General features: G+C 73.6%; 89 protein-coding genes, 3 tRNA genes and 4 pseudogenes (1 of these 96 only partly in view). 42 read left to right on the forward strand and 54 right to left on the reverse strand.

The genetic code is table 11. The features are described from left to right. The 17 genes and pseudogenes from ACH4OA_RS04145 to ACH4OA_RS04225 all read right to left on the reverse strand — a co-directional run. Positions 1–804: pseudogene (locus tag ACH4OA_RS04145) on the reverse strand (ribonuclease E/G); the annotation flags it as partial. Between the two features lie 261 nt (positions 805–1,065). Next, positions 1,066–1,839: a TIGR03936 family radical SAM-associated protein gene (locus tag ACH4OA_RS04150; RefSeq protein WP_397967535.1), complete on the reverse strand. Its 774-nt coding sequence runs from the start codon at positions 1,837–1,839 to the stop codon at positions 1,066–1,068. Positions 1,840–1,885: 46 nt separating this feature from the next. Then, positions 1,886–2,998: a hypothetical protein gene (locus ACH4OA_RS04155; protein WP_397967537.1), complete on the reverse strand. Its 1,113-nt coding sequence runs from the start codon at positions 2,996–2,998 to the stop codon at positions 1,886–1,888. A gap of 91 nt (positions 2,999–3,089) precedes the next feature. Further along, entirely contained in the window at positions 3,090–3,650 is a 561-nt protein-coding gene (locus ACH4OA_RS04160) for a hypothetical protein (protein WP_397947682.1), read from the reverse strand. A 165-nt stretch (positions 3,651–3,815) separates the two neighbouring features. Beyond that, a complete protein-coding gene (locus ACH4OA_RS04165) occupies positions 3,816–4,529 on the reverse strand; it encodes a GIY-YIG nuclease family protein (RefSeq protein ID WP_397942814.1) in 714 nt (237 codons plus the stop codon). A 180-nt stretch (positions 4,530–4,709) separates the two neighbouring features. Then, positions 4,710–6,767 carry a restriction endonuclease gene (locus tag ACH4OA_RS04170; RefSeq protein WP_397947686.1) on the reverse strand — a complete coding sequence of 686 codons (2,058 nt, stop codon included), beginning with the start codon at positions 6,765–6,767 and terminating at the stop codon, positions 4,710–4,712. 261 nt (positions 6,768–7,028) lie between these two features. Then, positions 7,029–8,990, reverse strand: a complete 1,962-nt coding sequence (locus ACH4OA_RS04175) for a TIGR03960 family B12-binding radical SAM protein (protein ID WP_397942810.1) — start codon at positions 8,988–8,990, stop codon at positions 7,029–7,031. Between the two features lie 70 nt (positions 8,991–9,060). Next, complete coding sequence (locus ACH4OA_RS04180; RefSeq protein WP_397967539.1) at positions 9,061–10,548, reverse strand: CHAD domain-containing protein; 1,488 nt, start codon at positions 10,546–10,548, stop codon at positions 9,061–9,063. A 118-nt stretch (positions 10,549–10,666) separates the two neighbouring features. Further along, complete coding sequence (gene rodA, locus ACH4OA_RS04185; protein WP_365876012.1) at positions 10,667–11,863, reverse strand: rod shape-determining protein RodA; 1,197 nt, start codon at positions 11,861–11,863, stop codon at positions 10,667–10,669. Beyond that, complete coding sequence (mrdA, locus tag ACH4OA_RS04190; protein ID WP_397967540.1) at positions 11,860–14,118, reverse strand: penicillin-binding protein 2; 2,259 nt, start codon at positions 14,116–14,118, stop codon at positions 11,860–11,862. Before mrdA ends, rodA begins: the two co-directional genes overlap by 4 nt. A gap of 176 nt (positions 14,119–14,294) precedes the next feature. Next, positions 14,295–14,972: a rod shape-determining protein MreD gene (gene mreD, locus ACH4OA_RS04195; protein ID WP_365876008.1), complete on the reverse strand. Its 678-nt coding sequence runs from the start codon at positions 14,970–14,972 to the stop codon at positions 14,295–14,297. 12 nt (positions 14,973–14,984) lie between these two features. After that, entirely contained in the window at positions 14,985–15,941 is a 957-nt protein-coding gene (mreC, locus tag ACH4OA_RS04200; protein WP_397967542.1) for a rod shape-determining protein MreC, read from the reverse strand. Between the two features lie 167 nt (positions 15,942–16,108). After that, a complete protein-coding gene (locus tag ACH4OA_RS04205; protein WP_208036593.1) occupies positions 16,109–17,128 on the reverse strand; it encodes a rod shape-determining protein in 1,020 nt (339 codons plus the stop codon). A 263-nt stretch (positions 17,129–17,391) separates the two neighbouring features. Then, positions 17,392–17,805: a nucleoside-diphosphate kinase gene (ndk, locus tag ACH4OA_RS04210; protein ID WP_365876004.1), complete on the reverse strand. Its 414-nt coding sequence runs from the start codon at positions 17,803–17,805 to the stop codon at positions 17,392–17,394. 65 nt (positions 17,806–17,870) lie between these two features. After that, positions 17,871–18,233, reverse strand: coding sequence for a DUF4233 domain-containing protein (locus ACH4OA_RS04215; protein WP_365876002.1), 363 nt, complete (start codon positions 18,231–18,233; stop codon positions 17,871–17,873). Between the two features lie 9 nt (positions 18,234–18,242). Next, positions 18,243–19,757 carry a bifunctional folylpolyglutamate synthase/dihydrofolate synthase gene (locus ACH4OA_RS04220; protein WP_397942803.1) on the reverse strand — a complete coding sequence of 505 codons (1,515 nt, stop codon included), beginning with the start codon at positions 19,755–19,757 and terminating at the stop codon, positions 18,243–18,245. 851 nt (positions 19,758–20,608) lie between these two features. Continuing rightward, the gene (locus tag ACH4OA_RS04225; RefSeq protein WP_397967544.1) at positions 20,609–23,233 is read right to left on the reverse strand and encodes a valine--tRNA ligase; all 2,625 of its coding nucleotides are present in this window, start codon (positions 23,231–23,233) and stop codon (positions 20,609–20,611) included. A gap of 137 nt (positions 23,234–23,370) precedes the next feature. On the opposite strand from ACH4OA_RS04225, the gene ACH4OA_RS04230 reads away from it, so the two are divergent. Next, positions 23,371–24,369 carry a hypothetical protein gene (locus tag ACH4OA_RS04230; protein WP_397967546.1) on the forward strand — a complete coding sequence of 333 codons (999 nt, stop codon included), beginning with the start codon at positions 23,371–23,373 and terminating at the stop codon, positions 24,367–24,369. A 65-nt stretch (positions 24,370–24,434) separates the two neighbouring features. Here ACH4OA_RS04230 and clpX read toward each other — a convergent pair whose 3' ends face one another. From clpX to ACH4OA_RS04255, 5 genes are all read right to left on the reverse strand, one after another. Beyond that, positions 24,435–25,721, reverse strand: a complete 1,287-nt coding sequence (gene clpX / locus ACH4OA_RS04235) for an ATP-dependent Clp protease ATP-binding subunit ClpX (RefSeq protein WP_365941920.1) — start codon at positions 25,719–25,721, stop codon at positions 24,435–24,437. 169 nt (positions 25,722–25,890) lie between these two features. Continuing rightward, positions 25,891–26,556 carry an ATP-dependent Clp protease proteolytic subunit gene (locus ACH4OA_RS04240; protein WP_397939894.1) on the reverse strand — a complete coding sequence of 222 codons (666 nt, stop codon included), beginning with the start codon at positions 26,554–26,556 and terminating at the stop codon, positions 25,891–25,893. 69 nt (positions 26,557–26,625) lie between these two features. Next, positions 26,626–27,231, reverse strand: coding sequence for an ATP-dependent Clp protease proteolytic subunit (locus ACH4OA_RS04245; RefSeq protein WP_365884148.1), 606 nt, complete (start codon positions 27,229–27,231; stop codon positions 26,626–26,628). Positions 27,232–29,432: 2,201 nt separating this feature from the next. Beyond that, the gene (gene tig, locus ACH4OA_RS04250; protein ID WP_365873154.1) at positions 29,433–30,803 is read right to left on the reverse strand and encodes a trigger factor; all 1,371 of its coding nucleotides are present in this window, start codon (positions 30,801–30,803) and stop codon (positions 29,433–29,435) included. A 178-nt stretch (positions 30,804–30,981) separates the two neighbouring features. Next, a tRNA-Pro gene (locus tag ACH4OA_RS04255) sits at positions 30,982–31,058 on the reverse strand. 362 nt (positions 31,059–31,420) lie between these two features. On the opposite strand from ACH4OA_RS04255, the gene ACH4OA_RS04260 reads away from it, so the two are divergent. Then, positions 31,421–31,491: transfer RNA gene (locus ACH4OA_RS04260), tRNA-Gly, on the forward strand. Positions 31,492–31,611: 120 nt separating this feature from the next. Here the strand turns inward: ACH4OA_RS04260 and ACH4OA_RS04265 are convergent. Then, positions 31,612–31,806: a hypothetical protein gene (locus ACH4OA_RS04265; protein WP_365873156.1), complete on the reverse strand. Its 195-nt coding sequence runs from the start codon at positions 31,804–31,806 to the stop codon at positions 31,612–31,614. A 448-nt stretch (positions 31,807–32,254) separates the two neighbouring features. Here ACH4OA_RS04265 and ACH4OA_RS04270 point away from each other — a divergent pair, with 448 nt between their 5' ends. Next, complete coding sequence (locus ACH4OA_RS04270) at positions 32,255–33,430, forward strand: acyltransferase family protein (RefSeq protein ID WP_397967547.1); 1,176 nt, start codon at positions 32,255–32,257, stop codon at positions 33,428–33,430. A gap of 39 nt (positions 33,431–33,469) precedes the next feature. Here the strand turns inward: ACH4OA_RS04270 and ACH4OA_RS04275 are convergent, their stop codons facing one another. After that, positions 33,470–33,916, reverse strand: coding sequence for an HD domain-containing protein (locus ACH4OA_RS04275; RefSeq protein WP_397939888.1), 447 nt, complete (start codon positions 33,914–33,916; stop codon positions 33,470–33,472). Positions 33,917–33,945: 29 nt separating this feature from the next. Continuing rightward, positions 33,946–35,115, reverse strand: a complete 1,170-nt coding sequence (locus ACH4OA_RS04280; protein ID WP_365873162.1) for a PP2C family protein-serine/threonine phosphatase — start codon at positions 35,113–35,115, stop codon at positions 33,946–33,948. 159 nt (positions 35,116–35,274) lie between these two features. On the opposite strand from ACH4OA_RS04280, the gene ACH4OA_RS04285 reads away from it, so the two are divergent. Continuing rightward, positions 35,275–36,516: a GNAT family N-acetyltransferase gene (locus ACH4OA_RS04285; protein ID WP_397939884.1), complete on the forward strand. Its 1,242-nt coding sequence runs from the start codon at positions 35,275–35,277 to the stop codon at positions 36,514–36,516. Between the two features lie 145 nt (positions 36,517–36,661). On the opposite strand, the gene ACH4OA_RS04290 is transcribed toward ACH4OA_RS04285, so the two are convergent. Next, a complete protein-coding gene (locus tag ACH4OA_RS04290) occupies positions 36,662–37,471 on the reverse strand; it encodes an Fpg/Nei family DNA glycosylase (protein ID WP_397967548.1) in 810 nt (269 codons plus the stop codon). 262 nt (positions 37,472–37,733) lie between these two features. Continuing rightward, entirely contained in the window at positions 37,734–38,219 is a 486-nt protein-coding gene (locus tag ACH4OA_RS04295) for a ribose-5-phosphate isomerase (RefSeq protein WP_397939882.1), read from the reverse strand. Between the two features lie 215 nt (positions 38,220–38,434). Here ACH4OA_RS04295 and ACH4OA_RS04300 point away from each other — a divergent pair, with 215 nt between their 5' ends. After that, positions 38,435–39,853 (forward strand): amino acid permease, encoded by a 1,419-nt coding sequence (locus ACH4OA_RS04300; RefSeq protein ID WP_365873170.1) that lies wholly within the window; start codon positions 38,435–38,437, stop codon positions 39,851–39,853. 85 nt (positions 39,854–39,938) lie between these two features. Here ACH4OA_RS04300 and ACH4OA_RS04305 read toward each other — a convergent pair whose 3' ends face one another. Continuing rightward, positions 39,939–40,520 carry a biotin transporter BioY gene (locus tag ACH4OA_RS04305; protein WP_397939881.1) on the reverse strand — a complete coding sequence of 194 codons (582 nt, stop codon included), beginning with the start codon at positions 40,518–40,520 and terminating at the stop codon, positions 39,939–39,941. Between the two features lie 400 nt (positions 40,521–40,920). Here ACH4OA_RS04305 and ACH4OA_RS04310 point away from each other — a divergent pair, with 400 nt between their 5' ends. Together ACH4OA_RS04310 and ACH4OA_RS04315 are read left to right on the forward strand one after the other, a co-directional pair. Continuing rightward, positions 40,921–42,306 carry an amino acid permease gene (locus ACH4OA_RS04310; protein ID WP_397947702.1) on the forward strand — a complete coding sequence of 462 codons (1,386 nt, stop codon included), beginning with the start codon at positions 40,921–40,923 and terminating at the stop codon, positions 42,304–42,306. A 146-nt stretch (positions 42,307–42,452) separates the two neighbouring features. Continuing rightward, complete coding sequence (locus ACH4OA_RS04315; RefSeq protein WP_365873176.1) at positions 42,453–43,100, forward strand: superoxide dismutase; 648 nt, start codon at positions 42,453–42,455, stop codon at positions 43,098–43,100. 122 nt (positions 43,101–43,222) lie between these two features. Here the strand turns inward: ACH4OA_RS04315 and ACH4OA_RS04320 are convergent, their stop codons facing one another. Then, the gene (locus tag ACH4OA_RS04320; protein WP_397947704.1) at positions 43,223–43,885 is read right to left on the reverse strand and encodes a DsbA family protein; all 663 of its coding nucleotides are present in this window, start codon (positions 43,883–43,885) and stop codon (positions 43,223–43,225) included. Positions 43,886–44,024: 139 nt separating this feature from the next. Between ACH4OA_RS04320 and pepN (ACH4OA_RS04325) the strand changes: the two genes are divergently transcribed. The 3 genes from pepN (ACH4OA_RS04325) to ACH4OA_RS04335 all read left to right on the forward strand — a co-directional run bounded on the left by pepN (ACH4OA_RS04325) (position 44,025) and on the right by ACH4OA_RS04335 (position 48,771). After that, positions 44,025–46,607 (forward strand): aminopeptidase N, encoded by a 2,583-nt coding sequence (gene pepN / locus ACH4OA_RS04325; RefSeq protein WP_397939876.1) that lies wholly within the window; start codon positions 44,025–44,027, stop codon positions 46,605–46,607. Positions 46,608–46,812: 205 nt separating this feature from the next. Beyond that, the gene (locus ACH4OA_RS04330; protein WP_397967549.1) at positions 46,813–47,853 is read left to right on the forward strand and encodes a hypothetical protein; all 1,041 of its coding nucleotides are present in this window, start codon (positions 46,813–46,815) and stop codon (positions 47,851–47,853) included. 99 nt (positions 47,854–47,952) lie between these two features. Continuing rightward, a complete protein-coding gene (locus ACH4OA_RS04335; protein WP_397967550.1) occupies positions 47,953–48,771 on the forward strand; it encodes an SGNH/GDSL hydrolase family protein in 819 nt (272 codons plus the stop codon). A 21-nt stretch (positions 48,772–48,792) separates the two neighbouring features. Here the strand turns inward: ACH4OA_RS04335 and ACH4OA_RS04340 are convergent, their stop codons facing one another. After that, the gene (locus ACH4OA_RS04340; RefSeq protein WP_397967552.1) at positions 48,793–49,920 is read right to left on the reverse strand and encodes a serine hydrolase domain-containing protein; all 1,128 of its coding nucleotides are present in this window, start codon (positions 49,918–49,920) and stop codon (positions 48,793–48,795) included. A gap of 95 nt (positions 49,921–50,015) precedes the next feature. Further along, on the reverse strand, positions 50,016–51,791 hold the full coding sequence (locus ACH4OA_RS04345) for a TIGR03767 family metallophosphoesterase (protein ID WP_397967554.1): 1,776 nt from the start codon (positions 51,789–51,791) through the stop codon (positions 50,016–50,018). A 572-nt stretch (positions 51,792–52,363) separates the two neighbouring features. Between ACH4OA_RS04345 and ACH4OA_RS04350 the strand changes: the two genes are divergently transcribed. After that, positions 52,364–55,693 carry a S8 family serine peptidase gene (locus ACH4OA_RS04350; RefSeq protein WP_397939867.1) on the forward strand — a complete coding sequence of 1,110 codons (3,330 nt, stop codon included), beginning with the start codon at positions 52,364–52,366 and terminating at the stop codon, positions 55,691–55,693. A 102-nt stretch (positions 55,694–55,795) separates the two neighbouring features. On the opposite strand, the gene ACH4OA_RS04355 is transcribed toward ACH4OA_RS04350, so the two are convergent. Beyond that, positions 55,796–56,557, reverse strand: coding sequence for a hypothetical protein (locus ACH4OA_RS04355; RefSeq protein ID WP_397967555.1), 762 nt, complete (start codon positions 56,555–56,557; stop codon positions 55,796–55,798). 772 nt (positions 56,558–57,329) lie between these two features. Beyond that, positions 57,330–57,878 (reverse strand): RNA polymerase sigma factor, encoded by a 549-nt coding sequence (locus tag ACH4OA_RS04360; RefSeq protein WP_397967557.1) that lies wholly within the window; start codon positions 57,876–57,878, stop codon positions 57,330–57,332. Positions 57,879–58,211: 333 nt separating this feature from the next. On the opposite strand from ACH4OA_RS04360, the gene ACH4OA_RS04365 reads away from it, so the two are divergent. Both ACH4OA_RS04365 and ACH4OA_RS04370 read left to right on the forward strand, forming a co-directional pair. Further along, positions 58,212–59,231: an aspartate-semialdehyde dehydrogenase gene (locus tag ACH4OA_RS04365; protein ID WP_365873194.1), complete on the forward strand. Its 1,020-nt coding sequence runs from the start codon at positions 58,212–58,214 to the stop codon at positions 59,229–59,231. Between the two features lie 306 nt (positions 59,232–59,537). After that, positions 59,538–59,780, forward strand: a complete 243-nt coding sequence (locus ACH4OA_RS04370) for a hypothetical protein (RefSeq protein WP_397967559.1) — start codon at positions 59,538–59,540, stop codon at positions 59,778–59,780. A 107-nt stretch (positions 59,781–59,887) separates the two neighbouring features. Here the strand turns inward: ACH4OA_RS04370 and ACH4OA_RS04375 are convergent, their stop codons facing one another. Beyond that, on the reverse strand, positions 59,888–60,406 hold the full coding sequence (locus ACH4OA_RS04375; RefSeq protein ID WP_397967561.1) for a DUF1203 domain-containing protein: 519 nt from the start codon (positions 60,404–60,406) through the stop codon (positions 59,888–59,890). Between the two features lie 113 nt (positions 60,407–60,519). Here ACH4OA_RS04375 and pepN (ACH4OA_RS04380) point away from each other — a divergent pair, with 113 nt between their 5' ends. After that, on the forward strand, positions 60,520–63,093 hold the full coding sequence (gene pepN, locus ACH4OA_RS04380) for an aminopeptidase N (RefSeq protein WP_365873200.1): 2,574 nt from the start codon (positions 60,520–60,522) through the stop codon (positions 63,091–63,093). Between the two features lie 59 nt (positions 63,094–63,152). On the opposite strand, the gene ACH4OA_RS04385 is transcribed toward pepN (ACH4OA_RS04380), so the two are convergent. Beyond that, a complete protein-coding gene (locus tag ACH4OA_RS04385; RefSeq protein WP_397967563.1) occupies positions 63,153–63,698 on the reverse strand; it encodes an NUDIX hydrolase in 546 nt (181 codons plus the stop codon). A 9-nt stretch (positions 63,699–63,707) separates the two neighbouring features. Then, on the reverse strand, positions 63,708–64,154 hold the full coding sequence (locus ACH4OA_RS04390) for an NAD(P)-dependent oxidoreductase (protein ID WP_397939912.1): 447 nt from the start codon (positions 64,152–64,154) through the stop codon (positions 63,708–63,710). On the opposite strand from ACH4OA_RS04390, the pseudogene ACH4OA_RS04395 reads away from it, so the two are divergent. Further along, positions 64,093–64,239: pseudogene (locus ACH4OA_RS04395) on the forward strand (GntR family transcriptional regulator); the annotation flags it as partial. The gene ACH4OA_RS04390 and the pseudogene ACH4OA_RS04395 overlap by 62 nt on opposite strands. An 81-nt stretch (positions 64,240–64,320) precedes the next feature. Here the strand turns inward: ACH4OA_RS04395 and ACH4OA_RS04400 are convergent. The 3 genes from ACH4OA_RS04400 to ACH4OA_RS04410 are packed head-to-tail and all read right to left on the reverse strand — an operon-like array spanning position 64,321 to position 67,155. Next, positions 64,321–65,238: a LysR family transcriptional regulator gene (locus ACH4OA_RS04400; protein ID WP_397939857.1), complete on the reverse strand. Its 918-nt coding sequence runs from the start codon at positions 65,236–65,238 to the stop codon at positions 64,321–64,323. Between the two features lie 22 nt (positions 65,239–65,260). Next, positions 65,261–66,181, reverse strand: coding sequence for a DMT family transporter (locus tag ACH4OA_RS04405; RefSeq protein WP_397939855.1), 921 nt, complete (start codon positions 66,179–66,181; stop codon positions 65,261–65,263). Positions 66,182–66,210: 29 nt separating this feature from the next. Beyond that, entirely contained in the window at positions 66,211–67,155 is a 945-nt protein-coding gene (locus ACH4OA_RS04410) for an EamA family transporter (RefSeq protein WP_397939854.1), read from the reverse strand. A 107-nt stretch (positions 67,156–67,262) separates the two neighbouring features. Here ACH4OA_RS04410 and ACH4OA_RS04415 point away from each other — a divergent pair, with 107 nt between their 5' ends. Continuing rightward, complete coding sequence (locus ACH4OA_RS04415; RefSeq protein WP_365873210.1) at positions 67,263–67,760, forward strand: MarR family transcriptional regulator; 498 nt, start codon at positions 67,263–67,265, stop codon at positions 67,758–67,760. A 118-nt stretch (positions 67,761–67,878) separates the two neighbouring features. Here the strand turns inward: ACH4OA_RS04415 and ACH4OA_RS04420 are convergent, their stop codons facing one another. The 3 genes from ACH4OA_RS04420 to ACH4OA_RS04430 all read right to left on the reverse strand — a co-directional run bounded on the left by ACH4OA_RS04420 (position 67,879) and on the right by ACH4OA_RS04430 (position 70,629). Further along, positions 67,879–68,160 carry a hypothetical protein gene (locus ACH4OA_RS04420; protein WP_365883785.1) on the reverse strand — a complete coding sequence of 94 codons (282 nt, stop codon included), beginning with the start codon at positions 68,158–68,160 and terminating at the stop codon, positions 67,879–67,881. Between the two features lie 114 nt (positions 68,161–68,274). After that, positions 68,275–70,383, reverse strand: coding sequence for a 4-alpha-glucanotransferase (gene malQ / locus ACH4OA_RS04425; RefSeq protein ID WP_397967566.1), 2,109 nt, complete (start codon positions 70,381–70,383; stop codon positions 68,275–68,277). Beyond that, complete coding sequence (locus ACH4OA_RS04430; RefSeq protein WP_365883787.1) at positions 70,384–70,629, reverse strand: hypothetical protein; 246 nt, start codon at positions 70,627–70,629, stop codon at positions 70,384–70,386. 137 nt (positions 70,630–70,766) lie between these two features. Here ACH4OA_RS04430 and ACH4OA_RS04435 point away from each other — a divergent pair, with 137 nt between their 5' ends. From ACH4OA_RS04435 to ACH4OA_RS04460, 6 genes and pseudogenes are all read left to right on the forward strand, one after another. Next, positions 70,767–71,393, forward strand: coding sequence for an RNA polymerase sigma factor (locus ACH4OA_RS04435; RefSeq protein ID WP_397967568.1), 627 nt, complete (start codon positions 70,767–70,769; stop codon positions 71,391–71,393). Next, a pseudogene (locus ACH4OA_RS04440) lies at positions 71,390–71,506 on the forward strand (zf-HC2 domain-containing protein); the annotation flags it as partial. The gene ACH4OA_RS04435 and the pseudogene ACH4OA_RS04440, both read left to right, overlap by 4 nt. A 729-nt stretch (positions 71,507–72,235) precedes the next feature. Next, positions 72,236–72,934 (forward strand): zf-HC2 domain-containing protein, encoded by a 699-nt coding sequence (locus ACH4OA_RS04445; protein ID WP_397967862.1) that lies wholly within the window; start codon positions 72,236–72,238, stop codon positions 72,932–72,934. A gap of 354 nt (positions 72,935–73,288) precedes the next feature. Then, positions 73,289–74,059 (forward strand): ABC transporter ATP-binding protein, encoded by a 771-nt coding sequence (locus ACH4OA_RS04450; protein ID WP_397939848.1) that lies wholly within the window; start codon positions 73,289–73,291, stop codon positions 74,057–74,059. Next, positions 74,056–75,384, forward strand: coding sequence for a hypothetical protein (locus ACH4OA_RS04455; protein WP_397967569.1), 1,329 nt, complete (start codon positions 74,056–74,058; stop codon positions 75,382–75,384). Before ACH4OA_RS04450 ends, ACH4OA_RS04455 begins: the two co-directional genes overlap by 4 nt. Then, complete coding sequence (locus ACH4OA_RS04460) at positions 75,381–75,992, forward strand: hypothetical protein (protein ID WP_365878589.1); 612 nt, start codon at positions 75,381–75,383, stop codon at positions 75,990–75,992. Before ACH4OA_RS04455 ends, ACH4OA_RS04460 begins: the two co-directional genes overlap by 4 nt. A 66-nt stretch (positions 75,993–76,058) precedes the next feature. Here the strand turns inward: ACH4OA_RS04460 and ACH4OA_RS04465 are convergent, their stop codons facing one another. Further along, positions 76,059–76,595, reverse strand: a complete 537-nt coding sequence (locus tag ACH4OA_RS04465) for an HNH endonuclease (protein ID WP_171156258.1) — start codon at positions 76,593–76,595, stop codon at positions 76,059–76,061. 302 nt (positions 76,596–76,897) lie between these two features. Here ACH4OA_RS04465 and ACH4OA_RS04470 point away from each other — a divergent pair, with 302 nt between their 5' ends. From ACH4OA_RS04470 to ACH4OA_RS04540, 15 genes are all read left to right on the forward strand, one after another. After that, entirely contained in the window at positions 76,898–78,019 is a 1,122-nt protein-coding gene (locus ACH4OA_RS04470; RefSeq protein WP_397939842.1) for a mechanosensitive ion channel family protein, read from the forward strand. Positions 78,020–78,257: 238 nt separating this feature from the next. Continuing rightward, complete coding sequence (locus ACH4OA_RS04475) at positions 78,258–79,469, forward strand: ROK family transcriptional regulator (protein ID WP_365878580.1); 1,212 nt, start codon at positions 78,258–78,260, stop codon at positions 79,467–79,469. A gap of 52 nt (positions 79,470–79,521) precedes the next feature. Continuing rightward, complete coding sequence (locus tag ACH4OA_RS04480; protein WP_397939840.1) at positions 79,522–80,868, forward strand: ABC transporter substrate-binding protein; 1,347 nt, start codon at positions 79,522–79,524, stop codon at positions 80,866–80,868. Further along, positions 80,865–81,806 (forward strand): sugar ABC transporter permease, encoded by a 942-nt coding sequence (locus ACH4OA_RS04485; protein WP_365878576.1) that lies wholly within the window; start codon positions 80,865–80,867, stop codon positions 81,804–81,806. Before ACH4OA_RS04480 ends, ACH4OA_RS04485 begins: the two co-directional genes overlap by 4 nt. A gap of 1 nt (position 81,807) precedes the next feature. Further along, positions 81,808–82,701, forward strand: a complete 894-nt coding sequence (locus ACH4OA_RS04490) for a carbohydrate ABC transporter permease (protein ID WP_397939838.1) — start codon at positions 81,808–81,810, stop codon at positions 82,699–82,701. A 7-nt stretch (positions 82,702–82,708) separates the two neighbouring features. Beyond that, on the forward strand, positions 82,709–83,974 hold the full coding sequence (locus tag ACH4OA_RS04495) for a 6-phospho-beta-glucosidase (protein ID WP_397939836.1): 1,266 nt from the start codon (positions 82,709–82,711) through the stop codon (positions 83,972–83,974). Further along, positions 83,965–84,942 carry an N-acetylglucosamine kinase gene (locus ACH4OA_RS04500; RefSeq protein WP_397967572.1) on the forward strand — a complete coding sequence of 326 codons (978 nt, stop codon included), beginning with the start codon at positions 83,965–83,967 and terminating at the stop codon, positions 84,940–84,942. The genes ACH4OA_RS04495 and ACH4OA_RS04500 overlap by 10 nt, the downstream gene beginning before the upstream one ends. A gap of 107 nt (positions 84,943–85,049) precedes the next feature. Then, the gene (locus ACH4OA_RS04505; protein ID WP_397967575.1) at positions 85,050–85,655 is read left to right on the forward strand and encodes a DUF6185 family protein; all 606 of its coding nucleotides are present in this window, start codon (positions 85,050–85,052) and stop codon (positions 85,653–85,655) included. A gap of 194 nt (positions 85,656–85,849) precedes the next feature. Continuing rightward, positions 85,850–87,334, forward strand: a complete 1,485-nt coding sequence (locus tag ACH4OA_RS04510) for a hypothetical protein (RefSeq protein WP_397947733.1) — start codon at positions 85,850–85,852, stop codon at positions 87,332–87,334. Between the two features lie 14 nt (positions 87,335–87,348). Beyond that, positions 87,349–88,365 (forward strand): glutamate ABC transporter substrate-binding protein, encoded by a 1,017-nt coding sequence (locus ACH4OA_RS04515; RefSeq protein ID WP_365876796.1) that lies wholly within the window; start codon positions 87,349–87,351, stop codon positions 88,363–88,365. Between the two features lie 54 nt (positions 88,366–88,419). Further along, complete coding sequence (locus tag ACH4OA_RS04520) at positions 88,420–89,703, forward strand: hypothetical protein (protein WP_365876798.1); 1,284 nt, start codon at positions 88,420–88,422, stop codon at positions 89,701–89,703. Then, complete coding sequence (locus ACH4OA_RS04525) at positions 89,700–92,192, forward strand: tetratricopeptide repeat protein (protein WP_397967577.1); 2,493 nt, start codon at positions 89,700–89,702, stop codon at positions 92,190–92,192. Before ACH4OA_RS04520 ends, ACH4OA_RS04525 begins: the two co-directional genes overlap by 4 nt. 4 nt (positions 92,193–92,196) lie before the next feature. Further along, the gene (locus ACH4OA_RS04530; RefSeq protein WP_397967578.1) at positions 92,197–93,444 is read left to right on the forward strand and encodes a PP2C family serine/threonine-protein phosphatase; all 1,248 of its coding nucleotides are present in this window, start codon (positions 92,197–92,199) and stop codon (positions 93,442–93,444) included. Positions 93,445–93,559: 115 nt separating this feature from the next. Continuing rightward, the gene (locus ACH4OA_RS04535; RefSeq protein WP_397947774.1) at positions 93,560–94,885 is read left to right on the forward strand and encodes a VWA domain-containing protein; all 1,326 of its coding nucleotides are present in this window, start codon (positions 93,560–93,562) and stop codon (positions 94,883–94,885) included. Positions 94,886–94,941: 56 nt separating this feature from the next. Beyond that, positions 94,942–96,690, forward strand: a complete 1,749-nt coding sequence (locus tag ACH4OA_RS04540) for an FHA domain-containing protein (protein WP_397967580.1) — start codon at positions 94,942–94,944, stop codon at positions 96,688–96,690. A gap of 6 nt (positions 96,691–96,696) precedes the next feature. Here ACH4OA_RS04540 and ACH4OA_RS04545 read toward each other — a convergent pair whose 3' ends face one another. Continuing rightward, positions 96,697–97,674, reverse strand: a complete 978-nt coding sequence (locus tag ACH4OA_RS04545; RefSeq protein ID WP_397947743.1) for a methyltransferase domain-containing protein — start codon at positions 97,672–97,674, stop codon at positions 96,697–96,699. Positions 97,675–97,769: 95 nt separating this feature from the next. On the opposite strand from ACH4OA_RS04545, the gene ACH4OA_RS04550 reads away from it, so the two are divergent. Together ACH4OA_RS04550 and ACH4OA_RS04555 are read left to right on the forward strand one after the other, a co-directional pair. Then, positions 97,770–98,174, forward strand: a complete 405-nt coding sequence (locus ACH4OA_RS04550) for a globin (protein WP_365881773.1) — start codon at positions 97,770–97,772, stop codon at positions 98,172–98,174. Between the two features lie 194 nt (positions 98,175–98,368). Then, a pseudogene (locus tag ACH4OA_RS04555) lies at positions 98,369–98,637 on the forward strand (ABC transporter ATP-binding protein); the annotation flags it as partial. 28 nt (positions 98,638–98,665) lie between these two features. On the opposite strand, the gene ACH4OA_RS04560 reads toward ACH4OA_RS04555, so the two are convergent. The 5 genes from ACH4OA_RS04560 to ACH4OA_RS04580 all read right to left on the reverse strand — a co-directional run bounded on the left by ACH4OA_RS04560 (position 98,666) and on the right by ACH4OA_RS04580 (position 104,835). Further along, on the reverse strand, positions 98,666–99,343 hold the full coding sequence (locus ACH4OA_RS04560) for a hypothetical protein (protein WP_397939821.1): 678 nt from the start codon (positions 99,341–99,343) through the stop codon (positions 98,666–98,668). Then, positions 99,340–99,753, reverse strand: coding sequence for a thioesterase family protein (locus ACH4OA_RS04565; RefSeq protein ID WP_365881777.1), 414 nt, complete (start codon positions 99,751–99,753; stop codon positions 99,340–99,342). Before ACH4OA_RS04565 ends, ACH4OA_RS04560 begins: the two co-directional genes overlap by 4 nt. Before the next feature lie 6 nt (positions 99,754–99,759). Continuing rightward, positions 99,760–101,424, reverse strand: coding sequence for an energy-dependent translational throttle protein EttA (gene ettA, locus ACH4OA_RS04570; RefSeq protein ID WP_365881779.1), 1,665 nt, complete (start codon positions 101,422–101,424; stop codon positions 99,760–99,762). A gap of 446 nt (positions 101,425–101,870) precedes the next feature. Beyond that, on the reverse strand, positions 101,871–103,565 hold the full coding sequence (locus ACH4OA_RS04575; RefSeq protein ID WP_397967581.1) for a DUF4157 domain-containing protein: 1,695 nt from the start codon (positions 103,563–103,565) through the stop codon (positions 101,871–101,873). A 187-nt stretch (positions 103,566–103,752) separates the two neighbouring features. Continuing rightward, entirely contained in the window at positions 103,753–104,835 is a 1,083-nt protein-coding gene (locus tag ACH4OA_RS04580; protein WP_397967583.1) for a DUF1152 domain-containing protein, read from the reverse strand. Between the two features lie 229 nt (positions 104,836–105,064). Here ACH4OA_RS04580 and ACH4OA_RS04585 point away from each other — a divergent pair, with 229 nt between their 5' ends. Together ACH4OA_RS04585 and ACH4OA_RS04590 are read left to right on the forward strand one after the other, a co-directional pair. Next, on the forward strand, positions 105,065–105,736 hold the full coding sequence (locus tag ACH4OA_RS04585) for a lytic polysaccharide monooxygenase (RefSeq protein ID WP_397939816.1): 672 nt from the start codon (positions 105,065–105,067) through the stop codon (positions 105,734–105,736). A gap of 306 nt (positions 105,737–106,042) precedes the next feature. Further along, positions 106,043–107,230 carry a cellulose-binding domain-containing protein gene (locus ACH4OA_RS04590; RefSeq protein WP_397939815.1) on the forward strand — a complete coding sequence of 396 codons (1,188 nt, stop codon included), beginning with the start codon at positions 106,043–106,045 and terminating at the stop codon, positions 107,228–107,230. A 118-nt stretch (positions 107,231–107,348) separates the two neighbouring features. On the opposite strand, the gene ACH4OA_RS04595 is transcribed toward ACH4OA_RS04590, so the two are convergent. From ACH4OA_RS04595 to ACH4OA_RS04610, 4 genes are all read right to left on the reverse strand, one after another. Then, positions 107,349–108,683, reverse strand: coding sequence for a Cys-Gln thioester bond-forming surface protein (locus ACH4OA_RS04595; RefSeq protein ID WP_365883360.1), 1,335 nt, complete (start codon positions 108,681–108,683; stop codon positions 107,349–107,351). A gap of 497 nt (positions 108,684–109,180) precedes the next feature. Continuing rightward, a complete protein-coding gene (locus tag ACH4OA_RS04600) occupies positions 109,181–109,666 on the reverse strand; it encodes a single-stranded DNA-binding protein (protein ID WP_397939813.1) in 486 nt (161 codons plus the stop codon). A gap of 515 nt (positions 109,667–110,181) precedes the next feature. Next, positions 110,182–112,824: a GTPase gene (locus tag ACH4OA_RS04605; RefSeq protein ID WP_397967586.1), complete on the reverse strand. Its 2,643-nt coding sequence runs from the start codon at positions 112,822–112,824 to the stop codon at positions 110,182–110,184. Between the two features lie 4 nt (positions 112,825–112,828). Next, a complete protein-coding gene (locus ACH4OA_RS04610) occupies positions 112,829–114,436 on the reverse strand; it encodes a dynamin family protein (protein WP_397967588.1) in 1,608 nt (535 codons plus the stop codon). A 321-nt stretch (positions 114,437–114,757) separates the two neighbouring features. Here ACH4OA_RS04610 and ACH4OA_RS04615 point away from each other — a divergent pair. Beyond that, positions 114,758–114,833: transfer RNA gene (locus ACH4OA_RS04615), tRNA-Arg, on the forward strand. Between the two features lie 178 nt (positions 114,834–115,011). Here the strand turns inward: ACH4OA_RS04615 and ACH4OA_RS04620 are convergent. Then, positions 115,012–115,043: the final stretch of a tyrosine-type recombinase/integrase gene (locus ACH4OA_RS04620; RefSeq protein ID WP_397967591.1), read on the reverse strand. Its footprint extends 1,369 nt past the window's final position; the window shows 32 of its 1,401 coding nt (coding positions 1,370–1,401); the start codon falls outside the window, past its right edge; it ends in the stop codon at positions 115,012–115,014.

Below are 115,043 nucleotides of genomic sequence, written 5' to 3' on the forward strand. Positions count from 1 at the left end.
CGGCGCACCGGTCGGCGCGGACACCCGACGCGTGGCACGCCGACGCGGACGCACGGGCGCGGCCTCGGCAGCAGTCTCTTCGGCCGGCTCGGCCACAGCGGCGGGCGCGGCCACCTCGGCGGCAGCCGGCGTACCAGACGTGGCGGCGGGCTGGGTCTCGGTCCCGGTGTCCTCGGCGGACGCGGGCGTGCCGGTGGGCGCCGTCGCGCGGCGGGTGGTCCGGCGGCGCGGGCGCGCGGCGGGCGCGGCTTCCTCGGCCGGTTCGGTCGCGGGTGCCTCGGCGGCGGTGTCCTCGGCGGTACCGGCGGCGGGCGCGGCCGGCGTGGCCATGCTGCGCGTGGCCCGGCGCCGGGCGCGGCGCGGCGCGGCCTCCTCGCCGACGACGACCTCGCCGGCCTCGGGCACGGCGGCGGGCGCGGGCGCGGCGGGTACGACGGTCTCGGCGGCCTCCGCTGCCTCGGGCGCCGGCGAACCGGCGGGCGCGGAGGCGCGGCGCGTGGCCCGGCGGCGCGGACGCGCGGCGGGGGCCTCGTCGGTGGGCGCCTGCGCGGCAGCGGTGTCTTCTCCGGTCACAGCCGCCTCTTCGGTCGCAAGGGCCTCGTCGGCCTCGGTGTCCGCCACCACCTGGGTGACCTCGTCGGCCTCCGCGACCGGTATGGCCGGCACGGTGACCTCGGCGGGCGTCTGCACCGCGGCGGGCGGTCCCGCCGGGCGGGACGCGGCTCGGCGACGCCTGCGCGGCGGCAGGGTGTCGCTCGGAGTGTTCGGTTCGGAACCCTCGATGGGTTCGGTCGGTTCGAGCATGCGGGCGTTTCTCCCGTCAGGCTCCCGGGCGCCGCACCTGGTCCGGCGCCGGTCTCAGGGACCGTCCGCCGTTGACGTCCGCGGCCCGCGCGATACGCGGTGGCCGCCGTCCGGGGCGCGGGCGCCGCACGGGAGCACTCTGTGTCCTGTCTCGCCGGTTCCGTACGCCTTGTCGGTACGGCCTGGCGAAAGTCTTCTGGTCGGTGCGCTGCCCGACCCAGGTGGCTCCCGAGTACGAGGGCGGCGCTACGGCGTCCGTCCCTACGCGGGACCGTCCGCCATGGGCGCCGTCGCGGCGGCCGGCCGGGCCGTCAGGGCCCCGGCGGCCTCGCGGTCGAGCGCGAGCGGGTCGGTCACCGTGCCGGTCTCTTCATCGAACAGCCCCTGCGCCAGCCTGGTCACCGCTGCGGGGACCGGCGGCGCCAGGTCGGCCACGGCGCGGAGACCGGACAGGACGTCGTCGGGTCGTACGGCAGGCGTCACGTGCCGAACAACCAGCCGCAGTATCGCACAGGGCCGGTCGGTCGGCCTATCAGCCGGTGCACCGTGCGTTTCCAGACTCACCACGGCCGGGCGGGCGTCGAAGGTGCGGACGCCGTTCTTGGTCAGGCGCTGGACCTCGACGGCACCGGCCTCGTTGAAGGCCCGCACCGCGCGTTCGGCCTCGGCCGGCTCGACGCCGTCCAGCCGCAGCTCCCAGACGGAGGCCGTCAGCCGGTCGGCGAGGCCCGCGGTGCGCGCCTCCACCGCGTCGGTGATGTCGAGCCCGGCGGGCAGCGACTCGTCGAGGAGGGCGCGCAGGGTCTCCGGGTCGCGCGCCTGGGTGAGCGCGATCTCCAGGTACTCCGCCTCACTGCCCGTGCCGGTGGGTGCGGCATTGGCGTACGACACCTTCGGGTGCGGCGTGAACCCGGCCGAGTACGCCATCGGCACCTCGGCGCGGCGCAGCGCCCGCTCGAAGGCGCGCTGGAAGTCTCGGTGGCTGGTGAACCTCAGGCGGCCGCGCTTGGTGTAACGCAGTCGGATGCGCTGCACCGCGGGTGCGGGCGGCGGGCCTTCGGGCTGTCGCTTGCCCAGTGTCCTAATCCTTCGTGAGTGCGGTCGTACTCCTACCAAGAGTACGTGTGTCGTGGGCCGTGGGTTCCCGCCGGTCCACCGCCTCGGGCCGGCGGGGCTCACCGAACAGCATCCGGCGGAACTCGGCGCGGGTCTGCCGTACCGTGTCGCGGGCCGTGGCCAGCGCCTCGCGCGTGACCCGGCCCACCGCGCGCAGGCCCGCGGCGACGGGCCGCAGGACGGCGTCCCGTACGACGTGCCCGACGGGCGTGAGCACGGTCCGGTACACCCAGCGCACCGGCTCCACGAGGATCCACCGGAAGAGGGTCCCGAGGGCGCGGCCGACGGCCCGGGAGATCCGCCCGGCGACCCGCCAGGCGTGCCCGAGGGCGTCCGCCAACTCCCGCCCGAGGAAGCCGAGGAACCGGCCGGCCGGCGCGAGGACCCAGCGCCACAGGGCGAGCGCGGGCAGCACGAGCAGGACGCGGGCGGTCCAGTACAGGGCCAGGCCGGCGCCGGTGACGAGCAGTCCCAGTACCCGGCCGAGGCCCCGCGCACACCAGGCGACGGCCCGGCCGGCCGGGGCGAGGACCCAGGTGTACAGCCACCGCGCGGGTACGGCGATCAGGTACCGCGCCAGCCAGGCGACGGCCGTGTACGCACCGAACCCGAGGGCGGCCAGCACCGCGCCGGCGCCCGTCAGCAGCCAGGCGACCGCCCGGCCGACGGGGCACAGCAGGCGCGCGTACATCCAGGCGAGCCCGGCACCGGCACCGCGCGCCAGCCAGAGCAGGGCGTGCCCCAGAGGCGTGAGGACGCCCCGGTACAGCCAGCCGGCCGGCACGACGACGAGGACGTGACCGAGCCAGCCGAGCGCCCGGCCGGCGGGCACCACGGCATACCGCCACAGAGCGACGAACGGCCATACGAACACGGCCCTGCCGAGCCACAGCAGCGCCCGCCCGAACGGCCGCAGCACGGTGTCCCGCAGCAGCCGTCCGCCGGCGACGAGCGCGTCCCACACCATCCGCACCGGCACGACCAGCACCAGGACGACGATCCGCACGGGAAGGCGGACAGCGACGACGAGGCACCCCTCGGGCTGGCGGGACGGGGCGGCCGGCTTCTCAAGGTCCATACCCGATGAGACGCGCGAACCACCCGTTCGGATGCGGTCCCCTCCCGCGCGTCGCCTCTCGGCCGGGTGCGCGGACCCTGGTCCGTCTCCGTCACCGCGCGGCCGCCTCGGACTCCCACACGCCCGCCTTGCGGACCTCCGGGCCCGCCACCCGTGCCGCGCCGGCCGTGCACAGCAGCCACAGCAGGTCGAGGGAGCCGAAGAACGATTCCCCCCAACTGTCCACCCAGACGCGGACCTGCGCCGGGCCCACCGGCACGGCGTCCCAGAATGCCCAGCCGCGGGACTCCTCGTCCGGATCGAAGCGGTAGATCCAGTCCTGCAGCGGCCAAGGGCTGCCGCCGCCGCGCTCGGTGTACGCGGTGCGGCCGAGCCGGGCGAATCGCCCGGGCACCTCACCGCCCCGGGCGCAGACCGTCGTGAACCACTCCGGGAACTCGTCCGCCGGCAGGTCCTCGTCGTCGAACCGGGCCGTGCGGGCCAGTTGGAGCGCCGCCGCGAGGACCTGCCGTACCCGCTGCGCGTACTCCGCGGCGGAACCCTCGGCGACCTCGACGGTGAAGACCGCCAGAACGGGCGGAGCCGCATCGGCTGCCGGGCGCCGCCGGACGCGGTCCAGTTCCGCCGCGACGCTCTCCTCGCTGTGGATCACCGTTCGGTCCTGTCCTTCCCCCACGACGCGCCCGCAGTGGCCGGCGACCGCCTGCCGCAGGCCCACGCCCTGCCGGCGGAGACGTTCCGCACGGAGTCGTCGGCGGGAGCACGCGGATCGGTCCGCCTGCCGCCGGGAGGGCTCGGGTCCGCTGCGCTGCTGCCGTCAGCGGGCCGCAGTCGCGTATCCGTCGATGATGCGAGCCGCCTCCGCGAAGGGCATGTGGAAGAACTCGCGGTCCCTGCGGACGCGGTAGTCGGCGAGAAGGGCGTGGACCTCCGCTTCGACGCGCTGGGCGTGGGCGACCGTCCACGCGCCGCGGACGCCCCAGGGGATGATCACACCGGTGGCCGAGTTGATCTCTTTGGCCCGGGTCAGGGGGTCCCGGTCGGTGTAGCCGATCTTGAGCATCTCGGGGGCCTCGCGGGTGGAGAGCACGTAGACGAAGCCACGGCCGTCGAGGGGAGCCGGCGTGCCGGTGATGAAGTCGCCCAGCCGCCGCGGGAGTCCGGCCGCCGTCAGCGTCGCCGCCGCCTCGGCCGCTCCCTGCCAGTTCGCGTCCCTGATGCACAGGCGCAGGTGCTGGAGCGTGCCGGACGCCTGGCGCGCCTCCTTGAGGGGCGGGTAGCCCAGCTGCGCGGAGACCGTGAACCAGTCCCACTGGTCCTTCTTGTACGTCCGGGTGAACAAGCCCTTGACCGTGGACAAGTCGTCGAGCCGGCCCAGGGCCGCGACATGGCCCTGGGCGAGGGTGGCGAGCACCGTCCGCGCGGCCTCGACACGCGCACGCTGCACATCAGGCTTGACGGGGGCCAGCCCGAAGCCCCACTTCTGCTCTATTCGTGTGACCTGCCGGCCCGCCCTCCCACGCGACTCCATACGGCAATCCTAGGCAGCCCCGGGTGCCTCCAGGACTCCCCGGGGCGCCCGTGACCTCTCCGGAGGCCCGTGACCTCTCCAGGAACCGGCAGCGGCGGGCGGGAGGACGCCGCCGGCACCGACGGGCGGAGGGCGCCCCGGCTGGGGAGAGGCCGGCACCGTGCAGCCGGCCCGGTGTCCTCACTCCACTTCGATGCCGTACTCCTGGACGAGCTGCTCCAGCCCTCCGGTGAACCCCTTCCCGCCGAGCACGAAGTCCCAGTCGCCGTTGGGCCTGCGCCGGAAGGAGCCGAGCACCAATGCGGTCTCGCCGGAGCGGCCGTCGGAGACCCCGAGCCGGCCGAGTTCGGTCATCGCCGGGTCCAGCAGCCGGATGCACGCATCGGTGAATCCGGACAGGTCGGCTTCCGGGTTCACCTCCGGGTCGACGGCCGCCGCGAGAACCAAGCGGTCGGCCGCTTCCGGCAGCGCGGCGAAGGAGACACGGAGCGCCGCCTTGTCCGGCGCCGCAGCCGGCACCGCGCGTACCGAACCGTCCGGAGTCTGCGGATTGTTGAAGAAGACGAAGTGGTCTTCGCCCAGGACGCGATCGCCACGGCAGACGAGGGCGCATACGTCCAGTGCGACGCTGCCGGACCACATCATGCCCAGCACGTTGTGGTCGTCGGGCGCTGCCGCAGGACGGGAGGGCGCCGGCTGCGCCGGAGCCGGTCGTCCACCCTCGCCCAGGCGCCCACGAAGCCCGTGCCGGTGCAGCAGGTCGACGAGTTCACCGCCGGAGATGAGTTCCAGGGGCTTGCCCCGAGCGAAGGTGTGCGAGCCGGGGCCGAAGCCCGCCGTGGTCACCAGCACGCCCTTGTTGGCGCCGACGTCCTGGACCGTTCCGTACAGGTCACGCACCGCAGTGGGCGGCACGGTGCTGCGGTAGCGCTTCACCTGTACGACGATCTTGCCGCCTCGGATGGGCGTCGGGTCCAGCGCGTCGACGTCCACGCCGCCGTCATGGGAGCGCTGGGTCGTCACGGCCTGCATCCCCATGGCGCGGAACAGGTCGGCAACGAGTGACTCGAAGGCGATCGGATCCATGTCGTACAGATCCGGTTCCTCGTCACCGCCGTGGGTGACGACATGATGGCCGACGTCCTGCGGCTTCCGGCCCGGGCGTACGGCGGTGAGCTGGTCGGGGCGGGACGCGAGCTGGCCCCTCAACGCGTCGGTCAGACAGCTGACCGCGTCCACCTGTTCCAGGTGCAGGCCGGCCAACGCCGCCCGCTGCGCCATGACGGTCGCAAGGACGATGTGCGTTCGCCTGCCCGTCGCCGGATCGTGGGCGTCCACGAAGCCGTTCAGGGCCACCGAGTCGAGGATGCCGTACTCGTCCGCCGCGAAGAGCTGGCGCAGGACCAGCAGCAGGCTCTGCGCCAGCACCTCTCGGTACAGCCCACGGCGCTGGGTCACAGGACGCGCGGACTCCTTGTCCTCGTCCTGCGCGGGCACGTACCTCACGGATTTCGCCTCGGGGACCACGTCGTACCCGGGCAGCTCCCAGTCCAGGACCAACTGTCGCGCCGCCGGGTCGAAGGCTGCCGCGACCTGCCGGGGGAACCCTTCGGGCCAGGCGGTCGACGAGTAGAGAGCGGCGGAGAAGTACTCCACCGCGGAGTCGGGGTCTCCCCGCCTGACGCCCTCGGTCACCTCGACGACGCCGGCGTTGTGCCGGTGCACTTCCGCCCGCAGGGCCCCGGTCCTCTGCTCGTGGTCCCGGCGGAGGGCCGCCAGCCGCTGCTGCCGCTGTGCTTCGGCGGCTTGCGCGGCGTGCCAGTCCCGTTCGAAACGAGCCTGCGCCTCCGCCTGGACTTGGGCGCGCCGGTTCGCGGTCCAGCCTCCCTGCACCTGGTACCGGCTCGCATCCGGCATGCGCACGGGCCAGGCGAGCTGTCCAGGGTCGAACGGCGGAATCTCTTCCGTGCGCATCAGGGACGATGCCCTGAAGGCCGGCGCCCGGCACCCCGCGACCAGCAGCCCCTGCAAGGCGGCGACCTGCGCGTCCAGCTCCTCCGTGCGCCGTCGCGCCTCCGCCTGCCGGTACTGCCGGTACTCCTGCGCGGCACGTCGTTGACGGGCCCGCGCCTGCCGTTCCTCTTCCCGGCGCCGTCTGGCCTCGGCTTCCACTTGACGCTGGTGCTGACGCTGCGCATCCGCCCAGACACCGACAAAACCAGCAGAGCGACGACTCATGCGCTACAGGCCCTCCCCAGGACGTCGGCACAGCCGACCACGCTCTGGTTGTCCCCACAACCAGTAGTAACCAAAGGACTCTATCCAGCGATCGCGGGCAGGGAAATCGACGTGTCAAAAGCAACGCGCACCGGCGGTTCCGGCGGGTCATGACACGCTCCGCAGCGCACACCGCCCCCTGCACCTCGAACGTGGTGTTCATGGTGCAGGGGGCGGTGGGCGCTGCGCGGTACGGCAGCGGACCGTCAGGGAAGGCGCACGTCAGTGTGTGTGGCCGCTTGTCGCCGGGGCCGGGGTCGCGTTCTTGACCGTCAGGGGCAGGAGCTTCTTGCCGGTGGGGCCGATCTGGATGTGGGTGTCCATCTGCGGGCAGACGCCGCAGTCGAAGCACGGGGTCCAGCGGCAGTCCTCGACCTCCGTCTCGTCGAGGGCGTCCTGCCAGTCCTCCCAGAGCCAGTCCTTGTCCAGGCCGGAGTCGAGGTGGTCCCAGGGCAGGACCTCCTCGTAGGTGCGCTCCCGGGTGGTGTACCAGTCGACGTCCACGCCGAAGGGGGCGAGGGCCTTGTCCGCGCACGCCATCCAGCGGTCGTAGGAGAAGTGTTCGCGCCAGCCGTCGAAGCGGCCGCCGTCGTCGTACACCGCGCGGATGACCGCGCCGATACGGCGGTCGCCGCGGGAGAGCAGGCCCTCCACGATGCCGGGCTTGCCGTCGTGGTAGCGGAAGCCGATCGAGCGGCCGTACTTCTTGTCGCCGCGGATCTTGTCGCGCAGCTTGGCCAGCCGGGCGTCCGTCTCCTCCGCCGAGAGCTGCGGGGCCCACTGGAAGGGCGTGTGGGGCTTGGGCACGAAGCCGCCGATGGAGACCGTGCAGCGGATGTCCTGGGAGCCGGAGACCTCGCGGCCCTTCTGGATCACGCGGGTCGCCATGTCGGCGATCTGCAGGACGTCCTCGTCGGTCTCCGTGGGCAGGCCGCACATGAAGTACAGCTTCACCTGGCGCCAGCCGTTGCCGTACGCCGTGGCGACCGTGCGGATCAGGTCGTCCTCCGAGACCATCTTGTTGATGACCTTGCGGATGCGTTCGGAGCCGCCCTCGGGGGCGAAGGTCAGACCGGAGCGGCGGCCGTTGCGGGTCAGCTCGTTGGCCAGGTCGATGTTGAAGGCGTCCACGCGGGTGGAGGGCAGGGAGAGGCCGATCTTGTCGTCCTCGTACCGGTCCGCGAGGCCCTTGGCGACCTCGCCGATCTCGCTGTGGTCCGCGGAGGAGAGGGACAGCAGGCCCACCTCCTCGAAGCCGGTCGCCTTCAGGCCCTTGTCGACCATCTCGCCGATGCCCGTGATGGACCGCTCCCGGACGGGCCGGGTGATCATGCCGGCCTGGCAGAAACGGCAGCCGCGCGTGCAGCCGCGGAAGATCTCCACCGACATCCGCTCGTGGACGGTCTCGGCCAGCGGCACCAGGGGCTGCTTGGGGTACGGCCACTCGTCCAGGTCCATGACCGTGTGCTTGGACACCCGCCACGGCACGCCGGAGCGGTTGGGGACGACCCGGGCGATGCGGCCGTCCGGCAGGTATTCGACGTCGTAGAACGCCGGGATGTACACCCCGCCCGTCTTCGCCAGCCGGAAGAGGACTTCCTGCCGGCCGCCGGGGCGGCCCTCGGCCTTCCACTCGCGGATGATCCGGGTCATGTCGAGGACGGCCTGCTCGCCGTCGCCGATCACGGCCGCGTCGATGAAGTCGGCGATCGGCTCCGGGTTGAAGGCGGCGTGGCCGCCGGCCAGGACGATCGGGTCGTCGTCGGTGCGGTCCCGGGACTCCAGCGGGATGCCGGCCAGGTCCAGCGCGGTGAGCATGTTCGTGTAGCCCAGCTCCGTGGAGAAGCTGAGACCGAACACGTCGAACGCCTTCACCGGGCGGTGGCTGTCCACCGTGAACTGCGGGACGCCGTGCTCGCGCATCAGCGCCTCCAGGTCCGGCCAGACGCTGTAGGTGCGCTCGGCGAGGACGCCCTGCTGCTCGTTCAGGACCTCGTAGAGGATCATGACGCCCTGGTTGGGCAGGCCGACCTCGTACGCGTCCGGGTACATGAGCGCCCAGCGGACATCGCACTCGTCCCACGGCTTCACCGTGGAGTTGAGCTCGCCGCCGACGTACTGGATCGGCTTCTGCACGTGCGGGAGCAGAGCTTCGAGCTGCGGGAAAACCGACTCGACAGGCATCTCGCGAACCTTCGTGAGCTGACGGGGGTGACCATCAAGCGTAACCCGGACGGCGGTCCGGTCCGAACGGTCAGCCGGCTGCGGACGTCCCGCCGCCGGTCTCCTGCCACCGTACGGCCAGTTCGGCCTCCAGCCGGGCCGCGCGGGCCTCCTCCCTGCCGTACAGCAGCCCGTACGCGAACGTGTCCTCCCCCGCCGCGTGCGCCACCGCCGCCAGTTCCCGCAGGGTGCGGCGGGCCATGACGCCGTCGTGGTGGTCGCCGAGGAGGGTGGTGAGGGATTTCATGGCCTTGGTGCGGCCGCGGGCGCCGGTGGCCTCGGCCGCGTACCGGACGCGCTTGGCCTTCTTGCGGGCCTCGTGCAGGGCGCGGTCGCGGTCGTCGCCCGGCGGCAGCGCGAGCGCGTGCTCCATGCGGGCCGTCAGCTTTTTCGCGCCCTTGCGCACGGCCTTGCCGAGCGTCTTCCGCGGTTTCCCGCCGGCCGCCGCGCGCAGGGGCGGGTCGGTGAGCAGGGCGTCCAGGGTGTCGAGCAGGGCCAGGTGGCGGCGGGAGTCCAGGACGCCGGTCAGATGGGCGTGGGCGCCGCCGTGCCGGGCCCCGGCCCAGGCGGTGAGACGGGCCCGGGCGGGGCCGGTGGCCAGGGCGGGCGGCAGCGCGTCGAGGGCGGTGGTCAGCCGGTCGGCCAGCACCTCCTGGTCGCGGTCGACGCCCAGCTCGCCCGCGAGCCACTTCAGCTCACCGCCGACGGGGCCGGTGACGGAGCCGTCCAGGACGCCGGTGAAGGTGCGCAGGGTGGCGTGGGCGCGGCGGGCCGCGACCCGCATCCGGTGCACCGCGTCGGGGACGCCGCGGCGGACGGCGGGGTCGAGGGCGACCAGCGCGTCCCGCTGGGCGCGCAGGTAGGCGAGGACGTGGTCGCCGGCGGTCACCGGGCGCCCGGGTCCGCCGCTCCCCCGGCGGTGCCCGGCCGTCAGTTCCAGGGCGCGGACCAGTTTGGAGGGGGCGGCGGCGGGGCGTGCGCCCGCCTTGCGCAGCCGTTTGTCCACCTGGTCGAGGAGGGCCGGGTCGCCGCCGTCGGCCAGTTCGACCTCGATCTCGGTCCAGCGCACGGTCCGGCCCGCGCCGGTGAGCCGTTCGGCGGTCACGGTGTCCAGGCTCGCCTCGGCCAGCAGGGTGCCGTCCGCGTCGACCAGGTGCCGGACGTCACGGGCGGAGCGCAGCCGGACCAGCGGGAGCAGCGGGCGGTCCCGGACCCGGGAACGGACCAGGGCGGCGATCTCCTCGGGGACGGTGTCGTGCAGCGGGGCCTGGATCTCGTCGCGGACTCCGGGGGCGACCGGGAACTTCAGGTGCCAGCCGGCGTCGGAGCCGCCGGTGCGGCGGCGCAGGGTGAGCGAGGCGGCAGTCAGGCGTTCGTCGGCGGTGTCGTAGTACGTCGCGTCCAGCTCGACCACGCCCTTGTCGAGAACCGCGGCCACCGCGCCGGCACCGGTCAGGTCGGGCAGCCCGCCCTCGATGGATTCGTACTTGCGCTCGATCTCACGCCTTGCCTCCGCCATACACCGAATCTAGTGTCCGCGACGCCGATACGGCAGAGGACGGCCCGTGGTCCGCCCGCCACGCACCCGTGCCGGGCCGCCACGCCACTGCCACGCCACCGGCACCCCACCCGGAGGTCTACGCCGACATCGGTCGTTGCACCTTGATGGACTGGAGCAGTCCCACGGCCACCCAGACCGCGAACATCGACGAGCCTCCGTACGACACGAACGGCAGGGGCAGGCCGGTGACCGGCATGATGCCGAGGGTCATGCCGATGTTCTCGAAGGACTGGAAGGCGAACCAGGCGACGATCCCGGCGGCCACGATCGTCCCGTACAGCTCGGTCGAGTCGCGTGCTATCCGGCAGGCGCGCCACAGCAGGACGCCGAGCAGGAAGATGATCAGGCCCGCGCCGACGAAGCCCAGTTCCTCGCCCGCGACCGTGAACACGAAGTCCGTCTGCTGCTCGGGCACGAACTGGCCGGTGGTCTGCGAGCCGTGGAAGAGCCCGGCGCCGGTCAGCCCGCCGGAACCGATGGCGATCCGGGCCTGGTTGGTGTTGTAGCCGACGCCCGCCGGGTCCAGGTCGGGGTTGGCGAAGGCCGCGAACCGGTTGATCTGGTACTCGTCCAGGATGTGCAGCTGCCAGATCGCCACACAGCCGATCACTCCGGCGGTGAGCAGGCCGAAGACCCAGCGGTTGGAGGAGCCGGAGGCGAGCAGCACACCCAGGATGATCGCCACCATCGCCAGCACCGAGCCGAGGTCGGGCATGAGCAGCAGGATCATGATCGGCACGGCGGCCAGGCACAGCGCCTGGAAGACGGTCCGGTGGTCGGGGAACGGCTTGTCGCCCGCGTCCACCCGCGCGGCCAGCAGCATGGCCATGCCCAGGATGATCGAGATCTTGAGGAACTCGGCGGGCTGGAGGGAGAAACCGCCGATGACGAGCCAGTTGCGCTGGCCGTTGATCGTCGCGCCGAGCGGGGTCAGGACGATCAGGGCGAGGAGCACCGACAGGCCGTAGAGGACCGGCACGGCGTTGCGCAGGGCGCGGTGGCCGAGCCAGAGCGTGGCGATCATCAGGGCGATCCCGATGCCGAGGTTCATCAGGTGCCGCAGCAGGAAGAAGTACGGGTCGCCCTGGTTCAGTTCGGTGCGGTTGCGGGTCGCCGAGTACACCAGCAGCGAGCCCAGCAGGGACAGGGCGGTGGCCGCGAGCAGTATCGGCCAGTCCAGCCTGCGGGTGAGCGAGTCGCGGGCGAAGAGCCTGGTCCAGCCGGCCCGCTCGGGGCCGTACCCGGAGACGGAGAAGCTGTTCGTGCCGGTCATGAGGGCATCCTCCGGCTTCCCCGCGGGCGGTGACCGCGGCGCCTGCGGGTGGCGCGGTTGCCCGTGGTGGGCGAGGGCGTGGTGCCCGCGGGCGGCTGGCCGGCGCCGTTGGTGGGGTTGTTCTTCTGGGCGGTCTCGGCGTCCTTCGCCGGGTCGCCGGTGACCTTGGGGGCGGCGATGGTGCCGTCCGTGCGGACCTTGGGCAGGCCCTTCTGCGGCTCGGGCAGCAGTGCCTGCTTCGGGTCGATGGAGCCGTCACCCCGGACGCCGTACAGCGCGCTGTAGATGTTGCGCACGGCTTCACCGGAGGCGCCGGAACCCGTGCCGGCCTGGGCGATCGTCATGATCACCGTGTAGTCCTTGGAGTAGGTGGCCAGCCAGGACGTGGTCTGCTTGCCGTAGACCTCCGCCGTGCCGGTCTTGGCGTGCAGCGGGATCTTGTCCTGCGGCCAGCCGCCGAACTTCCAGGCCGCCGTGCCGCGGGTGATGACGCCCGCGAAGGCGTCGTCCATGCCCTTGAGGGTGGCCTGGCTGACCGGCAGCTTCCCGCGCTTCTTCGGCTTGATCTCCCGTGCGGTCTTGCCGTCGGGGCTGATGATCGCCTTGCCGATGGTCGGCTGGTACATCGTGCCGCCGTTGGCGACGGCGCCGTAGATCACGGCCTCCTGGATCGGGGTGACGAGGGTGTCGCCCTGGCCGATGGAGTAGTTGATCGAGTCGCCTTCGCGCATCTTGTTGCCTTCGAGGCAGTTCTCGTAGGCGATCTTCTCGACGTAGGTGCCGTCCTTCTTGCCGGTCCTGCACCAGGCGTCCTTGTTGGCCTTCCAGTACGCCTCTTTCCACTGGCGGTCGGGGACGCGGCCGGTGACCTCGTTGGGCAGGTCGACGCCGGTCTCCTTGCCGAGGCCGAACTGGTGGGCGGCGCGGTAGAAGTAGTCCTTGGGCCGGTTCGCGCCGGGGTGGATGCCGCCGTCCTTCTTCCACTCCTTGTCGGACAGGTAGTAGAAGACGGTGTCGCAGGAGACCTCCAGGGCGCGGCCGAGGGAGATGGGACCGAAGTTCTCGCCCTCGAAGTTCTTGAAGACCTGGTTGCCCACCGAGTAGGAACTCGTGCAGGGGTAGCGGCCGTCGAAGGCGTAGCCGGCCTCTACGGCGGCGGCCGTGGAGACCACCTTGAACGTCGAACCGGGCGCGGCCTGACCCTGTATGGCCCGGTTGAGCAGCGGGTAGTCCGAGTCCTTGCCGGTGAGGGCGGTGTAGTCCTTCGCGGAGATGCCGCCGACCCAGACGTTCGGGTCGTAGGTCGGCGCGGAGGCCATCGCCACGATCCGGCCGGTCTTGGCCTCCATCACCACGACGGCACCGGAGTCGGCTTTGTAATTGGTGCCGGTGATCTTGTCGTACTGCTGGCGGGCCGCCTTCATCGCCTTGTCCAGCTCGTACTCCGCGACCCGCTGGACGCGGGAGTCGATGCTGGTGACCAGGTTCGAGCCGGGCTGGGCGGCGTCCGACTCGGCCTTGCCGATGACCCGGCCGAGGTTGTCGACCTCGTAGCGGGTGACGCCGGCCTTGCCGCGCAGCACCTTGTCGTACGTCCGCTCCAGGCCGGACCGGCCGACCATGTCGGAGCGCAGATAGGGCGAGTCGGTGTCCTTGGCCTGCTGGATCTCCTCGTCGGTGACGGGCGAGAGATAGCCGAGCACCTGGGCGGTGTTGGACTTGCCGGGGCCCGGGTAGCGGCGGACGGCCTCGGGCTCGGCGGTGATGCCGGGGAAGTCCTCGGAGCGCTCGCGGATCTGCAGGGCCTGCTTGGCGGTGGCCTCGTCGGTGATCGGGATCGGCTGGTACGGCGAGCCGTTCCAGCAGGGCTGGGGCGTCTTGGCGTCGCACAGCCGGACCTTGCGCAGGACCTCCTGCGGGTCCATGCCGAGGACGCCGGCCAGCTTGGTCAGGACGGCCTTGCCGTCGTCCGGCTGCTTCAGCAGGTCGGTGCGGGAGGCGGAGACCACCAGGCGGGTCTCGTTGTCCGCGAGGGGCACGCCGCGGGCGTCGAGGATGTCCCCGCGCACGGCGGCGTCGACCACCTGCTGGACGTGGTTGCCGGACGCCTCCTTCTGGTACTCCGCGCCCTGGCGGATCTGCAGGTACCACAGCCGGCCGCCGAGCGTGCCGAGCAGGGAGAGGACGAGGATCTGGATGACGACGAGCCGGATCTGGACCCGTGGGGTCCGACCGGTCTCGGGAATGTTGGTCACTGCGGCTGTCTCCCCCTCTCAGTGCGCGGACGTGTATGCGTGCGGCGTGGGTACGCGGTGCGGGTGGGCGCGCGCCGGCCGGGCGTGCACGCAGGATGAACGACCGGCCGGTGCGCCCGCGTTCCAGGAAAGCTGACCCGAACGAGTGAACCCGCCGGGGTCGAACTCGTCGCCGTTCACAGCCGCTTGACTCCCTTGATCCGGCCGACCCGGGCGGAGCGGGTGCGGGCCTTGGCCTTCAGCGCGCCGAGACCGCCGCGCTGGCCGCCGACGCGCAGCCCGGTGCCGGAGGAGAGCCAGCCGGCGGAGATGTCGCCGGCCTTGGCCGCGGGGCCGGTCTCGGCGAGCGGGTCGTTGTCGGAGCGGCGGGCCAGCCACATCACCGCGGGCACCACGAACGGGGCGAGCAGCAGGTCGTACAGGGCGGCGGAGAACAGCAGCCCCGGCAGGCCGACATGGCGGGCGGCGGTGTCGCCGACCAGGGCGCCCACACCGGCGTAGAGCAGGGTAGAGCCGACGGCGGCGGCGACCACGACGGCCATGGGGCCGGCCGCCGACTTCAGCCGGCCGTTCTCCGGCCGGACCAGGCCGGCGAAGTACCCGGTGACGCACAGGACCAGGGCGTAGCGGCCGGCCGCGTGGTCGGCGGGCGGGGCGAGGTCGGCGAGCAGGCCGGCGCCGAAGCCGACGAGGGCGCCGCCGACATGGCCGTAGACCATCGCCAGGCCCAGGACGGTGAGCAGCAGCAGGTCGGGGACCGCGCCCGGCAGGTGCAGCCGGGCGAGGACGCTCACCTGGATCACCAGGGCCACGACGACGAGCGCGGTGGCGAGCAGGATCCGGTTGGCACGCATGGGATTCGGCTCCTACTGCTGCTCGTTGGTGGCGGTGGCGTTGTCGCTCTGGGGCGTGCCGGCCCCCGGGGAGACCGTGACGGTCACCGTCGGGGTCGGGATCGGCTTCGGCTTGGCCGGGAGCACGGTGTCCCGCGGGTCCTTCTTCGGGCCCTGGACGACCACGCCGACGACGTCCAGCTTGGTGAAGCCGACGTAGGGGGTGACGTACAGGGTGCGGGTCAGGCCGCCGCCGGACGGGTCCACGCGGGAGACCACGCCGACCGGGACACCGGGCACGAACGGCTTGTCGGCCTGCGAGCCGAAGGTGACGAGCCGGTCGCCCTTCTTCACCTCCGCCTTGCCGTTGAGCAGTTCCACGCGCAGCGGACGGTCGCCCTGGCCGGAGGCGAAGCCGAGTTCGTCGCTGCCCTCCATGCGGGTGCCGACGGTGAAGTCGGGGTCGTTGGCCAGCAGCACGGTGGAGGTGCCGGGGCCGACCGTGGTGACCCGGCCGACCAGTCCGTCGGCGTTGAGGACGGTCATGTCCCGCCGGATGCCGTCGTCGGCGCCGGCGTCGATGGTGATGGTCCAGGAGAAGCCCTGCGCCGACCCGATGGCGATGACCTGGGCGCCCTTGATGCCGTACTGCCCCTCGCCGGCCAGCTTCAGCATCCTGTCGAGCTGCTTGAGGCGGCTGCGGGTGCGGTCGTCGCTGCCCAGCTTGGCCTTCAGGGCGGCGTTCTCCTTCTCCAGCGCGGCGAGCCGGTCGTGCCGGGTGCCCGAGTCGCGGACGGCGGAGACGGCGTCGCCGACCGGGTCGACCGCGGAGGACAGTCCGTCCTCCACCGGTCCGAACGCCGCCGCGGCGGCGTGCCGGGCCCCGTCGACCGGCGAGTTGCGCCCTCCGCGGATGTCCACCGTGATCAGCGCGAACGCGATGGCGACCAGCAGGACCAGGAGCAGCCGGCTCTCTTTCGTGTCCCTCACGTGCGGCGGCCGTGCCCTTCCTCAAGTAGGAATTCGGCGGACCCTTGGAAAACGCGAACGGTGCGGCGCGAACCGAAGGGGCCCATGGGGGGGGAGCGTATGTCTCTATATCGACGATCCGCCGCACGAGAGGAGAACATCTCGTACGGCGGAATCGGAGAGTGCCGTCATCTGCGCGGCTGGGCGTCCAGGACCTGCTGGAGCGCCTCGAACTCCTCGACGCACTTCCCGGAGCCGAGCGCGACGCTGTCCAGCGGGTCCTCGGCGATGTGGATCGGCATGCCGGTCTCCCGCCGCAGCCGCTCGTCGAGGCCGCGCAGCAGCGCGCCGCCGCCGGTCAGGACGATGCCCCGGTCCATGATGTCGCCGGACAGCTCCGGCGGGCACTTGTCGAGGGTGGTCTTGACCGCGTCCACGATCGCGTTGACCGGCTCCTCGATGGCCTTGCGGACCTCCGCCGCCGAGATGACGACGGTCTTCGGCAGTCCGGACACCAGGTCCCGGCCGCGCACCTCGGTGTGCTCGTCGGTGTCGAGCTCGTACGCCGAACCGATCGTGATCTTGATCTGTTCGGCGGTGCGCTCGCCCAGCAGGAGGCTGTACTCCTTCTTGATGTACTGGATGATCGCGTTGTCCAGTTCGTCGCCGGCGACGCGGATCGACTGGGCGGTGACGATGCCGCCGAGCGAGATGACCGCGACCTCCGTGGTGCCGCCGCCGATGTCCACCACCATGTTGCCCGTGGCCTCGTGGACGGGCAGCCCGGAGCCGATGGCGGCGGCCATGGGCTCCTCGATGATGTGCACCTGACGGGCGCCGGCCTGGGAGGACGCCTCGATGACCGCGCGGCGCTCGACGCCGGTGATGCCCGAGGGCACGCAGACCACGACCCGGGGACGGGCCAGGTAGCGCCGCTTGTGGATCTTCAGGATGAAGTAGCGGAGCATCCGCTCGGTGATCTCGAAGTCGGCGATGACGCCGTCCTTCAGCGGCCGGACGGCCACGATGTTGCCCGGCGTCCGGCCGATCATCTTCTTCGCTTCGGCACCGACGGCCAGAATGCCACCCGTGTTGGTGTTGATCGCCACGACGGACGGTTCGTTCAGTACGATCCCGCGACCCCTGACGTACACCAGCGTGTTGGCGGTCCCGAGGTCGACAGCCATGTCACGGCCGATGAACGACATTGAGTTCCCCATCCGGATTCATCTGGCTTTCCTGAGCTTTTGAACGCATGTCAGGTCGGCGAGGCGGGTGCTGTGACGTGAAGGCTTCCATCGTAAACGCGCCTGCACGAACACTGCGCGAGGGTCTCCGCCATTGTCACCAGATGGCGTGGCGCCCCGCTTGTGGAGACGGGCGTTCGGGGGCGCGCGTTCCCTCAAATGCCCCGGACCATGCCAGAAGGGTCCGGTACGGGCCCGGACCTCGTCCGCGACGGCTTCCGGCCTCAGGCACGGCCCGGGAAGAAGAGCTTCACCTCGCGCTCGGCGGACTCCTCGGAGTCCGAGGCGTGGATCAGGTTCTCGCGCACGATCACGCCGTAGTCCCCGCGGATCGAGCCGGGCGCGGCGGCGACCGGGTCGGTGGGGCCGGCGAGCGCGCGCACGCCCTCGATCACCCGCTCGCCCTCCACGATCAGCGCGACGACCGGCCCGGAGGACATGAACTCCACCAGCGGCTCGTAGAACGGCTTGCCCTTGTGCTCGCCGTAGTGCTGCTCCAGCGTGTCCTGGTCCAGGGTGCGCAGCTCCAGCGCGGTGATCCGCCAGCCGGCCTTGCGCTCGATCCGGCTGATGATCTCGCCGGTCAGGCCGCGCCGGACGGCGTCGGGCTTGAGCAGGACGAGGGTGCGCTGGGACACGAGGGGCTCCTTACACGACGTACGGGTGCGGTGGGACGAGGTTACAGGGCGTGTCGGGGCGCCTGTTACGCAGCGTCAGCCGGGGAGGAGGAGGACCGGGCCTGCGCCGCGAAGCGGGCCTTCGCCTCGTCCACCTTTCTCCCGAAGTGCACCGAAGCCCACCACAGCGCCGCGAAGACCGCGCCCATGAAGTACATCGTCGGGACGAAGACACCGGAGGCGATCAGGGCGATCTGCAGGGCCCAGCCGAGGGCCACCCCGCCGGGCCGGGTCACCATGCCGCACAGCAGCAGGCACAGCAGCATGGCGATCCCGCTGACCAGCCACACCGTCGATACGGCCAGGTCCGGGTCCTTCATGGCGACCAGCCCGGCGAAGCCGATGACGAAGAACTCGCCGAGCAGGGTCGACGCGCAGAGCGTACGCATGGCCGGTCCTCAGCCCTTTCCCAGCAGCAGCCGGGCCTCGCCGACCGTGATGACGGAACCGGTGACGAGCACACCGCCGCCGGCGAACTCGCCCTCCTCCTCGGCCAGCGTGATCGCGGCCTCCAGGGCGTCCGGCAGCCGCGGCTCGACCTGCACCCGCTCGTCGCCGAAGACCTCGACGGCGATCGCGGCCAGCTCGTCCGCGTCCATGGCGCGGTGACTGGAGTTCCGGGTGACGACGATCTCGGCGAAGATCGGCTCGAACGCCTCCAGCAGCCCGCGCACGTCCTTGTCCCCGCTCGCGCCGACGACGCCGATCAGCCGGCTGAAGTCGAACGCCTCCCGCACGGCCTCGGCGGCGGCCGCGGCGCCCGCCGGGTTGTGCGCGGCGTCCAGCACGACCGTCGGGGAGCGCCGGACGACCTCCAGGCGGCCCGGCGAGGAGACGGCCGCGAACGCCTTGCGCACGGTGTCGACGTCCAGCGGCTCGGCGCGCTGCGCGCCGACGCCGAAGAACGCCTCCACGGCGGCGAGCGCGACGGCCGCGTTGTGCGCCTGGTGGGCGCCGTGCAGCGGGAGGTACACCTCGGGGTACTCGCCGCCGAGGCCGCGCAGGGTGACCAGCTGTCCGCCGACGGCGACCTGCCGGGCGACCACGCCGAACTCCAGTCCCTCGCGGGCGACCGTGGCGTTCACCTCGACGGCCTTCTTCAGCAGCACCTGCGCCGCGTCCACCGGCTGCTGGGCCAGGATCACGGTCGCGTCCTGCTTGATGATGCCGCTCTTCTCGCCGGCGATCGCCGCGGGCGTCGTGCCGAGCCGGTCGGTGTGGTCGAGGTCGATGGGGGTCACCACGGCCACGTCCGCGTCGATCACGTTCGTGGCGTCCCAGGAGCCGCCCATGCCGACCTCGACGACGGCGACGTCCACGGGCGCGTCCGCGAAGGCCGCGTACGCCATGCCGGTGAGCACCTCGAAGAAGGAGAGCCGGTACTCCTGCTGTCCGTCCACCATCTCGACGTACGGCTTGACGTCCTGGTACGTCTCGATGAACCGCTCGGCGGAGACCGGGGCGCCGTCCAGGCTGATCCGCTCGGTGATCGACTGCACGTGCGGGCTGGTGTAACGGCCGGTGCGCAGCTCGAAGGCGCCGAGCAGGGCCTCGATCATGCGGGCGGTGGAGGTCTTGCCGTTCGTGCCGGTGATGTGGATCGACGGGTACGACCGCTGGGGCTCGCCCAGGACGTCCATCAGCGCGGAGATCCTGCTGACCGAGGGCTCCAGCTTGGTCTCGCCCCAGCGGGTGGCCAGCTCCGCCTCGACCTCGCGCAGCGCCTTGTCGACCTCCGGGTCCTCCGGGCGGGCCGGTACGTCGGCCTCCGGCGGGCCGCCCTGGGTGCGCAGGGTGCGGCTGCCGGCCTCGATGACCGCGAGGTCGGGGTCGCGGGTCGTCTCGGCCTCGATGATCTCGTCGAAGCTGTCGAGGGGGTCGGGGGTGTCGCTGGTGCCGGGGTGGTCGCTCACGGGGCCAGTCTACGGAGACCGACCGGGAAAGGGGCGGTTCGGGGTGGGCTGCCCGTCGTCTCGGGGGCGACTGCCCGTGGTCTCGGGGGCGGCTACCCGTCGTCTCGGAGGCGACTGCCCGTCGTCGCCGGGTGCGGGTCCGGCGCGGGGCATGGCGGCCGGGTGGCGGGAGCGCCTGTCGGATACGACCCCGCGCGGATGCGGGCCCGACGCGAGACACGGCGCCCCGGCGGCGGAAGCACCTGCCGGACACGACCCCGCGCGGGCGCGAGTCCGACGCGGGAACCGGCGGCCAGGCGGCAGGAGCGCCTGCCGGACACCACCCCACACGGGCGCGGGCCCGACGCGAGACACGGCGCCCCGGCGGCGGAAGCACCTGCCGGACACGACCCCGCGCGGGCGCGAGTCCGACGCGGGAACCGGCGGCCAGGCGGCAGGAGCGCCTGCCGGACACCACCCCACACGGGCGCGGGCCCGACGCGAGACACGGCGCCCCGGCGGCGGAAGCACCTGCCGGACACCACCCCACACGGATGCGGGTCCCGGCGACCGGGCGGCGCGACCGCCTGCCGGACACGACCCCACACGGATGCGGGACCCGGCGACCGGGCGGCGCGACCGCCTGCCGGACACGACCCCACACGGATGCGGGTCCAGCGCGGGCCCCGCGCCCAGGCGACGGGACCGCCTGCCGGTTACGGCTCCGCGCGGATGCGGCCCCGGCGGCCGGGCGGCGGAAGCACCTGCCGGATACGACCCCGGGCCGCCGTGGGGCATGGGAAGGCCCCGGTGCCTTGGCGGCGCCGGGGCCTTCGGGCGGCGTCAGGTGCGCGCCGCGGTGCGCGGGGGACTCACGCCGCCGGCAGCTTGTCCAGCTGGGCGGTGATGCGGGCGATGTCCTCCTCCGCCTTGGCGAGGCGGGTGCGGATCTTGCCGACCACCTGGTCCGGGGCCTTCGCGAGGAACGCCTCGTTGCCCAGCTTGGCCGTGGCCTGGGCCTTCTCCTTCTCCGCGGCGGCCAGGTCCTTCGCCAGGCGCTTGCGCTCCGCGGCGACGTCGATCGTGCCGGACAGGTCCAGGGCGACCTCGGCGCCCGCCACCGGCAGGGTCGCCGTGGCCGTGAAGGCGTCGCCCTCGGGCTGGAGGCGCAGGAGCTGGCGGATGGCCGCCTCGTGCGGGGCGAGCTGGGTGCCGTCGAGCGTGAGGCGGGCCGGGACCCGCTGGCCGGGCTGGAGGCCCTGGTCGGCGCGGAAGCGGCGGACCTCGGTGATGACCGACTGGAGGGTGGAGATCTCCTGCTCGGCGGCCGTGTCGCGGAAGCCGCTGTCCTTCGGCCACTCGGCGATCACCACGGACTCGCCGCCCGTCAGCGTCGTCCACAGGGTCTCCGTGACGAACGGGACGACCGGGTGGAGCAGCCGGAGGGTGACGTCGAGGACCTCGCCGAGGACCCGCCGGGAGACCTTGGCCGGCTCGCCGCCCGCCTGGAAGACGGTCTTGGACAGCTCCACGTACCAGTCGAAGACCTCGTCCCACGCGAAGTGGAACAGGGCGTCGGAGAGCTTCGCGAACTGGAAGTCGTCGTAGTAGGCGTCGACTTCGGCGACGACCGAGTTGAGGCGGGACAGGATCCAGCGGTCCGTCGCCGACAGGGCGGACGGGTCCGGCAGCGGGCCCTCCACCGTCGCGCCGTTCATCAGCGCGAAGCGGGTCGCGTTCCAGAGCTTGTTGGCGAAGTTGCGCGAGCCCTGGACCCAGTCCTCGCCGATCGGCACGTCCACGCCCGGGTTGGCGCCGCGGGCCAGGGTGAAGCGCAGGGCGTCGGAGCCGTACTTGTCCATCCAGTCCAGCGGGTTGACCGCGTTGCCGAAGGACTTCGACATCTTCTTGCCGAACTGGTCGCGGACCATGCCGTGCAGGGCGATGGTGTGGAAGGGCGGGGTGCCGTCCATCGCGTACAGGCCGAACATCATCATCCGGGCGACCCAGAAGAAGAGGATGTCGTAGCCGGTGACCAGGACGGAGTTCGGGTAGAACTTCGCGAGCGACTCGGTCCGCTCGGGCCAGCCGAGGGTGGAGAACGGCCACAGGCCGGAAGAGAACCAGGTGTCGAGGACGTCGGTGTCCTGGTGCCAGCCCTCGCCGGCCGGCGGCTCCTCGCCGGGGCCCACGCAGACGACCTCGCCGTCCGGGCCGTACCAGACGGGGATGCGGTGGCCCCACCACAACTGCCGCGAGATGCACCAGTCGTGCAGGTTGTCGACCCAGTCGAAGTACCGCTTCTCCATCTCCTGCGGATGGATCGTGACCTTGCCCTCGCGGACCGCGTCGCCGGCCGCCTTGGCGAGCGGGCCGACCTTGACCCACCACTGCATGGACAGGCGCGGCTCGATGGTGGTCTTGCAGCGCGAGCAGTGGCCGACGGAGTGGGCGTAGGGCCGCTTCTCGGCGACGATCCGGCCCTCGGCGCGCAGCGCGGCGACGATCGCCGAGCGGGCCTCCAGGCGGTCCATGCCCTGGAAGGGGCCGTGGACGGTGATGACGGCGTGCTCGTCCATCACGGTGAGGGACGGCAGGTCGTGGCGCTGGCCGATCTCGAAGTCGTTCGGGTCGTGGGCCGGGGTGACCTTGACGGCGCCGGTGCCGAACTCCGGGTCGACGTGGGTGTCCGCGACGACCGGGATGGAGCGGTCGGTCAGCGGCAGCCGGATCAGCTTGCCGACAAGGTGCCGGTAGCGCTCGTCGTCGGGGTGGACGGCGACGGCCGTGTCGCCGAGCATCGTCTCGGCGCGGGTGGTGGCGACGACGATGGTGTCGTCCCCCTCGCCGTACGTCATCGAGACCAGTTCGCCGTCGTCGTCCTGGTACTCGACCTCGATGTCCGAGATCGCCGTCAGACAGCGCGGGCACCAGTTGATGATGCGCTCGGCGCGGTAGATCAGCTCGTCGTCGTAGAGCTTCTTGAAGATGGTCTGGACGGCCTGGGACAGGCCCTCGTCCATCGTGAAGCGCTCCCGGGACCAGGCGACGCCGTCGCCGAGGCGGCGCATCTGGCCGCTGATCTGGCCGCCGGACTCGCCCTTCCAGCGCCAGACGCGCTCGACGAACGCCTCGCGGCCCAGGTCGTGCCGGGACTTGCCCTCCTTGCCCAGCTCGCGCTCGACCACGTTCTGGGTGGCGATGCCGGCGTGGTCCATGCCGGGCTGCCACAGCGTCTCGTAGCCCTGCATGCGCTTGCGGCGGGTGAGCGCGTCGATCAGGGTGTGCTCGAAGGCGTGCCCGAGGTGCAGGCTGCCCGTGACGTTCGGCGGCGGGATGACCACGGTGAACGGCGGCTTGTCGCTCTTCGCGTCCGCCTCGAAGTAACCCCGCTCCACCCAGCGCTCGTACAGCGGCCCCTCTACATCGGCCGGCGCGTACTGGGTCGGCAGTTCGGTGTCGGGCGCGGGTGGCTGCTGCTGAGCGTTCTCGGTCACGGCGCCAGTTTAGAGGTGTCACGGGGTGGTCCCGAAACGCGTTTGTTCTGTAACGGTGCGGCCCCCCGGTGCGGTGCGGTCCCCGGGCCTGGGCCAGGATGTCAGGAACACATAAGCTTCTGGAGGGGAACCCAGGAATGAGCAACAACCAGCCGGGCCCGTACGGCCAGCCGCCCCAGCAGCCGGGCCCGTACGGCCAGCCGGGGCAGCCTGGGCCGTACGGCCAGCCGGGCCCCTACGGCCAGCCGCCGCAGGCTCCCCCGCCCGGCTACGGCCAGCAGCCGCAGGCCCCGCAGCCCGGCTACGGCTACCCCCAGCAGGCCCCTCCGGCGCCGCAGCCGGGATACGGCTACCCGCAGCAGGGTGCCCCGCAGCAGCCGGGTCCGTACGGCCAGCCGCCGCAGCAGCCGAGCCCCTACGGCCAGCAGCCCTACGGTGTGCCGCAGCCGCCGCAGGCGTCCGGCGGGAAGAAGAAGACCGGGCTGATCATCGGTGCGGTGGCCGTGGTGGCGGCGGTCGCGGTGGGCGCGTACTTCGTGCTGGGCGGCGGTGGCGGCAGCAGCCTCGCGGACGACGGCCCGCACAAGCTGACGACGCCGGCGACGGTGCTGTCGGAGTACAAGAAGTCCAAGAGCGACAGCGGCTCGATGACGGACAGCGACACCAAGGACGCCGAGAAGTGGGGCGTGAAGGATCCGCACGACGTCAGCGCCTCCTACCAGGCCGGTGACGCGGACAACCCGCTGAGCAAGAAGATGATCAACTTCGGTGGCGTCTACGGCACGATCGACGACCCCGAGAAGACCGTGGACGCGGTGTTCGCCTACTTCAAGTCCGAGTCGCAGAAGAAGGACAACAGCGACGACGTCGCGCTGAAGGGCGAGCCGACCGCGTACGAGCCGGCCTCGCTCGACGGCGCGGTCCTCAAGTGCCAGCAGGCCACCGCTCCCACCGGTTCCAGCAGCGGCGGCCCGAAGGACGTGACGCTGTCGATCTGCGTCTGGGGCGACCACAGCACCATCGGGTTCGTCATGCCGATGGACTTCGCCAACCTCGCGGCGGGCCGGAGCAGCGACCCGGCCGCCGACGCGGAACTGGCCGCCAAGCTGCGCAACGAGGTCCGCGTCAAGGGCTGACGCGGCGGGAGACATGCGAGGGGGCCCCGGCCGGTCGGCCGGGGCCCCCTCGCATGTCCGGGCGGCTACGCCGTCTTCTGCTCGCCCGAGCCCCGGCCGCGCGTGTCGCGCGGGATCAGGGTCGGGTTGACGTTCGACAGGACGACGTCGGCGGTGATGACGACGCGGGCGACGTCCTTGCGGGACGGCACCTCGTACATCACGCCCTGGAGGACTTCCTCCATGATGGCGCGCAGGCCGCGCGCGCCGGTCTGGCGCAGGATGGCCTGGTCGGCGATGGCCTCCAGTGCCTCGCGCTCGAAGTCCAGCTCGACGCCGTCGAGTTCGAACAGGCGCTGGTACTGCTTGACGAGCGCGTTGCGCGGCTCGACGAGGATCTGCAGAAGTGCCTCGCGGTCCAGGTTGTGCACGCTGGTGATCACCGGCAGACGGCCGATGAACTCCGGGATCATGCCGAACTTGACCAGGTCCTCCGGCATGACGTCCTCGAAGACGTCCTTGGCGTCCAGCTCGCGCTTGGACAGGATCGTCGCGCCGAAGCCGATGCCCTTGGCGCCGGCCCGGGCCTCGATGATCTTCTCCAGGCCGGAGAAGGCGCCGCCCACGATGAACAGGACGTTCGTCGTGTCGATCTGGATGAACTCCTGGTGCGGGTGCTTGCGTCCGCCCTGCGGCGGGACGGAGGCGGTGGTGCCCTCCAGGATCTTCAGCAGGGCCTGCTGGACGCCCTCGCCGGAGACGTCCCGGGTGATCGACGGGTTCTCGCTCTTGCGGGCGACCTTGTCGATCTCGTCGATGTAGATGATCCCGGTCTCGGCCTTCTTGACGTCGTAGTCCGCCGCCTGGATCAGCTTCAGCAGGATGTTCTCGACGTCCTCGCCGACGTAGCCCGCCTCGGTGAGCGCGGTGGCGTCGGCGATGGCGAACGGCACGTTCAGCATGCGCGCCAGGGTCTGGGCGAGCAGCGTCTTGCCCGAGCCCGTGGGGCCGAGCAGCAGGATGTTGGACTTCGCCAGCTCGATCGCGTCGTCCCGGCCGCTGCCGCCGCCGTTCTCGCCCGCCTGGACCCGCTTGTAGTGGTTGTACACCGCGACGGAGAGGGCCTTCTTGGCGGCCTCCTGGCCGACCACGTAGCCCTCGAGGAACTCGTAGATCTCCCGGGGCTTGGGCAGTTCCTCCCAGCGCACCTCGCTGGTTTCCGCGAGTTCTTCCTCGATGATCTCGTTACAGAGATCGATGCACTCGTCGCAGATGTACACACCGGGCCCTGCGATGAGCTTCTTGACCTGCTTCTGGCTCTTGCCGCAGAACGAGCACTTGAGCAGATCGCCGCCGTCACCGATGCGTGCCACGGTGTGCTTCCCCTTCGCCTGGGAGTCGACTGGACGTTACGCGTCCAGCGGCTCCTGGTGCTGCCTTATGTCCGACGGTACCTTGCCGGGCCCGGTGTTCGGGCCCCCCTTGGCAGGGTTCACTTGGAGTGCACCGTGCCAAGGGGGGCCTGACGTGGGTGGGTCCGCGTCAGCGGACCGCGCTGTTGTTCAGCTTGCGGGTGGAGACGATCTGGTCGACGAGGCCGTACGCCAGCGCGTCCTCGGCCGTGAGGATCTTGTCGCGCTCGATGTCCTCGCGGATCTTCTCGATCGGCTGGTTCGAGTGCTTGGCCAGCATGTCCTCCAGCTGCTCGCGCATGCGGGTGAACTCGTTGGCGATGATCTCCAGGTCGGAGAGCTGGCCGCGGCCGGTGGAGCCGGCCGGCTGGTGGATCAGCACGCGGGAGTTCGGCAGCGCCATGCGCTTGCCCGGCGTACCGGCGGCGAGCAGGATGGCCGCGGCGGAGGCCGCCTGGCCCATGCAGACCGTCTGGATGTCGGGCTTCACGAACTGCATGGTGTCGTAGATCGCCGTCAGGGCGGTCATGTCGCCACCGGGGCTGTTGATGTAGATCGAGATGTCCCGGTCCGGGTCCATCGACTCCAGGCACAGCAGCTGGGCCATGACGTCGTTGGCGGAGGCGTCGTCGATCTGGACGCCCAGGAAGATCACGCGCTCTTCGAAGAGCTTCGCGTACGGGTCGTACTCGCGGATGCCCTGCGAGGTGCGCTCGATGAAGCGCGGGACGACGTAGCGGCTCTCGGGGCGGGGCCCTTCGTACAGGCCGCTGGCGGCGCCGGGGAAGTTGCTCATGGGGTGTTCACCGTCCTGGTGGCGTTCTGGGGGCTGGGGTCTCGGCGGTGCGCGGTGTGGCCGGGCCGGTCAGGCACCGGTGCCGCCGCCTCCCGGAACACCCGAGGCGTGCGCGATGATCTCGTCGATGAGACCGTACTCCTTGGCCTCTTCCGGGGTGAACCAGCGGTCGCGGTCGCCGTCGCGGATGATCGCCTCGACCGTCTGGCCGGAGTGGAGCGCGGTCAGCTCGGCCATGCGCTTCTTGGTACGCAGCAGGTACTCGGCCTGGATCTTGATGTCCGACACCGTACCGCCGAGGCCCGCGGAGCCCTGGTGCATCATGATGTCCGCGTGCGGCAGGGCGAAACGCTTGCCGGCGGCACCGCCGGTGAGCAGGAACTGGCCCATGGAGGCCGCCATGCCCATGGCGATGGTGACCACGTCGTTCGGGATGTACTGCATGGTGTCGTAGATCGCCATGCCGGCCGTCACCGAGCCGCCGGGGCTGTTGATGTAGAGGTAGACGTCCTTGTCCGGGTCCGCGGCCAGGAGCAGCAGCTGTGCGGTGATCTTGTTGGCGATGTCGTCGTCCACCTGCTGGCCGAGGAAGATGATTCGCTCGTTGAGCAGCCGGTTGTAGACCTGGTCGCCGAGGCCACCACCGATGGAAGGCTCGCCGGCGGCGGAGGGCATCAGATTCGTCACGTATCCACCTGCTCGTCTTGCGACGGCGCCGGGCCGTCTCGTCGTTCTGCCGGAGGCTTGGCGGGAGGGTTTCAGGAGACTCCCCTGCCCCCGTACTCATGGACCCTAACGCTCGGCTGCCTCCGGGGAATCCCGGAGATGGGAGTGTTCGCCTCGGGCGTAGCGCCTCCGACGGGCACCGGTGGGGGCGGGGGCGGTGCGCGTCGGGGGCGGGAAGGCGGCTGGCGGGGCGGGACGCGGTGGACGGGGCGCTGCGCGCCCGGGCGGGACGCGGGCGTGTTGCGGCGCCGGGGGCCCGGGAGGGGCGCCGGGCTCGGTGGGGGCGGGGCGGGCTGTTGCGGCTCCGGAGGGGGCGGGACGCGCTGGGGGTCAGGTGCGCGTCGGGCGCGGGGCGGGCGTTTTGCGGCTCCGCCGGGGGCGCGGGGCGCCGGGCTCGGTGGGGGCGGGACGCGCTGGGGGGCTGGTGCGCGTCGGGGACGGGGGCGGGCTGGAGTGGTGCGCGTCGGGGACGCGGGGCGTTGGGCTGGGGCTCGCGGCGGTGGCTGCCTGCGCCTGGGGGCGTCCCGGAGGGACAGGCGGGCCTGGAGGCCGGGACGCGCAGGCGTTGCCGGGGAAACGTGCGGGCGCGGTTGCCGGGGCTGCGGAGGCACAGCCCCCGGGACACCCGGGTGCGGCGGGCCTGGGCCGGAGGGGCTCGCCGAGAGACGCGCGGCGTGATCGCCGGGGACCCGGCGCGTCGGCAGGTGCGCGGGCGTCGCCAGGACCCGGAGACGCGGCCACCGGGGCACGTAGGCGCGCGGCCGGGACCCGGGGGGTACGGCGCGGGATACGACGCCTCAGAGGGACGTGGCGCCTGGCAGCCCGGATGTACGGACGCTGGACGCGGGGGCGCGGGGCGCGGGAGCGTGGCCCGCGGGGTCCTGGGCGCGTGGTGGGCGGGCTGCCGGTGTGGCGGCGTACGCGGGCGTAGCTGTCGGGACCGGCGTGGCGGCCGGACGCGCCACCTCGGCCGATCACACGGGGACGCGTGACCAGGCTGCGGGTGCGGCGCCGCAGGGGACGTAGGCGCCGGGGCGCACGGGCGTTGTCGGCGAGACGCCGGCCGCCGGCATTGGAACGCGTGGGCGTGACGGCTGGGGCCTGGGGCGCCGCTCCAACAGGGCGGGGGCCCGGTGGCCGAGACGCGCGGGCACTGCCGGGGGCACGGGGCGCAGGTGCCGGAAGGCGCGAGCGTGGCCCGAGGGGCCCTGGGTGCCCGTGGTGGGCGGGCTGCTGGTGTGGCGGCGTACGGGGGCGTGGCTGTCGTGGCCGGCGGGGCGGCCGGACGCGCCGGCCGCGGCCGATGACGCGGGGACCTGTGACCAGCCTGCAGGTGGGGCGCCGTAGGGGACGTAGGCGCCAGGGCGCGGGCACGTTGCCGGCAAGGCGCCGAACGTTCGGCACCAGAGCGCGTGGGCGTGGTGGCCTGGGTCTGGGGCGCCGCTCCAGCAGGGCGTGGGCACTGGCGGCCGGGACGCGGGGGCGCTGTGGCCTGAGGGCCCGGGGGCGTGGCGGGCGGGCCGCGAGTGCGGCGGCGTACGCGGGCGTGGCTGTCGGGACCGGCGGGACGGCCGGACGCGCCAGCGTCGAGCGATGACGCGGGGACGCGTCACCAGGCCACGGGTGGGGCGCCGGGGCGCGCGGGCGTGGCGGCCTGGGCCTTGGACGTCGCTCCAGCACGGTATGGGAGCCGCGGGTCGGGACGCAGGAGCGCTCTGGCCCGAGGGCCCGGGGCGCGTGGTGGGCGGGCTGCCGGTGTGGCGGCGTACGGGGGCGTGGCTGTCGTGGCCGGCGGGGCGGCCGGACGCGCCGGCCGCGGCCGATGACGCGGGGACGTGTGACCAGGCCACGGGTGGGGCGCCGGGGCGCGCGGGCGTTGTCGGCACGACGCGGAACGCAGGCGTCGGGCGGACTGGGGCGTCGTTCCGGCAGGGCGTGGGGCCTGGCGGCCGGGACGCGGGGGCGCTGTGGCCCGAGGGGCCCGGGGCGCGACGGGCGCCGGCGTGGCGTCGGGGCCGGCGGCGCGACCGGGCCGGGTCGGCGACGCGGGGTGGGGCGCCGTAGGGGTGTGGGTGTTGCCGGGGTATGGCGACGGGCCCCGGGGTAGCCCGGGGCCCGTCGTGTGCGCTGGGGTGGCGCTGGGGGGCCGATCAGCCCTCGGCGTTCTCCTCGGAGGTCTCCGACGCCTCGGCGGCCTCGGTCTCCTCCTCCTCGTCGTCCAGGTCGACGATCTCGCCGTTGGTGTCCTTCACCGTGGCGGCCTCGACCACGACGGCCAGGGCCTTGCCGCGGGCGACCTCGCCGACGAGGAGAGGCACCTGGCCGCCCTCGACGACGGCCTGGGCGAACTGGTCGGGGGACATGCCGGAGGAGGCCGCACGCCGCATGAGGTGCTCGGTGAGCTCCTCCTGGTTGACGTTCAGCTGCTCCTTCTTGACCAGCTCGTCCAGGACGAACTGGGTCTTGATGCCCTTGACCGCGGCCTCGCGGGTCTCGGTCTCGAACTCCTCGGCGGTCTTGCCCTGGATCTCCAGGTACTTGTCGAGGGTGAGGCCCATCTGGCCGAGCTGGTGGTGCTCCAGGTTGTGCTTGCGGGTGTTGATCTCGTCCTCGAGGAGCTTCTCCGGGACGGGGACCTCCACCAGCTCCAGCAGCTTCTCCAGGACGCGCTCCTGGGCCTGCGTGGCCTGGTCGAACTGCTTCATGTTGGCCAGGCGCTTGCGGCTGTCGGCCTTCAGGTCCTCGAGCGTGTCGAACTCGGAGGCGAGCTGCGCGAACTCGTCGTCCAGCTCGGGCAGCTCCCGCTTGGCGACCTGGGTGACCTTGACGGTGACCTCGGCCTCCTTGCCCGCGGCGGAGCCGCCCTTCAGCTCGGAGGTGAAGGTGGCCTCGCCACCGGCCTCCAGGCCCTTCACGGCGTCGTCGATGCCGTCCAGCAGCTCACCGGAGCCGATGGTGTAGGAGACGCCGCTGGCGATGCCGTCCTCCAGGACCTCGCCGTCGACCTTGGCCTCCAGGTCGATGGTGACGACGTCGCCGTCCTCGGCGGCCCGCTCGACCGGGGAGGTGGTGGCGAAGCGCTCGCGGAGCTGCTCGACCGACTTCTCGACGTCCTCGTCGGTGACCTCGACGGCGTCGACCTCGACCTCGATACCGGAGTAGTCCGGGATCTCGACGGCCGGGCGGACGTCGACCTCGGCGGTGAAGTTCAGCGTCTCGCCGTCCTTCAGCTCGGTGATGTCGACGTCGGGCTGGCCCAGCGGGCTCAGCTCGGCCTCGTTGACCGCCTCGGTGTAGAACTTGGGCAGCGCGTCGTTGACGGCCTCCTCCAGCACCGCACCGCGGCCGAACCGCTGGTCGATCACGCGGGCCGGGATCTTGCCCTTACGGAAGCCCTTCACCGTGACCTGCTGGTTGATCTTCTTGTACGCCGCGTCGAGGCTGTCCTTGAGCTCCTCGAAGGGCACCTCGACAGTGAGCCGAACCCGGGTCGGGTTCAGGGTCTCCACGGCGCTCTTCACGGTTCGGTCTCCTTGTGGCTGACTTCTTGGGTTCTGCCGGAGCCAGACAGGTCCGGCGGATCGCCGCCCGGACGAGTTCGTAGGCCGTGGGGGCCGAGGACACACGGGCGCGCAGCTTGCATAGTAACCGCAGCGGGTCAGCGCCCCAAAAGGCGATCTTCACGGCGTCGTGTGCTGGTGGTCGGGGTGGCGGGATTTGAACCCACGGCCTTCCGCTCCCAAAGCGGACGCGCTACCAAGCTGCGCCACACCCCGTCTGGTGTGCGACACGTAGGGTACATGCCGCGACCGGCGACGGCGGCCGGATCGTCCGCACCGACACGCGGAGCCCCTCCGCGGCGACACCCGGGGTCCTTCCCCGCCGGCACGCGGGACACCTCTCCTACGCGGCGGCAGGCGGCCCCGACCGCACCGGCGCACGGTCCCCGTCTGCGGGCGGCGCACAGTCCCCGGCTGCGGGTGGCGCTCGGATCGCTGGCGCGGCGACACGCGCGGTGCCGCCCCGGGGACGGCGCCGACCCTCCCGGGGGCGGTCCGTCGGAAGGCGTTGGCCTCGTCGGCGGGCGACCCGCTACGATGCCTCCAGTGCCGCGGTCACGGACCTGTGGCGCAGCGTTGCGGGCGTAGCTCAATGGTAGAGCCCTAGTCTTCCAAACTAGCTACGCGGGTTCGATTCCCGTCGCCCGCTCTGGATGCCGAAGGCCCAGGTGAGAGGTGGATTCCTCTCCCTGGGCCTTCGGTCGTCCCGGGGGCTGCCCCGCCCCGGGTCCGCGCTGCTCCGGACGGGTGAGCGGCCTCCCCCGCCGGTTCAGAACTTGATCGCGTCGATGGAGTCCGCTATCGAGTTCAGGAAACGGGTGAGCGGCGGTGCCATGCCGGTGGAGGCCAGGAAGAAACCGAAGAGGATCGCCACGACGGCCGGGCCGGCCTTGAGGTTCCCTCCCCGCATCAGCACCACCAGGATGATCGCCAACAGCAGCACCACAGACAGTGAAATGGCCACAACTGATCCCGCCCTCGGTCGGTCCGCTCTCCCGGCCCGGAGGTGCCGTCCGCACCTCCGCCAGAGACATCGTGCCACCAACAGGGCCCTTGCATGCGGCCTATGACACATCGTCGGGCAGCGGCCCGCGGCGGGCGATCTCCCGCACAGTAATTCGACCGGAGATCCGCACCCGGCCCGTCCGGACTCACCGTGGAATTACCCGGATTCGTTTCCGTGTCCACACATCCCGCGCACAGGTATTGGAAATTGATGACACAGAGGCGATGTATGCCCCAATTAGTCGGGAAGAATCGGGACATCAAGGGTCAACCGGTGACCCGTCTGTGCGCATCGTCACCTCAACGGGAGTGACTCGCCCGGCAAATGAACGGGTATCCGAGCGCGATAACCAGGAATGACTGCGGAGGTTTTACGGAATCCCGCAGACGACGCTAGGGTGCCTGAGATGTTTGACGCCGCCCCGTCCCCCGGCCCGAACCGCAGCCCGCTCCCCCCGGCACAGCCGCCGGCGGACGCGGTGCCCGCCCCGCGCGACCCGTCGGGCGCGCCCGAGCGGCCGGGCCCGGACAGACCCGCCCGGCAGCGCGACGCGTTCTTCGACAACGCCAAGTACCTGGCCATCGTGCTCGTCGCGATGGGCCATTCGTGGGAGCCGCTGAAGGGGGACAGCCGGATCCTGGAAGCCGCGTACACCGTCGTGTACAGCTTCCACATGCCGGCGTTCATCATCATCTCCGGCTTTTTCTCGCGCGGTTTCGATATGCGCCCGGACCGGCTGAAGCGGCTGGTCACCGGAGTGCTCGTACCGTATGTGGTGTTCGAGACGGCGTACCCGCTGTTCAAGAACCTCGTCACCGGCTCGCACGAGGACATCAGCCTCCTCGACCCCTGGTACCTGACCTGGTTCCTGGTCGCGCTGTTCGTCTGGCGGCTGACCACGCCCCTGTGGAAGCTGGTGCGCCGGCCGCTGCCGCTGGCCCTCGCCGTCGCCATGCTGGCGACCGTCAGCCCGAACATCGGCGACGACCTCGACCTCCAGCGCGTCCTGCAGTTCCTGCCGTACTTCGTGCTCGGCCTGTGCATGAAGCCCGAGCACTTCCGGCTGGTGCGCCGCCGCTGGGTGCGGATCGCCTCGGCCCCGGTGTTCGCGGCGGCGCTGGCGGTCGGCTGGTGGGCGGTGCCGCGCATGAACACCGCGTGGTTCTACCACCGCGACTCGGCGCAGGAACTGGGCGCGCCCTGGTGGTGCGGCCCGGTGATGACGCTCGCGCTGATGGCCTGCTCGCTGCTGCTGACGGCCTGCTTCTTCGCGTGGGTGCCGGGCCGCACGACGTGGTTCACGGCGCTCGGCGCGGGCACGCTCTACGGCTATCTGCTGCACGGCTTCCTGGTGAAGCTGGGCGACTACCGCGGCTGGTTCGAGCAGCCCTGGCTGCACCGGCCGCTCGGCGAGATCCTGGTGACCGTGCTCGCCGCGGCGGCCGTCACGGTGCTGTGCACCGCGCCGGTGCGGCGCGTCTTCCGGTTCGCGATGGAGCCGCGGATGGACTGGGCGTTCCGGCGGGACCCGGCCGAACAGGCCCGCGAGCGGCACCGCCGACGGGAGACGGCCGACGCGTAGGGCCTCTCGTGCGGACCCGGCCGCCGGCCCCCCGGCCGGTCACGGTCGCAGGCCGAGCAGGGCGCGCATCCGGGTGTACTTGCCGGTCAGCCGTTCCCTGACCGGTCCGGGAAGGAGCGCGAGCCGTCGCGGGTCGGCGTTGTGCGCGAGGTCGGCCTCCTTCACCAGCAGCGCGCCCGGGGTGGCGAGGATCCGGCCGGCGTACGCCTCCGGCGTTTCCCCGGGCTGCTTGGTGAGGGCGCGCACGATGGCCTTGGTCCGTCCGGTCAGAGGGGCCGTGGCGAGCCACCGCGCGCTGAGCGCGGCGTCCTCCACGGAGTCGTGCAGCCAGGCCGCCGCGATCTGTTCCGGGTCGCCGCCGCGGGCGCGGACGCCTGCGGCGACGGCCGCGAGGTGCTCGGCGTAGGGCCGGCCGGCCTTGTCGGTCTGGCCGTCGTGGGCGGCGCGTGCGAGGGCCTCGACCTCGGCGAGGGTGAGCGGGGTCATGCCGCCAGTGTCCCCCGGCGGTCGCACGCTCAGCGGGCGGCCGCTTGCTCGCGGCAGATCAGCAGCAGCGCCCGGTCGTCGTTGACGTCCTTGGCGACCGCCTCGATGAGGTGCCAGGCGGCGCCGTGGAAACCGCCGGCCACATAGCGGTCGGCCTCGCCGGTGAGCCGGTCGATGCCCTCCACGATGTCCCGCTCGGAGGTCTCCACCAGACCGTCCGTGAACAGCATCAACACGTCACCGGGGCGCAGCGAGCCCTTCACCGGGTCGAACTGGGCGCCGTCGTACACACCCAGCAGCGGGCCCTCGGCCGCCTTCTCCTCCCAGCGTCCGCTGCCCGCGCTCAGCTGGAGCCCCGGCGGATGGCCCGCGGAGTACAGCTCGTAGTCCCCGGAGTCCAGGTCGAGGACCAGGTGGATGGAGGTGGCGAAGCCCTCCTCCCAGTCCTGGCGGAGCAGATAGCCGTTGGCGGCCGGGAGGAAGGCGTGCGGGGGCAGCGAGCCGAGGAGGCCGCCGAAGGCGCCGGACAGCAGCAGGGCGCGCGAGCCCGCGTCCATGCCCTTGCCGGACACGTCCGTGAGCACGACCTCCAGCGTCCGGCCTCCGTTGGTCCGGGCGGCGACGACGAAGTCACCGGAGAAGGACTGGCCGCCCGCCGGCCGCAGCGCCATCTCGTGGTGCCAGCCCCTGGGCAGCTTCGGCAGCTTGCTCTGCACCCGGATGCGCTCGCGCAGGTCGAACAGCATGGTGCCGCCGCGCCGCCAGGGCACGCCGACCCGGCTGCGGAACTGCGCGGTCAGCAGCCCGAAGAAGCCGCACGCGGCGACCACCAGGACCACGCCGGGAGTGACCCGGGACGGGCCCTCGGTGTACGGGCCGAGCCGTACCGACTCCACGATCAGCGCGGTGGCCGCCGCCGCGTACAGACCGAGCAGGCTCGCCGGGCGCAGCAGCAGTCCGCCGGCGACGATCGGCAGCACCAGGGTGGCCGGTGAGCACCACACCGGTTCCAGGAGGGTCATGGCCGCGAGGACCGGAATGGTCAGCAGCAGTCCGGCGAAGGCGATCCAGTCGGAGCCGTCGCCGCGGAAGTAGTCCACGGCGCTTTTGCGCAGCCCGACGCGGGCCCGGTGCCATCGCATCTTCCACCGGGCCGTGAACGTCTCGGCCTTCGCGCGCCGCTGTCGTCCTGCTGCCATCAGTTCGGGACCCTATCCAGCGGACCGGCCGCTTGGCACGGGAGGTCCCACTTGTCCCCCGTGCGGGATTCCGCTTCGCCCCGCGCACGCCCGGTTCCGGGCGGCCCGGCGCGCAGGAAATCACTGGCTCGTCCCGCAGGGCCCTGATAGGCATGGCGTATGGGGACTGTGCACGGAACCGAGTTGAAGGTACTGCGCGAGGACGAGTGGGACCGGTGGTACGACACCCTGTACCGCGGGTTCGGCGCGCGGCGGGCCTGCGCCGAGGAGCGCGAACGGGACCGGGCGGTCACCGAGTTCGACCGCTCGCTCGCCGCCTGGGACGCGGCGGAGATCGTCGGCACGGCGGGCGCCTTCAGCTTCCGGATGACCGTGCCGGGCGGGAGCGCGGTCCCGGCGGCCGGGGTGACGATGGTGAGCGTGGCGGCCACCCACCGGCGGCGCGGGGTGCTGACCTCGATGATGCGCCGGCAACTGGACGACGTCCGCGCGCTGGGCGAGCCGCTGGCGGTGCTGACCGCGTCCGAGCCCGCCATCTACGGCCGGTTCGGGTACGGCGCCGCGGCCTTCCGGCTCCGCGTCGAGGTCGACACCAGCCGGGTGACGCTGGCGCTGCCGGCCGGCACCGAGGAGGTCCGGCTGCGGTACGCCGAGCCGGCCGACGTCCTGGACGCCTGCGAGGCGGTGTACGCGGCCCTGGTCCCGCGCCGGCCCGGCATGCTGGCCCGGCAGCCGGGCTGGGAGCGGGTCCCTCTGACCGACCCGGAGCGCGACCGGGACGGGGCGACGCCGTTGCAGTGCGTGGTCGCCGAACGGGACGGCGAGATCACCGGCTACGCCCGCTTCCGCACCAGGACCGGCTGGAGCGAGCGGGGCGCCGACGGCACGGTGCGGCTCGCGGACCTGGCCGGTCTCGACCCGGTGACCGAGGCCGCGCTGTGGCGCTTCCTGTGCGGCATCGACCTGATGACGACCCTGTCGGTGCCGTCGCTGCCGGTGGACGCCGCGCTGCCGCACCTCGTCTCCGACATCCGCCGCTGCGGACCGCGGCTGGGCGACGACGCCTACGTCCGGCTCGTGGACGTCGGCGCGGCGCTCGCGGCCCGCACCTACCAGGCGCCGGTGGACGTGGTGTTCGAGGTCGAGGACGCCTTCTGCCCCTGGAACGCGGGGCGCTGGCGGCTGACCGGCGACGCGAAGGGCGCGTCCTGCGAGCGTACGGCCGACGCGGCGGAACTCGCCCTGTCCGTACGGGAGCTGGGCTCGGCCTATCTGGGCGGGGTGTCGCTGCTGTCGCTGGCGTCGGCGGGGCGGGTGCGGGAACTGCGGCCGGGCGCGCTGACGGAGGCGTCGGTGGCGTTCGGCTCACCGCTGGCCCCGTGGCTGCCGCACGGCTTCTAGGCGCTCTTCCCGCAACCGCGTTAGGGCGCCCAAGGGTTGCTGTGACCCTGACAGCCGCGCAGGTCCTGGCCGCTCTTCCCGTAACCGCCGCACGGCTTCCAGGGGTTGCCGCTCCGCTGGCTGCCGCGCGGCTTGCGGGGGGTGTTCAGGTGCGCTGGCAGGTCGGGCACCAGAAGAGGTTGCGGGCGGCGAGGCCGGCGGTGCGGATGCCGTCGCCGCAGATGTGGCAGGGCAGGTTCGCGCGGCGGTAGACGTACACCTCGCCGCCGTGGTCGTCCACGCGGGGCGGGCGGCCCATGGCCTGGGGGGTGTGCTCGGGGCGGACGGTGTCGATCCGGTTGTTCCGCACGCCTTCGCGCATCAGGGCGACGAGGTCGCTCCAGAGGGCGTCCCACTCGGCCGGGGTGAGGTCACGGCCCGCGCGGTACGGGTCGATGCCGTGCCGGAAGAGGACTTCGGCGCGGTAGACGTTGCCGACGCCGGCGACGATCTTCTGGTCCATGAGCAGCGCGGCGATCGTCGTACGGCTGCGGGAGATCCTGCGGTACGCCGCGGCCGGGTCGGCGTCCGCGCGCAGCGGGTCGGGGCCGAGGCGGTCGTGGATCGCCTGTTTCTCGGCGTCCGTGAGCAGCGCGCAGGTGGTGGGGCCGCGCAGGTCGGCGTAGGCGGTGTCGCCGGCGAGCCGGAGCCGGACGGTGTCGGCGGGCGGGGGCGGCGGTGCGGGGCCGAAGCCCACCTTGCCGAAGAGGCCGAGGTGGATGTGGACCCAGTCGGCGTCGCGGAAGCCCAGGAAGAGGTGCTTGCCGTGGGCGTCGGTCGCGGTCGGCGCGGTGCGGTCCAGGAGGGCGGCGGCGTCGGAGAACTTGCCCTGGGGACTGGTGACGCGTACGGGTCTGCCGAGGAAGCGCTCGGCGTAGTCCCGGGCGAGCCGGTGGATGGTGTGCCCTTCCGGCACGGCTGAGGTGTCCTTTCCCTGCCTGGCGCGCGCCCGCGCACCCGTCCGGCGGACGCGACGGAGGCCGGGGGCGCGGACCCTCGGCCTCCGGGGGTCGCGGTTAGGGTCTTTCGTTTGGATCAAGCCGGATCAGGGAGCGGGGCCTGGTGCCGTGCATCGCAAGGCGGAGGAGGGCGCCATGGCGGAGCCATGGCAACCGACGACAACGCCGCGAGGTGCGGTGCCAGGGCCCGCGAGCCCGGCCTGATCCAAACGAGAGGCCCTAGTCCTGCGGGTGGTGGGCCGGGATGGGCGGGAGGTCGCCGGTCGTCTCGTACACCGACAGCATGTCGATGCGGCGGACGTGCCGCTCCTCACCGGAGAACGGGGTGTTCAGGAAGATCTCGACGAACTTGGTCGCCTCCTGCGTGCTGTGCATCCGCGCGCCCACGGCGATCACGTTGGCGTCGTTGTGCTGCCGCCCGAGCGCCGCCGTCTCCTCGCTCCAGGCCAGTGCCGCGCGCACGCCCTTGACCTTGTTCGCGGCGATCTGCTCGCCGTTGCCGGAGCCGCCGATCACGATGCCGAGGGAGTCCGGGTCGGCGGCCGTCCGCTCCGCGGCGCGCAGGCAGAACGGCGGGTAGTCGTCCTGGGCGTCGTAGAGGTGCGGCCCGCAGTCGACGGGCTCGTGGCCGGCGGCCTTCAGCCACTCGGCGAGGTGGTTCTTCAGTTCGTAGCCCGCATGGTCCGAGCCGAGATACACGCGCATGCCACGAGTGTGACACGCCCGTTCCGGGGCAGCAGCCTCAGGGTCTCGGCGGTCGGCCGGGTTCGGAAACTGTGAGTGACGCCATAGATCCCCAAGGGAACCGCAAGTAACGATCCGGAATCAGAGGTTTCCCAAACTCTTCGCCTCGGATTCACTGGACCGACTCGTACACCGCTCGTACGGGCAGCTCCACCTGGCGCAAAGGAAATCCGTCCATGACCCCTGGTTCGGGCCTCCAAGCAGGACTCAAAAACCGCCACCTGACGATGATCGCGATCGGTGGTGTCATCGGGGCCGGCCTCTTCGTCGGTTCCAGTTCCGGTATCGCCACCGCGGGACCCGGCATCCTCTTGTCCTATGCCCTCGTCGGCACGCTCGTCGTCCTCGTGATGCGCATGCTCGGCGAGATGTCCGCCGCCAATCCGACCTCCGGCTCCTTCTCCGCGCACGCCGACCGCGCGCTCGGCCGCTGGGCCGGTTTCTCCATCGGATGGCTCTACTGGTTCTTCTGGGTCGTCGTGCTCGCCGTCGAGGCGACCGCCGGCGCGAAGATCCTCGAAGGCTGGGTCCCGGCCGTCCCGCAATGGGGCTGGGCACTGATCGTGATGACCGTGCTCACCGCGACCAACCTGGTCTCCGTCGGCTCCTACGGCGAATTCGAATTCTGGTTCGCCGGCATCAAGGTCGTGGCGATCGGCGCGTTCGTCGTGATCGGTCTGCTGGCCGTGTTCGGCGTGCTGCCGGGCGTGCACGCCGACAAGGCGTCCTTCGGGAACCTCACCTCGCACGGCGGTTTCCTGCCGCACGGTCCGGGCGCGATCCTCACCGGCGTACTGCTGGTCGTCTTCTCCTTCATGGGCAGCGAGATCGCCACCCTGGCGGCCGGCGAGTCCGAGGACCCGCAGCGCGCGGTCACCAAGTCCACCAACAGCATCATCTGGCGGATCGGCGTCTTCTACCTCGGTTCGATCCTGGTCGTGGTCTCGCTGCTGCCCTGGGATGACGCGGCCATCGCCAAGGACGGCTCCTACGTCGCGGCGCTGAACTCGCTCGGCATCGCCCACGCCGGCCAGATCATGAACGTGATCGTGCTGACCTCGGTGCTGTCCTGTCTGAACTCCGGCCTCTACACGGCCTCCCGGATGGCCTTCTCGCTCGGCGAGCGCGGTGACGCGCCGAAGGCGTTCGCGCGGGTCAACAGCCGGGGCGTGCCGCTGGCCGCGATCCTCGCCTCGGTCGTGTTCGGCTTCGTCGCGGTCTTCTTCAACTACCTGTCCCCGGACAAGATCTTCCTGTTCCTCGTGAACTCGTCCGGCGCGGTGGCCCTGTTCGTGTGGCTGGTCATCTGCTTCTCGCAGCTGCGGATGCGGAAGATCATCCAGCGCGAGGCGCCGGAGAAGCTGGTCGTGAAGATGTGGCTGTACCCGTACCTGACCTGGGCGACGGCCGCGCTGATCGTGGCCGTGCTGGTCTACATGCTCTTCGACACCGAGCACGACGGCCGCCAGACGGTGCTGCTGTCGCTGCTGGTGGCGGCGATCGTGCTGGTGATCGCCGTGGTCAGGCAGCGGATCGCGGCGGGCCGCCCGGCCCCGGCGGCCGAGACGCCGGCCGACAAGGTGTCCGTCGGCTGATCCGGCACCCCTGATACGGCGACGGCCGCATGAACCGACGGAGTACGTCGGCTCATGCGGCCGTGCCGCGTTCGGGACCGGAGCCTCAGCGCTTGTCCGCGATCTTCCAGGCCGTCGGCAGCAGACCCATCGCCAGGGCGGCCTTGAGGGCGTCGCCGATCAGGAACGGGGTGAGGCCCGCCGCGATCGCCTGGGACGCGGACAGGTGGGCCGCCAGGGCCAGGTAGGGCACGCCGACGGCGTAGATGACGGCCTCGCCCAGGAGCATGGTGCCGGCCATGCGCAGCGCGGAGCGGTCCGCGCCGCGGCGGGCCAGGGTGCCGACGAGGGCGGAGGCCAGGAGCATGCCGAGGACGTAGCCGAAGGAGACCAGGCCGGTGCCGGACTTGCCGTCCGCGAACCAGGGCACGCCCGCGAGGCCGGCGACGGCGTACAGGGCGAGGGAGAGCAGGCCGCGGCGGGCGCCGAGGGCGGTGCCGACGAGCAGCGCGGCGAAGGTCTGGCCGGTCACCGGCACCGGGGAGCCGGGCACGGGCACCGAGAGCTGGGCCGCGAGGCCGGTGAGCGCGGCACCGCCGAGGACGAGGGCGGCGTCGCGGACGCGGGTGGCCGGGAGCAGGTCGGCGAGGACTGCGCCGGGTCGGGCGGTGGCGGTGGCGGTGCTCATGGGGACTCCGCGGGATGGTGTGGACACGTCGGGACACCGTGACGCTATACCGGGGCACTCGTGCCGATCACCGTCAGCGCCCGACAAAGGGCTGAACGATCGCTTGGTGGGCTCCGGACAAAGGGCGCCGGTTACACCGGTGCGGGCGTGACGCTGATCACGAGGGAAGGGACGTTTCGCTCACGCCGGGGCGGCGCACCGGGACTGTGGGGTCCCGCCAAACCGACCCCGCCCGGCCCCCGGCGGACACGGCCCCCGGAGACGCCTGCCGGAGCGTGACCTGAGGGTGGCGTTCCGTAAAAGTTATGTCCGGATAATGGGAAACCCCTTCGCCTGAGCGGACGGGCCGCCCACACTGACGGGGTTTTTACCCGCCCCTTGCCCTGGGAGAGCCGCGCCCATGCCCAGCAGCACACCCACCAAGACATCGCCGCAGCAGCGACCGGACGGCTCCCTCTCCCACGGTCTCAAACAACGCCATCTGTCGATGATCGCCCTCGGCGGGGTGATCGGCGCGGGCCTCTTCGTCGGCTCCGGCGCGGGCATCGCCGCGGCCGGCCCGTCCATCGTGGTCGCCTACGCCCTCTCCGGGCTGCTGGTGATGCTCGTGATGCGGATGCTCGGCGAGATGTCGGCCGCCTACCCGTCGTCGGGCTCCTTCTCCGCGCACGCCGAGCGGGCGATCGGACCGTGGGCGGGCTTCACCGCGGGCTGGTCGTTCTGGGTGCTGCTGTGTACGGCGGTCGGCCTGGAGGGCATCGGCGCCGCGAAGATCGTCCAGGGCTGGCTGCCCGGCACCCCGCAGTGGATGTGGGTGGCCCTGTTCATGCTGGTGTTCTGCGGGACGAACCTGGCCGCGGTGAAGAACTTCGGCGAGTTCGAGTTCTGGTTCGCCACGCTGAAGGTCGGCGCGATCAGCCTGTTCCTGATCCTCGGCGTGCTGGCCATCGCGGGCGTGCTGCCCGGCACGGACGCGCCCGGCACCTCGAACCTCACCGACTTCCTGCCGAACGGCGGCAACGGCCTGGTGATCGGCCTGCTCGCCTCGGTCTTCGCCTACGGCGGCCTGGAGACGGTCACCATCGCGGCGGCCGAGTCGGAGGACCCGGTGCGCGGGGTCGCCTCCGCCGTGCGCACGGCGATGTGGCGGATCGCCGTCTTCTACATCGGCTCGATGGCGGTCGCCGTCACCCTGGTCCCGTGGGACTCCAAGGAGGTCATGGAGAAGGGCCCGTACATCGCCACGCTGAACCGGCTCGACATCCCCGGCGCGGGCGAGCTGATGAATGTGGTCGTCCTGGTCGCCCTGCTCTCCGCCATGAACGCCAACATCTACGGCGCCTCGCGCATCGGCTACTCGCTGGTCGAGCGCGGCCAGGGCCCGCGGGCGCTGGCGCGGCTGTCCGGCGGGGTGCCGCGGATCGCGGTGATGGTCTCCTGCGTCCTCGGCTTCGTCTGCGTGCTGCTCAGCTACTGGCGGCCGGACGACATCTTCAAGTGGCTGCTGAACATGATCGGCGCGGTGATCCTGGTCGTCTGGATCTTCATCGCGGTCTCCCAGCTGATGCTGCGCCGCCGTATCGAGCGCGAGGCGCCCGAGAAGCTGGTCGTGCGCATGTGGGCCTTCCCGTGGCTGACCTGGGTGGCGCTGGCCGGCATGGTCGCGATCTTCGCCCTGATGGCCCGCGAGCCGGACACCCGGGTGCAGCTCTACTCCACCGGCGCCATGACCCTGTGCCTGGCGGCGGTCGGGTACGGCTGGCAGCGGCTGCGCGCCCGGAGCTGACCCCGGCGCCGCGCGCGACGGCCCGGCGCGTACGGCACGAAGGCCCCCACGGAACGACACGTGGGGGCCTTTCTGTTGCTCGGGCGCACTTATTGCTAGCGTGTACTTGCAAGCGACTTGCAATAAGGTTCCGGAGGGGATCACCCATGCCCGTCTACACGCTGCCCGAGCTGCCCTACGACTACTCCGCGCTCGCCCCCGTGATCAGCCCGGAGATCATCGAGCTGCACCACGACAAGCACCACGCGGCCTATGTGAAGGGCGCCAACGACACCCTGGAGCAGCTCGCCGAGGCGCGGGAGAAGGAGACCTGGGGTTCGGTCAACGGCCTGGAGAAGAACCTGGCCTTCCACCTCTCCGGGCACATCCTGCACTCGATCTACTGGCAGAACATGACCGGTCCGAAGGAGGGCGGCGGCGAGCCGCTGGCCGCCGACGGCGTGGGCGGGCTGGCCGAGGCGATCAAGGAGTCCTTCGGCTCCTTCGCCGGTTTCAAGGCCCAGCTGTCCAAGGCGGCGGCCACCACCCAGGGGTCGGGCTGGGGCGTGCTGGCGTACGAGCCGCTGAGCGGCCGGCTGATCGTGGAGCAGGTCTACGACCACCAGGGCAACGTCGGCCAGGGCGCCGTGCCGATCCTGGTCTTCGACGCCTGGGAGCACGCCTTCTACCTGCAGTACCGCAACCAGAAGGTGGACTTCATCGAGGCCATGTGGCAGGTCGTGAACTGGCAGGACGTCGCCCGCCGCCTCGACGCCGCCCGCTCCCGCGCGGACGTGCTGCTGCTCGCGCCCTGACGCACCCCACGCGTCCTGCCTCGTGATCGTCTTCTCACCCTTCACGGCGGCAGGCGGATAAGAGGAGGACCCCCGTGAGGACGTGACTCACGGGGGTCCTTCGCGCCGGGACGGCGCGGCCGTCACAGGTTGCTGAAGTCGGGGCCCTTGGTGCGGGTGCGCTTGATCTCGTAGAAGCCCGGCACCGAGGCCACCGCGACGGTGCCGTCCCACAGCCGGGCGGCCTCCTCGCCCTTCGGGGCCGGGGTGACGACGGGGCCGAAGAACGCGATCTGCTCGCCGTCGGGACCGGGCAGGGCGATGACCGGCGTGCCGACCTCCTGGCCGACCTTCTCGATGCCCTCCTTGTGGGAGGCGCGCAGCTCGGCGTCGAACTCGAAGTCCTCCTGTCCGGCGTAGTCGATCAGGCCGGCGGGCAGGCCGACGTCGGCGAGCGCGCCCGCGATGGCCTCCAGGGTCGCGCCCTCGCCGTTGTTGTGGATGCGGGTGCCGAGCGCGGTGTAGAGCGGGCCGACGACGTCGTCGCCGTGCTTGCGCCAGGCCGCGGTGACCACGCGGACCGGCGGCCACGCCTTGGTGGTCAGCAGCTCGCGGTACTCGGCGGGCAGCTCGTCCAGCTTGTCCTCGTTGAGGACGGCGAGGCTCATGACGTGCCAGCGGACCTCGATGTCGCGGACCTTCTCGACCTCCAGGACCCAGCGGGAGGTCATCCAGGCCCACGGGCACAGCGGATCGAACCAGAAGTCGACGGGGGTCTTGCCGGACGGGGCGGCGGTCTCGGACATGGCGCTCCTCAGCGAAACAGGCGTTTGCCACGTCAACGAGGGCGTCGCCACCCGCATTCCCGCTGTCCGCCGTCAGGAGCACATGGCAGGATCGGTCCTGTTCCGCGACCATCCACGCGATCACAAGGGAGTGCCGTCCGTGCCCGGTGAGAATCTGTCCCGCGACGAGGCCCGGGAGCGGGCCGCCCTGCTGTCCGTCGACGGGTACGACGTGTTCCTGGACCTGCGGTCCGCCGTCGGCGACACGGACGGCGAGCCGCGCACGTTCCGTTCGGTGACCACCCTGCGCTTCCGCTGCAACGAGCCGGGCGCGTCCGGCTTCGCCGATCTGATCGCACCGCGCGTCACCTCCGTCTCGCTGAACGGGCGGGACCTGGACCCGGGCGAGGTCTTCGACGGCTCCCGGATCACGCTGGAGGACCTGGCCGCGGAGAACGAGCTGGTGGTGGACGCCCAGTGCGCCTACTCGCGCACCGGCGAGGGCATGCACCGCTTCGTCGACCCGGAGGACGGCGAGGTCTACCTGTACACGCAGTACGAACCGGCCGACGCCCGCCGGGTGTTCGCCAACTTCGAGCAGCCGGACCTGAAGGCGCCGTACCGGTTCGAGGTGCGGGCCCCGGAGGGCTGGACGGTGTGGAGCAACGGCGCCGGCGAACTCCTGGACGGCGTGTGGCGGTTCGCCGAGACGAAGCCGATCTCGACGTACATCACCTGTGTGGTGGCGGGCCCCTACCACTATGTGACGGACTCCTACCGCCGCACCTTCGAGGACGGCACCGAGCTGGAGATCCCGCTCGGCGCGATGTGCCGGCGGGCGCTGGCCCCCTACTTCGACGCCGACGACGTCTTCCTGGTCACCAAGCAGGGCCTGGACTTCTTCCACGACCACTTCGACCACCCGTACCCGTTCGGGAAGTACGACCAGGCGTTCGTGCCGGAGTACAACCTGGGCGCGATGGAGAACCCCGGCCTGGTGACCTTCCGGGAGGAGTACGTCTTCCGCGGCAAGGTGACGCAGGCGTCGTACGAGGCGCGGGCCAACGTCATCCTGCACGAGATGGCGCACATGTGGTTCGGCGACCTGGTCACCATGGAGTGGTGGGACGACCTGTGGCTGAAGGAGTCCTTCGCGGACTTCATGGGCACCTTCGCCAACGTCGGCGCGACCCGCTTCAAGGACGCCTGGATCACCTTCGCCAACCGCCGCAAGGCGTGGGCCTACCGCGCGGACCAGTTGCCCTCCACGCACCCGATCACGGCGGACATCCGCGATCTGCAGGACGCCAAGCTGAACTTCGACGGCATCACCTACGCCAAGGGCGCCTCGGTGCTCAAGCAACTGGTGGCGTACGTCGGCGAGGACGCGTTCCTGGAGGGTGCCCGGCGGTACTTCAAGCGCCACGCGTACGGCAACACGCGCCTGGGCGACCTGCTGTCGGTGCTGGGCGAGACGAGCGGCCGGGACATGACCGGCTGGGCGCGGTCGTGGCTGCAGACGGCGGGCGTCAACGCGCTGACCCCGCAGGTGCTGCTGGACACCACGGGCGGCCGGATCGCCGAGCTGGCCGTCCTCCAGGAGGCCCCGGAGTCGCACCCGGAGCTGCGCCCGCACCGGATCGCGGTGGGCCTGTACCGCCGTACGCCCGACGGCGCGCTGGAGCGGTACGCGCGCGTGGAGACGGACGTGCGCGAGCCGCGTACGGTCGTGGCGGAGCTGGCGGGCGCCGAGGCGCCGGCGCTGGTGCTGGTCAACGACGACGACCTCACCTACTGCAAGACCCGGTTCGACACGGCCTCGCTGGAGACGCTGCGGTCGGACCTGGGCGCGCTGTCCGACCCGCTGGCGCGCGCGCTGTGCTGGTCGGCGCTGTGGAACATGACCCGGGACGGGCTGCTGCCGGCGCGGGACTTCATCGCGCTGGTGCTGCGGTTCGCGGGCCGCGAGTCGGACATCGGCGTGCTCCAGATGCTGCACTCCTGGGCCAACTCGGCGCTGGACCACTACGCGGCGCCCGGCTGGCGGGAGACCGGCGGGCGGGCGCTGGCGGACGGCGCGCTGCGGGAGCTGCGGGCGGCGGCGCCGGGCAGTGAGCAGCAGCTGGCCTGGGCGCGGTTCCTCGCGGCCGTGGCCGCCGCCGAGCCGGACCTGAAGCTGCTGCGGGAGCTGCTGGACGGCACCACCGAGGTCGAGGGCCTGGAGGTGGACCAGGAGCTGCGCTGGGTGTTCCTGGAGCCGCTGGCGGCGCACGGGGCGGCGGACGAGTCGGTGCTGGCGGCGGAACTGGCCCGGGACGACACCGCGTCCGGCAAGCGGCACCAGGTGCGCTGCCTGGCCGCGCGGCCGTCGGCGGCGGTCAAGGCGCAGGCGTGGGCGCAGGTGGTGGAGTCCGACGCGCTGTCGAACGCGCTGGTGGAGGCGGTGATCGCGGGCTTCGCCCAGCCGTCGCAGCGGGAACTGACCGCGCCGTACGCCAAGCTGTACTTCGCCGCGATCGAGCGGGTGTGGCGGGAGCGGTCGATCCAGATCGGCATGGACGTGGTCCGCGGGCTGTTCCCGGCGCTCCAGGACCGGCCGGAGACCCTGGACGCGACCGACGCGTGGCTCGCGGCGCACGAGGACGCGGCGCCCGCGCTGCGCCGGCTGGTGCTGGAGGCGCGGGACGACCTGGCGCGGGCACTGCGCGCGCAGGCGTGCGACGCGGCGGCCGCCGGCCACTGACCCCGGCCCGGAACCGCCCGCCGGCGATCGTTACGAAATCCGGGCGAAGTCACCCGTAACCCCTGGTCCGCACCCGAGCGGACCAGGGGTTTCCCGTCTGCTGTCGGCACCCGAACACCTGACCTTTAGTGCCGTCTTGTCCGGATTCCTCGACGGATGTGTCACAGCGGTTACAGGCGGGTCCCGGTGCGGGAATCCCGACACCATGACGCACAACACCCCGCTGTCCCCGCGCCCGCTCCGCCACCTCGCCGACGCCCACCGCCGGGTCCTGACCACCGCCCAGCTGCGCGCCCACGGCGTGCCGGCGGCCGAGCAGACCGCGCGGTGCGGCCCGGACGGCCCCTGGCGGGAGCTGCTGCCCCACGTGGTCCTGCTGCACCCGGGCCCGCCCACCGGCGAGGAGCGGCTGCACGGGGCCCTGCTGTACGCGGCCCGCGCGGCGGAGCCGGGCGGTGTGCCGGCCCAGCCGACGGCCGCCGGCACGCCCCGCACGCCGTACCCGGAGGCGGTGCTCACCGGTCTGGCGGCGCTCGCCCTGCACGGCTTCTCGACCGCCCCCGCGCTGTCCGGCCTGGACCATGTGGACGTGCTGGTCCCCCGGACACGCCGGCTGCGCTGCGCGGGCTATGTCCGCGTCCGGCGCACCGGCGACCTGCCCGAGCCGCGGCTGGTGACGGGGCTGCCGGTGGCGCCGGTGCCCCGGGCGCTGGCGGACGCGGTGGCGGAGCACACGGACGCCGAGACGGTACGGCGGCTGCTGGCCGAGGCGGTGCGCGGCGGCCATTGCGAACCGGCCGCCGTGGTCCGGGAGCTGACGCGGGCGCGGCTGCTGCACCGCCCGCACGTGGTGGACGCCGTGGAGGCGCTGCTCGCCGAGGGCCGGTCGCTCGCCGAGGACCGCCTGTACCGGATGGTCCGCGAGCACGGTCTGCCCGACCCGGTCTGGAACGTCGGCCTGAGGCTGCCCGGCGGCCCGCACCTGGGCGGCCTGGACGCCTACTGGCCGGACCAGGCGGTGGCGGTCGAGCTGGACACCGGGGCGGCCCGGCCGGACGACGGCGCCCCGTGGTCGCGGTACGCGGCCCGGCGCGAGCACCTGGAGCGGCTCGGCATCACGGTCGTGCACGTCGATCCGAGGAAGCTGCGGGACTGTCCGGAGCAGCAGGCGGCGGTGGTGCGGACGGCGCTGATGGCCGCCGGGGACCGCGAGCCGGCCGCGCACGTCGTGGTGCTGCCCCGGTGACGCCGGCCGCGCGACTTCTCCTGGACCGGCCGGGTGAGGGCTCACCGCAATGGACCGGCACGGCGGGCGGGGCGACGCCGGCCACGGTAGAGGAGAGGCATGAAACAGTCCCGTATAGCCGTCGGCGCCTGCTCCCTGCTCCTCGCGTCCGCCTGCGCGTTCGCCGGTCCCGCGACGGCGGAGGTGGCCTCCCGGGCCGTGGCCGGCGGCTACGTGGCCCTCGGCGACTCCTACTCCTCCGGTGTCGGCGCCGGCGACTACCTGGCGTCGGGCAAGGAGTGCAAGCGCAGCAGCCGGGCCTATCCCGCGCTGTGGGCCGAGGCGCACGCGCCGCGCTCCTTCACCTTCGCCGCCTGCAACGGCGCGGGCGCCGAGGACGTGCTGACCGATCAGCTCGGCCACCTCAGCCCGCGCACCGGCCTGGTCACGCTCACCGCCGGGGGCAGCGACACGGGTTTCGCGGGCGTCCTGGCGACCTGCGCGCTCGGCGGCCAGAGCCGCTGCGACGGCGCCGTGTCCCGGTCCCGGACCACGATGGACACCGCGCTCACGGACCGCCTGGACCGGCTCTACACGGCCATCCGGGACCGGGCGCCCGCCGCCCGGGTGGTGGTGCTGGGCTATCCGCACCTGTACCACCTGGCGGGCGCCTGCCGGCTGGGCCTGCCGGACGGCGAACGCGGCGCGGTCAACGACGCCGTGGACCACCTCAACGCTGTGATCGCCGCACGCGCCGCCGCCCACGGCTTCACCTTCGCCGACGTCACGGTCGCCTTCGCCGGCCACGAGATCTGCTCGGCCACGCCCTGGATGCACAGCATCGAGGTGTTCGCGCTGACCGAGTCCTACCACCCGACTGCGCCGGGGCAGTCGCTCGGCTACCTGCCGGTCCTCACCCGCGTGTCCGGGTGGCGGTAGGAGCACCGCGCGCGGAGGCGGTCAGCAGAACTCCTTCTCGACCACGGCCCCCGTGTCCCCGGTCCAGTCGGCGTTGAAGTTGACCGCCAGGGAGTGCCGGCCGCCGGCCGTCGCCGCCACCTCGGAGGCGGAGCCGTGGATGCCCCCGTCGTGGCCCCAGACATGCGTGCCGCAGGCCAGCCGGGTGTCCGTCAGACCGAGGCCGTAGCGGATGCCGGGCGTGTCGGTGGCCACCGTGGTCCTCATCTCCGTGAGCTGCCGCGCCGGCAGCAGCCCGCCGCCGAGCAGGGCGCCGTAGAAGCGGGTCAGGTCGGCGGAGTCGGAGATCATCTCGCCTGCGGAGGACGCCATGGACGGATTGAGGTCCGTCACGTCGTACACCGCCCGGCCGGGGACCTTGAACGTCGAGTACGCCCGGCCGCTCGGCTCGGGCAGGGTGGTCCGGGTGCCGGGCACGGAGGTGGCCCGCAGCCGCAGCGGCGCGATGATCCGGCGGTCGACCGCGGTGGCGTACGGGCGGCCCGTGACCTTCTCGATCACCATGCCGGCGAGGACGTAGTTGGTGTTGGAGTACCGCCAGGAGGTGCCCGGCGCGAAGTCCGGCTCGTGCCGCATCGCGTAGTCCAGAAGCTCCCGCGGGGCGAGGGTGCGGTAGCGGTGCGCGAAGAAGCCTTCCGGGGTGAAGTAGGCGCGGGCGAAATCGGGGTCGGCGAGGTAGTCGTGGATGCCGCTGGTGTGGTTCAGCAACTGCCGGACGGTGACCTCGCGGCCGTCGTGGCCGTGGCCGCGGACCACGCCCGGCAGCCACCGTTCCACCGTGTCGTCCAGGGAGAGCCGGCCCTCCGCTTCGAGCTGGAGCAGGACGGTGGCGACGAAGGTCTTGGTGATGCTGGCGACGCGGTAGCGGTCGGCCGTCGAACGCGGTTCGCCGGTGCGGGTGTCGCCCGTGCCGGCGGCCGTGGACCAGGTGCCGTGGGCGTCCCGCGCGGTGGCGGTCGCGCCGGGCACGCCCGCGGCGACGGCGGCCGCGACCGCCTCCCGGGTGGCGGTGTGACCGTGGGGCGCGGAGCCGGCCGCGGCGGCCGGAGCGGCGAGGGCCGCCGTCAGGAGCAGGGCGGTGATGCCCGGGCAAGCGGTGCGTGCGCGCATGTCTGTCCCCAGCCTGTGGGTGGGTGGTGCGGTCGGCGGAAGGGACCCGGGGCGGGGCGCGGAGGTTGCCCGGGGGCACGGCGGTGGGGCGGGTTTCAGCCCTTCTTCAGCACCAGCTCGGTGTTCCGGTCGCGCGCGCCGCCCGCGAGGGTCTTGCCGGCGCCGGGCGCGTTGCAGGCCAGCTCGCGGTAGAGGGCGGCCAGGCCGGTCTGGGAGAGGTCGGTGTAGTCGGTGCGGTGCGGGGCGGCGGCCTCGACCAGGGTGGTGAACAGGGAGAGCGTGCCGTCCTTGTTGTCGGTCAGCTCGATGATCCGGGCGAGCTGGGGGTGGTCGACGTGCGAGGCGGTGGAGATCTCCCAGAAGGAGCGCCCGGCGGCGGCCCGGTGCGCGGTGACGACGTTCTTGTGGATGTGCCCGTTCACCCAGGCCAGCACGTTGGCGTGGGCGGACAGCACGGAGAGCACCTCGGCGCCGCCGTGCCGCCGCTCGCCGGGGCGGGCCGGGTCGGGCCGGGTGTTGGTCATCGTCTTGCTGGTGTGGTGGCTGAAGACGACGACGTAGGAGTCCTTGTGGGCCTTCAGCGTCCGGTCGAGCCACTTCAGCTGGGCGGTGCCGAGGGAGCCGTCGTAGTGGCCGCCCGGGTCGGTGGTGTCCAGGCTGATGCCGAGGACGTCGTCGGAGATCCGGAAGGCGTAGTACTGGGTGTCCGCGTCCAGGTTGGCCGGGGTGTAGCCGTGCCCGGCCGGGCCGTGGCCCTGGTGGGCGGGGTCCAGGTGGGCCCTGAGGTAGTCGGCGCGGGTGTAGGGGGCGCGCCGGTCGTCCGGGGTGACCGGACGGGCGGAGCGGGCGTGGGCCGTGAGGAAGTCGCGGTAGCCGGCGCCCTTGGGGTCCTCGGCGTGCTTGAGGGAGTCCTGGAGCCGGCGGGCGTCGGCGGCGGGGACGCTCATCAGCTTGCGGCCGCCGACGGCGGCCTCGGCGAGGCGGCGGTCGCCGTGCGAGCCGTAGCAGCCGAGCGGGAGGGCGTCGTGGTTGCCGACGGTGGAGTACCAGGGCAGGCGCAGGCCGGGGCTCGTCACCTCGCGGATCGCGGCGGCGAGGAAGTCCTCCAGGTGCGGGAAGCCGAGCGCCTTGTCGTGGTCGCGGGCGGTGGAGCCGGGCTGCCAGTACAGCTTCAGACCGCTGTTCTGCACGCCCTCGTAGTGCCTCGGGTCGCCGGTGTTCGGGGTGATCCGGCCGCCGCTCATCACCCGCAGGAACCAGTCCAGTTCGCAGCGGGCGTTGTTGTCGGTGTTGTCGCCGGTGGTCATCACGAAGCGCAGCGGGGCGCCGGTGACGGGGGCGCCGCGCAGGGCGTTGACCCGTTCCACGAGGGACACGGCGCCGGGCACGGTGAGCGCCTCGTGCGGACGCCAGGCGTGCGTGTCGACGGCGCGCAGGTACTCCAGGCGCAGCGGGTGCTGGACGTCCATCAGGTGCAGGTCGGTGAACTGCACGAAGGCGGCCAGGGCGGTACGGCGGTGCTCCCGGCCCGCCTTGGGCGCGGCCAGCTCGGCGCGCACCACCCGGGGCCAGCCGGGCCCGTCGCCCAGGCGGCGGTAGCCGGAGCCGTTGAGCGGGGTGGCGACCGAGGCGAGGGTGGTGCCCTTGGTGTAGGGGGCGGCGGGGGCCGCCGGGGCGGCGTTCCGGGCGGCGGCGGGCGTCCCGGCGGGGGCGCCCGCACCGGCGGGTGCGGCGGCGGTGGCGGCCTGGCTGTCGGCGGGGCGCAGGGCGAAACCGGCGCCCGCGGAGAGCGCGGCCGCGCCGGCGGCGGCGAGGACGGAACGGCGGTGGGGCCCCGCGGCGGGGGCGGCGGCAGAGCGTGTGCGCGGCATGGCGCGATCTCCCCGGGTGCGTACGCGTCGACGGTGGTCGCGGGCCGTCACGGACGCGAACGCCCCGCTCACCGTGGATCGTTGGCAGCGGGAATGGCCTGTGCGTGAACGCGGCCGCAACGCGTGACACCGATCACCGGACGTGGATCACGGGGTACCGGGTGTGGTCACACAGTGGCACGCGGCCGGTCCGCGGGCGGTCACGCGTCGTTCATCCGCCGGGGCAGGGCGGGCCCGGGAACCGTCCGCGCGGCGGGCGTCCGGCCACGGCCGCCGCGCGGCACCGCGGCGCGACACCGACGAGCGGCGCCGGACCCGGACCCGACGGCCGTGGACTCGCCGGACCCGGACCCGGACCCGCCGGACCCGGACATCGGTAACCGGTCACCGGTCGCCGGTCACCGCGGGGAGAACCGGGCACAAACCGGGCCATCGGCACCCGATCCGCCCGCATGCCATCGCGGGTTTTCCCCATACGTTCATCTCGATTCGGTCAACGAACCCCAAACCGCGGTCCCTTCGGCCAGGCTGAGCGCTCCCGTCCGCTCGTTCTCGCTACCTGAGGGATGCCGATGACCCACACCCCCGAGCGTGATTCCATACCCGGCCACAGACGCCTGGCCCGGATAGCCGTGGCCGTGGGCGTGACGGCCGCCCTCTGCGCGGCCGGCCCGGTCCCCCTGGCCCTCGCCGCGGACGCTCACCCGACGCTCGACGCACGGCAGAGCCCCCCGGCCGACGCCGGTCCCGGCGCCAAGTCCGCCCACGCCAAGCTGGGCGCGGACGACGCCGACACGCTCGCCGAGGCCAAGGCCGACGGCGCGAAGAACGTCACGATGATGATCGCCACGGCGCCGGGCCGGACCGAGCAGGTGGCCGCTGAGCTGGACGCGGTCGAGGGCGGTTCCGTCGGCCACAGCGACGACGGGGTCGGCTACGTCCGCGCCACCGTGCCCACCGGCAGGGCGGACGCGGCCATCGCGGCCGCGGCGAAGCTGTCCTCCGTGCACGCCATCGACCTGCGGCGGGAGATACCCCTCGACGACCCGGTGCCGGACGCCGGCGCCGCCGCCGGGTCCGCCACGGCGGCCAGGACCTATCCGGCACCGGGCCGGAACACCCCGGCGGAGAACCCGTACAACCCCTCCTTCGAGACCGGCGCCGTCGACTTCGTCGCCGGGCATCCGAAGGCGGACGGCCGCGGCGTCACCATCGGCATCCTCGACTCCGGCGTCGACCTCGGCCACCCGGCGCTGCAGAAGACCACCACGGGCGAGCGGAAGATCACCGACTGGGTCACCGCGACCGACCCGATCCTGGACGGCGACGGCACCTGGCGCCGGATGACGAACCCGGTCAGCGGTCCGTCGTTCGGCTACGGCGGCGCGACCTGGAAGGCGCCCGCGGGCGACTACCAGATCAGCCTGTTCCGGGAGTCCGCGACGGCCGGCGGCGACGCCAAGGGCGACGCCAACCGCGACGGCGACACCACCGACGCCTGGGGCGTGCTGTACGACCCGGCCGCCGGCACCGTCCGCGTCGACCTGGACAACGACTTCGACTTCACCGACGACACGCCGATGAAGCCGTACCGGGAGGACCATCAGATCGGCTGGTTCGGCACCGACGACCCGAAGACCGACGTCGCCGAGCGGCAGCCGTTCGTCGTCCAGATCCGCAAGGACGTGCCCACCGACCCCTACGGCGGCGACTGGGTCGGCAAGAAGGCCGACTTCGTCAACATCGGGGTCATCGAGTCCGAGCACGGCACCCACGTCGCCGGCATCACCGCCGCCCACGGCCTGTTCGGCGGCCGGATGAACGGCGCGGCCCCCGGCGCGAAGATCGTCTCCTCGCGGGCCTGCACCTGGACCGGCGGCTGCACCAACGTCGCGCTCACCGAGGGCATGATCGACCTGGTCGCCCACCGCGGTGTCGACATCGTCAACATGTCGATCGGCGGCCTGCCCGCGCTGAACGACGGCAACAACGCGCGCGCCGAGCTGTACACCCGGCTCATCGACACCTACGGCGTCCAGCTGGTGATCTCCGCGGGCAACTCGGGACCCGGCGCCAACACCATCGGCGACCCCGGTCTCGCGGACAAGGTGATCTCGGTCGGCGCGGCCATCTCCCAGGCGACCTGGGCGGCGAACTACGGCTCGGCGGTGGAGAAGAAGTACGCCATGATGCCGTTCTCCTCGCGCGGCCCGCGTGAGGACGGCGGCTTCGCCCCGACCCTGAGCGCGCCCGGCGCCGCCGTCAACACCACCCAGACCTGGCTGCCCGGCTCCCCGGTCGCCGAGGCGGGCTACGCGCTGCCGGCCGGGTACTCGATGCTCCAGGGCACCTCGATGGCCTCGCCGCAGGCCGCCGGCGCCTCCGCGCTGCTGCTGTCGGCCGCGAAGCAGAAGGGCATCGACCTGCCGCCCGCCACCCTGCGCACGGCCCTGACCTCGACCGCCGACCACATCAAGGGCGCGCAGGCGTACGAGGAGGGCGCGGGCCTGATCAACGTCGTGGACGCCTGGGAGTCCGTCAGGGACGGCGCCACGGCCCACGAGTACACGGTCAAGGCCCCGGTCGACACCGCGCTCGACGACGCCCTGAAGACCCCGGGCTTCGGCACCGGCCTGTACGACCGCGAGGGCGGCCTGAAGGCGGGGCAGCGCAAGACCTACGCCCTCACGCTCACCCGCACCTCCGGCCCGGACCAGGCCGTCCGGCACGAGCTGCACTTCGAGAACAACGCCGGCCACACCTTCCGGATCGTGGGCGACGACGTGGTGCGGCTCCCGCTGAACCGGCCGGTCACCGTCCAGGTCCAGGCGGCCCCGTCCTCCGCGGGCCTCAAGAGCGCGATCCTGGAGGTCGACGACCCGCGGACGGAGGGCGTCGACAAGCAGGTCCTGACCACCGTCGTGGTCGCCGACCCGGTGACGTACACCTACGCGGCGTCCGGTTCGGTGCAGCGCAACAGCACCCGGTCGTACTTCCTGACCGTGCCCCAGGGCGCCACGTCGCTGGAGGTCGCGCTCGGCGGACTGCGGGACGGCAGCCAGACCCGGTTCATCGCCGTCCACCCCTACGGCGTCCCGTCCGACAACACCTCGACGCCGTACTGCTACAGCAACTACCTGGACGGCAACGGCTGCAAGCCCGGCGTGCGCTCCTACGCCGCCCCGCAGGCCGGCGTCTGGGAGGTCGAGGTCGAGTCCCGGCGCACCTCCCCGCTGCTCGACAACCCCTACCGGCTGGACGTCTCCGTCCTCGGCGCGGCCTTCGACCCGGAGACCGTCACCGTGCCCGAGGCCCGCGTGGGCACGCCGGTCACCGCCTCCTGGAAGGTGACCAACGCCTACGCGCCGCTGGACGGCAAGCTGACCGGCGGTCCGCTCGGCTCCGCGCAGTCGGCCCGCCCGGCCGTCAAGGAGGGCCAGAAGCAGACCACCACGGTGGCCGTCCCGGCCGGCGCGACCTCGCTCGACGTCGCCATCGGAGGGGTCTCGGACGCGGCGGCCGACCTGGACCTGGCGGTGTACGACGCGTCAGGCAAGGAGGTCGGCAAGTCCGCCGACGGCGACTCGGAGGAGGCGGTCTCCGTGCCGTCCCCGGCCGCCGGCACCTACACCGTCGAGGTCGTGGGCTACTCCGTCCCGTCCGGCTCGACCGACTACGACTACCGGGACGTGTTCTTCTCCACCGCGCTCGGCTCCGTCACGGTCGACGGCTCGGCCCCGGTCACGCTGGGCACGGGCGCCTCGGCGACGGTGAGCGGCCAGGTCACGGCCGCCGCGCAGGCACCGGCCGGCCGCGAGTTCTTCGGCCGGGTGCAGCTGGTGAACGCGCGCGGCACGGTCGCCGGCACCGGCAGCGTGAGGATCGGCAAGGTCACGCCGTAACGGCGGTGACGCGCGCAAGCGCACCGGGGAGAGGGGCGGGGGTCCGGACGGACGCCCGCCCCTCTTCTGCGGTCCGGCGAGCGCCGCCTCGGGCGCCGCCGTTCACGAGGCGTCGTCCTCGGCGGGGCAGGCCAGGTCCCGGGAGCCGGGCAGGGCGTCGGTGATCCAGGCGCGCGCGGCGGCCACGCGGTCGTCGCCGACGGCCCACAGGGCCGCGGACCGTTCGCCCCGGGCCACCCGGACCAGCACGTGCTGTCCGGCGCGCGGCGCGGGCCGCGCGTCCGCGTCGAGCAGGACGGCCACGTCCGCCGGGCCGTGCGCGGGCCGGTAGGAGCGGCTCACGGACAGCGTGACCCGGCTCGACGAGGACTCCGCCTGCCGCTCCACCCGGGTCACGGTGCCCTCCACGACCAGTCGGGAGCAGGCCAGTTCGCGTGCCGGGTCGGCCGGCCGGCCGCCGGCCGCGGCGCTCGTGCCGCTCTTGGCCGACGCCGCGCCGTCGTCCTGTGCGACTCCGCCGCCCGAGGTCGCCAGCCGGCCGAGGCCCAGGGCCAGACAGAAGACGGCGGCCCCGACGAGCACCCCGAGCGCGACCCGCGCGGGCCGGCGGCGGGGCGGGCCGGCGGGGCGGGTCCGGTCCCGGGGGCGGTGCGGCCGCGCTCCGGACGGCCGGGCGCCACCGGCCGGCCGCGCCGTCCCACCGGCGACCGCGTCCTCGCCCGCCTCCCCCGTCAGCGCCTCGGCCAGCCATGCCAGGCGGTCCCTGAGCAGCGCGAGATCGGCCTCGGCGGCCTGGTGCTCAGCACGGAAGCCGGGGTCCCGGCGGACCCGCTCCGGCGGCGACTCCCCGGTGATCGCGACCATCAGGGCATCCACCCCACCGCCGGGCCCCTCAAACTCCGAACGCCCCTCGGCCTCGCCGCCCGACCCCTCAAACTCCGAACGCGCCCCGGCCCCTCCGCCCGACCCCTCAAACTCCGAACGCGCCCCGGCCCCGCCGCCCGGCCTCCCGTCTCCCGGACGCTCCACGGCCCCGCTGCCCGGCCCCTCCCGCTGCGGACGCTCCACGGCTTCGCCGCCCAGTTCCTCCCCCTCCGGACGCTCCACGGCTTCGCCGCCCGGTTCCTCGCCTTCCGGACGCGCCTCGATCCCGCCCGACCCCTCAAACTCCGAACGCTCCACGGCCCCAGCGCCCGGCCCCTCGCCTTCCGAACGCACCCCGACCCCGCCGCCCGGCCCCTCCCGCTGCGGACGCTCCACGGCCCCAGCGCCCGGCCCCTCGCCTTCCGAACGCTCCACGGCCCCAGCGCCCGGCCCCTCGCCTTCCGAACGCACCCCGACCCCGCCGCCCGGCCCCTCCCGCTGCGGACGCACCCCGACCCCGCCGCCCGGCCCCTCCCGCTGCGGACGCACCCCGACCCCAGCGCCCGGCCCCTCGCCTTCCGAACGCACCCCGACCCCGCCGCCCGGCCCCTCGTGCTCCGGAGCCGGCCCGGTCCCGCTGTCCCGTTCCTCGTGCGCCGGGCGCTCCCCGGCCCCGGTGCCCCGCTCCGGGTGGTGCCCGGCCAAGCCGTTGCGGTATTCGTGTCCTTCCGTGGCTCCGGTGCCCCGCGTGTCGTCGTGTCCGGCGGTCATGTCACACCACCTCGTCCTCGTGCAGCCGGGCGCGCAGCGCGCGGACCGCCGTGTGCAGCCTGCTCTTGACCGTGCCCTCGGGAACGCCCAGCTCCGCGGCGATGGCCCGCACCGGCAGGTCGGCGAAGAAGCGCAGCACGACCACCTGCCGCTGGGCGGCGGGCAGTTCGTCCAGGCCCCGGGCGACGGCGAGGGACAGCAGGCTGGTCTCCTCCCCGGAGGGGTGCGGGGGTTCGCGCAGCGCGGCCAGCCGCTCCCCCAGCCGTTCCCGGCGCCGCTTGGCCCGGTGCCAGTCCATCGCCAGGTTGGAGGCGACGACCGCGGCCCACGCCGCCACGTCCCGCGGCGCCTCGCACCCGCTCGCGGCCCGCTCCAGCAGCCGCAGCCGCACCTGCTGCACCCCGTCCGGCAGGTCCGACTGCGGCACCCCGCCCAGCGCGAGCACCGCCCGCACCCGGCGTTCCTGGGCCGCGTCCAGCGGATCGCCGCCGGCCCGCGCCGGGCCGGCGGCGGACGGTCCCTGGTCGCGGCGCGCCGTTCCGCGCAGCACAAGCCACCCCCCTCACGCGTTTGCCCCTACGACGCGCCACCGGGCGGAAACGTTCGGTCCGCGGCGGCCGGACGCGGAGACGTAGGTCACACCGCCGTATGGCCGCCGGACCGGACGGGCAGGGGCCGGGACAGCACAGCTTCCGGCGCGGGGCCCTCGGGGAGGGAATTCCTCCAGCCCGGCGGGCTGCCCGGCGCAGGTACGGAACCGTCCGCGGACCGGGCGTGTCCCATTCCTCGGGCACGTCCGGCAAAGAATTGGACAGGTGGACCGGGGTCGGCCGCATGATGGAAACGCCCCGGTCAGGCAAGAGACACAGCAGAGGGAGTCGCCGTGAGGGTCGGAATCGTCGGAGCCACCGGTCAGGTCGGCACGGTCATGCGCAGGATCCTCACGGAACGGAACTTCCCGGTCACGGAGCTGCGCCTGTTCGCCTCGGCCCGCTCGGCCGGGACCGTGCTGGACGGTGTGACGGTGGAGGACGCGTCGGCCGCCGACTACACCGGGCTGGACATCGTGCTCTTCTCCGCGGGCGGCGCGACCTCCAAGGCGCTGGCCGAAAAGGTCGCCTCGCAGGGCGCCGTGGTGATCGACAACTCCTCGGCCTGGCGCCGGGACCCCGAGGTGCCGCTGGTGGTCTCCGAGGTGAACCCGCACGCGATCGCCGACCGCCCCAAGGGCATCATCGCCAACCCGAACTGCACCACGATGGCCGCGATGCCGGTGCTCAAGCCGCTGCACGAGGAGGCCGGCCTGCGGGCGCTGGTCGTCGCCACGTACCAGGCGGTGTCGGGTTCGGGCCTCGCGGGCGTGGCCGAGCTGCACGGCCAGGTGCAGAAGGTGGCGGCCGAGGCCGACAAGCTGACCCACGACGGCGCCGCGGTGGACTTCCCCGAGCCGCAGGTCTACGCCCGCACCATCGCCTTCAACGTGCTCCCGCTGGCGGGTTCGGTCGTCGACGACGGTCTGAACGAGACCGACGAGGAGCAGAAGCTGCGCAACGAGTCCCGCAAGATCCTGGAGATCCCGGAGCTGAAGGTGTCCGGCACCTGCGTGCGCGTGCCGGTGTTCTCCGGCCACTCCCTCCAGGTCAACGCCCGGTTCGACCGCCCGATCTCCCCGGAGCGCGCCGTCGAGCTGCTGGGCGGGGCGCCGGGCGTCGCGCTCTCCGACATCCCGACCCCGCTCCAGGCGGCCGGCCAGGACCCGTCGTACGTCGGCCGCATCCGCCGTGACGAGACGGTGGACCACGGCCTGGCCCTGTTCATCTCCAACGACAACCTCCGCAAGGGCGCCGCGCTGAACGCGGTCCAGATCGCGGAGCTGGTGGCGGCGGAGCTGTCGGCGAGGTAACCCACGCGACGCGCACGCCGGCGCGTGCACACCGGCGCCTGCACACCGACGAGGGCGGCCACGGTTTTCCGTGGCCGCCCTCCGGCCGAGATGCCGAGTCGGTGGCGCGGGGCTAGCGTGAGGGAGGAGGAGCGCGGCCGGGCGGTGTGCCCGCCGGCGGGCGTGTGCCGGGGCACCGGGCCCCGGCAGCACAGGGAACGCGGGCCGTGCCTTCCGTCCCCCCAGGCCGCCCGCGCGCACCGCGGCAGTGGCCGTCGCCCCCGTACCGGAAACCCCCCGCGAGGGCGTGGAAGGAAAGGTAGGCCCATGAAAGCACAACGTGTGAGGCGTCTGTTCACGGCGACCGCGACCGGTGTCCTGCTGGCCGGCGGCGCCGTGCTCGGCACGGCGGGCGCGGCCCCGGCGGCCACCCCGCAGGCCGTCCCGGCCCACCACGGCTGCGGCGGCTGGTGGGGCAACTGCGGCGGCTTCGCCCGGAACGACTTCTTCGGCAACGGCTTCCGCAGCGGCTTCGGCGGCACCGGCGTCGTGGTGATCGTCGTGAGCTGAGCGCGCTCGCGGACCACCGGCTCCGCCACCCCCCGGCCGGACGGGCGCCCCGCGCCCGTCCGGCTCGGCGCGTCACGGCCGTCCGCGTCCCGGCCGGCCGCGGCGGGTCACGCCCGTCCGGGACCGTCCGCCGCCGGCCCGTGTGCGTCGTGGGGCCTGCCCACCTCGTACAGGAAGCACCCGTACTCCACCGCCCGGACGTGCACCAGCTCCACCTCCGGGTCGGCGAGGGCCTCGGTGAGGGCGGGCTGGAAGCCGTCCGCGTCCGTCACCAGCCGGCCGCCGAGGATGCGGCCGTCGGCCGAGTAGCGGCGCAGGGCGCGGTGGGAGTTGGTGAACGGCAGGGCGTCGCCGTCGGGGCCCGCGCACTCCTCGGCGTGGATGAAGACCGGGCCCTGCTCGTCGTAGGCGCCCGGGTCGGCGTCGGTGCGGGCCGCCCAGCGGCGCAGCGGCGCGTACGACACGAGGGCGATCCGCTCGCCGGGAGCGCTGCGGCGCAGGCAGCAGCGCAGGGGGGCGCCGCCCTCCTGGTCGGTCACCGGCCGCAGGGGGCGGCCCGCGTCGTCGGCCGTGCGCAGTTCCTCCAGGACGGCCGGGGCGATGGGGCGTGCGGTGTGGGTCGTCATACCGGTAAGCGTCGCGTTCCGGCGGCGCGCCCACCGGCGGGAACCGGACATCGCGTTCCCCGTCGGTCCCATGGAAGGATGACGCAACCGACACATCACGAGGAGATGACCGCGTGCCTGGCACAAACCTGACTCGCGAAGAGGCGCAGCAGCGGGCCGAGCTGCTCACCGTTGACTCGTACGAGATCGATCTCGACCTCTCCGGCGCGCAGGAGGGCGGTACCTACCGGTCCGTGACCACGGTGCGCTTCGACGCGGCCCGCGGCGGCACCGAGTCCTTCATCGACCTGGTGGCCCCGGCCGTCCACGAGGTGGTCCTCAACGGTGACCACCTGGACCCGGCGGAGGTCTTCAAGGACGCGCGGATCGCGCTGCCGGGACTGCTGGAGGGCCGCAACGTCCTGCGGGTGGTCGCGGACTGCGCCTACACCAACACCGGTGAGGGCCTGCACCGCTTCGTCGACCCGGTGGACGAACAGGCGTACCTGTACACGCAGTTCGAGGTGCCGGACGCCCGCCGGGTCTTCGCGTCCTTCGAGCAGCCGGACCTGAAGGCCACGTTCCGGTTCACCGTGAAGGCGCCCGAGGGCTGGACCGTGGTCTCGAACTCGCCGACGCCGGAGCCGAAGGACAACGTCTGGGCCTTCGCGCCCACCCCGCGGATCTCGACGTACATCACCGCGCTGATCGTCGGCCCGTACCACTCCGTGCACAGCGTGTACGAGAAGGACGGCCAGTCGGTGCCGCTCGGCATCTACTGCCGGCCCTCGCTCGCCGAGTACCTGGACGCGGACGCGATCTTCGAGGTGACGCGGCAGGGCTTCGACTGGTTCCAGGAGAAGTTCGACTACGCTTATCCGTTCGAGAAGTACGACCAGCTCTTCGTGCCCGAGTTCAACGCGGGCGCGATGGAGAACGCGGGCGCGGTGACCATCCGCGACCAGTACGTCTTCCGCTCGAAGGTGACGGACGCGGCGTACGAGGTGCGGGCCGAGACGATCCTGCACGAGCTGGCCCACATGTGGTTCGGCGACCTGGTCACCATGGAGTGGTGGAACGACCTGTGGCTGAACGAGTCGTTCGCCACCTACACCTCCATCGCCTGCCAGGCCGCCGCGCCCGGCTCGAAGTGGCCGCACTCGTGGACCACGTTCGCCAACTCGATGAAGACCTGGGCGTACCGGCAGGACCAGCTGCCGTCCACCCACCCGATCATGGCGGACATCCGCGACCTGGACGACGTGCTCGTCAACTTCGACGGCATCACGTACGCCAAGGGCGCCTCCGTCCTCAAGCAGCTCGTGGCGTACGTCGGCGAGGACGAGTTCTTCCAGGGCGTGCAGGCGTACTTCAAGCGGCACGCGTTCGGCAACACCCGCCTGTCCGACCTGCTGGGCGCGCTGGAGGAGACCTCCGGCCGGGACCTGAAGACCTGGTCGAAGAAGTGGCTGGAGACGGCCGGCATCAACGTCCTGCGCCCGGAGGTGGAGACGGACGCGGACGGGACCGTGACCTCCTTCGCCGTCCGCCAGGAGGCCCCGGCGCTGCCCGCCGGCGCCCAGGGCGAGCCGGTGCTGCGCCCGCACCGCATCGCGATCGGCCTGTACGACCTGTCCGACGCGGGCAAGCTGGTGCGCACCGAGCGGATCGAGCTGGACGTGGACGGCGAGCTGACCGCCGTACCGCAGCTGGCCGGCCGGCGCCGTCCGGCGGTGATCCTGCTCAACGACGACGACCTGTCCTACGCGAAGGTCCGGCTGGACGAGCGGTCGCTGGCGGTCGTCACCGAGCACCTCGGCGACTTCGCCGAGTCCCTGCCGCGCGCGCTGTGCTGGGCGTCGGCCTGGGACATGACGCGGGACGCCGAGCTGGCCGCCCGGGACTACCTCGCCCTGGTCCTGTCCGGCATCGGCAAGGAGTCGGACATCGGTGTCGTGCAGTCGCTGCACCGCCAGGTCAAGCTGGCCATCGACCTGTACGCCGACCCGGCCGCCCGCGAGGCGCTGCTGACCCGCTGGACCGACGCCACGCTGGCCCACCTGCGCACGGCCGAGGCGGGCAGCGACCACCAGCTCGCCTGGGCCCGGGCGTTCGCGGCGACCGCGCGCACCCCGGAGCAGCTGGACCTGCTGGAGGCCCTGCTCGACGGCGCCCAGACCATCGAGGGCCTGGCCGTCGACACCGAGCTGCGCTGGGCGTTCGTCCAGCGGCTCGCGGCCGTCGGCCGGTACGACGAGCCGGAGATCGCGGGCGAGTACGAGCGGGACCGGACGGCGGCCGGCGAGCGGCACGCGGCCACCGCCCGCGCGGCCCGTCCGACGGCGGAGGCGAAGGCGGAGGCGTGGGCCTCGGTCGTCGACTCCGACAAGCTGCCCAACGCCGTGCAGGAGGCCGTGATCGGCGGCTTCGTGCAGACCGACCAGCGGGAGCTGCTCGCGCCGTACACGGACCGGTACTTCGAGGTCCTCAAGGGCGTCTGGGACTCCCGTTCGCACGAGATGGCCCAGCAGATCGCCGTCGGTCTGTACCCGGCGGTCCAGGTCTGCGCGGACACCCTGGCCAAGACGGACGCGTGGCTGGCCTCGGCCGAGCCGACCGCGGCCCTGCGCCGTCTGGTCTCGGAGTCCCGCGCGGGCGTCGAACGCGCCCTGAAGGCCCAGGCGGCGGACGCGGCGACGACCGGCTGACCACCGTCGACAGGGCGCCCGGTTTCCTTACCGGGCGCCCTGTCGTGTGCGCGGGCTGATCAGCGCAGGGCGAGGAGAACCCGGCCGCGCAGCGCCTCGTCCTCGATCGTGTCAGCGGGTCGCCAGGCAGCGTCCGTCACCTCCTCGGTCTGGAGTTCACCGACGCCGACGGCCGTGCGGAACATGAACCGGAAGTCGAAATGCCGGTGTTCAGGCTCGCCCTTGGCGGGATGGGCAGGGATCGGGTGGACGTCGATGTGCACGGGGCATTCCCCTGCCGGGACGACATCCGAGGCGGAGATGCCCGTTTCCTCGGTCAGCTCGCGTAGTGCTGCGGCGAGGAGAGTGGCGTCGCCCGGTTCCAGGTGTCCGCCGGGCAGCAGCCAGCGCTTCAGGGCCAGGTGTTCGATGTGCAGCACTCGTCCGGTGGGATCGGCCAGGACCGCTCCCGCCGTAGCGTGCCCCCGGAACTCCTTGCGACTGGTGATGTCCGCCACCGGGTCGTCGAGGAGTTCCGTGATGCGGGTGAGCCGCTCCTTCTCCTCCGGACGGACCTGCAGGTACGCGTCGACGGTTGCGCGGATGTGGTCGGCTGTGATGGGCACCGTACGTCCTCACTGGTTGAAGTAGTCGAGCCAGGTCGCGGCGATGGCGGCGCGATCGGCCGGGCCGATCTCGTGCATGCCCGGGCAGAGTCCGCCACCAGCGAGCACTGCGGAAGCGGCGATTATCTCGGCCTGCACCAGGAAGATGAACGGCCCCACGCTGGCGCCGTGCAGGAAGTTGACGGCGTTGCCGCCGTTGGGAACGAGTCCCGCGTCCTCCAGCCCGTTCGCCGTGAAGCCCTGGGACAGCGCCTGCGTACGGCGAACAGGATCGACGTCGTACACCGTCACGCGTACGCCCTTGGCGTGCAGCAGGCGGGCGATACTCGACCCCAGCTTGCCGAACCCGATGACGAGTGCCGTACGGCCGTGCAGGATGTCACCCCGGCTTAAATACCAGGCGTTGCGCCTGCCGAGCGACCTTCCGGTGCTCCGGACCCTGCGTGTCGTGTACAGCGACGACGACCGCCCCATCGAAGCCACCGTCATGGTCAAGGCGGGGCACCTCTACGAACTGCAGTACGAGTTCACAAGCGAGTGACCGGGGCATGCCGGTGCCGGACGGGCGGCCGCCCGTCCGGCGGGACGGCGGGGACCGCGGACTCAGCGGTGCGGGCCCCGTCTACGCGTCCTCACCCCCGGGCGTCCGGTCCGCCGCCCGGCGCAGGGCCCGGAGGACCCTGGCGGTCGCCGGGGCGGCGGCGCCACCGCTGCGCACCGCCGCCACCACGTGCCGTACCGGCCGGTCCGGGCCCAGTTCCCTGAGGACCACGCCCGGCCGGCGGTCCGCCGCCATCCGCGGGACCAGGGCGACGCCCATGCCCGCCTCCACCATGGCGAGGATCGCGGTCCAGCCGGAGGCCGAGTGGCCCTGGTGGGGGCTGAAGCCGGCCGCCTCGCAGGCGCGGCGGGTGATGTCGGACCAGGGGCCGCTGCCGCCGAAGATCCAGGACTCGGCGGCGAGGTCGGTGAGGGTCAGGCCGGGGGCCGCGGCGAGCGGGTGGTCCGGGGGCAGGGCCACGTCCAGCGGGTCGGCGAGCAGCGGCACGCGGGTGAAGCGGGGATCGGCCGCGCCGGGCGCCTCGGCGGCCAGGGACAGGGCGAGGTCGACGTCCCCGGCGGCCAGCAGCTCGTACGCCTCCGCGGCCTCCGCCTCCCGGACCCGGACGGTCACCCGCGGGTGGCCGGCGCGCAACGCCCGTACGGCCGGTACGACCAGGGCGGGGACGGCGGTCGGGAAGGCGCCGACGCGGACCTCGCCGGCCTCGCCGCGCGCGTACGCCGCGAGCGCCGCGTCCGCCCGCTCCAGCTGCTCGAACACCGGTTCCGTGTGGGCCAGCACCAGCCGGGCCGCGTCGGTGAGCCGGACCCGGCGGCCTTGGGCCTCCAGCAGGTCCACGCCGAGCTGGGCGGCGAGGTTGGACAGCTGCTGGGAGACCGCGGACGGGGTCAGGTGCAGGGCCTCGGCCGTCGCGGTGACCGTGCCCCGCTCGCGCAGGGTGCGCAGGATCCGCAGCTTCCTCAGATCCCACTCGGTCATGTGCGCACGCTACACGCCGCCGTCAGCGCCGGGAGCCCGCGCCCAGCACGACCCCGGCCAGGATCAGCGCCAGGCACAGCAGCCCCGCCGGGCCGGTGCGTTCGCCGAGCAGCGCCCAGGACAGGGCGGCCACGCAGACCGGCTGGAGGTAGTAGACGAGGCCGGCGCGGGTGGCGCCGATCAGGGCGACGGCCTTGTTCCAGGCGAAGAAGGCGAGCGCGGAGGAGGCCACGCCGACGTAGAGCAGCGGCAGGACCGTGCCGGGCGTGGGGCGGAAGCCGCCCTGTACGGCGAGGCTGACGGCCTGTGCGGGCAGCAGCAGGGCGGTGCCGGCGAGGAAGGTGGTGAACAGGAAGGCGGTGCCGTCCAGTCCGGCCGGCCGGCGGCGCAGCAGCGCGCTGTAGCCGGCGAAGCAGCAGGCGGCGGCCGGCATCCACAGGGTGCCCGGGGAGAAGCCGGCGCCGCCGCCGACGAGCAGGGCCACGCCCGCGCAGGCCAGCAGCAGCCCGGCGGTGCGCCGCGCGCCGAGCCGTATCCCGGCCAGCCGGTCGAAGACGGCCATGAGCACCGGCGAGGCGGCCATGATCATGCCCATGGTGGCGGCCGGCGTGCTCAGTCCGGCCTGGTTGACGAGGGTGTTGTAGAGGGCGACGCCGAGCAGGGAGGTGAGCAGGACGTACCGGGCGTGCCGCCGGAAGAGGTGGCGTTGCCGCCAGGCGCGCCGGGCGCCGAAGGGGGCGACGGCGAGCAGGGCGATCACCCATCGCCAGAAGGCGTGCTGGACGGGCGGGACGCTGTCGTGCAGTCCGCGCGAGGTGACGAAGCTGCCGGACCAGACGACCGTGGCGAGCGCGGCACAGGCGAGGCCGAGGAGCGGGGCGGCGGGCCGCCGGCGGGGGGCGATGGGGGCGGCGGGGGTCGTCTCGTGCGCGACTGCGGTCACAGGGTGCCTTTCCGGGGCCGGTGGTGTCCCTACCGTCGCAGCGCCGGAACCGTCAGGTCCATCGCATCTTTCCGACCGGTCTTTTCAGCGGAACTGAACGGTCGGGGACCGGTGAGCTGGCCCGCCAGCGTCGCGCCGAACGCCAGCGCCATGCCCGCCGTCTGCACCGGGGTGAGCGACTGGCCGAGGGCGGCCCAGCCGACGGCCGCCGCGGTCAGCGGCGAGAGCGGGCCGAGGAAGCCGGCCTGGGTGGCGGTGAGCCGGCCGATCCCGCGGAACCAGAGCCAGTAGGCGACGGCCGTGTTGGCCAGGGCGAGGTAGAGGTAGCCGCCCACGGCACGGCCGTCGAGGGCCGGCGGGGCGCCCTCGGCCAGCAGGGCGAGCGGCGCGATGAGCAGCCCGCCGGCGGTGAGCTGCCAGCCGGTGAGCGCCAGCGGTCCGACGCCCGCCGGGCGGCCCCAGCGCTTGGTCAGCACGGTGCCGGTGGCCATGGACACGGTGGAGGCGAGGGCCGCGAGGACCCCGGTGAGGTCCAGCGCCCCGGCGCCCTTCAGGACGACGAGGCTGACGCCGAAGGCCGCCAGCAGCCCGGTGAGCACGGTGCGCGCGGCCGGCCGCTGCCCGAGGAGCAGCGCGGAGAGACCGACGACGAACAGCGGCCCGGCCGAGCCGACGACCGCGGCCATCCCGCCGGGCAGCCGGTACGCGGCGACGAACAGCAGCGGGAAGAAGGCGCCGATGTTCAGCACGCCGAGGACGGCGGCCTTGGCCCACCAGGTGCCGCGCGGCAGCACCCGGGTGGCGGCGAGCAGCAGCAGGCCGGCGGGCAGGGCCCGGACCAGGGCCGTGAACAGGGGCCGGTCGGGCGGCAGGAACTCGGTGGTGACCGCGTAGGTGGTGCCCCAGGAGACGGGGGCGAGCGCGGTGACGGCGATGGTGGCGGCGGTGCTCGCGGCGCGGGGACGGGCGGCCATGGCGGAGCCTTTCCAGGAGTAGGTCACTCGTAAGTAGCTTAGCGCTAAGCTACTTAGCGTCAAGTGCCTTTCTTGCGGGCAAGCGGAGGCGGGCCGATACTCGGCCCATGCACGCACAGTCAGACCCGGTCGACGGGATCATCGGACAGTGGGCGCGGGTGCGCCCCGACCTGGACACCCGGCCCATGGAGGTCTTCGGCCGGATCTTCCGGCTCTCGCGCGCGATGGGCGACCGGATGGAACGGGCGTACAAGCCCTACGGCATCGCGCGCGGCGAGTTCGACGTCCTGGCCACCCTGCGCCGGTCCGGCGAGCCGTACAGCCTCTCGCCGCGCGAGCTGTCGGCCACCCTCATGCTCACCACCGGCGGCACCACCGGCCGGCTCGACAAACTGGAGGGCGCCGGGCTGCTGCGTCGCTCCCCCGACCCGCACGACCGGCGCGGTCTGCGGGTGACCCTCACCGAGGAGGGGCTGCGGCTGGTCGACGAGGCGGTGGCCGCCGGCCTGGCCGAGGAGGGCGCCGCGCTGGCCGCGCTGGACGCCGAAGAGGCCGGCCAGCTGGCCGGCCTGCTGCGCAAGCTGCTGGCGGCGACGGCGCAGTAGCCGCGCGCGTCGCGCGGGCGGCTACCGGAAAAACGCCGGGGGCGCCGGTCTCACCCGGGTACGCGTGCGCGTACCGACGGGAGGACGGGCGCCCCCGGCGAACAGGCCGACGACTCGGTCAGGCCTTGGCCCGGGCGTCGGGCCGGACGTCGATGTTGGACGAGGTGGTGTCCTTCTTGGCCCGCGACTTGTCCAGCGCCATGACCAGGCCGGCGATCACCAGGAACAGCACCACCGGGAGGAACACGTACAGGCCCAGCGTCTGGATGACGCTCAGGCCCTTGCCGGGGTCGTCACCGTCGTCGCGGGCCAGCGCGAGCGCGGGGGACGACATGAGCAGCATCATCAGCGTCGTACCGGCGGCCAGGGCGCCGGCGCGCAGGGCGTTGTTCTTGTCCACCCATTCAAGTTAGCGAACCGGGGTTCGGGCCGCGCGCCCGGGGTGCCTTAGGAACCCCCCGCGGGCGGCTCCGGGTGCCCCTGGGCCGGGCGCGCGGCGCGCCCGGCGGGGCCGTCAGCCGGCGGGTGGCGGGGGCTGTTTCAGGACGTCCAGCAGACCGCGCAGGCGGGGTGAGGCCAGCAGGTCCTCCAGGGGTACCGGCCTGCCCTCGCCGTCCGCCAGCGGCAGCCGCCAGTTCGGGTACTCGTCCCATGTGCCCGGCAGGTTCTGCGGGCGGCGGTCGCCCGCGCCGTCCGGGAGCCAGACGCCGACCAGCCGGGCCGGGGTGCGCGCCAGGAAGCGGTGGACGGCCCGGATCTCCTCCTCCTCGTCGGAGCCGGGCGGCCCGGCCGCCGGGCTGTCCAGCAGGCCGAGGCTGCCCAGCAGGGCCAGCCACTCGGCCGCGTCGGCGGTCGCCTCGACGCGTTCCTCGGCGGCCGGCCGGGTGAGCAGCCCGAGGCGGTCGCGCAGCCCGACGTGGTCGCCGGTGAGCCGGGCGGCGGTGGGCGGCAGGTCGTGGGTGGTGGCGGTGGCCAGGCAGTCGGCGCGCCACCGCTCGGGTGGCAGCGGACGGCCGTCGCCCTCCCAGTCCCGTTCGAACCAGAGCACGGAGGTGCCGAACACCCCGCGCCGCTGGAGGGTCTCGCGCACCCCGGGCTCGACGGTGCCGAGGTCCTCGCCGATCACCACCGCACCGGCGCGGCCGGCCTCCAGGGCGAGGACCGCGAGCATGGCGTCGGCGTCGTAGCGGACGTAGGTGCCCTCGGTGGGCGGGCTGCCCTCGGGGACCCACCAGAGCCGGAACAGGCCCATGACGTGGTCGATGCGCAGCGCCCCGGCGTAGCGGAACAGGGCGCGCAGCAGCTCGCGGTAGGGCGCGTACCCGGTGGCGGCGAGCCGGTCGGGGCGCCACGGCGGCAGGCTCCAGTCCTGGCCGCGCGCGTTGAAGGCGTCCGGCGGGGCGCCGATCGACATGCCGGCGGCGAACACGTCCTGCTGCGCCCAGGCGTCGGCGCCGGCCGGGTGCACGCCGACGGCGAGGTCGTGCACGATCCCGACCGGCATGCCGGCCTCGCGGGCGGCCCGCTGGGCGGCCCGGAGCTGGCCGTCGGTGAGCCAGGCCAGCCGGGCGTGGAAGTCGACCCGGCCGGCGAGTTCCGCGCGGGCGCGGGCCGTGGCGGCCGAGCGCGGGTCGCGCAGTTCCGCCGGCCAGGTGTACCAGTCGGGACCGTGGACCTCGGCCAGGGCGCACCAGGTGGCGTGGTCGTCGAGGGCCTGGCCGTGGTCGGCGCGGAAGGCGTCGTAGGCGGCCTGCCGGCCGGGCCCCAACGGGACCGCGAGCACCAGTTCCAGGGCCTCCCGCTTCAGTTCCCACACGGCGTCCCGGTCGATGAGGGCGCCCTTGTCCAGCACGGCGGCGCGCAGCCGTGCGGCCCGCTCCAGCAGTCCGCTCAGCCGCTCCCGGTCCGCCACGTAGGCGGACTCGGGGACGTCCTCGACCCGCAGGTGGACGGGGTCGGGGAAGCGGCGGGAGGACGGGCGGTACGGGGACGGGTCGGTGGGCGTGCCGGGCACGGCCGCGTGCAACGGGTTGACCTGCACGAATCCGGCGCCGGCGGTGCGTCCGGCCCAGCCGGCCAGCTCGGCGAGGTCCGCGAGGTCGCCCATGCCCCAGGAACGGCGGGAGAGCAGGGAGTACAGCTGGACGAGGAGGCCGTAGGAGCGGCCGGGCGGGGCGGGCAGCCGGTCCGGCGCGACGACGAGCCACGCCTCGCCGGTACGGCCGTCGGGCGCGGTCGCGGTGAGCCGGTGCACGCCGGGCGGGAGGCCGGCGTCCGCGTCCGTCTCCCGGTCCTCGCCGTCCTCCGTCCGCACCCGCAGCCGGGTGCCGGCGGGCAGACCGGTGAGGGCGGCGGGCGGTTCGGCGCCGGCCCACCGCACGACCGTCGGCGGCAGCAGCCGCTCGCGCAGTTCCCGTTCCCGGGCGGCGAGGGCGGCGCGTACGGCGTCCGGGCCGGAGGCGTCGACGCCGAGCGCGGCGAGCGCGGCGGTCACGGCGGAGGCGGGGACCTGGACGGCGCGGTCCGGGGCCGGGCGGTAGGAGGTGGCGACCCCGTGCAGGCCGGCGAGCCGGGCGAGGTCCGCGGACAGCAGTCCTGCGGGTTCGTCGGGAGCCGCGGCCATCTACAGCCCCGGCGCGTACGAGTCCGGGACCGGGTCGGACTCGCTGGTCAGCGCGGCGGCATCGGCGAGCGGGGGCTCGCTGGTCAGCGGCTCGGCGTCGGGCAGCGGCGGCTCGCTGGTCAGCGGCGCCTCGGCGCAGGCGCTCTCCGCGCTGAACACGGACAGCGGCGCCTCGCGGGGCTCGGCGGACGGCTCCGCCACGGGTTTGGACGGGGCCGGGACGGCGAGTCGGACCGGTGCGGCCACGGGGGCCTCCTTGGGGGGCTGCGGATGCTGCGGCTTCGGACGGGTCACGGCAGGCCTACCCCGTGAGCCCACGGTCACGCGCGGGAAAACCCGCGGCCGGGTGATCCGGCACCGGCCCGGTGACCGATAGAGAGGGTGTGAGACTGTTCCGCCCCGTGGGGGGCCAGCGGGAGAAGGACGACGGGCCCGGCGGCGACGCGGCCCTGGTCCGGGCGGTCGCCGACGGCGACGCCACGGCGATGGGCGCGCTGTACGACCGGCACGCCGGCTGGCTGCACGCGCGGCTGACCCGGCGCTGCCCCGACCCGGAGCTGGTGCGGGAGGTGCTCCAGGACACGTTCGTCACGGTGTGGCGGTCGGCGGCCGGGCACCGCGGGCAGGAGGCCGGCGGCTGGCTGTGGACGATCGCGGCGCGCCGGCTGGTGGACGCGCGGCGGGCGCAGGAGCGGGCCGCGCGGGGCGCGGAACCGCTGCCGGAGCCCGGGGCCGCCGGTCGGTGGGAGCAGGCCGCGGCGCCGTCCGCCGAGGACCGGGTGCTGGCCGGGCTGGAGTACGGCGACGTCGGCACCGCGCTCGACCGGATCTCGCCCGAGCTGCGCGAGGTGCTGCGGGCGACGGTCGTGGACGGGCTGAGCACCCGGGAGGCCGCCCGGCTCCTCGGCATCCCGGAGGGCACGGTCAAGTCCCGGGCCCGCCGCGCCCGCGCGGAGCTGCGCGAGGCACTCGACCGGCTGCACCCGTCCCCGCTGGGAGGCACGGCATGACGCACCGCGACAGACGGACCTGGCACGCCGGCGACGACCTGGCCGCCCGCTACGCGCGCGGCGACCTGCCGGAGGCGGACGCGTGGTCCCTGGAGAAACACGTGGAGGGCTGCGCGGCCTGCGCGTCCCGGCTGTCGGCCGCGGTCCGCACCACCCCGGCGGGCCCGGTGCTCGCCCGCGTACGGGAGGCGGTCCTGAACCTGGCCCCGACGCCGGACACGGGGAGGGCCGGGGTGGCGGGGCCTGCGACCGGTGGATGGGCCGGGGTGGCGGGGTCTACGTCCGGTGGCTCGGCCGGGGTGGCGGGGCCTGCGGGCACGGGGGTGCGGGCGGCTGGGTCCGCGTCCGCCGGGGCGTGGGCTTCCGGGCAGGAGCCTGGTCCGGTGGCCGTCACGCCGGCGGCCGGGGCGCTGGGACCCACGCCCGCCGGGGCACGGGCTTCCGGGCAGGAGCTGGGTCCGGTGGCCGGGGCGCTGGGGTCCTCGTCCGCCGGGGCGTGGGCTTCCGGGCGGGAGCCTGGTCCGGTGGCCGTCACGCCGGCGGCCGGGGCGCTGGGACCCACGCCCGCCGGGGCGCGGGCTCCCAGGCGGGAGCCAGGACCGGTGGCCGGGGCGCTGGGGCCCGCGTCCACCGGGGCGTGGGCTCCCGGGCGGGAGCCTGGTCCGGCGGCCGTCACACCGGCGGCCGGGGCGCTGGGACCCACGCCCGCCGGGGCACGGGCTCCCGGGCGGGAGCCTGGTCCGGCGGCCGGGGCGCTGGGACCCACGCCCGCCGGGGCGGGAGCGGCGGGGCGAGCGCCCGTTCCGGTGGCCGTCGCCGCGTCCGCCGGGGCGGTGGAGCCGGTGTCCGCGCACGCGCGGACGGCGGAGCGGGGGGCGGGCACCGCGTCCGGGCCGGTCCCGCGGTCCGGGCCGGTCCGGGTCGCCCGGCTGTTGTGGGCGGCGGGGCCCGCCGTGCGCGGGGCGTGGCTGCCGGCCGTGCTGGGCGTCGCGCTGGCCGCGCTGGGCCTGTCGTACGGCGCCGGGTTCCCGGGCGCCCGGGCGCTGCTGCTCGCCCTCGCTCCCGTGCTCCCCGTCGCCGGGGTGGCCGTGTCCTACGGCCCGCACGCCGACCCGCTGCACGAGGTCGCCGCGGCCACGCCGGGCGGCGGGCTGCGGCTCGCGCTCACCCGTACGGTCGCCGTGCTCACGGTCAGCCTGCCGCTGCTGACCCTCACCGGGCTGCTGCTGCCCGCCTCGGGCGCCCCGGCCGCGGCGGCCTGGCTGCTGCCCGGACTGGCACTGGCGCTGGCCTCGCTGGCGCTCGCCTCCGTCGTCGGCTGCCGGGCGGCGGCCACGCTGACCGGCGGCGGCTGGCTGTGCGCCGTACTGGCGCCGGTGGCCGTGGCGCCCGGCGGGGCGGCCACCGCCCGGCTGGCCGGGCAGCTCTCCCGCTGCCTGGACGGCGTCCCCGCGCAGAGCGGCTGGGCGGCGGCGGCCGTCCTGAGCGCCGCCCTGCTGACGGTCCGCCGCACGGCGTACGACCGGCCACTGCGCCCGTAGGCGCGCGGACCGGTTGCCGTAGCACCCGCCTCCGTCGACCGGCCGCCGCCGACCGGCTGCCGCGGACCGGCCCGACCGGCACGCCCGCGCGATCCCCGTACGGCCCGCATGCCCGCGTGGTCCCGTGCGCCCTGCCGCACGCCCGCGCGACCTTGCACGCCCGCGCGCCCGCACGCTCCGTACGGCCGGCACCCCGCGCGCTCCCTGCGACCCACGCCCCCCGACCGACCCCCGCACCAGACCGCACCCCCTGACCTCCCCGACCGACCCCCGCACCAGACCGCACCTCCAGACCTCCCCCGACCGACCCCCGGGCCACGACCGCCGTGGTCCCCCGTCCTCTCCTGGAGAGACATGAGTTCCATCCGTGTGACCGGCCTCAGGGTGCGGCACCGCAAGACGCTCGCCCTCGACTCGGTCGATCTGACGCTCGGCACGGGTGTGCACGGGCTGCTCGGTCCGAACGGGGCCGGGAAGACCTCGCTGATCCGGGTGCTGGCCACGGTGGCGCGGCCGGACGCCGGCCGGGTGGAGCTGCTCGGCGAGGACGCCGCGAGCCATCGGGGCCTGGCCGGGATCCGGCGCCGGCTGGGCTATCTGCCGCAGGAGTTCGGCTACTACCCGGGGTTCACGGTGCGGGAGTTCATCGCGTACGTGGCCTGGCTGAAGGAGGTGCCGGCCGCCCGGGTGCCGGCGGCCGTGGAGCGGGCGGTGGCCCGCGTGGGGCTCGCGGACCGGATCGACGCGAAGGTGCGGACGCTGTCCGGCGGCATGGTCCGCCGGGTCGGCATCGCGCAGGCCGTCGTCAACGAACCCGCCGTGCTGCTGCTGGACGAGCCGACCGCCGGGCTCGACCCGGAGCAGCGGGTGGAGTTCCGGGAGCTGCTGCGCGAGCTGGGCGCCTCGGCGACCGTGGTGGTCTCCACCCACCTGGTGGAGGACGTGGCCGCCGCCTGCACGGAAGTGACCCTGCTGGACGGCGGCCGGGTCGCCTACCAGGGCACGCCCGGGGCGCTCACCCTGCTCGGCGAGGCGTCCGACGGACCGGGCGACCATGCCATCGAGCGCGGGTACACGGCGGCGCTGCGGGCGCACCGCGCGCGGGGCGTCCGGGGGGCGGCATGACGACGGTGGTCACCGGGACGGCCGGGCGCGGAGCGCACCCGCTGCGGGCCGAGTGGGTGCGGGGCTTCGCGCCCTGGGCCGGGGCCGCGGTGCTGGTGATCCTCGGCACGGCGCTGGGCGGGAAGGCGGACCGCTGGCAGGGCGACTGGGCGGAGACCGCCGGCCAGCTGCACAGCGCGATGCTGATCACCCTGCCGCTCGCCGTGGCGGCGGGCTGCTGGCAGGGCGGCCGGGAGCGGCGGCGCGGCACCGCGGAGCTGTGGGCGGCGGCCGTGCGGCCGCAGCTGGCCCGCCTGCTGGCCGCGGCGCTGCCGACGGCGCTGTGGGTGGCCGCCGGGTATCTCGCCGCGGCGGTCTCGGCGCTGCTCGCCACCTGGCCGTACGCCCAGGGCGACCGGCCGCACCTGGTGCTGCTGCCGGGCGACACGGCCGCCATGGCCGCGGCCGCGCTGGCCGGGCACGTGGCGGGGCGGGTGGTCGCCACCCGGCTGGCGGCACCGCTGCTGGCGGTGGGCGGCTATGTGGGGCTCGGGCTGGTGACGGCCGGCCGTTCCGCCGCCGGCCACGCCCTGAGCCCGGCCGCCGCGGTCCCGCACGGCACGCTGCCGGTGTGGTGGCAGCCGGCGGCGATGGCGGCGTGGACGGGCGGGGCGGCGGTCGCCGCCGCGCTGGCCTACGCGGCCCGGCGCCGGGTGACGGCCCTGCTGCCGCTGGCCGCCGCGCTGGCCGCGGGCGCCCTGCTCGCGCAGACCGGGGACGGCCTGTGGCGCACCGATCCGCTCACCCGGCGCCAGGTGTGCGACACCTCCACCGCCCCGGCGGTCTGCGTGAACGCCCGGTACGCCGGGATGCTCCCGCAGGTCACCGACGCCCTGTCCGGGATCACCGGCAAACTGGAAGGCGTACGGAACCTGCCGGCCCGCTGGGCGGACCACGAGGGCGCCGTGCGCGCCGGCGAGGTCCCGCTGCCGGGCATCACGCCGGTCGGCTGGGCGGCCGTACGGGGACGGCTGACCGATCCGGAGCAGTTCGCGTGGGAGGCCGTCGCCGCGCTGGAGGGCGTCGACTGTCCGGAGGCGGCGCCGACCCCCGGGGAGCTGGTGACGGGCGACGCGGTGGAGCACTACCTCGCGCCGAGCCCGGTGCAGCAGGCGTTCGACGCGGACGACGCCCGGGGCGGCGCGGCCCGGCGCGCGGACCTGCGCGCGCGCCGCGCCGCCCGGGCCAGGCTGGCCGGGATGGACGAGGAGCAGCGCCGGCGGTGGCTGTCGGCGTACTTCGCGGCCCGCGCGGCCTGCGACGCGCGGGCGGTGCCGGCACTGTGACACCCTCCCGCGGACCCCTGCTCTACGCCCGCTCCCGGGCGCTGCCGCTCACCCTGGCCGCGCTCGCCGGCACGGCCGCCTTCGCGGTGTGGGCGGCCGGCCGGCTGGACGCCTGCCTCGACCCCGACCGCCGGGTGCCGGTCGTCGCGCTCGCGCCGCTGCTGGCGTCCGCGGTGATCGGGACGAGCCTGTACAGCGCCTCGGACGAGCTGGACCGCACGGCCGTACGACCGTGGTGGCCGCGCCGTCTGCTCCAGCTCACGGCCCTGACCGCGCTGGCCGCGCTGCTGGTGACCCCGGCCGTGCTCGGTCACGCCGACACCTTCGGGCCGCCCGCGGTGCTCCGCAACACCCTGGGCTGTACCGGGATCACCGCGGCGGCGGCCGTCCTGCTGGGCGCCCGGCTGAGCTGGCTGCCCGCGTTCGGCTACGTCTCCGCCGTCTACACCGGCTCCGCCGCCGCGCACGGCCGCGCGGCCACCGTGTGGGCGTGGCCGGTGCAGCCGGGTCCGCAGCCCGGCGCGTGGGCGGCGGCCGGGACGGCGTTCGCCGTGGGCGCGGTCTGGTACGCGGCGCGCGGGGCCCGCCCGGAGGGGCCGCGCGCCTGACCGGAGGGGGCGGGCGTGCCGGCCTTCCCGCCCGCCGCCGGCGGGCGGGAACACAGGAGCCCGGATCTAGGCGGAGATGCCGTCGATCCGGGCCAGGGCGTCGTCCGCGCCGTACGGCTGCAGATACGGCAGCCAGCGCGGATCGCGGTGCCCGGTGCCGATGATGCGCCAGGCCAGTCCCGTGGGCGGGGCCGGTTTGTGCCGCAGCCGCCAGCCCAGCTCCACGAGGTGGCGGTCGGCCTTGACGTGGTTGCAGCGGCGGCAGGACGCCACCACGTTGTCCCAGACGTGCTTGCCCCCGCGGCTGCGCGGGATGACGTGGTCGACGCTGGTTGCGACGCCACCGCAGTACATGCACCGGCCTCCGTCGCGCGCGAAGAGCGCGCGGCGGGTCAGCGGGACGGGTCCCCGGTACGGAACCCGGACGAACCGCTTGAGCCGGACCACGCTGGGTGCGGGGAGGGTGACGGTGGCGCTGTGCATATAGGCGCCGGATTCCTCCAGGGAGACGGCCTTGTTCTCCAGGACGAGGATGAGCGCGCGGCGGAGCGGTACGACGCCGAGCGGCTCGTACGACGCGTTGAGGACCAGGACATGCGGCACGGGTGCCTCCTTGGGCGTCGGCGGCGCGTGGCTCGCGCCGGGACGATTCGCAGTCAGTCTCCCCTCATGCCTGGTGGCGGCGCCACCATGTCCCGGTAACGGGCTGGGAGTGTTTTCGACCACACCGGATTCATCCCCCGGACGCCGCCCGGTTCACTCCCGCGTGAGCCGTGTCTCTCCTGTGCGCCCGCTGTACGGATCGGCGCGGGGCGCCCACAATGCCCCGTTAGTGTGGTGGTCCTTGTCCGCCCGGTGACCTTTCCGTGACCTTGACCGCCCGCCGGTGCGGACCGCGCAGCACCATGGAGGTACCTGCCGTGTCGTCCCTGCCCGCCTTCCTCGCGGCCGCCGGCGTGTCCCCGTCGCCGTCCCCGTCGCAGTCGACGGCCCCGGCCGTGCCGACCCTCCAGGACGCCCAGCAGAGCGCGACGAACGCGGCGAGCTGGATCGAGCAGAACTGGTCGACCTGGCTGGCGATGGCGCTGCAGATCCTGCTGGTCGTGGTCGTGGCGGTGGCGCTCCGGGCGATGGTGCGGCGGGCGATCACCAAGCTGATCGACCGGATGGGCCGTACCGCGCAGGCCGTGGACGGCACCGCGCTGGGCGGGCTGCTGGTCAACGCCGAGCGGCGGCGGCAGCGCTCGGCGGCGATCGGCTCGGTGCTGCGCTCGGTGGCCAGCTTCCTCATCCTCGGCACGGCCGCGCTGATGGTGCTGTCCACCTTCCAGATCAACCTGGCGCCGCTGCTGGCGTCGGCCGGTGTCGCGGGTGTCGCGATCGGTTTCGGCGCGCGGAACCTGGTCACGGACTTCCTGTCCGGGGTGTTCATGATCCTGGAGGACCAGTACGGCGTCGGTGACGTGATCGACGCGGGCGTGGCCACCGGCGAGGTGATCGAGGTCGGTCTGCGCGTGACCAAGCTGCGCGGCGACGGCGGCGAGATCTGGTACGTCCGCAACGGCGAGGTGAAGCGGATCGGCAACCTGTCGCAGGGCTGGGCGACGGCCGGGGTCGACGTGACCGTCCGGGCCGGCGAGGACCTGGACCGGGTCAAGGCCACGCTGGACGCGGTCGCCGAGAAGATGAGCAAGGAAGAGCCCTGGAACGAACTGCTGTGGGGCCGGGTGGAGGTGCTGGGCCTGGACTCGCTGCTGATCGACTCCATGGTGGTGCGGGTGTCGGCGAAGACCATGCCGGGCAAGTCGGTGACGGTGGAGCGGGAGCTGCGCTGGCGGATCAAGCGGGCGTTCGACGCGGAGAGCATCCGCATCGTGGGCGGCGCGACCGCGGTGGAGGACGCCGTGGACGCCCCGGACCCGGCGGCCGTGGTGGCGGCTCCCTCGGCGTACTCCGACGCGGAGTCGCCGCAGGCGGCCGCGGCGTCCCCGATCGTGACCCAGCGCCCGGCCCCGCCGGCGAAGTAAGGGCCCGCGCCGCCGAGGCGCCCACCCGCAGCGGTCCCGCGCGCACAACGAGTCTGTCGCGCGGGCCCGTTGTCTATTGACGCCCCCTTCGTCCGCGGCTTACGTTCCTCCCACCGAACAGGAAACTTTCCTAACAGTGATCTGCGGCGCGACCGCCGGCCCAGGCCGTGACCGGCACTGGACGCCCCGCCCGGGTCACTGAAAGGCTGGGTGGCTGGAAAGGCAGGTGTCGACCCCCATGGCAGGAACCGCCGGTACGCCGGGCACCCCGCGCGTCCTGCGCGCCATGAACGACCGCGCCGCCCTGGACCTGCTGCTGGAGCACGGGCCGCTGTCCCGGACCCGGATCGGCAAGCTCACCGGTCTGTCCAAGCCCACCGCCTCCCAGTTGCTGGCCCGGCTGGAAGCGGCCGGTCTGGTCCGGGTCACCGGCACCAGCGAGGGCCGGCCGGGCCCCAGCGCCCAGTTGTACGCGCTCGATCCCACGGCCGCGTACGCCGCCGGGCTCGATGTCGCCCCGCACCGCATCCGGGCCGCCGTCGCCGACATCACCGGCCGCACGGTCGGCGAGTACGAACTGCCCACCCCCGGCCGGCGGCCCGCCCAGCCGGTCGTACGGCAGGTGACCGACGCCCTCGACGGCGCCGTCAAGGCCGCCGGGCTCGCCCGGTCCGACGTGCACCGGCTGGTCATCGGCACTCCCGGCGCCTTCGATCCCGGCACCGGGCGCCTGCGCTACGCCTCCCACCTGCCCGGCTGGCACTCCCCGGCGCTGCTCGACGACCTCGCGGCGGCGCTGCCGATGCCGGTGGAGTACGAGAACGACGTCAACCTCGTCGCCCTCGCCGAACAGCGGCTCGGCGCGGCCCGCGGCCACACGGACTTCGTGCTGCTGTGGAACGAGGAGGGCCTCGGCGCCGCCCTGGTCCTCGGCGGCCGGCTGCACCGCGGCTGGACCGGCGGCGCCGGCGAGGTCGGTTTCCTGCCGGTGCCGGGCGCACCGCTGGTCCGGCAGGTCGCCAAGGCCAACAGCGGCGGCTATCAGGAGCTGGCCGGCTCCCAGGCGCTGCCGAGGCTGGCCCGGGAGCTGGGCATATCCGACATCCCGGCAGGCCCTCACGCCGAAGCCGCAGCCGCGCTGGTGGCCCGCGCCGCCGGTCACACCGGAGGCCCGCACCGGGAGCTGCTCGGGACCTACGCCACCCGGCTGGCCACCGGACTCGCCTCGCTCGTCTCCGTCCTCGACCCCGAACTCGTCGTCCTCAGCGGCGCCGCCCTGACCGCCGGCGGCGAGGTGCTGCGCGCCCTCGTCCAGGCCGAGCTGGCCGAGCTGGCCGCGGCCCGGCCCCGGCTGGCCGTCGGCGACGTCCGCGACCACCCCGTCCTGCGCGGCGCGCTGGAGTGCGCGCTCGCCGCCACCCGCGACGAGGTCTTCGACACCTCGCGCTGAGCGCTCCGCGTCCCGCCCCTTCCCCGCGACCCCGCCCCTGGGAGACCTCGCCATGCCCACCGCCCGCCCCAGAGCCGTCCGGAAAGCGGCTTTCGCCCTGACCGTCGCCGGCGTGCTCCTCAGCACCGCCTGTACCGGCCGGCCGGCCCCGAGCGCCACGGACGACCCGACGAAGGACGCGACGATCACCTTCTGGCACGCCTGGAGCGCGCCGAACGAGGTGAAGGCCGTCACATCGCTGATCGCCGGGTTCGAGGCGGCGCACCCCAACATCCAGGTGAACGTCGTCGGGAACATGACCGACGACAAGATCAACCAGGCGCTGCGCGCCGGCGGCGACCGGGCCCCGGACGTGATCTCGTCGTTCACCACCAACAACGTGGGCCGGTTCTGCTCCTCGGGCGCGCTGGTGGACCTGGACCCCTTCTTCGAGAAGTCCCGGATCGATCCCGCGAAGACCTTCCCGAAGGCGATGAACGAGTACACCCGGTACGACGGCGAGCGCTGCACGGTGCCGCTGCTCGGCGACGCGTACGGGCTGTACTACAACAAGACGGCGTTCGCGAAGGCGGGCATCACGCACCCCCCGCGGACCTGGTCCGAATTCACGGCGGACGCCAAAAAGCTGACGATACGTCAGGGAGACGGCTACCGGCAGCTCGGTTTCATGCCGGACTACCACGGCTGGGAGTCCACCACCGAGCACTACCTCGCCCAGTTCTCGCCGGTGTACTTCGACGGGGACGGCAAGTCGAACGTCGCCAGGGACCCGGCCTTCGTGCGGGCCTTCACGCTCCAGAAGAAGCTGGTGGACGAACTCGGCGGCTTCCGCAGGCTGGAGCGGTTCCGGGCCACCCTCGGCGACGAGTGGGGCCCCAGGCACCCCTTCCACACCGGCCAGGTCGCCATGCAGCTCGACGGCGAGTGGCGGCTCGGCATGGCCGAGGAGGCGCGGCCCGGCTTCGAGATAGGCGTGGCCCCGCTGCCCGTCCCGGACGACCAGGCCGGCCAGTACGGCAAGGGCTATCTCACCGGCACCATCGCCGGCATCGCCGCCACCAGCCGCCACCAGAACGCGGCCTGGGAACTGGTGAAGTACATGACCACGGACACCGACGCCGTGGTCGGCTTCGCCAACGGCATCCACAACGTGCCCTCCACGTTCGAGGCGCTGAAGTCGCCGAAGCTGGCGTACGACCCGCGGTTCAAGACGTTCCTGGACATCGCCCGCAACCCGTACTCCACCACGGCACCCGCCTCGGTCAACGGCGGTGTGTACCTGGTGACGGTCCAGCAGCTCGGCTACGACTACGAGAGCGGCAGGGTCACCGACCTGCGCGCCGGGCTGCGCGAGGCGGCCGCGCAGATCGACACCGACATCACGCAGGCCCGCGGATGAGCGCCGTCACCCTGGCGGCCAAGCGCCGCCGTGCGGCCTTGCGCACGCTCGCCTTCATGTCGCCGTGGCTGGTCGGCTTCGCGGTGTTCTTCGCCTACCCGCTGCTGTCCACGGTCTACTTCTCCTTCATGCACTACGACGGTTTCCGGCCGCCCGAGTGGAGCGGCGGGGCGAACTGGACGTACGTCTTTTCGCACTACCCGCTGTTCTGGCCCGCCCTGCGCAACACGCTGTGGCTGGTCGTGGTGATGGTGACGCTGCGGGTGGCCTTCGGGCTCGGTATCGGCCTGCTCATCACGAAGATCAAGACCGCCACGGGCGTCTTCCGCACTCTGTTCTACCTGCCGTACCTGGCCCCGCCGGTCGCGGCGACCATGGCGTTCGCGTTCCTGCTCAACCCCGGCACGGGACCGGTCGACTCCGTGCTGGAGCGGGCCGGTCTGCCGGCGCCGGGCTGGTTCGGCGACCCGGCCTGGTCCAAGCCGGCGCTGACCCTGCTGGCGCTGTGGGGCGTCGGCGACCTGATGGTGATCTTCATGGCCGCGCTGCTCGACGTGCCCGCCGAGCAGTACGAGGCGGCGCAGCTGGACGGCGCCTCGGCCTGGCAGCGGTTCCGGTACGTGACGCTGCCGACCATCTCCCCCATCGTGCTGTTCGCGGTGGTCACCGGCGTGATCCAGACCATGCAGTACTACACCCAGCCGCTGGTGGCCGGAAAGGTCGCCTCCGGGGTGATCCAGGGCGCCGGCACCCAGTTCGAGCCCGGCTATCCCGACAAGTCCACGCTGACCCTTCCCCAGCTCGTCTACAACCTCGGCTTCCAGCGCTTCGACTACGGCTCGGCGTGCGTGGTGGCGCTGGTGCTGTTCGCCCTGTCGATGGCGTTCACCGCGCTGCTGATGCGGCGCCGGGGCGGCCTGATCCAGGCAGGTGACTGACATGACCCAGGTACTGGACCCGCCGGTGCGTCCGGCCCCGTCCCTCTCCCCGGCCGGACGCGCCGCCCGGCGCAGGACGGTGCTGGAGTGGATCGCCGTCCACGCGCTCGGCGTCGCCGCCGCGCTGTTCTTCACGCTGCCGTTCGTGTTCGTGCTGCTGACCTCGCTGATGAGCGACAGCCAGGCCCTGAGCCGGGACCTGGTTCCGCACACCTGGCAGTGGGACAACTACCGCCAGGTCTTCGACACCCCGGGCTTCCTCACCTGGTGGCGCAACACCCTGCTCTACGCCGGCCTGGGCACCGTGCTCACCGTGGTGTCCTCGCTGCCGGTGGCGTACGCGCTCGCCAAGTTCCGCTTCCGGGGCCGGGACCTGTCGCTGATGCTGGTGGTGTCGATGATGATGCTGCCGCCGCAGGTGGTCGTCATCCCGATGTACCTGTTCTGGGCCAAGCAGCTCGGTCTGTCCGGCACGCTGTGGCCGCTGATCCTGCCGATGGCGTGCGGGGACGCGTTCTCCGTCTTCCTGCTGCGCCAGTTCCTGACGACGATCCCGAACGAGTACCTGGACGCGGCGCGGGTCGACGGCTGCGGCGAGCTGCGCACCCTGCTGCGGGTGGTGCTGCCGATGGCGAAGCCGGGCATCGCCGCCGTGGCCCTGTTCCAGTTCTTCTACGCCTGGAACGACTACTTCGGCCCGCAGATCTACGCGTCCGAGAACCCCGGCGCCTGGACCCTGTCCTATGGACTGGAGTCCTTCAAGGGCGCCCACCACACCGACTGGAACCTCACGATGGCCGCGACCGTCCTGGTCATGGCCCCCGTGATCCTCGTGTTCTTCCTCGCCCAGAAGGCGTTCGTCGAAGGCGTGACGCTCACCGGAGTAAAGGGTTGATCTGACTGTGAAACTCACCGTGGTCGGCGGCGGCTCGACCTACACCCCCGAACTCGTCGACGGCTTCGCCCGGCTGCGCGACACCCTGCCCGTCGAGGAACTGGTCCTGGTCGACCCGGCCGCCGACCGTCTGGAGCTGGTCGGCGGACTGGCCCGCCGGATCTTCGCCAAGCAGGGCCACCGCGGCCGGATCGTCACCACCGCCGACCTGGACGCGGGCGTCGACGGCGCCGACGCCGTCCTGCTCCAGCTCCGCGTCGGCGGCCAGGCGGCCCGCGAGCAGGACGAGACCTGGCCGCTGGAGTGCGGCTGCGTCGGCCAGGAGACCACCGGCGCCGGCGGCCTGGCCAAGGCCCTGCGCACGGTCCCGGTGGTCCTGGACATCGCCGAACGGGTCCGCCGCGCCAACCCGCGCGCCTGGATCATCGACTTCACCAACCCGGTCGGCATCGTCACCCGCGCGCTGCTCCAGGCCGGGCACCGGGCGGTCGGCCTGTGCAACGTGGCGATCGGCTTCCAGCGCAAGTTCGCGGCCCTGCTGGACACCACCCCGGCCCAGGTGCACCTCGGCCACGTGGGCCTGAACCACCTCACCTGGGAGACGGCGGTGCGGCTGGGCGGCCCGGACGGCACGGACGTGCTGCCGCGGCTGCTGGCGGAGCACGGCGCGGCCATCGCCGACGACGTCCGCCTGCCCCGCCCGCTCCTGGACCGCCTCGGCGTGGTCCCGTCGTACTACCTGCGCTACTTCTACGCGCACGACGAGGTCGTCGGCGAACTGCGCACCAAGCCGTCCCGGGCCTCCGAGGTGGCCGCCATGGAGCGGAAACTGCTGGAGATGTACGGCGACCCGGCCCTGGACGAGAAGCCGGCGCTGCTCGCCCAGCGCGGCGGCGCCTACTACTCGGAGGCGGCCGTCGACCTGGCGGCGGCCCTGCTGGGCGGCTCGGGCAGCCCGTACCAGGTGGTGAACACGCTCAACCGGGGCACGCTGCCCTTCCTGCCCGACGACGCGGTGATCGAGGTGCAGGCGGCGGTCGGCCCGGCGGGCCCGGTCCCGCTGCCCGTGCCCCGCCTGGACCCGCTGTTCTCGGGTCTGGTCGCGAACGTGACGGCGTACGAGGACCTGGCCCTCCAGGCGGCGCTGCACGGCGGCCGGGACCGGGTGTTCCGCGCGCTGCTGGCCCATCCGCTGATCGGCCAGCACGCGTACGCCGACGCCCTGACCGACCAGTTGATCGCACACAACCGGGAGCACCTGGCGTGGGCCTGACCTCGACCGTGCTCGCCATCGACGCGGGCAACAGCAAGACCGACGTGGCCGTGGTCACCGCCGCCGGCGAGGTGCTGGCCACGGCCCGCGGCGGCGGCTTCCGGCCGCCCGCGGTGGGCGTGCCGGCGGCGCTGGACGCGCTGGCCGAACCGGTCGCGCGGGCCTTCGCGGACGCGGGCGTCACTTCCGTCTCCCAGGTGTCGGCGTGCCTGGCCAACGCCGATCTGCCGCCGGAGGAGGAGCAGTTGGCGGCGGCGCTGCACGCGCGCGCGTGGGGCGCGTCGGTGGAGGTCCGCAACGACACCTTCGCCATCCTGCGCGCGGGCGTCACCGAGCCGCTCGGGGTGGCGGTGGTCTGCGGCGCGGGCATCAACTGCGTGGGCATGCGTCCCGACGGGCGCACCGCCCGCTTCCCTGCCGTCGGCCGGATCTCCGGTGACTGGGGCGGCGGCTGGGGCCTGGCGGAGGAGGGCCTGTGGCACGCGGCCCGCGCGGCGGACGGCCGCGGCGGACCGACCGCGCTGGCCCGCACGCTTCCCGCGCACTTCGGCCTGGACTCCATGGACGCGCTCATCGAGGCCCTGCACCTGGGCCGCCTCGCCTACGAGCGGCGGTACGAACTGGCGCCGGTGGTGTTCGCGACGGCGGAGGACGGCGATCCGGTGGCCGACGCGCTCGTCACCCGGCTCGCGGAGGAGGTCACCGTCATGGCCACGGTCGCGCTGAGCCGGCTGGACCTGCTGGAGGAGGAGACACCGGTCCTGCTGGGCGGCGGCGTCCTGACCGCCGGCCACCGCCGGCTCGACGACCGCGTCCACGCCCTGCTGGCGGACCGCGCCCCCAAGGCCGACGTCCGCGTGGTCACCGCCAGCCCGGTCCTGGGCGCGGCCCTGCTGGGCCTGGACCGCCTGGGAGCGCGGGAGCAGGCCCTGGAACGGGCGCGGACGCACTGGGAGAGCGGGGGCTGAGCCCCGGCGCCCCCGGGGAACGGGACGGCCCGCGACGACCGCTGGTACGCCGGATCCCTCCCGCCGCATGATGTCTGGCGACGGAACGTCGAAGCGGGGGGCGGGCGTTGAAGGCAGCGTGGACGGTGGTACTGCTGATCGTGGTGTGGTGCACGGCGGCCGGTGCGGGGCCGGCGCACGCGCGGACCGACGTCTGCGCGACCGGCGGCCTCGCGGGGGCCCGGGCGAGCGCCTCCCTCAGGCTGGAGGACCGCCACCGCTCCCAGACCCGGATCGCGGGCCGGCTGACCGTCCACGTCCCGGCGCGGTGGGCGCACACCGGGGGCCTGCTGCTCGGCGAGGACGCCGACGGCTACCGGCTGGCGATGCGCTGTCTGGCGAGGGGCCCGGACCCGCAGTGGCAGTGGTGGGACGAGTGGCGCCCGCACCGCCCCGTGATCACCCCGGAGAAGGGCGGCCTGGCCGTCCGGATCGACACCTACGGCTGGGCCGACGACGAAGGGACCACCTGGATAGGCCCGTGGGACGTCGAGATAGGCCACGACCACTGGCGGGTCCGGCTCGACGCCCCGCCCGCCCTGCGGCGGGTGCGCTGGTCGTCGGTCGTCGTCGACCCGGGGAGCGCCAGCGCGCTGCGCGCCACGCCGCCGCCCACGACCAGGCAGGGCCCGCAGGTCGGCCCGCAGGGCGACGCCGCCGGCTCGCACGGCTGAGACCGGCCGGCGCACGAGCCGGGGCCCGCCGGACGGAACCGGACACCCTTGCCCGGCGTGTTCCAGGACGGGGGTCCGGCGGGCGCGGTGCCGCGCGCCCGGCGCGCTCTGGATCACGATGCGGGAAGGCCGGTGCGGACGGCCGCGCGGACGGTGATACTGGGCGCCGAACGGATGACCATGGGGGAGGTCGAGTGACACACCCGCCGAAGAGCAGCGCGCCGCCGCCCGCGGCCGGGGCCGCCGGTGCCGTCGCCGCGGCCGGTGCCGCCGGCGCCCCCGGCATCCCCGCCCAACCCGCCCCGCCCTCTCCCCCCGGTCCCTCCGGCCGTCGCGTGGCCGTCGCGCCGGCCGGGCCGCCCGCGCGCCGCACCGCCTTCGCCGAGGGCGCCGAGCGGATCCGGGCCGCCGCGACGACCGAGCCGGGACGGCTGCGGATCATCGGAGCCGTGCTGGCGCTGCTGGTCGTCGCGTTCGGCGCGGTCACCGCCTGGCAGACCAGCGCGCGCTCGGCCGCCGCCGACGACGTCCTGCGCCGCAGCCAGCCGCTCAGCTTCCAGGCAGCCGGCATCTACCGCTCGCTGGCCGATGCCAACACCGCCGCCTCCAGCGGGTTCCTGGCCGGCGGACAGGAGAACGCGCAGTCCCGGGACCGCTACGAGAAGGACATACGGGCGGCCGCCGCCGGACTCGTCAGCGCCGCCGCCAACGCCGAACCCGGCTCCGCCGCCGAGGCGACCGTCATCAGGCTGAACCGGCTGCTGCCCGAGTACAAGGGCCTCATCGAGCGGGCCCGGACCTACAACCGGCAGGGCTACCCGGTGGGCGGCGCCTATCTGCGGTACGCCAACGACAAGATGCAGAAGCGGATGCTCCCGGCCGCCGAGGCGCTCTACACCACGGAGAACCGGCGGCTGACCGCCGACTACGGCGACGCGACGCCGTACCCGTGGGTGGCGATCGGGCTGGGGCTGCTCGCCCTGGCCGCGCTCGGCTGGGCCCAGCACCGTGTGTACCGGCGCACCAACCGCGTCCTCAACCACGGCCTGGCCGCCGCCACCGCCGCGACCACGGCCGCCCTGCTGTGGCTGGTCGTCGGCCACACGGTCGCCCGCTGCGCGCTCGACGGCTCCTACGAGCACGGCATCCGGTCGCTCAACGTGCTGCACGACGCCCGGATCGCCTCCCTGAAGGCGCGCGGCAACGAGAACCTGAGCCTGGTGGCGCGCGGGGCCGAGACCGTCACGGTCGACGGCAAGCCGTACGACGCCTACTACCGCGCCTTCGACCAGGACCTGGCCGTGCTAGGCCGGAGCCTGGACGAGGCGCGGCGGCTCGCCGACGACCCCGAGGGCGCCGCGCCGGTCAAGGCGGCCGGGGACGATCTGGCGGTGTGGCGCCAGCGCCACACCGCGGCCCGCACCGAGGACGAGAACGGCAACTACCAGCAGGCCCTGGACAAGGTGATCGGCGCCGAGGGCGCGACCGGCGCGTGCTTCGACGGCGTCGACCGCAGCCTCGCCCGGGCCATCGGCCACGAGCGGGCCGAGTTCCGGCGGGCCGCCGGGGACGGGCGGGACGCCCTGACCGGGCTGCCGGCCGGTGCCGCCGTCCTCGGGGTGCTGGGCGCGGCGGGTGCCGTCGCCGGCATCGGGCGCAGGCTTTCGGAGTACCGGTGACAAGGGGCGAGGCGATGGACGTGAGCCGTGCGCGGGCCGCGCTGCGGGGCTGGGGCGGGGTCGCCGCGATGGCGGTGCTGTGCGCGCTGGCGCTGGCCTTCGTCCTGCTGCTGCCGTGCACCCAGAGGACACCGCCCGCCCCGGAGCGGGCCGGGCGGCAGACCGCCGCCGGCACCCAGGCCCGCGCCGACGGCTGCGTGGACGCCACGGCGCACGAGCACACCCTCGCCCCGTCCGGCGCGGACGGGCCGACGATCGAGGCGATCAAGGCCCGTACCGGCGCCAAGCGCAAACTGGTCGTCGGCGTCGACCAGAACAGCTACCACTGGGGCTACCGCAACCCCAACACCGAGGGCGCCCGGCTGGAGGGCTTCGACATCGACCTGGTGCACCGGATCGCGCAGGACATCCTCGGCGACCCGGACGCGGTGCAGTTCAAGGCGATCCCGACCAGCCAGCGCATACCGGCGATCGAGGACGGCCGGGTCGACATGGTCGTCCGGACCATGACGATCACCTGCGAGCGGCTGCGCCAGGTCGCCTTCTCCGCGCCCTACTTCCGGACCGGCCAGCAGGTCCTCGCGCCCAAGTCCTCGGACATCACCGGCTACGACGGCTCGCTGGCCCGCAAGAAGGTGTGCACGGCGGCCGGTTCGACCGCCTACGCCAAGCTGGACGCCGACCGTGGGGACGGCCGGCTGCCCGCCTCCACCGACATCTCCACCACCGTCCCGAACCAGCTTGACTGCCTGGTCCGGCTGCAGCTCGGCGAGGTGGACGCGGTGGTGACCGACGGCGCGCTCGCCGCGAGCCAGGCCGCGCAGGACCCGACCGTCGAACTGAAGGGCGAGACGTTCACGACCGAGTACTACGGCGTGGCGATGAAGAAGGACGCCACCGATCTGGTACGCCGGGTCAATCGTGTGCTGGTGGACTATCGCGCGCACGGCTGGCAGGCGTCGTACGACGCGTGGCTGGCGGCGACACTGGGCAGGGATCCGGCCGCGTCGAAACCGCCCGCGCCGCGGTAGCCGCGCGGCAGTCGAGACACACCCGACCGGAACACAGCGAGCGAGAGGTGATCGATGGGCGTCACGGACCCCGCCGGGCCGGTGCTGGACCGGGACGAGGTGGACCGTGCGCTGGCGCGGCTCGGCCAGGAGCACGAGGCGATCGAGACCTCGCTGCTGGCCCTCCAGGACCACGCGGGCCGCAGACTCCTCGAAGGCGCCGCGCTGACCGGTGTCACCCGGGAGCGCTGGCAGGCCACCGAGGCCCGGATCACCCGGCTGTGGACGTACTTCGACGCCTACACGGCCGTGCTGCGCGGCGCCCGCGAGATCCGCGCCCGGCGCCGCTGGTCCAGCCGTGAGGACCTGGCGGAGCTGACCGGGCTGCTGCGCGGCGAGTCCGTGACCGTCCCCGGCGACGGCCGGGACGGCCGGCTCAGCGAGACGTTCACGCCGGCCGCCTTGGTAGGCCGGATGAACGAGCTGTACGCGACGAGCCTGGACGTGATCGTCGCCGCCGACGCGGTGTGGTCGGCGCTGCCCGCGCGGATCGATCTGCTCGCCGCGGAACTCCAGCGCACCCGGCAGCTCGCGCACTCCGCCGGGGTCCGCCCCGGCGAGCACCCGGCCGGTGACGACCTGGAGCGGATCACCCGCACGCTGACCGGGCTGCGCGAGGACGTCGTCGCCGACCCGCTCGCGTTCTGGGTGCCGGCCGAGGGCAGTTCGGCGCCCGGCGGCGGCCGCCCGGACACCACGGTGTACGACCGCGAGGCGCGCGCGCTGGAGGACGTGCGCCGGGAGATCGACGCCGTGCTGACGGTCCGCCAGGACGCCGAGGCCCGGCTGATCCGGCTGCGGGACGTGCTCTCGCGCGCGGACCGCACCCTGGCCGAGGCCCGGACCGCGCGCGGCGAGGTGCTGGCGAAGATCGCCGCCACCGAGGTGCCGGTGGTCGGCGGGCCGCCGACCGCGCTCCAGGAGCAGCTCGCGACCGCCGCCGAGTACCGCAGACAGGCCCGCTGGCACCGGCTGTCGCCGCTGCTGGAGTCCCTGGAGCACCAGGCGGAGGAGGAACTGCTGCGCGCCCGCGAGCAGTTGACCGCGGTGACCGCCCCGCTCGCGGTCCGCGCCGAGCTGCGCGGCCGGCTCGACGCCTACCGGGCCAAGGTCGCCCGGCACGGCCTCGCCGAGGATCCGCTGCTGGTGGAGCGGTACGACGCGGCCCGCCGGATGCTGTGGAGCGCGCCCTGCGACCTGCGCGTCGCCGAACAGGCCGTCCTGCGCTACCAGCAGGCGGCGGCCGAACTGACCGGCGGCGCGGGCGCGCCGCAGGACCGTGAGGGGGATCCGTCATGAGTCAGCCGGGGCAGGACTGCCAGCGGCCGGGCTGCGGGGGCGGGTACGAGGACGTCGGCGGCGGGGAGCTGTACTGCGACACCTGCGGTCTGGCACCGGTGGTGTCGGCGACCGGGCTGGTGGGCTCGCCGGCCACCGGGGTCACCCGGGGCGCGGACAGCGGCGGTTCCCGCGGCTCGGGCGGCTCGGGCGGCTCGGGCGGCTCGCGTACGGCCTCGCAGTCGGCGCGCTCGCGCCGCTCGGTGTCCGGGCGGCTGTCGCGGTCGGTGTCCGGGAAGTCCACCGGCCGCTCGCTGTCGGTGCGCAGCTCGGGCTCCTCCTCCGGTGCCTCCACGCGCGGCCGGCTGGGCGCCGGGCTGGTCTCCGTGCCACAGGTGCCGCGGCCCGACCCGCGCGCGATGGTGCTGGCCCGCCCGGAGGTGCCCGAGCGCAAGCGGTTCTGCTCGCGCTCGGACTGCGGGGCGCCGGTGGGCCGGGCCCGGGGCGACCGGCCGGGCCGCACGGAGGGTTTCTGCACCAAGTGCGGGCACCCGTACTCCTTCGTGCCCAAGCTGCGGTCCGGGGACGTGGTGCACGGCCAGTACGAGGTCGCGGGCTGCCTCGCGCACGGCGGGCTGGGCTGGATCTACCTCGCCGTGGACCGGGCCGTCGCCGACCGCTGGGTGGTGCTCAAGGGCCTGCTGGACACCGGCGACCAGGACGCGATGGCCGCGGCGATCTCCGAACGGCGGTTCCTCGCGGAGATCGAGCACGCCAACATCGTGCGGATCTACAACTTCGTGGAGCACCTGGACCAGCGCACCGGCTCCCTCGACGGCTACATCGTCATGGAGTACGTCGGCGGCAAGTCCCTGAAGGAGATCGCCAACGCCCGCCGCGCGCCCGACGGCCGCCGCGACCCGCTGCCGGTGGAACAGGCGTGCGCCTACGGCATCGAGGCGCTGGAGGCGCTCGGCCACCTGCACAGCCGGAACCTGCTGTACTGCGACTTCAAGGTCGACAACGCCCTGCAGACCGAGGACCAGCTCAAGCTGATCGACATGGGCGCCGTCCGCCGCATGGACGACGAGGAGTCGGCCATCTACGGCACGGTCGGCTACCAGGCACCGGAGGTCGCCGACACCGGCCCGTCGGTGGCCAGCGACCTGTACACGGTGGGCCGCACCCTGGCCGTGCTCGCCTTCGACTTCCACGGCTACACGACCGTCTACGCCGACTCCCTGCCCGACCCCGACACCATCGACGTCTTCCGCCGCTACGAGTCCTTCTACCGGCTCCTGGTGCGCGCCACCGACCCGGACCCGGCCCGCCGGTTCGGCTCCGCGCAGGAGATGGCCGAGCAGCTCACCGGGGTGCTGCGCGAGGTGGTGGCGCTGCAGACCGGGCAGGCACGGCCCGCGCTGTCGACGCTGTTCGGGCCCGAGGTGACGGTCACGGACGCGGAGCTGTTCCCGCGCCGGCACGGCGAGGTGTCCCGGCTGGGGGCGCGTCCGGCGCGCAAGGTGCGCAAGGCGGCGGGCGCCGTGCCCGTGCCCGCGCCGGCGGCGCTCGTGCGGCCCGTGGACGCCCCGGCCGCCGCACTCGCCCTGCCGGTCCCGCTGGTCGACCCGGAGGACCCGGGCGCCGGGTTCCTGGCCGGGCTGGTCGCCTCCGCGCCGGCCGAGCTGCTGAGCGCGCTGGCCGCGGCGCCCGCGCGGACCGTGGAGACCCGGCTCCGCCGGCTCCGCGCCCTGCTGGAGAGCGGTGACCACCCGGGCGCGCTGACCGGCCTGGCGGCGCTGGAGGAGGAGCGGCCCGACGACTGGCGGGTGGTGTGGTGCCGGGGCGTGGCCGGCCTGGTCACCGGTGACGTCGAGGGCGCCGCGCTCGCCTTCGACGCGGTCTACGACGCCTTCCCGGGCGAGGCCGCGCCCAAGCTGGCCCTCGGCCTGTGCGCCGAGCTGCTGGGCCAGCTCGACAACGCGGCCGAGTACTACCGGCTGGTGTGGACGGCCGACCGGAGCTTCGTCAGCGCCGCGTTCGGGCTGGCCCGGGTGCGGCTCGCGGCCGGCGACCGGCCGGGCGCCGTACAGACGCTGGAGTCGGTGCCGGAGTCGTCCATCCACTACACGGCCGCCCGGGTCGCCGCCGTCCGCGCCCGGCTCAGAGGACGCACGGCGGGCGCCGGTGACGTACCGTTCCTGGACGACCTGACGGCCGCCGCCGGGCAGGTCGAAGCACTCCGGGCCTACGGCCTGGACCCGGTGCGGCGCGAGCTGCTGTCGGCGGAGGTGCTCGGCAGCGCGCTGGACTGGATACTCTCCGGGGGCCAGGGCACCGGGACCGCCGCCGGCGGCCGGGTGCTGCTGGGCAGCGGCCTGGACGAGCGCGGGCTGCGCTTCGGTCTGGAGCGCGCCTACCGTGCGCTGGCCCGGCTGGCGCCCGGCGGCGAGGAGAGGATCGAGCTGGTGGAACGGGCCAACCGTTACCGCCCCCGGACGTGGGTGTAAGTCGATGTCGCAGATGCCCCAGCAGACCGCACTGCCGAAGTGCCCGAGCTGCGCGGAGCCGGTGGAGCCGGGTGACCTGTTCTGCGGAGCGTGCGGATACGACCTTTCGGTGGTGCCCGCGCCGCCGCCGGACCGTCCGGCGCTCCCCCTGACCGGTTCCGCCCCGCCCGGGAACGGCGCCGGCGCTCCCGGGCCCGTGCCGGACGGGCAGCCTTCCGGGGCCGGGCAGCCGGCCGGGACCGGGGTGCGGTTCGACGCGCCGGCGGAGCCCGACGAGTATCCGCTGCAGGCCCCGGACCCGCGGCAGGCCGCCGGCGGTGCCGCCCCGGCCGGCGCGGCGCGGCTGTGCGTGGCCTGCCGGGCGGGCCGGGTGGACGACGACGGCTACTGCGAGAACTGCGGACACGCCCAGCCCCGCGAACGCGACCACATGGAGCGGGAGTCGGGCCCGGTGGCGGCCGTCAGCGACCGCGGGCTGCGCCACCACCGCAACGAGGACGCCTTCGCCGTGGGCCACACCACGCTGCCCGACGGCACCCCGGCGGCGCTCGCGGTCGTCTGCGACGGCGTGTCCTCGGCGACCCGCCCCGACGCCGCCTCCCAGGCCGCCTCCCAGGCGGCCGGTGACACCCTGCTGGCCGCGCTGCCGCACGGCACCCACCCGCAGCAAGCCATGCACGAGGCGATCGTCGCCGCCGCGCGGGCCGTCGACGCGCTCGCCGGGGAACCCGCCACGGCCCGCGAGCACGCCCCGCACCAGAACGCGCCGGCCTGCACGATCGTCGGCGCGGTCGTCACCCCGGGGCTGCTGGTGGTCGGCTGGGTCGGCGACAGCCGGGTCTACTGGGTGCCCACCGACCGCTCCGCGCCGCCCGCCCGGCTGACCGAGGACGACTCCTGGGCCGCGCAGATGGTGGCCGCCGGCCTGATGAGCGAGGCCGAGGCGTACGCCGACGAGCGCGCCCACGCCATCACCGGCTGGCTCGGCGCGGACGCCTACGAACTGGAGCCGCACACCGCGTCCTTCACCCCGGACCGGCCCGGCGCGGTGGTGGTGTGCACCGACGGACTGTGGAACTACGCCGAGACCGCGCAGGAGATGTCCGAGGTGGTTCCGCCGGACGCGGCCGCCCGTCCGCTGCACGGCGCCCGGGTGCTGGTCGGGCACGCCCTGGACGGCGGCGGCCACGACAACGTAACAGTGGCGGTGCTGCCGTTCCCGGCGCCGTCACCGGGGGCAGGATCGGTCTGACGGCCGGGGCGGACGGGCCTGCGGCACGGGGAAGCCGGGGCGGACCGGAGGGGACCGGTCCGCTCACAGTCAGCGCCTCGCCCCGGCGAGGTGTCCGAGGGGGATGCGAACAAGCATGGCCAATCTCGCCAAGCCGAACGTGCCGCGGTTCGCGGTGGAGGTCTACCAGAACGCGTACCTGCCCGAGGGCGGCGACCGGGTCGACGCCATCGTCACGGTGACCGCGACCGGCGGCACCGGAGCCGCACCCGGGTATCCGCCGGGCGGGGCGCCGGCCGCCGTGGCCGTCATGGTGGACTGCTCCGGTTCCATGGAGCACCCGCCGGCCAAGATGCGGGGCGCCCGCGACGCCACGGCCGCCGCGATCGACACCCTGCGCGACGGCACCCGCTTCACGGTCATCGGCGGCACGCACGTGGCCCGGGAGGTCTATCCGGGCGGCGGGCGGCTCGCGGTCGCCGACGCCGTGACCCGGGAGCAGGCCAAGCAGGCGCTGCGCCGGCTGAGCGCGGGCGGCGGCACGGCCATCGGCACCTGGCTGCGGCTGGCCGACCGGCTGCTGTCCGCGGCGGACGCCTCGCTGCGGCACGGCATCCTGCTCACCGACGGCCGCAACGAACACGAGTCGCCCGAGGACCTGCGGGCCGCGCTGGACGCCTGCGCCGGGCGGTTCACCTGTGACGCGCGGGGCGTGGGCACGGACTGGGACGTGAAAGAAGTCACAGCGATCGCCTCGGCGCTGCTCGGCACCGCCGACATCGTCGCCGATCCGGCCGGTCTCGCCGCCGACTTCACCCGGATGATGGAGACGGCGATGGGCAAGGAGGTCGCCGACGTCCGGCTGCGGGTGTGGACGCCGGCCGGCACGACGATCCGGTTCCTCAAGCAAGTCGCCCCGGCCGTGGCGGACTTGACCGGCCGCCGCAGCGAGGCCGGCCCGCGCGCCGGGGACTACCCGACCGGGTCCTGGGGCGAGGAGTCCCGCGACTACCACCTGTGCGTGACGGTCCCGCCGGCCGGGCTCGGCCAGGAGATGCTGGCCGCGCGGGTCTCCCTGGTGGCGCCGGAGACGGACGGAACCGTGCAGAACCTCGGCGCGCAGGGGCTCGTCCGGGCGGTGTGGACCGACGACCTGGCCTCCTCCACCGGGATCAGCCCTCAGGTCGCCCACTACACCGGGCAGGCGGAACTCGCCCAGGTCATCCAACAAGGACTCGATCTCCGCAAAGCGGGTGATTCCGATGGAGCAACGGCCAAACTGGGCCGTGCGGTTCAGCTCGCGAGCCGCTCGGGGAACGCCGATACTGCGAAACTGCTTGCGAAGGTGGTGGACGTGGTCGACGCCGCGACAGGTACTGTGCGGTTGAAGACGAGGGTCGCGGAGGCCGACGAGATGACTCTGGAGACCCGGTCCACCAAGACTGTTCGTGTGAAGAAGTGAGGCCGCCGCGACCGGCGACAGCGCGACGGACCCTCAGGAGAAGGGGAAGCCCCGACATGCCGACCTGCCCGAACGGACATCAGTCGGGTTCCGACGACTGGTGCGAGGTCTGCGGTCACCGCATGGCCGGTGCCGTACCTCCGCCCCCGCCGCCCCCGGCCGCCGGAGGCTACGGCTTCCCGCCGCCCGCGGGCGGCGCCGGCCGGCCCGGGGCGGACCCCGAGCCGGAGCTGTGCCCGCAGTGCCGCACGCCCCGCGAGGGCGGCGCGCCCTTCTGCGAGGAGTGCCGGTGGAACTTCCTGACCAACACGGCCACCTCCTACACCCCGGCCGCGCCGCCCCCGGCGCAGTCGCGGTTCCAGCCGCCGAGCGCGACGTACGGCAGCGGTGACGGGTACGAGTACCAGGGCTCGCGGCCCTCGCAGGTGAACCGGCCCGCCGAGCCGATCCCGTCCTTCGGCGCCGAGCCGTCGGGCCCGACACCGTTCGGCGCCCATCGCGCCCCGTCCGCCCCGCCGCAGGTCCCCGGCCCCTCGGGCCCGCCCGCCTTCGGCCCCGGCGGCCGGCGCCCTCCGGCACCGCCGCAGGGCTTCGGCCAGATCCCCGGGCAGGGTCAGGGTCCGGGTCCCGGGCAGGGTCAGGGTCCGGGTCCCGGGCAGGGTCAAGGCCCCGGCCAGGGTCCTGGGCAAGGCCCTGGGCAGGGTCAGGGCCCCGGGCAGGGTCAGGGTCCCGGGCAGGGTCAGGGTCCCGGGCAGGGTCCTGGGCAGAGCCAGGGCCCTGGTCAGGGTCCGGGTCAGGGCCGGGGTCCGGGTGCCGGTGGTCCGTCCGGGCCGGCCGGGTTCGGCGGTCAGGGTCAGGGTCCCGGCGGTCCGGGGGGTCCGGCCGGGTTCGGCGGCGACCGGGGTCAGGGACCGGGTCAGGGCTTCGGCGGTGGCTTCGGCGGCCCGGGCCAGGGTCAGGTACCCGGCGGAGGCTTCGGCGGCCAGGGCCAGAACCCCGGCGGCCCTGGTGGCCTCGCGCGTCCCGGCGGGCCCGCTCCGACCGGGCCCGGTTTCGGCGCCGATCCCTCGCGGCCGGTACCCCCGCCGCCCGGCCCGACCCCGCCCGCCGGTCCCGGCGGCCCCGGCGGTGCCCCGCAGGCGTTCCAGCAGGCGGGAGCGCCGGCGCCGCCCGCGTTCCCGCGCGAGACCGGCCGGCCCCCGGCCGGCGGCCCGCCCGGCAACCCCTCCTTCGGCGGCGGTGACGACGACTGGGTGCTCCCCCCGCCGTCCACCGGCCAAGGCCAGGGTCACGGCCAGGGGCAGGGTCCGGGCGGCCAGGGCGGCGGATACGGCTATCCGCAGCCCGGCACGGGCCAGGTCCCGGCCGGTCCCGGCGGTTTCCCGCCGGCGGCCCAGCCGGACACCTGGACGGCGACCATCGGCCCGGACCGCGCGTACTTCATGGCGATGATGCAGCGTTCCGGTCCCGAGGCCGCGGGTCTGAACCTGCCCGCGTACTCGCCCGAGCAGCAGCGCACGCTCGCCGGCAACCAGGTCACCATCGGGCGCCGCCGGCACTCCACCGGCGACACCCCGGACATCGACCTGTCGGTGCCGCCGGAGGACCCGGGCGTCTCGCACCAGCACGCGGTGCTGGTGCAGCAGCCGGGCGGCGGCTGGGCGGTCGTCGACCAGAACTCGACCAACGGCACCACGGTCAACATGTCCGAGGAGCCGATCCAGCCGTTCGTGCCGGTCCCGCTCCAGGACGGCGACCGGGTGCACGTGGGCGCCTGGACGACGATCACCGTCCGCCGGGGCTGACCGCACTCACGGCAGCGGCCAGGCGTACGGCCCGTCCGGGGCGTCCAGCCAGACCCGGGCGTGCCCGCCGTCGACCGTGACGCCGTAGCGGCCGCGGCCGGGCTCGCCGGCGCGCTGCCACAGCGCGTACGCCTCGCACGGGTCGAGGGCGTCCCGGGTCAGCGCGAGCAGGAAGCGGAGTGTTTCCTGCTCGCGGGCCCGGCCGGGCAGCCCGGTCAGGCGGAGGCCGGCGGGCCGCGGGCCGCCCTCGCCGCGCAGCGGCACGAAGAAGGCGGCACCGGGCAGGAAGCGGCCGTCGGCGTGCTCCGCGTCCCGCACGGTCAGGGCCAGCAGCCCGGTGGCGAGCGGGGTGAGGACGCGCGCGCCGGGGCGGCACTGGGCGAGCCAGGCGCGCGGCACCGTGGGCAGCTCGCAGGTGGCGATGATCCGGTCGAAGGGCGCGCGTCCGGGTACTCCGCGGGCGCCGTCGCCGGTGACGACGGCCGGGTGGCGGCCGGCCGCGGCCAGGTGCCGCCGGGCCGACTCGGTGATCTCCGGTTCCAGGTCGACGGTGGTGACGAGGTCGTCGATGCCGAGCCGGTGGGCGAGCAGGGCCGCGTTGTAGCCGGTGCCGGCGCCCACCTCCAGGACCCGGTCGCCGTCCTGGACGCCCAGGGCGACCAGCATCCGGGCCATCAGCGAGGGCTGGCTGCTGGAGGAGAGCAGCTCGCCGTCGCGCAGCCGGGTGGCCAGCGGTTCGTCGGCGTAGGCGCCGCGCACCCAGCGCTCCCGCGCGGCCGGTTCGGGACTCTCGCCCCAGCGGCGTTCGTAACCGTGCGGCCCGGGGACGTAGTAGTACGGCACGAACAGGTGCCGGGGCACCGCCGCGAACACCTCCCGCCACACCGGGTCCGCGTCCCAGACGCCCTCGGCGCCGATCCGCCGCACCAGCTCGGCCCGCGCCTCGGCGCCGAGCCGCTCGGTCCCGGTGTCGTAGGCGCCCATGGCTCCACAGTAGGTGCGGGCGGTCCCCGGGCGGGTGGGGCGGGACCGGTCCTAAGCCTGGAGTCCTGGGCCGGCGGGTCTGAGACGATGGAGGGGTGAATGAGATTCGGCGCGGCACGCTTCAGGAGCAGACCTTCTACGAGCAGGTCGGCGGGGAGGAGACCTTCCGCCGGCTCGTCCACCGTTTCTACCAGGGAGTCGCCGAGGACCCGGTCCTGCGGCCGATGTACCCGGAGGAGGACCTCGGGCCGGCCGAGGAGCGGCTGGTGCTGTTCCTGATGCAGTACTGGGGCGGTCCCACCACCTACAGCGAGAACCGCGGCCATCCCCGGCTGCGGATGCGGCACGCCCCGTTCACCGTGGACCGCGCGGCGCACGACGCCTGGCTGCGGCACATGCGGACGGCCGTCGAGGAGCTGGGGCTGTCGGAGGAGCACGAGCGGACGCTGTGGAACTACCTCACATACGCCGCCGCGTCGATGGTGAACTCCCCCGGCTGAGACCGCCCGCCCGGACGCCGGGCCGCTGAAGCCCGGATTCCGGCCGGCCCGCCCGGCGCCCGGCTCACCCTGACCGACCGGCTGGCGAGCCCCGCGGTCCGGGTCCGGGTCCGGGTCGTCGGCGTGTACCGGCCCGCCCCGGTCACGGCACCGTACTGGCGGCTGGACGACCTGCTTGGCCGCGGGGTGCTGACGTCCCGCACGACCAGGCGGTGGCGGGCGAGGTCCGCCGTACGGTGGCGGTCCGCGACGGCCGTACCTCCACCGAGGTGCTGCGCCGCAGCGAGATCGACGCGGCGACCGGCCGTGAGACGGTCGTCGCCCGCGAGTACGCCACGCTCGACCGCGCGGGCCGCCTCCAGCTCCCCGCCGACTGCCTCCACGCCCTGCACCTGCGCGACCGCGTGGCCCTGGAACCGGAGTCCGACCACATCGGGGCGTATGGCCGGACGCAACGGAGTGACAACGCACCCAGCCGGGTGCGTGGTGGGTCAGCGGACGCTGAGGCCGAAGGAGCCGAGTCCGCTCTCGCGCACGGCCACCGAACCGTACGGCGTCCGCAGCCGCAGCCACGCCCCGCAGGTCAGCAGCGCGATGTCGCCGGGCCCGGTGCCCGGCCGCAGGAAGCCCAGCGACTGGGCCGCGTGCACGGCCCGCACGGGCAGAGCGGTGGACCCGATCCGCCGGGACCAGATGTCCCGCCCGATGCGGTCCAGCTCCGCACGGGTGCGCGCCTCGGCCGGCAGGTCCCCGGTGCGCGAGCGGAACTCGGCGACCGCGGCGGCGACGGCGGCGCGCAGCGCGTCCGGCGCGGGCAGTCCGGGCTCGGGCCGCCAGCCCGCGCGCGGCGGCAGCACCCCGGCCCACGGCGGTCCCGTGACCGCGCCCGGGACGGCGGCGGTGACCGCGCGCTCGTCCACGGACTCCAGCAGCTCACCGGCGGAGACGGTCACGTCGAGGGCGGCCTCGAGCCCGTCCTCGTACGGCTTGGCCAGCCGCACCGCGCGGACGGCCAGCACCTCGAAGGACGGCGGCCGGCCGAAGACGGCGAGGGCGGTGCCGGCGGCCTGCAGCCGCACCGCGGCCCCACGGTCGTAGTGGAGCAGCCGGGAGAGGAAGGCGGCGAGGTCCGCCGCCTCCGTCTCGTCGGCCAGGTGCAGCACCGTCATGCGGCGACGGCCTCCTCGCCGGCCCCGTCGGTGTACTGCTGGAGGAACTCGCGTTCCTCCGCGGTGATCCGGCGGGGCCGCTGGGCCTCGAAGTCGAACGGCACGACCACCGTCGAGGCCCGTACGTAGACCACGTCGTCGTCCTTCACCTCGTAGGCGATGGTGAAGGACGCGGCCTTGATCTCGGTGACCCACAGCTCGATGTCCACCGGGTGGTGCCGGTGGACGAGCTGCCGCTTGTAGTCGATCTCGTGCCGCGCCACCACGGACCCCTGCCGGAACTCCTTGTCCGGGCGGAACAGGAAGTTGATCCGGGCTTCCTCCAGGTACCGGATGAAGACCGCGTTGTTGACATGGCCGTACGCGTCCATGTCGGACCAGCGCAGGGGGCAGCGGTAGACGTGACGCAAGACCGATCAGCCCCGGGTCAGCTTCTTGTAGGTGGCGCGGTGCGGGCGCGCGGCGTCCGCGCCGAGCCGCTCGATCTTGTTCTTCTCGTACGACTCGAAGTTGCCCTCGAACCAGAACCACTTCGACTCGCCCTCGTAGGCGAGGATGTGCGTGGCGACCCGGTCGAGGAACCACCGGTCGTGGGAGACGACCACGGCGCAGCCGGGGAAGTCCAGCAGGGCGTTCTCCAGGCTGGAGAGCGTCTCCACGTCGAGGTCGTTGGTGGGCTCGTCGAGGAGGAGCAGGTTGCCGCCCTGCTTCAGGGTCAGCGCCAGGTTGAGCCGGTTGCGCTCGCCGCCGGAGAGGACACCGGCCGGCTTCTGCTGGTCCGGGCCCTTGAAGCCGAACGCGGACACGTACGCCCGCGACGGCATCTCGACCTGGCCGACGTTGATGTAGTCGAGCCCGTCGGACACGACCTCCCACAGCGTCTTCTTGGGGTCGATGTTCTCGCGGCTCTGGTCGACGTAGGAGATCTTGACGGTGTCGCCGACCCTGATGTCACCGGAGTCCGGCGTCTCCAGCCCCTGGATCATCTTGAACAGGGTGGTCTTGCCGGCGCCGTTCGGGCCGATGACACCCACGATGCCGTTCCGCGGCAGCGTGAAGGACAGCCCGTCGACGAGGATCTTCTCCCCGAAGCCCTTGTGCAGGTCGTTGACCTCGACCACGACGTTGCCCAGCCGCGGGCCCGGCGGGATCTGGATCTCCTCGAAGTCCAGCTTCCGCATCTTGTCGGCCTCGGCGGCCATCTCCTCGTACCGCGCCAGACGCGCCTTGGACTTGGCCTGCCGCCCCTTGGCGTTGGACCGCACCCACTCCAGCTCTTCCTTGAGCCGCTTCTGCCGCTTGGCGTCCTTCTGGCCCTCGACCTTGAGGCGGGCCGCCTTGGTCTCCAGGTACTTGGAGTAGTTGCCCTCGTAGCCGTGGAGGCGGCCGCGGTCGACCTCGCAGATCCAGCCGGCCACGTTGTCCAGGAAGTACCGGTCGTGGGTGACGGCGACGACGGTGCCCGGGTACTTGGCCAGGTGCTGCTCCAGCCAGTTCACGGACTCGGCGTCGAGGTGGTTGGTGGGCTCGTCGAGCAGCAGCAGGTCGGGCTGCTGGAGCAGCAGCTTGCACAGCGCGACACGGCGGCGCTCACCACCGGAGAGGTTGGTCACGGGCCAGTCGCCGGGCGGGCAACCCAGGGCGTCCATGGCCTGCTCGAGCTGGGCGTCCAGGTCCCAGGCCTCGGCGTGGTCCAGCTCCTCCTGGAGCTTGCCCATCTCCTCCAGCAGCGCGTCCGAGTAGTCGGTCGCCATCAGCTCGGCGATCTCGTTGAACCGGTCCAGCTTGCCCTTGATCTCGGAGACACCCTCCTGGACGTTCTCCAGGACGGTCTTGTCCTCGGTCAGCGGCGGCTCCTGCAGCAGGATGCCGACGGTGTAACCGGGCGAGAGGAAGGCGTCACCGTTCGACGGCTGTTCCAGCCCCGCCATGATCTTCAGCACGGTCGACTTACCGGCACCGTTCGGGCCGACGACACCGATCTTCGCCCCCGGCAGGAAGCTCAGGGTGACGTCGTCGAGGATCACCTTGTCGCCGTGCGCTTTGCGCGCCTTGCGCATGGTGTAAATGAACTCAGCCAAGAGAAACCGTCCGGCAGCTTGAAATCTGGCAGTGGGCAGATACACCCCATCTTGCCTGAACGCCAGCCTTGGGTGTTAACCCATCCGGCCCGGGCGCGCTGACCTGGGGATTTCGCAGCCGCGCGCGGCGGCTCGCCCGTCACTGCGGGTCGCCGGTGGCGGCAACCGGCATCACTGCGGGCCGTCGCCGGTCGGCCACCGGCATCATTGCGGGTCGTCGTCGGCCGGCCACGGGCGTGCGGATACGGCCCGGGGGCGGACGGCGTCCGCGCACGGCGCGGGGGCGGCCCGGGGGCTGGGGGCACCCCGGCCCGGCCCGGCGCGCCGGACCGACGTGCCCGCCGGGACGAGCGTGACGGGGTGCCCGCTCCTCTTCCCCTACGTGGACGACCCGCCCTCTTCCCCGACGTGGACGGTCCGCCCCTCCCGTCCGGATCGCCGTCCGGTCACTGGTAGACCTTGCCCTCCTGGGGTGAGCCTTCGTATTTCTCCTGGGCTTTCGCCAGCGCCTCGGCCGCGGAGAGCCCTTGGCTCATGAGTTCCTTCTGCAGGGCCGCCTTGAGCTTGCTGCTGCCCTCGGCCGCCGCGTTGACGGACCAGGGTGTCCGGCAGGCATAGATCAGCAGCGACTTGTACCTGCTGAACGCAGGCGCGCTGTCGATGATGACGGCCAGCGGCGGGGTCTCGGCCTTCCTCGCCTCGGCGAAGGCGTCGGCGACCTTGTCGGACCATTGGAAGTCCAGCAGGACCGCCACGTCGCAGTAGTCCACCAAGCCGGTCACGCGGTCGATCTCCAGTGAGAGTTCGGTGGCGTGGTGGGGCTGGACGTACTCACCCGGTGCGTCGGTGGTGGGCTCCACCCCGGCGTTCGCGAGGGCGTCGGGCAGCGACGCGAAGACTTCGGCGTTGGCCCCGACCCGGTTCAGGCTCTGCTCCGACTGAACGGCGAAGCCGTACTGCCGTGGCGTGCCGACGGCGATGGGATGCTTGTCCTCGTACCCGTGCGAGAACCACGCCAGCATGTCGGAGTGTTTCGGTCCCGAGGCGCTCTTGAGCAGGGCGACCGTTCCCCGGCCCAGGCCCTCGATGTCGAAGGTCCGCCTCTCCAGCCTGGGCATCTCGGGCTGTCCCTTGCGCCAAGTGCGATCGGCGTCCAGAACGGTGTTCGCCGCCCGCTCCTCGTACTGCTCCATGGACTCCGGCGGCGCGGTGGCCTGCGCCGTCGACGCGCCGCCGATCGCGGCCTCCATCGCGGCGACGGTCACGTTGTGCTCGGCCAGCTGCTCCAGGGCCTTGGCGGGCGTCAGCTGCTTCACCACCGCCTCGTGCTTGTTGATCTCGATGAGCTTCTGCCACACCCAGTTCTTCTGCGCGGGGTTCAGACGAGGGCTGCCCGCTCCGGCCCAGTTCTGGAAGAAGGCCTGCGAGGTCTTCGACAGCACGCGCTGCACGACGCCGGTGCGGGCCCCGGCCGCCGCCGGCGTGGTGCGGTGTTCCGGGGCCGTGGAACGCTGCACGCCCTTCGGCTGCCGTCCCAGCTGGGCCGCCGTGCTCTCGGCGTCACGTTCCAGGGCGTCGGTGGGGTGGCTGACACCCGTGGGAACGTTTCCGGCCCGCTGCTGGCGGACGTGCTGCAACTCGTGCCGCAAGGTGTGGTCGTCCATGTCGGCCGCGCTGCGGAACACGATCCGGTTGGTGTTCGTGGTGTAGGCCTTGGCCCCGAGAGCCTCGGCCGAGTCGCGGTCGACGTGGACGCGGACGTCGCTGAAGTCCTCGCCGCCGAAATCGCCCTCCATCTTGTGCTGGACGTCCGCCCGCATCGGGCTGCCCGCGGTCCGTGTCACGGCCTCGGCCCGGGCCATGGCGTCGGGCTGCACCGTCAGGTCCTCGGCCAGCCTCTGCGTGGCGGTGACATGACCACAGTCCGCGTCGTGCTGGTGGCGCTCGGGTTCCATCAGACGGGCGACCGCGGCGTTGCCGATCGTCCGCTGGAGGGAGCGAGCGGCCGCGGGGGACATCCGGCCGGTACGCCCGGCGGCAGCGGGGCCGCCTCGGAGGAGGGCCGGGGCCCGGTCGGCCTGCCGAGGAAGCGCCCGCTTGTCGTCCGGCTCGGCGAGACGCTGCTGTCTGTCGGCACGCATGGCCGCTTCCTCTCGTGTATCCACGTACAGGTCAGGCACCCATGCTGCCGCGCCGCCCGGCCGGCGTGAAGGAGGAAGAGGGCAGGACGGGAGGAAAGTCGCCTGCCCGAATGTACTGACGGCTCGCCTGGGCTGCACTCGCTGCCCGCCTCGGCCGTACGACGCCGTTGCGGAAGTGCACGCGGGATCACATGCGCCACAAGGGCGCCGCATACCGCTCCGGGCGGCTGTCGACGAGCAGTCGGCGCAGCTGATGCCGGTGGGAGCCGCTGAGGCCCAGGGCCTCCGTGAGGCGGCGGAACGTCGTGTGGGTGACTCCCCGGGCGCGGGCCTGCGTCTCGAACGCGTCGAGCCGGGACCAGACGGCGGCAGGATCGAGGTGCATGGGCGACTGCTCGGCAACGCGTGCCGCCTTGTCACGTTCGTAGTCGATCTCCGAGAAGCCGCAGATCTCACGGCTGTACGCCTCGGCCTCGTCCAGCGCCGCGGTCGTCATGAGGGCGCGGGCGAGCCGGTTGCGGCCGACCGCGTCGTCCAGGTCGACTTCGTGCACCGTGGGTCCCTCGTCGGTGAGGGGCACGGGCAGGCCGGCGTCGCGTACCTCGCAGACGCCGCGGACCCCCCGGGCCGTCGCGGCGAGCATCGCTGTCGCCTCGGACGGGTGCCACCCCAGAACCTCGCCGATCACCTCCACGTCCCGTGCAGTGAAGGTGTGGACGAGGGGACCGAGCAGGGGCCGCAGCTCGTCCGCCGGGATCTCGCCGTCGAGTCCCGGGCCCGCGACCAGCAACCGGATCGGCGCGTTGACCTGGCAGCAGGCGGCGAGCGTGAGGGCGTCGGCCAGCGGACTCCTGAGCGTGGGTTCGTCACCCTCGGCGAGGATGTCCCCTCCGACGTCCAGCAGATCGACCGACGTGGGGCTCAGGTGCTCCACCAGCTCTTCGAGCTGGCGCGTGATCCCTTCCGCGCCGTGGTGCGGATCGAGCAGGGTGAAGGTGTGCCGCAGCTCTGCCGCGAGCCGGGGCAGGGTGGAGCCGGCCGGCGCGACCGGCCGGGCCGTGGCCGGGACCGACCAGACGGAGCGGGTGACCGGTTCGAGTCCCGAGAAGTTCCCCGGCCCGCGCGGGCCCGGGAGCGGGTCGATCAGAAGGCGGTCCCAGGCATAGGTGAAGATCACCACCGGGTCCCCGTCGCCGTAGAGGGCGGCGTGCAGCATCACGGCGGCGACGGCGTCGCCCCCGCCTCCCGCTGCGACGATCAACCGCGTCATGTATCCACCCTAGGGCCGGACCAAGTCACGCGCTCAGCCTGTCGGGGTGCGGAACCATTCACCGCCTTTTGTGCCACTTCGCCACCCGCAGTGACACCGTTCAGGTTTGGCGGAAACAAACCGTTGTCGCTTCGGGGTGCGCCGCGCAGCCTTGGAGGCGCGGGAGCGCTCCCACGCTTCCGCACCCAACCCCACAGTGAGACCGCTCCCCCACAGGAAGAACACCCCCATGCATTGTCATGAGCATGAACGTCGTACCGGTCGTCGGCTGATGCTCGTCCTGAGCACCCTCGTCGCGGTGCTGGTCAGCCTGATCACCTGGGGCGGCACCGCCTCCGCGCACGGCTCGGTGATCGACCCCGCCTCCCGCAACTACGGCTGCTGGCAGCGCTGGGGCAGCGACTTCCAGAACCCGGCGATGGCCCAGCAAGACCCCATGTGCTGGCAGGCCTGGCAGGCCAACCCCAACGCCATGTGGAACTGGAACGGCCTCTACCGCAACGGCTCCGCCGGCAACTTCCAGGCCGTCATCCCGAACGGCCAGCTGTGCAGCGGCGGCCAGACCGAGAGCGGCCGTTACAACTCCCTGGACGCCGTCGGCCCCTGGAAGACCACGGACATCGGCTCCAACTTCACCGTGAAGCTGTACGACCAGGCCAGCCACGGCGCGGACTACTTCCTGGTCTATGTCACCCGGCAGGGCTTCGACCCCACCACCCAGCCGCTGACCTGGAACGATCTGCAACTCGTCACCCGCACCGGCAAGTACGCGCCCAGCCAGAACTACTCGATCCCCGTGACCACGTCCGGCTACAGCGGCCGGCACGTCGTCTACACCATCTGGCAGGCCTCGCACATGGACCAGACCTACTTCCTGTGCAGTGACGTGAACTTCCGCTGACCCGATCCGCCCTCACGTCAGCCCATCCGCTCCACCCGCTCCACCCGCTCACCCGCCTCATCCGCTCGACCCGCTCACCCTCCAACGGACCCGGCCCGACGCCGACTGAACCGGGCCGGGTCCGACTGGACCGGGATGCGCCCGCCCACTGGGAGCGCTCCCGGGGCCCGCAGTCAGCCAGCAACTCCCTTATCCCCCGTCCCCACCCTCACCCCCTCCCCTCCCACACCGCTCCCCGCTCCCCTCCCACACCGCTCCCCGCTCCCCGCTCCCCGCTCCCCGCTCCCCGCTCCCCAGGAGGCGTACATGCCCTCACTGCCCGTGCGATGCCCGCGTTGGGTACGCAGACCCTGGACGGCAGCCGTGGCCCTGCTCGCGCTGGCGGTGTCCCTCCTGGTCGCCGCACCGGCCAGCGGCGCGGGCAGCGCCGCCGGATGCCGGGTCGACTACACCGTCAACGAGTGGACCGGCGGCTACACCGCCCAGATCCGCGTCACCAACCTCGGCGCCTCGCTGAGCGCCTGGCGGCTGACCTGGACCTACGGCGGTGACCAGCACGTCACCTCCGCCTGGAACGCCACCGTCACCCAGACCGGCCGCGCCGTGACCGCCGTGGGTACGGACTGGAACGCCGCCCTGCCCAGCGGCGCCGGAGCCGACTTCGGCCTCCAGGGGACCTGGGGGACCGCCGACCCGAAGCCCACCGATTTCAGCCTGAACGGCGTGTCCTGCTCCGACGACGGCACCGTGCCACCGACCACACCGCCCACCACTCCGGGCACTCCTCCTCCCACCCAGCCGCCCGCCGGCTGCGGCAGCGCGGCCCTCTGCTCCGACTTCGAGGACCAGGCCGGCACCACCCCGTCCGGCAACTGGCGCTTCACCGCACCGGACTGCCAGGGCACGGGCACGGCCACCGTGGACACGGCCGTCGCGCACAGCGGCACGAAGTCGCTGCGGGTGGACGGGCGGGCCGGGTACTGCAACCACGCCTTCGTCGCCGCCACCACCGACCTGTCCTCGGTCGGCCCGGTGCTGTACGTCCGCCTGTGGGTCCGGCACACCACCGCGCTCCCGTCCGCCCACGTCGCCTTCGTGTCCATGCCGGACAGTTCGCAGGGCGGTCGGGCGCTCCGGGTCGGCGGCCAGAACGGCGCCCTGCAGTGGAACCGGGAGAGCGACGACGCCACGCTGCCCGCGCAGAGCCCGGCCGGGGTGGCACTGAGCAGGCCGCTGCCGACGGGCAGTTGGCAGTGCCTGCGGTTCGCGGTCGACACCTCCGCGCCCAAGCTGGACACCTGGCTCAACGACGAGCAGGTGCCCGGCCTGCACGCCGACGGCGTACCGACGCAGGACGTCGACCAGCAGTGGCTGTCGCGGACCACGCCGCCCCGGCCGACCGCGCTGCGCCTCGGCTGGGAGAGCTACGGCACCGGTGACGACACCCTGTGGTTCGACGACGTGGCGGTCGGTTCGGCACCGATCGGCTGCTGACCAGGGTCGGCGGCCGGTCGACGAGGGTCCACAGCCGGCCGCCGGTCCGCGGCCGATCGGCGAGGGTCCACGGCCGGTAGACGAGGGCCCGCGGCCGGCCTCCGGCCCGGGTCGTCCGTCACGCCCCGGGGGGCGTGTCCTTCCTGCGGAGCACGATCAGGACGGCGCCGCCGATCACGACCAGGCCGATGGCCACCCCGGCGATCAGGGGAGTGATGGCGGAGCCGCCCGTCGCGGCGAGGTCGGTGGTGGTGGTGTCCGTGGCGCTGCCGCCGACCGAGGCCGGGCTGGGCTCGGTGGTGAGCTGGGCCGTCTGCGTCGTGATCGCGCCCTGGGTCGCACAGTCCAGGACGCCGGTGAAGCGGTGGCTGAAGCCGTACGGTCCGGTGATCGTGAAGTCGTAGGCCTGGTCCTCCTGGAGCGGCACGGTCACCGTGCGGGAGGCGCCCGCGGGGATGGTGTGCGCGGTGCCCATCAGCTGGAAGGTGAACGGCTGGTCGCCCTTGTTGACCGTGGTGATGTCCAGGCCGCTCTTGGCGCAGTTCTCGCGGGCCGACACCGCCGGTATCGGGCCCTCGGCGGCCCAGCCGGCCGTCGCGGTCGCGGAGACGGTGGACTCGCTGGAGCCGGCCAGGATCTGTGTCTGGCTGCGGCTCTCGGCGGCGAAGGCGCGGCCCACCGGCACGGTCGTCGACGCCAGCACGGTCAGTTCGGCCGTGCCGTCCGCCGCGTCCTCGGGGACGTCGAAGAACAGCCGGCTGCCGTCCTTCGCCGAGGTGATCACCTTGCCGTTCTTGTCGACTATCCGCACTCCGCTGGCAGCCGCGTCCGCCGGCGGGCTCACCGTGACCGCACTCGCGTTGGTGTGCACGGTCACCGGCCCCAGCCGAGCGCCCGGCCGGCCGGAGACCGCGGGCGGGTCCAGGGTGAGCGACGCCTGCGGCTCGCCGGCGCTCCGGGCGCTCTTCTCCAGATAGTCGGCGAGCTTCTCCGCCTGCGGGTCGACGGCGTCGACGTCGGCGCCGTCGGAGTAGCGCCAGATGGCCACCTGGGTGCCGGCCGCCGCGTCCTGCTCGGTCAACCCGCTCGTGCCCGCCTGCCGCGCGAGTGCGGCGAGGTCGTTGACCTGGGGGTAGGAGTGCTCGAGTATCCAGCGGATGCGGCCCGCGTGCTTGTTGGTGCCCAGCGAGGTGCTGCTCCAGGGTGTCTCCTGGTATATGGCGTCCCGCTGGGTCGGGCTGTGCAGGTCGACGCAGTACGTCTGGAGGGTGCCGCCGCCGTCCACGGACATCTCGAACAGGCCCGCCGCCACCCGCTGGTCCGCGCCGTCCTCGTGGATCACCGCCTCGCCGTAGGTCTTCAGACCGTTGGTCGTGGCCGTCGCCCCGCCCTGGGGCCGCGGTGTGTCGTCGGCCACCGCCGTACCGGCGCCGGACAGCACGCCGGCCGCCATGAGGCCGGACACCGTGGCGGCGGCGGCCAGACGGGCCGTTCCGGTGGAGCGGCACAGCCCAGTGAACGCAGCAAGCACAGAATTCCCCTTCGAGCAGGACCCGTTGGACGTGGGGGACGGTCCCACCAGCAGAATCGGCAGCCCCTAGGGGCACGCTCGGCATCCTATGGATCACCCGGAGTCCGACCCGGCGGTCGGATCATCGGACGGCCGATCCGATCCGTAATCGTTATCGCCGGGACCGTCCACGAACTGTCGATATCGACAAATCCACCGGTGGGTAAGGCGGTTCGGGAGGCAGGGCACCTCTGGCCGACCGCCGAGCCGGCAGACCACGGACCCGGATGGCCACGGACCCGGATGGCCGCCGACCCGGATGGCCGCCGACCTGGCGGGCCACCGACCCTGCAGGCCGTCGATCCGGCAGACCGCCGGCCTGGGTGGCAGTCGCGGGTGGCGGCCGCGGGCTCGCGTCAGTCAGTCCGTCGCGGCCGACGTCATGTCACCGCCGCAACCTCATCCGCCTGTTGCTCCGCCGGCCCGTCGTCGCCCTCCCGCCGGTCCGCCGGGCTCGGTGTCTCCCAGTTCGGTTCCGGGCGGGCCGCGGTGGGCGGTGTCTCCGGCCGGGCCGCCCGCTGGAAGAGCGCCGTACCGCGTGACAGGTCGTGGCCGATCGCCACGGCGTCGATGTCGGCGGAGGCCCACGGCTGCTGCCCCTCCCGCGTCTCCGTGCGGACCTTCAGCCGGCCCTGGACGACGACCGGCTGGCCCACCTCCACGCACGCGGCCACGTTGACCGCGAGCTGGCGGTTGGCCCACACGGTGAAGAAGTTGGTGTGCCCGTCCGTCCACGCGCTCTTCTCGCGGTCCCAGTAGCGCGCGGTCACCGCCAGCCGGAACCGGGCCGACGGACCCGCCGCCGACTCGCGGTAGACCGGCTGCGTCGCCACGTTCCCCACCGCGCAGACGATGGTCTCGTTCATGTCCTCGCTCCCCTCCCCGCCCGTCCCGTTCCGGCCGGGCGGACACACGTACGGGCCCGTCCCGTACGGCTGCGTCTGCCGTGCCGGCGCGTACGACTGCCGTACGCGCCCGCACGTCCCGCCGACCGCCCGCGCCGTCCGCCGCCTGTGCGGCCGGACCAGCCGTGCGATCGCCGTGGCCTCAGACTGCCTCCACCGGGCCGGGCCCGCTGAGCCCTGTGGACGGCCGCCCGCCTGGGGAAAACTCCGCCACCCCCACGGGTGACCCACGCCCCCGCGCTCCCGCACCCTCCGCGCTCCCCGCACCCCCACGCCCCCGCGCCCCTCACGGACCGACACCCCCGCCTCCCGAGCCCGAACGCCTCCCGAGCCCTGCACCCCGAACGCCTCCCGACCCCCGAACGCCCCCCGATCCCCTGCCAAACCCCGACCTCCGCCCCCGCCAAGCCGCGAGCCCCTGCCGGGGCCAACCGAGCCCTCCCGGCCCCGGCAGGCCCCCGCACCGCCCCGCCCCCTCACACCACCCCCGCCCTGGCCCGGGCGACCCTCCCGTACTGCTCCCTCACCTCCCGGTAGCGCAGCAGCTCCGCCGCCACCGGATCGAGCACGCGGGCCCGGCCGCAGCTCGCCGCCGCCTGCCGCAGCCGTCGTTCCGCCTCCTGGCCGTAGCGCCGCGCGGGCCCCCGGGCCGCGATCCGGCAGCCCCACTCCACGAGCGGCCCGCCGACGATCCCGCACACCATCAGCAGCACCGGGACACCCAGGTTGGGCGCCATCAGCCCGGCGATCTGCCCCGCCAGCCACCCGCCGCCCACGATCTGCAGCAGGGTCATCGCCGCCTGGACCAGTACGGCCACCGGCCACCAGCCCGGCCGCGGCGGGCGGCCCGGCGGGAGTCCGGCGCGCGCCACCAGGTCGTCCAGCGCCTCGGAGAGCCCCTGGGAGCCGCGTACGGCCGCCTCGCGCACCGCCTGCGCCCATGGCGCGGGCAGCCCCGCCGAGGCCCGGTCGCAGACCGTACGGACCGCCTGTTCGACCCACTGGCGGGCCGTGGCCTCCTCGTCGGCCTGGGCGCGTACGGCGTGGCGGCCCGTCGTGGAGTCGCCGCGCCCCTGGTACCAGCGCCACAGCCGCAGCCAGGGCGTGCCGCAGGCGCGGTTGGCGTTGCGCAGCCAGGCGCGCTCGGCGGCCTCGCCCGCCGCGGTGGCGCCCACCGCGTCCGCGAGCCGCGCGGCGAACTCCTCGCGCGCCTCCTCGGTGAGTCCGGCCCGCCGTCCGGTGGCGTACACGGGCCGCAGGCCGGTGGCGGCGGCGTCCACGTCGGCGGCCACCCGGCGGCCCGCCGCGCCGCGCTCGGCCACGAACTGGCCGAGTGTCTCCCTGAGGTCGCCGACGCCCTCGCCGGTGAGCGCGGACAGCGCGAGGACGGTGGCGCCCGGTTCGCCGTGCTCGCCGAGCGCGATGCCGTCCTCGTCGAGCAGCCGCCGCAGGTCGTCCAGGACCTGGTCGGCGGCGTCGCCGGGCAGCCGGTCCACCTGGTTGAGGACGATGAACATGATCTCCGCGTGGCCGGCCATCGGCCGCAGATAGCGCTCGTGCAGCATCGCGTCGGCGTACTTCTCCGGGTCGACCACCCAGATGACCGCGTCGACCAGCTTCAGGATGCGGTCGACCTGTTCGCGGTGCTGTACGGCGGCGGAGTCGTGGTCGGGCAGGTCGATCAGGACCAGTCCGCGCAACTGCCCGTCGTTGTCCGGGCTGTGCATCGGGCGGCGGCGCAGCCGGCCCGGGATGCCGAGCCGGTCGATGAGGCCCGCGGCGCCGTCGCTCCAGCTGCACGCGATGGGCGCGGCGGTGGTCGGGCGGCGCACCCCGGTCTCCGAGATGGCCACTCCGGCGAGCGCGTTGAACAGCTGCGACTTGCCGCTGCCGGTCGCGCCCGCCAGCGCTACGACGGTGTGCCGGCCGGAGAGTTTGCGGCGGGCGGCGGCCTCGTCCAGGACCCGGCCCGCCTCGGCGAGCGTACGGCTGTCCAGGCGCGCGCGGGAGAGCCCGACGAGTTCGCGCAGGGCGTCCAGGCGGGAGCGCAGCGGACCGTCGTACGCCAGCGGGACCGGGGGCTGGCTGCTCGGTTTCCGGTGCGGGTGCTCGGCGGCGGAGGCGCGCTCGGCGGCGAGGGCGGCGGAGGTGGCCTCGGTGACGCGCCGCGCGATGAGACCGTCGTCCCAGGTCTCCGGGGAGCCGGCCGCGGTGTCCGTGGCGGCCGTACCGGTGGTGGACCCGGTGTCGGGGGCCGGGCCGGCCGTGGGGGCGGGGTCTGCCGCCTCGCCGGGGCTGGTCGGCGTGCCGGCGGCGTCCGTGGCGGGGGTGGCGGCCCTGGACGGCGTAGCCGGTGTGGCGGGCGGGGCGGGCAGGGAGCCGAGCGCGGGGCGGGGCGTCGGGGAGTACGGGTGCGGGCGGGGTACCGAGACGCCGTCCTCGCCGGTACGCCCGCGCGCGGGGAGGTGCTTTTCGCCGCCGCGGTCACTGCCGGCACTGTGCTCCCGGCCGCCGTCGGAGCTACGGCCCCGGTCGGCGTCGTACGCACGGCTGTGGCTGGTCTCGCGGTCGCCATCGCGGTCGCGGTCGCGTGGGGCGTGGCCGTCGCGCTCGGGAGCACGCTCGCGGCCCCGTCCGGCATCACGGTCACGAGCCTGCCCGGCATCACGGTCACGCCCCTGTCCGGGGTCACGATCATGGCCGTACCCGGAGTCACGATCACGACCGTGGCCAGGGTCACGATCGTGGTTGTGCCCGGCGCCCCGCTGGTCGGCGGGGTGGCGGTCGGCGGGGTCGCGGTCGGCGGGGTGGGCGTGCTCGCGGCCGGCCCTGTCCGTCTCCCCGCGCGCGTGCTGGGCGCCGCCCCCGTCCCCGCCCCCGTTCCCGCCGTTGCCGGCTCCGCTACCGGCACCGGCACCGTCACCGTCGTAGCCGGCCGCCCCCTCCGCCGCCGCGTTCGAGCGGGCCCGTGCCGGTGTGCCGGTGCGCTCGGTGCCGTCCGTGGTGCCCGGGCCGGCGTGGCCGCCGTGCTCCCGGGCTCCGGTGTCGCCGCTGCCGCTGTCGGAACGCCTCGTGTGGTCGGTGTGCTCCGTGTGGTCCTGGTCAGTGATGGCGGTCACCGGGTCACCTCTCCTTCTGCAGTACGGACAGCGCGGCGATGAGTTCGGCCTGGGGCTCGGGATGGACGTCCAGCGAGTCGAGGGGGGCGAGGCGGCGCTCGCGTTCGGCGTGCATGACGCGGTCCACGTGCTCGGCGAGCAGCCGGCCGGCCCGGTCGCGCAGCCGCAGTACGCCGTGCGCGCCGAGCCGCTCGGCGAGCCCCTCACCCGCGGTACGCGCCCGGCGCCCGCCCAGCACCGCCGTGGCGACGAGCGCGGCGACGATCTCCGGGTCGGGTGCGCCGGTGCGTTCCAGGACCCGTACCTCGTCCTCGGCGTACTCCTCCAGCTCGCGCCGCCAGCGCCGGGCCGCGAGGCCGATGCGGTGCTCGGCGCTCTCCAGGGTGGTGCCGCGGCGGGCGAGCTGGGGGGCGCGGGCGGCGGGCTCGCGCCGCCAGGCGTCGTCGACGCGTTCGTCGGCGGCGGTGACGGCGCACAGCAGCAGGGCGGCCAGGCTCTCCACGAGGGCGTCGAGGAGTTCCCCGGCGGTGCAGTCCAGCGGGAAGGCGCGCCAGCGTTTGAGGGCGTCCCCGGCGAGTACGGCGCCGGACTGCAGGCGGCTGCGGACGCGCGCGTGTTCGCTGTCGTAGGCGGTGTCCACGGCGGAGGTGAGCCGCAGGGCCGCCGCGTACTGGGCGGCGGCGGCACCGGCCAGTTCGGGCAGGCGGGACTTGAGCGAGTCGAGGAGGCCGTGGACCGTACGGGCCACGACCTGCTGGCGGGCGGCGGGGTCCTGGGCGTGGTGGGTGAGCCAGCTCTTCAGGGGCGCTACGGCGGTGGCGGGCAGCAGTCCGGCGCCCCAGGCGGATTCCGGCAGCTCGGGCACGGTGAAGCGGGGTACGTCGCCGAGTCCGGCCTTGGTGAGCAGGGCGCCGTACTGCCGGGAGACCTCGGAGACGACCTGGTGGGGCACGCGGTCCAGGACGGTGACGAGGGCCGCGTCGTACTCCTTGGCGGTGCGCAGCAGGTGCCAGGGAACGGCGTCGGCGTAGCGGGCGGCCGTGGTGACCATGATCCAGACGTCGGCGGCGCAGATCAGTTCGGCGGCGAGGACGCGGTTGTCCGCGATCAGGGAGTCGACGTCAGGGGCGTCGAGGAGGGCGAGGCCGCGGGGGAGGGAGTCGGCCGTCTCGATGCGCAGCACGCGCGCGGGCTCGTCGTCGGCGCCCGGGAAATCGTCGGCGGGGTCCCGGTGGGGCGTCCACACGCGGGTCAGCTCGGGGAGCACGCGCATGCCGCTGAACCAGTGATGATCCTCCGGATGGCAGACGAGGACCGGTGTCCTGGTGGTCGGCCGGAGCACGCCCGCCTCGCTCACCCGCCGGCCGACGAGGGAGTTGACCAGCGTCGACTTGCCCGCGCCGGTGGAACCGCCGACGACGGCCAGCAAGGGCGCCTCGGGGTGCCGCAATCGGGGTACGAGATAGTCGTCGAGCTGCGCGAGGAGTTCGTCGCGGTTGGCACGCGCGCGTGGGGCCCCGGCCAGGGGCAGCGGAAAGCGTGCGGCGGCGACACGGTCGCGCAGAGCGGAGAGTGTGTCGAGCAGCTGAGGCCGTACGTCCAAGGTCACCACATGCGAAGAATGCCCAATTTTAGGGGAATTCTGAAGCATATGGACATGTCTGCGCGCCGACAGAACACAACGGACGGAAGGGATGACCGGGACAAGGGGGCAGGCCAGGCATAACGAGTGCACAACACCCGGTGCGTCAGAGGCCAAAAGCGGTGCACGATTCGCACCTGCCTGCGATTATCAGGACCGCTTCACCGAACCTCCACATCGAGCCACGGAGGGGAAGCGACAGGGTCAAGGAACCGGGAGCCCTATCCTTGTCCCCGGCAACGTCACGGATCCGCCCCCACCAGGGCACCAGGCACGAGGCCACCCCACCCGGCCCCCGTAGCTCAGTGGATAGAGCAGGCGCCTTCTAAGCGCTTGGCCGCAGGTTCGAGTCCTGCCGGGGGCGCCAGTCTCCGCCCTCCCGCTTGGGAGGGCTTTTCGCTGGTCAGTGCGGTTGTCAGCGGGTACGACGAAGCCCCGGACGCCCTCTTGATGATCAAGGTTCGGGTCCGGGGCTGCCCGGCTGTCACCGGGTTTTCGCGGGTGGCCGTGTCGAATACGTGTCGAAGTTCTCGACCGGCCGAAGATCAGCCAACGCCCGGCATCTCCGCCTCCGGAA

The organism is Streptomyces sp. NPDC017095, from assembly GCF_044332325.1.
In the GTDB taxonomy this organism is placed as follows: Bacteria; Actinomycetota; Actinomycetes; order Streptomycetales; family Streptomycetaceae; genus Streptomyces.

What these genes read in the sequence shown, in the direction of transcription:
- ACH4OA_RS04475 (WP_365878580.1), top strand. Translation starts at nt 78,258, where the DNA reads ATGGCAGGAACCGCCGGTACGCCGGGCACCCCGCGCGTCCTGCGCGCC.
- ACH4OA_RS04375 (WP_397967561.1), bottom strand. Translation starts at nt 60,406, where the DNA reads ATGACGACCCACACCGCACGCCCCATCGCCCCGGCCGTCCTGGAGGAA.
- ACH4OA_RS04530 (WP_397967578.1), top strand. Translation starts at nt 92,197, where the DNA reads ATGTCGCAGATGCCCCAGCAGACCGCACTGCCGAAGTGCCCGAGCTGC.
- ACH4OA_RS04400 (WP_397939857.1), bottom strand. Translation starts at nt 65,238, where the DNA reads ATGACCGAGTGGGATCTGAGGAAGCTGCGGATCCTGCGCACCCTGCGC.
- ACH4OA_RS04520 (WP_365876798.1), top strand. Translation starts at nt 88,420, where the DNA reads ATGGGCGTCACGGACCCCGCCGGGCCGGTGCTGGACCGGGACGAGGTG.
- ACH4OA_RS04175 (WP_397942810.1), bottom strand. Translation starts at nt 8,990, where the DNA reads ATGCCTGTCGAGTCGGTTTTCCCGCAGCTCGAAGCTCTGCTCCCGCAC.
- ACH4OA_RS04230 (WP_397967546.1), top strand. Translation starts at nt 23,371, where the DNA reads ATGAGCAACAACCAGCCGGGCCCGTACGGCCAGCCGCCCCAGCAGCCG.
- ACH4OA_RS04455 (WP_397967569.1), top strand. Translation starts at nt 74,056, where the DNA reads ATGACGACGGTGGTCACCGGGACGGCCGGGCGCGGAGCGCACCCGCTG.
- ACH4OA_RS04330 (WP_397967549.1), top strand. Translation starts at nt 46,813, where the DNA reads ATGACGCACAACACCCCGCTGTCCCCGCGCCCGCTCCGCCACCTCGCC.
- ACH4OA_RS04305 (WP_397939881.1), bottom strand. Translation starts at nt 40,520, where the DNA reads ATGAGCACCGCCACCGCCACCGCCCGACCCGGCGCAGTCCTCGCCGAC.
- ACH4OA_RS04545 (WP_397947743.1), bottom strand. Translation starts at nt 97,674, where the DNA reads ATGGGCGCCTACGACACCGGGACCGAGCGGCTCGGCGCCGAGGCGCGG.
- ACH4OA_RS04590 (WP_397939815.1), top strand. Translation starts at nt 106,043, where the DNA reads ATGCCCTCACTGCCCGTGCGATGCCCGCGTTGGGTACGCAGACCCTGG.
- ACH4OA_RS04370 (WP_397967559.1), top strand. Translation starts at nt 59,538, where the DNA reads ATGAAAGCACAACGTGTGAGGCGTCTGTTCACGGCGACCGCGACCGGT.
- malQ (WP_397967566.1), bottom strand. Translation starts at nt 70,383, where the DNA reads ATGGCCGCGGCTCCCGACGAACCCGCAGGACTGCTGTCCGCGGACCTC.
- ACH4OA_RS04320 (WP_397947704.1), bottom strand. Translation starts at nt 43,885, where the DNA reads ATGTCCGAGACCGCCGCCCCGTCCGGCAAGACCCCCGTCGACTTCTGG.
- ACH4OA_RS04280 (WP_365873162.1), bottom strand. Translation starts at nt 35,115, where the DNA reads ATGGCAGCAGGACGACAGCGGCGCGCGAAGGCCGAGACGTTCACGGCC.
- ACH4OA_RS04580 (WP_397967583.1), bottom strand. Translation starts at nt 104,835, where the DNA reads ATGACGCGGTTGATCGTCGCAGCGGGAGGCGGGGGCGACGCCGTCGCC.
- ACH4OA_RS04355 (WP_397967555.1), bottom strand. Translation starts at nt 56,557, where the DNA reads ATGGTCGCGATCACCGGGGAGTCGCCGCCGGAGCGGGTCCGCCGGGAC.
- ACH4OA_RS04540 (WP_397967580.1), top strand. Translation starts at nt 94,942, where the DNA reads ATGCCGACCTGCCCGAACGGACATCAGTCGGGTTCCGACGACTGGTGC.
- ACH4OA_RS04515 (WP_365876796.1), top strand. Translation starts at nt 87,349, where the DNA reads ATGGACGTGAGCCGTGCGCGGGCCGCGCTGCGGGGCTGGGGCGGGGTC.
- ACH4OA_RS04470 (WP_397939842.1), top strand. Translation starts at nt 76,898, where the DNA reads ATGGAGGTACCTGCCGTGTCGTCCCTGCCCGCCTTCCTCGCGGCCGCC.
- ACH4OA_RS04215 (WP_365876002.1), bottom strand. Translation starts at nt 18,233, where the DNA reads ATGCGTACGCTCTGCGCGTCGACCCTGCTCGGCGAGTTCTTCGTCATC.
- ACH4OA_RS04410 (WP_397939854.1), bottom strand. Translation starts at nt 67,155, where the DNA reads ATGGCCGCCCGTCCCCGCGCCGCGAGCACCGCCGCCACCATCGCCGTC.
- mreD (WP_365876008.1), bottom strand. Translation starts at nt 14,972, where the DNA reads ATGCGTGCCAACCGGATCCTGCTCGCCACCGCGCTCGTCGTCGTGGCC.
- ACH4OA_RS04535 (WP_397947774.1), top strand. Translation starts at nt 93,560, where the DNA reads ATGGCCAATCTCGCCAAGCCGAACGTGCCGCGGTTCGCGGTGGAGGTC.
- ACH4OA_RS04270 (WP_397967547.1), top strand. Translation starts at nt 32,255, where the DNA reads ATGTTTGACGCCGCCCCGTCCCCCGGCCCGAACCGCAGCCCGCTCCCC.
- ACH4OA_RS04295 (WP_397939882.1), bottom strand. Translation starts at nt 38,219, where the DNA reads ATGCGCGTGTATCTCGGCTCGGACCATGCGGGCTACGAACTGAAGAAC.
- ACH4OA_RS04300 (WP_365873170.1), top strand. Translation starts at nt 38,435, where the DNA reads ATGACCCCTGGTTCGGGCCTCCAAGCAGGACTCAAAAACCGCCACCTG.
- ACH4OA_RS04490 (WP_397939838.1), top strand. Translation starts at nt 81,808, where the DNA reads ATGACCCAGGTACTGGACCCGCCGGTGCGTCCGGCCCCGTCCCTCTCC.
- ACH4OA_RS04310 (WP_397947702.1), top strand. Translation starts at nt 40,921, where the DNA reads ATGCCCAGCAGCACACCCACCAAGACATCGCCGCAGCAGCGACCGGAC.
- ACH4OA_RS04485 (WP_365878576.1), top strand. Translation starts at nt 80,865, where the DNA reads ATGAGCGCCGTCACCCTGGCGGCCAAGCGCCGCCGTGCGGCCTTGCGC.
- ACH4OA_RS04575 (WP_397967581.1), bottom strand. Translation starts at nt 103,565, where the DNA reads ATGCGTGCCGACAGACAGCAGCGTCTCGCCGAGCCGGACGACAAGCGG.
- ACH4OA_RS04345 (WP_397967554.1), bottom strand. Translation starts at nt 51,791, where the DNA reads ATGCCGCGCACACGCTCTGCCGCCGCCCCCGCCGCGGGGCCCCACCGC.
- ACH4OA_RS04415 (WP_365873210.1), top strand. Translation starts at nt 67,263, where the DNA reads ATGCACGCACAGTCAGACCCGGTCGACGGGATCATCGGACAGTGGGCG.
- ACH4OA_RS04585 (WP_397939816.1), top strand. Translation starts at nt 105,065, where the DNA reads ATGCATTGTCATGAGCATGAACGTCGTACCGGTCGTCGGCTGATGCTC.
- ACH4OA_RS04245 (WP_365884148.1), bottom strand. Translation starts at nt 27,231, where the DNA reads ATGCCCTCCGCCGCCGGCGAGCCTTCCATCGGTGGTGGCCTCGGCGAC.
- ACH4OA_RS04285 (WP_397939884.1), top strand. Translation starts at nt 35,275, where the DNA reads ATGGGGACTGTGCACGGAACCGAGTTGAAGGTACTGCGCGAGGACGAG.
- ACH4OA_RS04165 (WP_397942814.1), bottom strand. Translation starts at nt 4,529, where the DNA reads ATGGAGTCGCGTGGGAGGGCGGGCCGGCAGGTCACACGAATAGAGCAG.
- ACH4OA_RS04170 (WP_397947686.1), bottom strand. Translation starts at nt 6,767, where the DNA reads ATGAGTCGTCGCTCTGCTGGTTTTGTCGGTGTCTGGGCGGATGCGCAG.
- ACH4OA_RS04315 (WP_365873176.1), top strand. Translation starts at nt 42,453, where the DNA reads ATGCCCGTCTACACGCTGCCCGAGCTGCCCTACGACTACTCCGCGCTC.
- ACH4OA_RS04180 (WP_397967539.1), bottom strand. Translation starts at nt 10,548, where the DNA reads ATGGCGGAGGCAAGGCGTGAGATCGAGCGCAAGTACGAATCCATCGAG.
- ACH4OA_RS04450 (WP_397939848.1), top strand. Translation starts at nt 73,289, where the DNA reads ATGAGTTCCATCCGTGTGACCGGCCTCAGGGTGCGGCACCGCAAGACG.
- ACH4OA_RS04340 (WP_397967552.1), bottom strand. Translation starts at nt 49,920, where the DNA reads ATGCGCGCACGCACCGCTTGCCCGGGCATCACCGCCCTGCTCCTGACG.
- ACH4OA_RS04525 (WP_397967577.1), top strand. Translation starts at nt 89,700, where the DNA reads ATGAGTCAGCCGGGGCAGGACTGCCAGCGGCCGGGCTGCGGGGGCGGG.
- ACH4OA_RS04335 (WP_397967550.1), top strand. Translation starts at nt 47,953, where the DNA reads ATGAAACAGTCCCGTATAGCCGTCGGCGCCTGCTCCCTGCTCCTCGCG.
- ACH4OA_RS04595 (WP_365883360.1), bottom strand. Translation starts at nt 108,683, where the DNA reads ATGGCGGCCGGCGTGCTGTCCGGCGCCGGTACGGCGGTGGCCGACGAC.
- rodA (WP_365876012.1), bottom strand. Translation starts at nt 11,863, where the DNA reads ATGACCGGCACGAACAGCTTCTCCGTCTCCGGGTACGGCCCCGAGCGG.
- ACH4OA_RS04155 (WP_397967537.1), bottom strand. Translation starts at nt 2,998, where the DNA reads ATGGACCTTGAGAAGCCGGCCGCCCCGTCCCGCCAGCCCGAGGGGTGC.
- ACH4OA_RS04600 (WP_397939813.1), bottom strand. Translation starts at nt 109,666, where the DNA reads ATGAACGAGACCATCGTCTGCGCGGTGGGGAACGTGGCGACGCAGCCG.
- ACH4OA_RS04350 (WP_397939867.1), top strand. Translation starts at nt 52,364, where the DNA reads ATGACCCACACCCCCGAGCGTGATTCCATACCCGGCCACAGACGCCTG.
- ACH4OA_RS04205 (WP_208036593.1), bottom strand. Translation starts at nt 17,128, where the DNA reads ATGTCGTTCATCGGCCGTGACATGGCTGTCGACCTCGGGACCGCCAAC.
- ACH4OA_RS04275 (WP_397939888.1), bottom strand. Translation starts at nt 33,916, where the DNA reads ATGACCCCGCTCACCCTCGCCGAGGTCGAGGCCCTCGCACGCGCCGCC.
- ACH4OA_RS04480 (WP_397939840.1), top strand. Translation starts at nt 79,522, where the DNA reads ATGCCCACCGCCCGCCCCAGAGCCGTCCGGAAAGCGGCTTTCGCCCTG.
- ACH4OA_RS04560 (WP_397939821.1), bottom strand. Translation starts at nt 99,343, where the DNA reads ATGACGGTGCTGCACCTGGCCGACGAGACGGAGGCGGCGGACCTCGCC.
- ACH4OA_RS04240 (WP_397939894.1), bottom strand. Translation starts at nt 26,556, where the DNA reads ATGAGCAACTTCCCCGGCGCCGCCAGCGGCCTGTACGAAGGGCCCCGC.